We start from the raw sequence: 80,893 nt of genomic DNA on the forward strand, positions 1-80,893 counted from the left end.
GCCGTGCTCGCCGCACGGCCCGTCGGGGTGCCCGCGCTGGTCGTCGAGGACGTCCAGCTCGCGCTCGGCAGGCTGGCCGGGCACGTGCTCCGGCGGCTCCGCCCGGCGGTGATCGGCCTGACCGGGTCCGTCGGCAAGACCACGACCAAGGATCTGCTGGCCCAGGTGCTCGAACGGCACGGGCCGACCGTGGCCACCGACCGGTCGTTCAACAACGAGCTGGGGCTGCCGCTCACCGTGCTGCGCGCCGACGCCGGAACCCGCTACCTGGTGCTGGAGATGGGGGCGAGCAGGAAGGGCGATCTGACCTATCTGACCGGCATCGCGCCGCCCGGGCTCGGGCTGGTGCTGAACGTCGGGGCCGCGCACGTGGAGCGCATGGGCGGCGGGCTGGCCGACGTGGCCGAGGCCAAGGGCGAGCTGGTCGAGGCGCTGCCCGCCGACGGGTGCGCGCTGCTCAACGCCGACGACCCGTACGTGCTGGGCATGGCAGGCCGTACCCGGGCGCCGATCCTGCTGTACGGGCGCGCGCCGCAGGCCCAGGTACGGGCCGAGCACGTGCGGCTGGACGGGCGGGCACGTGCCGCGTTCGACCTGATCACCCCGACCGGCCGGGCCCCGGTCCAGTTGGACCTCATCGGCGCGCACCAGGTCGCCAACGCCCTGGCCGCCGCCGCCGTCGCCACCGCGCTCGGCCTGGACGCCGCCGAGATCGCCGCGGGCCTGACCGCCGCCCGGCGCCGCTCGGCCGGCCGCCTGGAGATCGTCGAACGGCCCGACGGCGTCACCGTCGTGGACGACGCCTACAACGCCAACCCCGAGTCCATGCGGGCCGGGCTGCGGGCGGTCCGGGCCCTGGCCGGCGACCGCCGTACCGTCGCCGTGCTCGGCGCGATGGGACAGCAGGCGGACGCCTCCCGCGCCCGGCACGCCGACGTGGGCGCGCTCGTCGCGCTGCTCGGCTTCGACGTGCTGATCGCGGTCGGCGCGGGCGACCCGCACGCCATGGCGGAGGCCGCTGCGGCCCGCGGCGTGCACGTCCACACCGTCGCCGACCCCGCAGAGGCCGCCGCCCTGGCCACCGCGCTGCTGCGGCCGGGGGACGTGGTGTTCGTCAAGGCGTCCAGCGAGATCGGGCTCGGCGCCTGCGCCCGCGCCCTCACCCACTGAACGGAGAACGCACATGCGCGCGATCGGCCTCATCGGCGGGCTGAGCTGGGAATCGACCGTCATCTACTACCAGATCATCAACCAGCGGGTACGCGAACGGCTCGGCGGCAGCCACTCGGCCGACAGCCTCATCTGGTCCGTCGACTACACCACCGTCGAGAACCTCATCTTCGCCGGCCGCTGGGACGAGGTGAGCGCCCTGCTGGCCGACGCCGGCCGCAGGCTGGAGGACCTCGGCGCCGGCGTGCTGCTCGTCTGCAGCAACACCTTCAGCAAGGTCAGCGACGACGTGGCGCGGGCCACCAGCGTGCCCGTGCTGCACATCGCCGACGCCGTGGGCGCCGAGGTCCGCTCCCGGGGCATGCGCAAGGTGGGCCTGCTCGGCACCCGCTTCACCATGGAGCAGCGCTTCTACCGCGACCGGCTGGCCTCCCACGGCTTCGAGGTGATCGTCCCGCCGCGCGAGCAGCGGGACCTGGTGCATGACGTGATCTTCGGCGAGCTGGTGCGCGGCGTGATCCGCGAGGCGTCCAGGGACGCCTACGCCGGGATCATCGACGGGCTCGCCGCCGCCGGGGCCGAGGGCGTCATTCTCGGCTGCACGGAGATCGAGCTGCTGATCACCGAGAAGGACACCACCGTCCCGCTGCTCCCCACCGCCCGCCTCCACGCCGAAGCCGCTGCCGCCTTCGCCCTGACCGGCTGAGGCCAGGGGGCGCCTTGACCTTGGCGGGCCGGCCCCGCCTTCGCCGCCGGCGGGCTGACCTCAGGGCGCCACGCGTGAGTGCGGGCGCCCTGGGCGGTCATGGGGCGGTGAGCAACGCGTGCAGGTTGCGGCATTCGTGGGCGAAGCGCGACTTTCTGCGGGCGCCGGCATGGCCGGCGATCACCGGGATCTCGCCGCGGGCGTCCGCCCATCCGGCCACCTCGGCGGCGAAGGCGACCCAGGTGGTGTGGGTGACGGTGATGCGCCGATGCGTCCCCGTAGCGGGAACCAGCTCGGGGAGCAGGCCCCGCAGGATGCGCCACACCTCGTGGTGGCCGCCCGCCTCGGCCAGCCCGGTCAGCGCCGCGATGGCCGCCCTGGTCTCCCGCCAGGTGCGGCGCAGCACCAGTGCGAGCTGCCGGCCGACCGCCTCGCACGGCAGCGTGCCCCGCGCGGCCAGAGCGAGGAGCAGCGGAAGAGTCCCGTGCAGCTGACCGGCCAGCATGAAGGCGAGCATCACCCCCGCGGCCTCGCCCAGCGGACCCTCCGCGAGCTCCAGGCCCGCGACCTCCAAGGGAACCAGCCCCGACCCCCAATAGTCGCCGTGCAGCAGGAAGGGCAGCGCGTTGACGACCATGATCTCGGGATGCGAGGGCACCATCGCCGCCCAGCCGGGGATCTGGTTGCGGGACTCGTCCTGACGCCAGTCGTACGGCTCCCGCAGCAGCACCTCGTCGATCAGCCGGTGCCCGGTCGGCTCCGTCACCCGCACCACGGGCCGCAGCCTGACCTCGGTGAAGTCGTCGGGCTCATCGTCACCGAAGTCCACCATGGACGCGCTGACCATGTGCTGCCACCGGTGGCCGCACACGAGGCCGGTCATGCCGCCCCCGGCGAGCCACCGGGCGGCCGAGCGCGCCGCCTCCGAGCCGATCCCGGCCGCCCGCTCGGCCGCCGCAGGATGGCGGCCCCGGGGCAGCCGCATCAGCGCCTGAGCCAGGTCGGCGGGCAGCGGCTCCACCCCGGCGGCGGCACAGGTCGCCAGCCGGTCCACCAGCACGCCGGGGTCGAGGAGGCCGCTCGTCGAGGTCGGGGTGGCCAGCAGCACCGGCGGCAGCGCGTCGTCGAGCAGAGCGCGCGCCAGCTCGGCGTAACGGTGCAGCAGGAAGTCGTGCAGCGGGGAGACCGCGCCGGAACGCGGGAGGCGGCTGCGCCGCCGCCACTCCTCGGGCTCGGGCAGCTCAGGCGGCAGGAACGAGCGCAGCCGGGGCGGCATGAACGAGACGGTCACCTCCACGAGCGGCTCGTCCGGACCCGGCGGGGGCACCGGCTGCCCGGCCTCCATCGCCGCGATCCGCTCCCGGGCGACGCCCAGCTCGGCCATGCGCTCATAGACGTCGTCGAGGACGTGGGACGGCATGGCCTCCTCGGAGTCGTCGTACCGGATGCCGGACCGCGACCGCAGGCGAGCGCGGGGATGAGACGGCCCGTAACCGGCGAACCCGTAGTCCTCCTCCTCGGCGTCCTCCCAAGAGGCCGCCTCGATGAGGACGCTCAACGGGGACCGCCCAACGCCGCCGCCCTCCGGCCGAGCCCGCTCGTCGCCGGCGTCCTCGTGAGAGGCCGGCTCGGTGAGGACGTCCCACCGAGCCGGCTCGTCGCCGGCGCCGTCGGCGTCCCCTCGTGACCGGTCGGCACCGGCGTCTTCCCGCGGCGGGTGCTCGGCGCCGGCGGGGGAGCGGTTGAGGTGGACGCGGCCGCCGACGAAGGGGACCTCCTCGCCGTTCTCGCGGGCGACCGCGGCGGCGGGGCCCTCGTCGCTGGTCCAGGTGATGTCAATGACCCGCAGCGGGCTGTCATCCTCCAGGTAGCGGTCCGCGTGGTAGCCGCTCATCATCATGAAGCCCCTGCGGCGGCGCGGCTCCGGCGGAGGTTCATCGCCGCGGGTGATCGCGCGTACCCCTACGGAGTAGCTCGCGCCGTCCCATGCCTTCTGCGGCTGGACCGGCGGCACCTCCGGCAGGCTGCCGGGGCTGACGAGCTCGGCGGCCAGCGCGGACTGCCAGGCGTCGGGGTCCAGTAACACCGTCTTGGCCCGCCACTCACCCCTCTCGACCCGCGGCTTCAGCTCGGCGCTGAGGCGCGCCCGGTCATCGGCGATCCCGGCGACGAAGGCCGCGAGCCAGCGCTCCCCGCGCACCCACCACTCGCCGGCGTCCGGATGGAGCGACGGCTCGGGGAACGGCCCCGCCTGCCGCGGCTCGGGCAGCGGCGGGAACTCCTTGCGTTCCCGCTCCTCGACCGGCACCTCCCCGCCGAACCGCGCGACCAGCCGCGCCCGCTGGTCGGCGGGCAGGTGCTCGAAGCCGTCGCGGACGGCCTCGGCGTGATCGGCGAACAGCCCGGCGTGCTTGAGCGTCAGGCCCACCGCGCGGTCGCGCACCTCGAAGGAGGTGTGCGCGTACGCGGTCGTCAGCGCCGGCACGAAGTCGCCGGCCGCGTCGGGCGTGGCCCGCAGCCCCTCGTCGAGCCAGCGCAGGCCCATCACCGCGAGCTTGGCCTCGGCCCTGAACGTGAGCGCCTCCACCGCCTCGACCAGGTCGGCGTGGCCGAGCGGCGGCGCCGCGCGCACCTGCCCGGCCGCCAGCTCCGCGACCGTGCCGGGCGCCGACGGCAGCAGTCGCAGGTAGTCGCGCAGGCGGGCGGCGGACTCGGCGGGCGTGGGCTCCAGCAGCGTGTGCAGCCGGACGAAGAAGCGCAGGTCCTGGACGTCGCCGCCGCGCAGGAAGCGGCTCACGCACCCGTCGAGCGCCTCCTGCCGGGGCAGCCCGCGCGCGGCGGCGGCCAGCCAGTGGGTCGGGCGGGGATCGAGGCGTTCCTCACGCAGGACGCGGCCCGCGCCGCCGGCGGTGAAGATGCGGGGCAGCAGCACCGGCAGCAGGGGATCGTCGGGCACGTTCGGCGCGGCCAGCCAGGCGGCCACCAGCGGGTCGTGGTCGGGCGGCGTGACACCGGACGCGCGCAGCAGCGCCACGGCCAGCGGCGCGATGCGATCGGCCGGACGGCGCACCCGCAGGGCCAGCCGGGCCGCGACGTCGCGACGCCACTCCGGCGAGCGCGCGGCGGCCACCCGGCACACCTGGGCGACGTCGATGTCGCGGGCCCAGCGGCGGTTGACGTCGCGGCTGGTCATCCACGACACCGCCGCAGCGGGCCCGCCGATGACCCCCACCCCCGCCAGCAGCAGCCCACCGGCCACCATCCTGATCCCGTCGGTGACCTGCCAGGAGATCACATCCTCGTGGCTCTCGTGGTATTCGGCGCGCAGCTTCTCCGTCAACGCCTCGCGCAGCTCCTTGACCAGGCCGGGCAACCGGCCCGCCAGCTCCGCGCGCTCCTCGTCGGTGAGCGCGACCAGGCGGTCCGCCAGCCGGGCCGTCTTGTTCTCGCTGACGAGCGTACGGATCTCCGTCCAGAGGCTCATCGGGAGACCTCAACGGCGGCGCGGGCGACGATCCTGGCCGCGAGCACGTGCTTGCACGGCCCACGGGAGCCGCGATGGTCCCACCACCACTCACACGTACAGGACCCGTCGGTCAGCGACACCCGCCGCTCGCCGCCGGAGGTGCGCACGGTCGCCAGCTCGCCTTCGAGCCGCACCGCGCCCGCCTCGACCAGCTTGCGCGCCTTGGCCAGGCGCGGGTTGAGCAGCAGCACGTTGTCCTTGTCGTACGGCAGCTCGCGGTGGAAGTGCGCGGCCTCCGCCAGGTCGTAGCCGACCCGGCCGGCGACGCCGAGCTGCGTCAGCGCGGCGCGTACGCGGTCGGCCGGGATGCCCGCCCGGTCGGCCAGCAGGCCGATCTCGACCTCGGGCTCGAAGTTGAGCAGCATGCCCACCACGTCGGCGTCGTTCTCGGCCTCGTCGGTGGCGAGGTCGTGGAGCACCGCGCCCTCGCCGGAGAAGCCGCGCCAGCCCTCGGGGGAGAGGGTCAGCGTGTAGCGCATGCCGGGCAGCTCCAGCTCCCAGGCGCTGGAGGCGGCGTCGGCCGCGCCGTAGACGCGCAGGGTCTTGGCGAAGCGCAGCAGCGGCAGCAGGGTGGCGAGCCGGTTGGGGCCGGCCAGGCGTACGGACCCCGGCGTGTGCCGCTCCGACGTCTTCAGCTCGCGCCCCGCCTGCGTCACCCACCGCGTGCCGCGCTTGGGCAGCCCGCGCAGGAACCGCACCGCCGCCATGCCCGCCAGCTCGCCCCGCTGGTCCATGCCCGAGGCGATCACCTGCACCTCGGCGAACCCGCGCAGCCAGCGCTCGGGCAGCGGCACCTTCTTCTCCACCACCGCGCCGTCGCCCGTGGTCACCACCAGCTCGTCGAGGCCCACCCCGAGGTGCAGCGGGTCGCGCGCGCCGATGCGGGCCAGCGCCTCGCGCAGGGGCGCGTTCACGTCGACGTTGGTGGTGCCCCGGTCGAACACCTCGCCGTCGAGCGCTCCGCCCAGCAGGTCGAGCCGGGCGTAGACGCCGCCGCAGGCGGAGAACGACTCGAAGCGCAGCCGGTCGCCGTTGCACGTGACGACCGGGTCGCGTACCCAGCCGGGCCGCGACTGCGGCTGGTGGTAGCGGGCGAGCGCCACATCGGCGACGCCGAGCAGCGCCGCCGCGGCCGGAGCAGCCTGAGTGACCACGCCGCTGAAGAAGCGCGGAGCGAGGGCCGGCCCGGACAGGGCCCTGCCACCGGAGGTCGCCAATCCGAGGCGACCGTCGACAAGGGAGGAAGGCGCGGCGTACGTGTACGCCTGCGTCGCTGCAGTCATGGCGGGGACGATAGATCGCCCCACCGACAATCTTGGACCCGGAATGATCGGGGCCCGCCTTGAATAACCCTGGACCGTGCCATGGCGGTCGCTCATCATGGCTTCATGACAGCCCCAGAAGACCAGGCACCGCCGCCGGACGACCCCCCAGAACCGGTGGCGTCGAAGAAGCCGCTGGACGATCCTCCACAACCGGTGGTGGCCCGGAAGAAGCGGCCACCGGACGGAAGCACGAGCTGGGCGCCTCCAACGGCGAGCCCTCCTTCTTACCGCAAAGCTCCACCTGCGACCCGACCCGTTCAGCCGCCCGGCCAGGAGATTCCCGGCGAAGATCGATCCCAGCGCAGGATCGCCATACTCACCGGCGTCACCGTGCCGATCGTGCTGGCCGTCATGGTTTTCGTGGCCACGGTGGTAGTCGGACCTTTCCAGGAGGACGTCAAAGAAGGGGTGTCCGCGGCGGAGCCACCGGTCCGAGTCGGCATCGAGGAGTCGTGGAACGAGGATGTCGACATGGGGTGGGTGTTCGATGAGCCGTTGTCGGAGCAAGCGCTGAACGGACTGAGGAATCTGCCGTCCACGCCAAGGTCGGTGATCGACTTCGCCGCCGACAATGGCGGCATCCGATACTCAAGCTACTGCCTGACCTCGGCCTGCGACGCGGCCAGGACTCGCTTCAAGTTGTCGCTGACCGGCCGCAAAAGGGGTGAAGTCAGAATCACTGATGTCGTCGGCAGGGTTCTGGAACGTCGAAAGCCGCCGACGGGATTCAAGCTGAGGGGCCCTACCGGCGGTGCCGAAGAAATCGAACCCGGCATCCTCATCTTTGACGAGAGCTCGACAATGGAGCGTCTCCGGAGCCTCGACGAGAGCGAACGACCCGGGCGCGCGTACTTCGATGAGAAGTTCGTCTATCTCACCCTCAACGAACCGATAGTCTTCGAGATTCTCGCCGTCAGCTCCACCTGGGATATTGACTGGGAGCTCGTCGTCAAGCTGACCGTCGACGGAAAAGCCGAAGAGATGACCGTGAGGTCCGACGGCACGCCCAACGGCGAACCGTTCCGAAACCCGGGGAAGCTCTACGACCACGCGGCTTATCAGGGAAGTTACGAGTGTGAGGTAGGCGCTCTGACCTGCGAGCCCATGGGGGGATTGTGACGTCGATGCCGGCCCTCATGCTTCGAGGACGGTCTTCAAGCTCGCCCGCACTTTCTGCCCACTCGCCGCCGAAGGCGAGTCCGGCTCGAACGTCTCCACCCGGGAGGCTCTCATGGGTCGTCCCGGGTGTCAGGCGGGTGGGGCGGTGCTGGCGCGGATGATGAGTTCGGTGGCCAGCTCGACGCGGTTTTGCGTCAGTTGTTCGCCTTGGGCCAAAGTCAGGAGCATCGACGTCGCGGCGGCGGCCATATCGGCCAAGGGCTGGCGGATCGTGGTCAAGGGTGGGATGGCCCAGCGGACGGAGGGCAGGTCGTCGAAGCCGATGACACTGAGGTCGTCGGGGATGCGCAGGCCGAGCTGGTGGGCGGCGTGGTAGACGCCGATCGCCTGGCCGTCGTTGGTGGCGAAGAAGGCCGTGGGGCGGTCGGGCAGGCGCAGCATGCGGAGGGCCTCGGTCAGGCCGCCCTGGATGAGGAAGTCGCCGCGGCCGATCAGCTCGGGGTCGACGGGCAGGCCGGCCATGTCGAGGGCGGTGCGGTAGCCGTCGAGGCGGGCGCGGCTGGACAGGGCGGAGTCGGGCCCGGTGATGATGGCGATGCGGCGGTGGCCGAGGTCGAGGAGATGGCGGGTGGCGGTCAGGCCGCCGTGCCAGTTGCCCGCGCCGACGGACGGGACGTCGCCGCCGGGGGTGTCGGCGGGGTCGAGCAGGACGAGCGGGATCTCGCGGCGGGCGAGCAGGTCGTGCTGGGCCAAGGTGAGGCCGGAGAACACCGCGATCACGCCGCTCGGCCGCCGCCGCAGCACGCCCTCCAGCCAGGCGTCGCCCTCGGCGCTGTCACGGTGGACGTCGGAGACCGCCACCGTCAGCTCGTGCTTGCGGGCGACCTGTGCCACGCCCTTGGTGATCTCGACGGGGTAGTCGCCTTCGAGGGCGTGGAAGACCAGCTCGACCAGGGCCGTGGGGGTGGAGCGGCGGCGCTGGCGGCGGTAGCCGTGGCGGCGGATGAGCTCTTCGACGGCGGCGCGGGTCTCGGAGGACACCTCTGAACGGCCGTTCACGACCTTGGAGACCGTCGCGGTGGAGACGCCGGCCAGCTCGGCGAGCTGAGCGATGGTGAGTGGAGACGACTCCGTGGTCATGGCCGCAGTCTAGCCAGGCGAAGCCCGAACCAGGGCGGCCCCGGCCCGCCAAGATCAGGTTTTCAGCGTCCGTCTCGCGCCCTGGCGGTGCTGTCGCGGGCTATGAGCTGGGGCGGAACGACCAGCACCTCGTGAGCGACAGGTCCCGCCGCGTCCATCCGCCCGAGCAGCAGCTCGATGCTCAGCCTGCCGACCTGACCGAAGTCCTGCCGGACGGTGGTGAGGGCGGGGGTGAAGTACGCGGACTCGGGGACGTCGTCGAACCCCACCACGGACACCTGCTCGGGCACCCTGATCCCCGCCTCGCTGAACGCTCGCAGCAGGCCGAGCGCCATCTGGTCGTTCGCCACGAACACCGCGCTCAGGCCGGAGATCCGGGCCAGCTCTCCGCCGGCCACGTATCCGGATCTCGGCGTCCAGTCGCCCGTCAGCGGCTCGGGGATCCTGCGTCCCGCCGCCGACAGGGCGGCTCGCCATCCCTCGCGTCGTCCCTCGGACTCCAGCCAGCCGTCCGGGCCGCTGACGTGCCAGACGGTCTCGTGGCCCAGCGCGAGGAGGAGAGCGGTCGCCTGCCGCGCGCCTTCGGCCTGATCCACGCGGACCACGGGCACGTGGCCGTGGTGCGGATACTCGATCGCCACGGCGGGCAGGCCGGGAGGCAGACCGGCCAAGGCTCGCGCGGCGGCGTGCTGCGGCGCGACCACGACGACACCGTCCACGCCCTGCTCGACCAGATGCCCGATGGCCTCGTCCACGCCCTGCTCGACCGGGCTGCTGACGGCCGCGGTCGCGGTGGGGGCGTTGATGGTGCGCAGGCTCAGGACGCTGACGAAGTAGCCCGCCTCTCTGGCCGCTTGTTCGATGCCGTGGACGGTTCTGGCGGGGCCGTACAGGGTGGTGTTGAAGCCGATGACGCCGAGCCGGTGGGAGCGTCTGGTGACCAGCGCTCGCGCGGCCAGGTTGCGGCGGTAGCCGAGGATGCCGATGGCGTGCAGGACGCGCACCCGGGTCGCCTCGCGCACTCTCGGGTGCTTGTTCAGCACGCGGGAGACGGTCTGCTGGGAGACGCCGGCCAGCCTGGCCACGTCGGCCATGATCGGGAGGTGGCGCTCGGCGGGTGGCCGCAATCTGTCCCTCTTCCGGCGTACGGCAGCATGGGGCGTCAGGCTAAGCCGCTCCGGCGACGACCGTCAAGATTGTTTTCGGTGATTTGACAGTAACGTTCGGCAGTCCGCAGGAGGTGCGGTGCTGCCTCGGCGAATGAGGTCGGTGCCCAGTTCGACGCGATGCCGGGCGGGGCGCTCGCCTCGGGCCAGGGCGAGGACCAGGTCGGCGGCGGTCGCGGCCATCTCGGGGAGCGGGCGGCGGACCGTGGTGAGGGGCGGGTCCATCCACCGGCCCGCCAGCGGGGCGTCGAAGCCGATCACGCTGACGTCATCCGGGATGCGCAGGCCGAGCCGGTGCACGGCACGGTAGAGCCCGGTGGCCTGGCCGTCGTCGCAGGTGAGGATGGCCGTCGGAGGGGACGGCAGCCGCAGGAGGCGCTCAGGGGCGTCTCCTGGGCCGGCGATCAGCCCGGGGTCGACGGGCAGGCCGGCCATGTCGAGTGCGGTGCGGTAGCCGTCGAGGCGGGCACGGGCGGCCAGGGCGTCCGCGGGACCCGCGACGGCGGCGATGCGGCCGTGGCCGAGTGAGAGCAGGTGGCGGGTGGCCATGAGGCCTCCGCTCCAGTCGCTCGCGCCCACCGAGGCGACCTCGGCCGGCTGCTCGTCTCGTGGATCGAGCAGGACGAGCGGGATGCCGCGGGTGGCGAGCTGCTCGCGTTCGGTGCCGGTGAGGCTGGAGAACACCGAGATCACGCCCGTGGGACGGCGGCTGAGCACCCCCTCGATCCAGTCCCTGCCCTGGTCGTCGCCGTGCCGCAGCCGCGACAGCGTCACGGCCATGCCGTGCTCGCGCGTCACCCGTTCGACGCCTGCCGCGACCTCGGCGGGCGCCTCGCCGTCGAGTGTGTCGAAGGCCAGCTCCACCAGGGGCGCGAAGGGGGCGCGGCGCCGTTGCGGCCGGTAGCCGTGCTCGTGGATGAGCCGCTCGATGAGCGCGCGGGTCTCCGGCCTGACCTCCGTACGGCCGTTGACGACCTTCGAGACGGTGGCCGTGGAGACTTGGGCCAGCTCGGCGAGCTGCGCGATGGTCAGCGGCCGTGACTGCGTGGCGCCGTCGTCGGGCGGCCCTGCGACCATGCTCATGCCGAAAGTCTAGCCAGCTGTTTTCGGGACTTCGGAGCTTAGTTTTCGGCGGCATCGACGACAGCGGGAGGCCGGGGCCGCTGTGCGGCCCCGGCCTGGATTCACGACCTCAGCGCTGCAGGGTGAGCAGGCCGGGCCGGTAGGGGAGGAGGCCGTAGTCGCCGCCGCTGTTCGGGCTGCGGCCCTGGTAGAGGAGCTGCAGGTTGCAGGGGTCCACGGTGAAGGTCTGGTCCGCGCTGGCCCTGACCAGCTCGCCGTGGCTGATGTCGTTGGTCCACGTGGCGCCGCTGTTGGCCTTGCCGGCGAACGGGTTGCCCTCGCTCGCCGCCTGCGGCGTCCACGTGCCGTTCAGGCTGGTCGCCGTGAACGAACGGAAGTAGCGTCCCTGCGAGCCGATCGCCTCGACCAGCATCAGGTACTTGTTCTGGCCCTGCAGCTTGTAGACCTGCACGCCCTCGAACAGGTTGTTCGTCGAGTCGCTCATGATGATCGTCGAGGACGAGCCGAAGTTGCCGGGGAAATTACCGATGGGCATGCTCGCCCGGTAGATCCGGCCGTTGTCCCCGGCGAAGAACAGGTACATGTTCGAGCCGTCACCGATGAGCGTCTGGTCGATGGGGCCGGTGCCGGAGCCGGAGATGCTGCCGGTGAACAGCGGCTGCTCGCCCGACCAGCCGTTCGGGTTGGTGGGGTCGCTGGAGGTCCGGTACGAGAAGGCCGAGCTGCCCCACTGGTAGGCCAGCACCCAGATGTTCCGCGGCGCGAAGTAGAACAGGGTGGGCGCGACGGTGCTGGAGTTCATGGCGTTCTGGCTGGCCGAGCCCATCTCCGACCAGTTGCTGAACGGGCTGAAGTTCATCGACCCCCAGCGCGTGCCGGTGTCGTGCGTGGTCGCGTAGACCAGGTGCCGGCCGTTGTAGGGGGCGACGGTGAAGTCCTTGAGCGACACCCAGCCCGACCGCGGCTGCGCCAGCGGCCCCGTCGAGGTCCAGCGGTAGCTCGACGGCAGGTCGCACTGTCCGGGGTTGCCGGGGTCGGTGCCGCCGTCCACCTTGACGAGCTGCCACTGCTGGTTGGCGCCGCCCCAGTCGTCGTACTGCACGATGTTCGCGCCGTCCGCCGTGGACGCGCCCTGCACCTCCAGCGCCTTGTTGCTGTTGCGGCTGATGAACCGCACGTGGCCGTCGGAGCTGTCGGCCAGCCGCCATTGCTGGTTGGTGCCGTTGTGGTCGCTCCACTGGACGATGGAGCCGCCGTTGGCGGTGGAGAAGTTGTGGACGTCGAGGACCTTGCCGGAGTGGCGGGACTTGATGCGGTAGTAGCCGCCGCCGGAGTCGACGAACTGCCATTGCTGCTGGTTCTGGTTGTTACGGCTCCACTGGGTGATGCGGGCGCCGTCGCTGGTGGCCAGGTTGTAGACGTCCAGCGCCTTGCCGCTGTTGCGGTTGACCAGGACGTACCAGGCGTTGGTGTCCACGGTGGCCGCGCGGGCCGGTACGGCGACGAGCAGGCCCGCCAATAACGAGCCCAGCGCCGCGAGGACGGCCAGGAGTCTGCGATTCACGAAGCATGCCTTTCTCGAGAGGGGGTTCGATCAGGGTGCGGTGAGGTCGAAGCGGCGCACGGTCACCGCGCCGCCGAGCGACCGGGTGGCGTAGTTGAAGATTCCGAAGCGGTAACCCATGAAGAACTGCCAGGCGTTGTTGAGCGTGAACGCCCGGCCGAGGCTCACGTACGTGCTGCCGTCCGTGCTGTACGAGAAGCGCGCCTGCCGGCCCGACCCCGGCCGGACGTCGGCGCTGACCCGCAACCAGATCCGGCCGCCCGAGACGGCAGCGCTGGCCGCCTCCGTGCCGGTGCCGGTGGTCTGCCACGAACCGTTCATGGTCAGCCCGTCGGTCATGGCGACCCGGGTGACGCCGTTGTCGCGCCGGACGCCGATCCACGCCGACTGGTCGCGCAGCATCGCCAGGCCGGCGCGGTCTCCGTCGGCCATCTGCGCGTAGTCGAGCTCGATCGTCGCCGTGGACTGCGGCCCCTGGATGCGGTGGGTCAGCGTGTTGCGGGCGTTGTAGAGGTCGTTCGTGACGGTCGCGGTCTGCAGGCGCAGGCCGTTGCCGGTGGAGTAGCGGCTGGTGTCGGGGTTGTGGTTCCACTCCCAGCGATGGCCGAGGCTGCCCGACGAGAACGTGTCGGGGCCGATCATGGACGCCACGGTCCTGGACGTCTGGATGTTCGGCTTCGGGTACGTCACGCCCCAGCGTCCGTTGACGGTCTGCAGCACCGGCCAGTCGCCGCTCCACGTGATCGGCGCGAGCGCCGGGACCCGGCCGCCGGGGTAGGCGTCGACGAAGGACATGTAGTACCAGTCGCCGTTCTGCGTCTGGACGAGCCCGCCCTGGTGCGGCACGCCGCCGCCGGAGATGGGACCGGGCAGGTCGAGCAGGACCTGGCGCATCTCGTACGGGCCCCATGGGGAGGTGGAGCGGAGCACGTACTGGCCGTTGGCGGGCCTGGTCAGCCAGATGTAGTAGTAGCCGTTGCGCTTGTAGAAGCGGGCGCCCTCGAGGGTGCCGACGCTGCTCGGTGTCTGGAACACCTGTTGCGCCCGCACCTGGCTCAGCCCGTCGGCGGAGAGCTGGGCGACGCTGATGGTGCCGTTGCCGTAGGCGACGTACATGGTGTCGTCGGTGTCGATCAGCAGGCCCGCGTCGTAATAGCAGTTGTTGATCTGCGAGCGCTTGGTCCACGCGCCGTCCACGGCGGAGGCGGTGTAGACGTACGTGCGGTTGAACTCGATGCAGCCGATCCAGTAGTAGGTGGAGTTGCTCGGCCGGTAGTTGAGCGTCGAGGCCCAGATGCCCTTCACGTACGCCCGTCCGCCGCTCAGGTCGTACGCGCCCGAGCCGAAGTCGAGCCGCGGCACCGAGTGCCCGGCGTACTCCCAGTCGACCAGGTTGTACGAGCGCAGGATCGGCGCGCCGGGGGAGTAGTGCATGGTCGAGGCCGAGTAGTAGTAGGCGTCGCCGACCCGGATGATGTCGCCGTCGGCGAAGTCCTGCCAGACGACGGGGTTGCCGTAGGTGTCACCGGGGTTGCCGGGGTCGCTGCCGTCGACCTTGACGAGCTGCCATTGCTGGTTGGCGCCGCCCCAGTCGTCGTACTGCACGATGTTGCCGCCGTCGGCGGTGGAGGCGTTCTGCACTTCGAGGGCCTTGTTGCTGTTGCGGTTGATGAGGCGGACGTGGCCGTCGGAGCTGTCGGCCAGCCGCCATTGCTGGTTGGTGCCGTTGTGGTCGCTCCACTGGACGACGGCCGCGCCGTTGGCGGTGGAGAAGCCGGACACGTCGAGGACCTTGCCGGAGTGGCGGGACTTGATGCGGTAGTAGCCGCCGCCGGAGTCGACGAACTGCCATTGCTGCTGGTTCTGGTTGTTACGGCTCCACTGGGTGATGCGGGCGCCGTCGCTGGTGGCCAGGTTGTAGAGGTCCAGCGCCTTGCCGCTGTTGCGGTTGACCAGGACGTACCAGGCGTTGGTGTCCACGGTGGCCGCCTGGGCCGCCTGGGTCGTCGGCGTCAGCAGCACGCCGATGAGCGCCAGGGCCGAGAGGATCGCGAGCGCACGCCTCATGGGGACCTCCAGCACGTACGTAACCGAGTTGTTAGCGCTAACATTTCGCTTCGCATGACGACATGTCCCTCCTTCTCAGGGTGCGTTGTCGGGGAGTACATCCGACGGTCCGGCCCGCCGTCAACGAACCGTCAACGAAGGACGCCCCGCCGCCGGGCGGGGTGCGGCGCTCCTGCCTGGCATTTCACGTCGTCAGGAGGAGCGCGGTGCGCGGAGCGAGGTCATGAAAATTTCATGCGCATCGAGTTACGTTACGAGCGAGGCTGTCTCGTCCCGGTACCGCCCGTCCGGGACCGGGACGAGAGCTCAAGCCGCGGTCAGGACCCGGAGTTGTAGGTCCACCGCTGGTTCGCGCCACCGTGGCAGGTGTAGAGCTGCAGCCCCGTGCCGTTCGCGGTGCCCTGCCCCACGGCGTCGAGGCAGAGGTTCGACTGGACGCCGGTGATGCTGCCGTCGGAGTTCACGCGCCACTTCTGGTTGTCGCCGCCCCAGCACGAGTAGATCTGGATGCGGGCGCCGTTGCCGCTGCCTCCGGCGTCGAGACACTTGTTGCCGTAGACGCGCAGCTCGCCGGATGAGGTCTGGCTCCACTGCTGGTTGGTGCCGGTGTTGCAGTCCCAGAGCTGGACGGCGGTGCCGTCGCTGGTCGCGTTGTTCGGCACGTCCACGCAGCGGCCCGAGCCGGTGCCCCTGATCTGCCCCTCACCCTCCGGGTCGGGGCCGGGCGTCCCGGTGTTGCCGCCGTTCAGCGCATTGAGCACCGCGGTGTAGGCGGCCTTCTTGTTGCCGTTGCCGTCGAAGAGCAGTGCCTGGGCGCCGCTGCCCAGCCAGGAGTCGGTGTCGCGCACGCCCCAGACCGTGACGCCGGTGCAGCGCGGCACGGCCAGGCAGTCGTTGACGACGTTGGCGTACGTGGTGGCCGAGCCGCCCTGGATGTCCAGCTCGGTGATCTGCACGTCGACGCCCAGCGCCGCGAAGCTCGAGATGGTCGTGCGGTAGTTGCTGTTGTACGGGCTGTTGCTGTTGAAGTGGGACTGCAGGCCGACGCAGTCGATCGGCACGCCGCGCGCCTTGAAGTCCCTGACCATGTTGTAGACGCCCTGCGTCTTGGCCCAGTTCCAGTTGTCGATGTTGTAGTCGTTGTAGCAGAGCTTGGCGTTCGGGTCGGCGGCGCGGGCGGTGCGGAAGGCCACCTCGATCCAGTCGTTGCCGGTGCGCTGCAGGTTGGAGTCGCGCCGGCCGCCGGAGTTGCCGTCGGCGTAGGCCTCGTTGACCACGTCCCAGGCGTAGATCTTGCCCTTGTAGTGGTTCATGACGCCGTTGATGTGGTTGATCATGGCCTGGCGCAGCGAGCCGCCCTCCATTGACCGCATCCAGTTCGGCTGCTGGTTGTGCCAGGCCAGGGTGTGCCCGCGGACCCGCTTGCCGTTCTGCACGGCCCAGTTGTAGATCCGGTCGCCGGCGCTGAAGTTGAACTGCCCCTGGTTGGGCTCGGTGGCGTCGATCTTCATCTCGTTCTCGGCGGTGATCATGTTGAACTCGCGCGAGGCGATCGAGGTGTACTGGCCGTCGCCGAGCTTGCCCTGAGCGATGGCGGTGCCGAAGTAGCGGCCGGTCTGCGCGGCCGCCGCGCCGAGCGTGCTCTCGGCGGCCTGCGCGGGTAAGGGCGCCGTCATCGCCGCGATCACGCCGATCCCGGCGATGGCGCTCACCACGCCGGCGATCAGCGCCCGCTTGCGCCTGCCGGGCGCTGGCGGGAAGGTGGGTGGGGACATGGCGTTCTCGCCCATGCCTGAGCCTCCATGTACGTGTCGGGGGGAAGGAAGCCGGCGGGGACACCCGCGGCGGCGACGCCGCGGTGCGCACCACGGCGGTCGTGACGGCGCCCCCTGCCGCACACCACCGTTTCTGACAGGGGAGATCGTCGTGCGGTCTCAGTCTGGGAATCGCTCCGAAAGTTGTCAAGGATTCAGTGAAACTTTCGGGATCATGCCTCTGGGGCGCATCCGCGCCGGCGTGCCGGAACACCTGATCAGCCGGAAAGAAAGTTTCGGAAGGCAGTCCAGAGCGCTCAGCCGTCGATGAAACTTTCACGCCGTCCCCTTCCGATGTCGCAGGTGGGCCGCCTGCGCGCGGTGCTGGGCCGCCCACAGGCCCTTGACAGAACGTTGCGGCTCGGATTTGCTCCGTTTCGCCACCACCAACACCACCTTGTTAGCGCTAACAGCAAGCGTCCGGCCCCCAGAAAGGACGTGCAGCATGAGAACGCGAAGGTACGCCGGCATCGGTGCCGGCCTGGTGGCGCTCATCGCGGCGATCGCGACCGGCTTGTCCTTGTCCCTGACCGCCCCGCGAGCGTCGGCGGCGGCGCTGACCGAGGTGACGAACTTCGGCAACAACCCGGGCGGCCTGCGTATGTACCTCTATGTCCCCGACCGTCCCGCGGCCCGGCCGGGCGTGCTGGTGGCGATGCACGGGTGCAACGGCTGGGCCCAGGGTTTCCACCAGGGCACGGAGTTCGCCTCGCTGGCCGACCGCCACGGCTTCATCGTCGTCTACCCGCAGGCCAACAAGAGCGCCAACGGCATGTCGAACTGCTTCGACGTGTGGTCGAACGAGGCCCTGCGGCACGGCGGCGGCAGCGACCCCGTCTCGATCGTCTCCATGGTGAACTACGTGCTCCAGCGCCACTCGGGAGACCCGGAGCGGGTGTTCGCCACCGGCTTCTCCTCCGGTGCGATGGAGACGCTCAACCTGCTCGCCACGTACCCCGACGTGTTCAAGGCCGGCGCCCCGTTCGCGGGCGTGCCGTACGCGTGCCTCGGCCCGGCCGGCTGCGGGGACAAGTCGCCGCAGCAGTGGGGCGACCTGGTCAGGAACGCCTACCCCGGCTACACCGGAGCCCGGCCGCGCGTGACGGCCTGGCACGGCACCAACGACTCCGTCCTGCCGTACTCGATGCTGCAGGAGGAGGTCGACCAGTGGACCAACGTGCACGGGCTGAGCCAGACCCCGACCTCCACCGACAGCCCGCAGTCCGGCTGGACCCGGCGCGTCTACGGCTCCGGGCAGGTCGAGGCGTACACGATCAACGGCGCCGGCCACGACCTGCCGCACAACGGGATGGCCGCGCACGCCATCCGCTTCTTCGGCCTCGACGGCGGCGGCACGACCCCGCCCCCGGACCCGGAGGGTGAGGGGCAGATCAGGGGCACCGGCTCGGGCCGCTGCGTGGACGTGCCGAACAACGCGACCAGCGACGGCACCGCCGTCCAGCTCTGGGACTGCAACACCGGCACCAACCAGCAGTGGAGCCAGACCTCATCCGGCGAGCTGCGCGTCTACGGCAACAAGTGTCTCGACGCCGGAGGCAGCGGCAACGGCGCCCGCATCCAGATCTACTCGTGCTGGGGCGGCGACAACCAGAAGTGGCGCCTCAACTCCGACGGCAGCATCACCGGCGTCCAGTCGAACCTCTGCCTCGACGCCGTGGGCCAGGGCACCGCGAACGGCACCCGCCTGCAGCTCTACACCTGCCACGGGGGCGCCAACCAGCGCTGGACCCACACCTGACCGCCACCGTCCGGCCCCGCGCCTGGGGGCCCCGCGCCTGGGGGCCGTAGCCGCAGACCCGCCCGCGCCGGATGGGCCGCAGACCCGCCCGCGCCGGAAGCAGAGGACGACTTCCGGCGCGGGCGCTCCGGCCTCACGTCCGGCGGGCGCTGATCGGCCCGCCCCGCCGCCTCGGCCGCCCGGCCCGCCTCGGCGCTGCCGGATCGGTGCCGGTCCTTCGTCGTCCACCGGGGTGGCCGGCCCCGCTTCGCAGTGAGGCCGGCCGGGTGGTCAGCGGGTCTTGCCGTGCGGGCCCGCCTGGTCGACGACCTTCTTGGCCTCCGCCGGGAGGTCGTCGGCCGTGACGGTGGCGTTGTCGCGGACGGTGTTGCCGCGTTCGCCGTCCACCAGCCCCGTGATGGCGGGGTTCGTGGTGTAGTTGCCGGTCAGCGTGATGTCGCCGGTGTGGTTGCCGTTCTGGTTGTTGGCGTGCGCCCACTGGGCGGCAGTGCCGACGAACACGTTCTTCCTGGCGGACACGTACCGGGAGCCCTCGTCGAAGTACACGCCGAGCTGCCCGCTCTTCTCGCAGTAGTTCTGGTCGATGTGGCTGCGCGGCATCGCCGACAGCGTGTAGATGCAGCCGGCGTCGAACATCGTGTGCACGACGTCGCGCACGTGGTTCCCCACGACGCGGACCTCGGTGGACGTGGTCGGCGTGTCGTAGATCGGCTGGAAGTCGTACAGGCCCCGGTTGATGTACTCGGGGCTGCCGCCCGGGTCGTTGGCGCCCCAGCCGAAGCCGATCCCGATCCCGGTGTACGGCAGGTCGGCGACCTCGTTGTGCTCGATGGTCAGCCGCGTGACGTAGCTGGCGAAGATGCCGTCCTGGTCGAGGTACTCGCGGGCGGTGGAGTAGACGCGGTTGCCGCTGATCCTGATGTCCTTGTTGACCATGCGCGGGTCGGACGGGTGGTGCGCGTCGGGCCGTACGCCGCCGACGACGATGCCGCCACCGGCGCTCGCGGTGAATGTGCTGTCCTTGACGGTCACGCCGTGCGCGCCCAGCCCGACCCCGGTGGCGTGGGCGTTGGCGTCGTTGCCGATGCCGAGCCCGACGGAGCCGAGGTTGACGAACGTGTCGCCGGTGAAGGCGATGTTCTCCGCGGCCGACACCTGCACCGCCGCGGGCGTCTGCGACCAGTTGTTGCGCGAGCCCTCGAAGCCCTTGCAGCCGAAGTCGCACGAGGTGAACGCGTCGTCCGGCCGGTGCTCCTGGACCCCGGCGATGAACACGCCGGTCTGCTGGTTGGCGTACCCCTCCGAGGTGCCGGGCTGCAGCCAGGTCGTGCCGGTGAAGGTCAGCCCCTCGAAGCGCAGGTTGCGGGCCGGCTCGTCGTACGTGCCGCCGATCTCCAGCAGCCGCTCCAGCCGGGGCAGCTCGACCCGCGCCCGGGACAGGTCCTGCCCGGCGAGCGGCTTGTAGTAGAGCGTCCCGGCGCTCCGGTCCAGGTACCACTCGCCCGGCTCGTCGAGGAACGCCCGGGAGTTCAGCAGGGAGAAGGTGGGCGTGCGCAGCGGGGACTGGATGGTGTCGTAGCCGTAGGTGTTGTTGTCCCAGGCCGGCTGCTGCATGGTGACCGTGGTGCCGGAGATGCTCTGTACCGGCGCGAACCGGTTGGTGAACGACAGCTTGGCCTGCAGCTCGATGCGCTGCTGGTCGGGCAGGTCGGCGAGGTGGGCCAGGCCGGGGTCGTCGAGGGTGAAGCCGGTCGCGGTGAGCGTGATGGCGTCGCGCGGCACGTCGACGCGGGCCCGCTGGGCCAGGGCGCCGTCCACGTAGAGCTGCCGGCTGTCGGCGCCGGCGCCGACCTGCGCCTTGTGGACGCCGTCCTCGTCGGGCGTCCAGCCGGTGACGGGGCGGGCTCCGCTCAGCACGGGCTTCGCTCCGCGCCTGGCCTTCCACGTCACCACGTGCCCGTTCCTGCCGGAGTCCGCGGCGCCGAACCGCAGCGGCTCGCTCAGCCGATAGGTGCCGCCGAGCAGCTCGACGGTGACGTCGCGCCGGCCCTCGGCCGCCGCCGCGCGGGCCCTGCGCTGCGCCTCCTCAAGGGTGGCCAGCGGCCGGCCGGCGCTGCCCGGACCCTGGTCGTCGGCGTTCTTCGCACCGGTGGGGGCGACCACGATGGTACGCGCCGGTGCGGCCTCGGCCGGGCTTGCGAGGAGCCCGCTGACGGTCATCAAGGCAGCGGCCGCCACCACAGATGTCCTGAACGATGGGCGCACGAAATTTCCCTTTCTTTCGTTATTTCTGACCATCAGGGGTGGGTCAGCGCAGCCGCAGCCCGGCACGCTCCGGCCGTACGTCGGGGGTGCCGTCCGAGCGCGGCGCGGGCGTGGCGATCGTGCCCTCGTCGACGGTGATGCCGAGGCCGGGGGCGTCGCCGAGCACGAAGGCGCTGTCCTCGACGGTCAGATCGACGGAGACGCCCAGCGGCGGCTGCAGGTCCTGCAGCTCGCTGACCAGGTGATTCGGTACGGAGGCCGCCGCGTGCAGCAGCCCGACGGGCGTGGTGCCGATCGGGCTGACCGGCAGGTCGTGGGCGTGTGCCAGCGCGGAGACCCGCAGGAAGTGCGTGACCCCCCAGACGGCGGCCGCCTGCACGACGTCCACCGCACCGGCGGCCAGCAGCGGACGGTACTGTTCGAGACCGGTGAGGTTCTCGCCCGTGGCGACCGAGGCGCGGATCCCGCGTCCGACGGCGGCCAGCCCCTCGGCGTCCCACCGCCGCACCGGCTCCTCGATCCACACCAGGTCGAGCGCGCGTTCCAGCTCGCCGACGTGCCTGACCGCCTGCTTGCGGGTCCACGACTCGTTGACGTCGAGCATCAGGGCCGGCCGCGCTCCTCGCCCCGCCTCGGTCAGCACCTCGCGGACGAGCTCCAGGCGCCGCCGGTCGCGGTCGATGTCGAGCCCGCCCTTGAGCTTGGCCGCCCGCAGCCCGCGCGCGGCGTACTCCTGGTGCACGGCGATCAGCTCCGCGTCGGTCAGCGCGATGTCCAGGCCCGACGCGTACGCGGGAATCCGCCGGTCGCGCCCGCCCAGCAGCCGCCACAGCGGTTCGCCGGCCGCCTGCGCCTTGATGTCCCACAACGCGGTGTCGAGTGCGCCGATCGCCCCGAACACCGCCCCCGCGTGCCCGGCCTTGAACGTCCGCCGCACCATGCGGTCGTAGAGCGCGGTGACGGCGCGCGGGTCCTCGCCCTCGATCGCCGGGAAGACGGCGTCGAGGTGGGCGTGCGCCCCGAGGCCCACGCCGGTGATCCCTTCATCGGTGTCCACCAGGACGATCGGCACGGGAACGTTCCCGTCGGCGTGCACGCCGTTGGCGTCGCCGACGGGACGGCCCCATGCCTGCACCGTCGTCAGCGTCCGATACCCCGAGATTCGCAATGTCAGCCCTTCGTGGAGCCGGCGGTGACCCCGTCGGCGATCTGGCGCTGGAGGAAGAGATAGATGAGCAGGACGGGGATCGCGGCGATGAGCACGCCGGAGGCGAACTGCGGGATGTTGTCGGAGTACTGCCCGCGCAGCGAGGTGACGCCGACCATGAGCGTGCGGTGTTCGGGCGACGGCATCATCAGCAGCGCGATGAGCACGTCGTTCCAGCAGAACAGCGCGTCCAGGATGCCGACGGACAGCAGCGCTGGAGCGCCGAGCGGGATCATGATCCGCCGGTAGACGCCGTAGGTGGAGTTGCCGTCGATGCGGGCCGCGTGCACGATGTCCGCCGGGATCGTCCGGTAGTGGCTGGTCATCAGAAAGATCGTGAAGGGCAGGAACTGCGCGACGTACGCGAGGATCAGCCCCGGATAGGTGTCGATGAGCCCGGTGTCGGCCATCACCCGCGCCAGCGGCACCATGATCACCTGGAACGGGATGAACAGCGCCGCCAGGCAGCCGAGGAACAACGCCGTCGAGCCGCGGAAGCGCAGCTGGCTGAGCGCGAACCCGGCCATCGACCCGATGAGCAGCAGCAGGACCACCGAGACGGTCACCACCAGCAACGAGTTGGCGAAGTAGCGTGCCATGCCGACGCTGCTCCACGCCGCGGTGAGGTTCTCCAGGTGCAGGCCGCTCGCGGGGGAGAAGCGGTCGAGGATGTACTCCCGCCGGGTCTTCATGGCGACGTTCGCGGTGAACACCAGGGGATAGACGGTCGCGAGGGCGAGCAGCGCCATGGGGACGGCGGCCACCCACCGGCCGAGACGCCGGCCGCGCATCAGTCCTCACTCCCCGCGCGGCGCAGCAGCGCCACCTGCGCGACGCCGACCACGAGCATGATGAGGAACAGCACCGTGGACGCCGCCGAGGCGAGCGCCGGGCGGTTCATCTGCCCCTGCTGCATCCACACGTAGAACTCCGGCAGGTACGTCGAGCCCTCCGGGCCGCCGCTGGTCATGATGTACAGCAGGCCGAACATGGACGTCAGCATTCCGATCATGGTGGTGACGACGACGAACTGGATGGTGCGCGACAGGCCCGGGATGATGACGTGCCAGATGATCCGGGGCAGCGACGCGCCGTCGATCTTCGCGGCGTCCAGGAGCGCGGCGTCCAGCGTGGAGAACCCGGCGAGGAAGACCACCAGCGCCATCCCGAACGTCGCCCAGACGTGCACCCCGATGACCGTGAACTTCGCCAGGTCAGGGTCGCCGAGCCAGTCGATCGGGCCGAGCCCGATCAGCGCCAGCGCGGTGTTCAGCGGGCCGTCGTAGCCGAGCATCAGGTTGAAGATCGCGCCGACGATCACCGGGGAGAGCACGGCGGGGAAGAAGTAGACGCTGCGGAAGAACCGGTGTCCCGGCACCCGCAGGTAGATGAAGGTGGCCAGCAGCCCGGGGATCGCCACCGCGACGGGCAGCAGCAGCACGAGCAGCCCGACGTTGCCCAGCGCGGTGCGGAACAGCGGGTCGGCCAGCAGTTCGGCGTAGTTGTCGAGGCCGACGGGGGTGCCGTTGCGCTCGCCGTCGCCGGTGAAGGAGAAGTTGACGCCCAGCACCAGCGGCCACAGCCGCAGCGCCACGATGATGAGCACGGCCGGCGCCACCAGGACGAAGGGCGCGAGCCGCTCGGCCCGCGCCCCCCGGGGCAGGCCGAGCGCGTTTCCGATCGGCACGATCAGCTCGCCTCGTCCGCGGCGGCGAGCTGCCGTACGACGTCGTCCACCTCGGCCGATCCGCTCAGCAGCTGCTGCGACAGCCGGCCCATCAGGTCGAGGACCTTGCTCGACAGCGCGACGTGCAGCGCGGGCTTGCCGCTCTTGATCTGCGGCACGATCGCGGCCACGGCGGGCGCGCCCCCGGAGGCGTCGATGGTGGTGTCGGAGGTGATCGCACCGGCGCCGGTGGAGAAGGCGGTCAGCGCGGCGGTCGAGGTCAGCGACCGTACGAGGTCGGCGGCGAGCGCCGGGTCCTTGGCCGTCCTGGCGACCCCGTAGCCGATGCCGCCGTCGTACGGCAGGACGGGCTCGGCCCCCTCGGTGACCACGGGAGCGGCCATGACGCCGACGTTGTCCGGGCCGAGGAACTCGCCGAAGTCCTTCCAGTGGCCGACGTCCGACATCAGCCCGATGACGTGAGCGGCCTTGCCGGTGTCGAAGAGCGCGAAGGCGTCGTTGAACAGGGCGGTGGAGTTGGCGCCGTCATTGTTCAGGCCGTCGTCGCCGGCCTTCTTCCAGAGCCGGAAGATCTCCTTGACGTGCGGGGACGTCCAGTCGCGCTTTCCTGCGATCCAGTCGTCGTACTCCTTCGGCGTCAGGATGCCAGGCCCGAGCCCTGACATGAAGAACTGGATGCCGAAGCCCTCCTTGTTGCCGAGCGCCAGACAGTCGGCGCCGGCGGCCTTCTTGATCGCGGCGCAGCCGGTGACGAAGTCGTCCCAGGTCTTCGCCGGTTCCACCCCGGCCTTCTGGTAGATCGTCTTGTTGTAGTAGATGGGGTGGCCCTGCAAGGTCACCGGCGCGGCGTAGACCTTGCCGTCCTTGCTGAAGGCGTCCCAGCCGGCCAGGCGCTGCCGGTCGGCGGCCACGTACTCGTCCAGGGGGACCAGCAGGTTCACCCGGTCGCGCAGCTGGCCGCCGCCGTTGAACAGCATGACGTCGGGGCCCTTGCCCGACTGCGCCGCCGCGCCCAGCAGCGTGTAGTACTGGTCGAACGGCTGGGCCACGAACTCGACGGTGACGTCGGGATGTCGTGCGGCGAAGTCGGCCTTCGCCTTCTCGAGGTAGGACGCCACGCCCGGTTCGCCGGACTTCCAGTCCCAGACCACGATCTTGCTCAGTGCGCCCTTCGACGAGGGCTGGGTCGGTGCGGCGCTGCCACAGCCTGACAAGGCCAGCCCGATGACGAGAACGGCAGCCCAAAGGCTTCGCTGCTTCATGGCTTCACTCCCAGAGCGCGGCCGACGTCCCCGGCCGCAGTGCCCGAAAACGTAACTCGTATGACGTATTACGTCAATGGGGGTGCCCTATACTGGCGGAGCGCCGCCCCGGCGGCAGCGCAGCGTGGAGGGGGACATGACGGCATCGCAGGAATCGCCCGGCAGCGTCTCGGTGCCGCCTACTGGGCCGCCTACTGGGCCGCCCAATTGGGTCCGCCGCCCGGCCAGCCTGGCCAAGGCGGTGACCGCGGAGCTGGTGGAGCGCATCGTGCACGGCGTCCACCCGCCCGGCTCCCCGCTGCCCCCCGAGCCCGTGCTGTGCGAGACGTTCTCGGTGAGCCGCACGGTCGTCCGCGAGGCCGTGAAGATCCTCCAGGAGAAGGGCCTCGTCCAGGTCAGGCAGGGCGCGGGCACCACCGTCACCCCGCCCACGATGTGGGACATGCTCGACGAGCTGGTGCTCGCGGCCACCATCGACATGGACGAGAGCCTGGCCATCCTCGACGACCTCGTCGTCACGCGCCGCCTGCTCGAATCCGACATGGCCTACCTCGCCGCCCGGCTGGCCGACGACGAGACCATCGGGCGCCTGCTCGCCCTGGTCGATCGCATGGACGAGCTGGTGGGCGACCACGTCACCTACGCCGACCACGACCGCGCCTTCCACGACGTGATCATGCAGGCCTCCGGCAACCGCATCGCCCGGGGCGTCGTGCGCTCGCTGGAGAGCCAGGTCGTCAACACCGCCCGCTACCTCGGCGAGCCCCAGCGCGCGCTGTGCGTGGCGTCCAACCAGGGCCACCGCCGCATCTACGAGCGCATCGCCGCGCACGACCCCGAGGGCGCCAGCGCGGCGATGTTCACCCACATCACCGAGGCGTGGCTGGTCAGGCGCAAGGCCCCCACCGCCCCGGTGCGCCTGCAACGCTAGGCCGCCTGCCGCAGCGACAGCACCGCCCAGGGCGCCAGCTCGACGTCGAGCTCCAGCACGCCGTCGTCGGTCACCGTCAGCGTGGACGCGTGCAGCGTGTCGGCCACCCTGCGCAGGTGGTCGCGCTGCGCCGGCGACAGGTTGAGCGGCCCGCCGAGGGCGTGCCACGCCTCGGCGACGTTGCCGTGCTCCCAGTCCAGGACCTCGACGAGGAACGTGGTGCCCGGCTCCAGCCCTTCGATCGTGTGGCGGATCCTGCGGCCCGGCCCGACGTCAGCCAGCTCGCGGGTCGCGGCGTACGTGCCGCGCGCGCTCAGCCCCTTCAGCCCCATGCCGTCCGGATAGTTGAAGAACAGCGCCGACACGGCCGACGTGCGGCTGTCGCGGGTCACCACCCCGTCGGGCGTGGCGAGCAGCAGCCGGTCGCCCAGCCGTTCCAGCATGGTGAACGCGTGGAACGTCGGCTTGTGGATGCCGTCCTCGTTGACCAGCCCGAACCCGCCGTGGAACGGTCCGATGCCGGCTCCGCCCTCCTCGAACACGTCGGTGAACGTCCAGTAGGAGATGGAGTCGGCCAGGGACGCGCACTGCAGGTAGGAGCGGGTGATGGAGGTGGCCGCGAACACCGTGTCGTGGATGAAGTCGCGCGACGACGGCGACGTGGACCACTCGGTGATGTGGATCTCCGCCTCCGGGTAGGCGCTCTCGCGCAGCAGCGCCCGCAGCAGGGTCAGGTCGTCGTACGTGGCGTCGGCGTACCGGGTGATCTGCACCGCCTGGCCGTCGGCGCCGTAGGCGTAGTCGGTGGGGTAGAGGTGGGTCGAGACGAAGTCCACCGGCAGGTTCCGCTCCGCGCACCAGGACAGGAAGTCCTCGATCCACACCGGCCGCCAGTCGAGCGCGTCCACGTCGGTCGCGGCGGCCGTCCGCAGCATCGCCGAGCGGTCCTCGACCTCGCCCTTGTAGCGGTCGTCGGGCACGAAGACGCTGGTGGACGGGCCGCCCACCTTCAGCTCGGCGTCGATGGCCTTGATGGCCCGCACGCTCGCCTCGTACAGCTCGAAGTACTCGGTCTTGGTGCCGGTCCAGAAGTGGGGGACGAGGTTCGGCTCGTTCCACACCTCGAAGCGCCACCGCCGCACCTCGTCCAGGCCGTACCGGCCGATCCAGTGCTCGACGGTCGCGGTGACGAGGTCGCTCCAGCGCCGCATGTCCTTGGGCGGGCTGCAGTGCGCGCCCCACCAGAACAGCGTCTCGGTCTGGGTGGCCAGCTCGCGCGGCATGAACCCCAGTTCGACGAACGGGCGTACGCCCTGCTCCAGCAGGAAGTCGAAGACCTTGTCCACGTAGGAGAAGGTGTGCACCGGGGAGGGGAGCGGGCTGTCCGGGCCGAAGCCGCCGCCGTAGCTCTCGCGGTAGACGAACATGTCGTCGTGGAAGAGGCCGTGGAAGCGGACGTACTTCACCTTGAGGGTGTCCGCCACCTCGGCGAACTGCCGCTGCCAGTCCGCGCGCAGGGCCTCGTTGGCCCGCCCGGCCCCGATGCAGGCGCTCCAGACGTGCGGGAAGGCGCTCTCCTCGCGCGGCTCCCCGTCGATGCGCAGCAGGGATCTCGTCATGGTCTCTCTTTCTTGAGGGGGCGTCAGCCCTTGACGGCGCCCATGGTCAGGCCCGACTGCCAGTACCGCTGCAGGCAGAGGAACGCGATGATCAGCGGGATGATGGTGAGCAGCGAGGACGTGATCACCAGGTTCTGCACCAGGGCGCCGTTGCCGGCCGACGAGCCGAGCTTGTTCCACTGGTTGATGCCGACGGTCAGCGGATACCAGTCGGGGTTCTTCAGCATGATCAGCGGCAGGAAGTAGTTGTTCCAGATCGACACGAACGAGAACAGCAGGACGGTCACGCCCGCCGGCGCCAGCAGCGGCAGCGCGATCTGCAGGAACGTCCTGAACTCGCCGGCGCCGTCGATCTTCGCCGCCTCCAGCAGCCCGGTCGGCACGGCCTCGGCCGTGAACACCCACATCAGATACAGCCCGAACGGGTTGATGAAGGACGGGATGAGGATCGCCCACGGGGTGTCGGTCAGGCCCAGCTCGGCGAAGAGCAGGAACTGCGGGATCGCCAGCGCGATGCCGGGCACCGAGATCGACCCCAGGATGACGAGGAGGAACACCCGCTTGCCGGTGAAGTGCAGCTTGGCCAGCGCGTACCCGCCGAGCGCGGCGAGGAACGTCGAGACCGTCGCGCCGACGACCACGTACAGGACAGTGTTGAGCAGCCACCGGGAGAAGATGCCGTCCTGGTAGGTGAAGACCTGCACGACGTTGTCCCACAGCGCGAACTCGCGGCCCGGCGCCAGCCCGAACGTCGAGACGAAGTCCTCCTGCGACTTGGTCGCGTTGATGACCAGCCACACCAGCGGCAGCAGGCAGTACAGCGTGAACAGCCCGGTCATCAAGGTGAGGGTCTTGCTCTTACGCGGGTTGTCCACGGTGTGGAGACGCGGGTGGAGACGCGGGTGGAGACGCGGATGGAGCCGGAGGCTACTGGTCGGTCGCATTCCTCAGCCCTCTGATCTGGACGGCGTAGGCGACGGCGATCGTGATCGCCGCCATGACGAGCGCGAGCGCTGCCGCGTACCCCTGCTGGGAGCCGGTGAAGGCGAGGTTGTACGCGTACAGGTTCGGCGTGTAGAAGCTCGTGACGCCGCTGTTGGCGACCATCGTCGGCAGGATCTGCGGCTCGTTGAACATCTGGAACGTGCCGATGATCGAGAAGATGACGGTGACCACCAGCGAGCCGCGCAGCGCCGGCAGCTTGACGGCCCGCACGATCTGCCACTCGTTCGCCCCGTCGATCGCCGCCGCCTCGTACAGCTCGCGCGGGATCGCCTTGAGCGCGGCGTAGAAGATGAGCATGTTGAAGCCGGTGAACGCCCACGTCACCATCACGCCGATGGAGATGAGCGTGGTGCCGGGGGAGAAGGGGTCGAAGTCGGTGCCGAGGGCGTCGTTGAGGCTGCCGAACAGGCCGTACTTGACGCCGAGCAGGAAGCCCCACATGAGGGTCGCCACGATCGCCGGCACCGCGTACGGCAGGAAGATCGTCACCCGCAGGAACCGGGCGCCGTGCAGGCGCAGGCTGTCGAGGGCGAGCGCCAGCGCCGTCGAGAGGAGCAGCATGATCGGCACCTGCACGAGCGTGAACCGCACGACGCGCCCCACGCCGTCCCAGAACTGCGGGTCGGCGACGAGCTTGGTGTAGTTGTCCAGGCCGACGAAGACGTTGCCGCCGACCAGCTTGTCCTGGAAAAGGCTGAGGTAGGCGGCGTACGCGATGGGCACGATGAACACCAGGGCGAACAGCGCCGCGAAGGGCGCGATGAACGCCAGCCCGGTCTGCGGCCTGCCCCGCCTGCGCACCGGCGCGGGTGCGTGGGTCATGTCGGAGTTCCTTCCTGAAGCAGGCCCGCTAGTCCACCTGGAAGCCCTGCTCGTTGCCGTACTGGATGCAGCGCTGCCGCCACTGCTCCAGCACCTCGGCGAGCGAGCCCTTGCCGGTGGTGTAGAACGGTGAGGCGAGGTCGCCGTAGATCGAGCGCGCCCATTCGAAGAACGGCGGATACTGCCAGTCGTCGGCGACGATCTCCGTGGCCTCGGCCAGCACGCCGCCGACCTTCTGGCCGCCGAAATACTCGTTGGCCTTGCCGGTGAAGGTCTCGTTCTCCAGCACCGACAGGTTCGGCACGAACGCGCCCGCGTCGACGCGGGTCTGCAGGCCGCCGCCGTGCGCGAAGTACTCGAGGAAGGTGAAGGCCGCCTCCTTGTGCTCGGCCGCCTCGGGGATGCCGAAGGAGCTGCCGCCGTTCGCCGCGCCGGCCTTCTCGCCCTCCTGCCACTGCGGCATCAGGGCCACCTTGAAGTCGCCGGCTGCCTTCGGCGCGCGTTCTGGCAGCGTGGAGGTGAGCCAGCCGCCCATGGTCTGGGTGGCGAGGGTGCCGTCGTTGAGCGTCCTGTTCCAGTCGTCCGACCAGCCGGTGACCTTGGTGTTGATCAGGCCCTCGTCCAGCATCTTCTGCCAGAAGGCCACGGCCTTGGTGGTGCCGGGGTCGGTGAAGTCGATGTGCACCTTGGTGCCGTCCACCTTGAACGGGCGGCCGCCGGCCTGCCAGATGAGCGAGAGCAGGAAGAAGATGTCGCCGGTGTCCTGGGCGATGTAGTAGTCGTCGCCCAGCTTTCGGATCTTCTTGGCCGCCTCGTAGTACGCGTCCCACGTGGCCGGGGGCTCGTCGATGCCGGCCTTCTTCAGCGTGGCCTCGTTGTAGAACATCGCCGATGGCCCGTAGTCGGACGGCAGCGCGTACACCTTGCCGTTGACCGTCACGTCGTTCCACGCCGCCGGGACGTAGTCGGCCTTCAGCTTGTCCGCGCCGAGTTCGCCGAGGTCGGCCAGCTTGCCGGGGACCGCGAAGTACGGCACCGCGAAATACTCGAACATCACCAGGTCCGGCACGCCGGAGCCGGCCTGGATGGCGTTGTCGAGCGCCTGGTACTCGTCCTGCGACGAGCCCGCGTTGACGACCTCGACCTTGATGTCCGGATGCGCGGCCTGGAAACCGGGCACGGCCTTCTCGACGGTGCCGTCCCAGCTCCAGACGGTGATCTTCACCTGTTCGCCGCCGTCCGCGCCTGCCTGTCCGCCGCCGCCCGAGCACGCGGTCAGCGCGAGCATCGGTACGAGTGCCGCGCAGAGGAGTGTGAGCTTCCGGGAGAGCCGCATGGGGTCTCGCCTCTCGTCCTGAGCCGGTTACGAAATTATTTCGCAACATGTTCGGTGTTGCGGAGGACCATAGGTGTCGTTTCTGTCCGATGTCAACGGGGGGTCCTGCGTGATCGGGGCCGTGGTAGGTTTACGAAACAATTTCGGTGGAAGCCCGGAAGGAGCCTTGATGGGACGACGGGGTCGTTCTGAGCGCGTCACCTTGGCCGACGTCGCGCGGCGGGCCGGCGTCTCGCCGACGACGGCCTCGAAGGTGCTCAACGGGCGCAGCGACGTGGGCGCCAAGACCCGCGAGCTGGTGCTGGGCGTCATGGCCGAGATCGGCTACAGGCCGACGGCGGTCCGGCACGAGCAGCCCCGCGACAACACGCTGGTCACCGTGCTCGACATCGTCGAGTCCCGCTACGCCGGGACGGTGCTGCAGGGCATCCTGCTGGCCGCGACCACCGCGCGGGCCGAGTTGCTGCTGCGCCTGCCGCCCGACGAGCCGGTCAGCACCAGCCGGACGGCGGCCCGCACGTGGGTGGAGGAGCAGCAGGCGTCGGGCGTCGTCGGCGTGATCGCGCTGGCCGTCGCCGTGCCCGACCCGGTGCTGCACGCCGCCGACGATCTCGGGCTGCCCATCGTCACGATCGACCCCATCGACACCACCGAGTCGCGCCTGGTCAGCATCGGCTCCACGAACTGGGCGGGCGGCCGTTCCGCGACCGAACACGTCATCAAGCTCGGCCACCGCAGGATCGGCTGGATCGGCGGCCCGCTGGGTTCGGCACCTTCGCTCGAACGTTTCCACGGCTACCAGGCCGCGCTCGACTCAGCCGGCATCACCCCTGACCGCGCGCTGGTCCGCCACGAGGCGTTCTCCGTCGAGGCGGGGCGGCGCCACGGCCGCGACCTGCTCGCGCTCGCCGACCGGCCCACCGCGATCGTCGCGGGCAACGACGAGATAGCGGTCGGGGTGCTCGCCGCAGCGGGTGACCTGGGCATCTCCGTGCCGGGTCAGCTGTCGGTGACCGGCTTCGACGACACGCCGCAGACGCAGTGGACGACGCCGCGCCTCACCTCCGTCCGCCAGCCCCTGGAGGGCATGGGCCGGATGGCGGTGGAGACCGTGCTCGGCATGGCCGAGGGCGTCCAGCCCGCCTCCCGGCACTTGCAGCTCGCGACCAGCCTCAGCGTCCGCGACTCGACGGGCCCGGCCCCCGCCTGATCAAGTAGCCGAAAGTTACTCTTGTTTTCTGTGAACGTTATCGCTTACGTTGCTGCTGCAAACGTAACCGATAACGATTCCCCCTAGTGAGGCGGTATGGCCCTGGGCGGCTCGCCCGTGACCATGAGCGACGTCGCCCGGCTCGCGGGCGTCTCGACCACGACGGTCTCCCGGGTGGTCAACGGGCGGTACGGCGTCAGCGCGCGCACCATCGCCCAGGTCCGCTCGGCGATCGAGCGGCTCGGCTACGAGTCGAGCCTGGTGGCGACCAGCCTGCGGCGCAGCAGGACCGACGTGCTCGGCCTGGTGACGCACAGCTTCCAGTCCTACACCGCCGAGGTGCTCAAGGGCGTGATGGACGCCCTGAGCCGATCGGGCCTCGACCTGATCATCTACGCCGACAGCGACCTGTACGGAACCTACGCCGAGGGGTGGGAGCAGCGGCACCTGGCCCGCCTCGCGGGCACGCTGACCGACGGCTGCATCGTGGTCACGCCCTCGGGCGAGATCCGCAGCGGCATCCCGGTCGTCGCCATCGACCCGGCGAAGGACTCGCAGGTGCCGTCGGTCACGGCCGCCAACTTCGAGGGCGCCACCGCGGTGGTCGAGCACCTGCTCGGCCTCGGGCACCGGCGCATCGCGTTCATCGCGGGCCGCGCCGAGCTGGCCGCCTCGTGGTCACGCGAGGAGGGCTACCGCAAGGCGCTGGCCCGCGCGGGCGTCCCGGCCGACCCTTCGCTGGTCGCGCAGGGCGACTTCAACCCCGACTCCGCGGCGCCGCTCGCGCGGGCGCTGCTGGAGCGGCCCGACCGGCCGACGGCGATCTTCGCGGCGAACGACGGGATGGCGCTGAAGGCTCTGGAGGTCGCCAAGGAGCTGGGGCTCAGCGTCCCCGGCGACCTGTCGATCGCCGGCTTCGACGACATCCCCGAGTCGGCGCTGGCCCAGCCGGGGCTCACCACGGTGGACCAGTCGGTGTACCGGCTCGGCCTCGAGGCCGCGCGCATGCTCAAGGCGCTGGTGCGCGGCGGCTGGGACGGCCCCGCCCAGATCGTGCTCCCGACCCGGCTGATCGTGCGCGGCTCGACCGCGCCGCCGAGGAGCGCCATGTGATCGTGAAGCCACGCGATGTAGTGGCGTCACGCCGCACCTGACACCCGCGGCAACGGGCGTCAGGCGGGCAAGCGGATCCCACGACGGAATGGAGGTGCGAAACACCCACAACACAGAGTCCATCGCATGAATCAGGCCGACCATCCGGGCTGCAACCGTGGCCGGCCATCAAGGGAGTTTTTGCATGCCTTCTTTAGAATATCACGGCAGGTCACGCGTGCTCCGGCTCACCGCCGCGATCACCGCGGCCCTCGTCGCGCTCGCGGTCGCGGTGCTCGCTCCGCGACCGGCGATCGCCGACACTCCGTGGCTGGCCGTCTCGGAGGACGGCTACGCCTCGTTCACCGTTCCCGTCTCCGCCGTCGAGGCCGCCGTCGGCGGCTCGGTGTCGTCGGTCCTCATCGAGGGGAACTTCGGGCCCTCCGCCGCGTGGGCGGAGTTCGGGCTGACCCGGCGCGGTGCCGCCTTCTCCGGCGTGCTCGGCCCGCTCAAGCCCGGCCTGTACACCTACCAGGTCACGGCCGACGAGACCAAGGGCGTCAAGGACCCGACCAACGCCACCACCGTGGCCTCCAAGCCGCTGTGGAGCACGTTCTTCGTGGCCGGCGAGCAGGCCGCCCCGCTGGCGGACGTGCCTGAGGGGCAGGGCGGCACGGTCGAGACCCTCACCTACGCCAAGGGCTCGGCCCTGGTCTGGACGCCGCGCGGCTACACCGGCAAGGGCGCCAAGAAGTACCCGGTGCTCTACCTCGACACCGCGGGCGTCGCCGCCGGCGACTGGCTGGACCTCGGCCGCGCCAAGCAGATCCTCGACAACCTGTCGGCCCGTAAGGCCATCGAGCCGATGGTGGTCGTGATCGGCGAGACCGGCGAGGAGCTGCGGAAGGCGGTCGCCGGCCGCTACCGCGTCCACCGCGGCCCCGCCCACCAGGCGATCGCCGGCGCCGGCGAGGGCGGGACGAACGCGCTGCGCGCCGCCCTCGGCCACCCCGCCGAGTACGCCTACGCCGGCTCGTTCTCGGGCCTGCTGACCGAGGTCGCCGGCAAGGCCAAGCCGCACCTCAAGCTGCTGCGCCTCTACACCGGCAACGTGACGGACCCGGCGTACAACGCGACCGTCAAGCTCGGCAAGGCGCTCGACCGCGCCCGCGTCTCCTACGAGTTCGACGGGGTCAACCCCGACGCGGGGGCGAACTGGAACGCCTGGCAGGAGAACCTCATCGACTTCCTGCCGCGCCTGTTCCGCAACGTCCGCGACCACGGCCCGAGCGACGGGCACGGAAGGCTGAAGGGCGAGTTCGCCCCGCCGCCTCCTGGCACGACGCCGACGCCGTTCGTGACCGACGACGGCTTCGTCACGTTCGAGACCACCACCGAGTTCGCCGCCGCCAAGCAGGTCAAGGTGTGGGCGAACTGGGCGCCGGGCGGCAGCTGGCTGCGCATCCACCTGACCAAGGCGGGGGACCGGTGGCGGGGGACCGTCGGCCCGCTCGACCCGTGGTTCTACTACTACAAGTTGATGGTGGACGGCGTCTCGCTCAAGGACGCGTCGAACCCGACCAAGGTCACCACCGAGCAGACCTGGAGCACCTTCCTCGTCAACGGTGAGCAGGCCCGCCTGCTCACCGACGTTCCCGAGGGCCAGAGCGGCAAGGTGGAGCGCCTGACGTACCAGAGCACGGTCGCGAACCAGGAGCGGACCGCGCTGGTGTGGACCCCGCCGGGCTACGACCCCGACCGCGCGGAGCCGTACCCTGTCTTCTTCCTCCAGCACGGCGGTGGCCAGAACTACACCGACTGGACCGAGATGGGGCGGGCCAAGCAGATCCTCGACCATCACTTCCTCGACGGGAAGATCGTGCCGATGGTCGTGGTGATGGGCAACGGCAACGTCTCCGACTTCAACCGCGAGCTGCTGGAGAACATCGCCCCGGCGGCCAAGGCCCGCTACAACATCTCTGACGACCCGTCGCAGCAGGCCCTGGCCGGGCTGTCGATGGGCGGCGGCCAGACGTTCGGCATGCTCAAGGCGCATCCTGGACGGTTCGCGTACATCGCGGCGTTCTCGGCCGGCTTCGGCAGCGGCGCGGGCGTCGACGCCGAGGCGATCAACAGCGGCACCAAGCTGCTGCGCCTCTACATCGGCGACCAGACGGACTTCGTCTACCCGGGGTTCGCCTCCACCCTGGCCACCCTGGACGACCTCGGGATCCGCTACGAGTTCGACGGCGTCACCCCGGGACCGCACGGCTGGGACGTCTGGCAGAAGAACCTCATCGACCTGGCACCCCGCCTGTTCAAGCGCTGAGCCCGGCGGCTCTGCCCCGGCAGAGCCGTGTTAGCGCTCACATGAGGATCGGCGGCGGGGCACGGAAGCCATCCGTGCCCCGCCCGCCGATCACTCGGCCCCACCGGTGGCGCACGAATCCCCGCGTGCGCCGCGATCGCAAGGAAAACACCACATGAAGAAGACACGGCTCTCCACCGCGGCGCTCCTGCTCGCCGCCGCGACCGCGCTCGCGGGCTGCGCTCCCGACCCGGGCGGCGGCGGTGGCACGGACGCGAACGCCACCAAGGCCGCCACGAACGGCGCCAACGACAGCGGCAACAGTGCGAGCAACTGCACGAACACCATCCCCAAGAAGGACCTGCCGGTCGTCACGATGTGGGGCTGGTATCCGAACACGCAGCTCGTCGTCGACAACTTCAACAAGCAGAGCAGCGACGTCCAGGTCTGCTGGACCAACGTCGGCCAGGGCAGCGACGAGTACGAGAAGTTCCAGACGGCGATCGCGGCGGGCACCGGCGCACCCGACGTCATCATGATCGAGATGGACCGCATCCCGACCTTCCAGATCCAGAACGCGCTGGTCGACATCAAGCAGTACGGTTACGACGCCGTCAAGGCCGACTACGGCGAGGGCGCGTGGAAGGACGTCTCGGTCGGCGACGCGATCTACGGCGTGCCGGTCGACGGCGGCCCGTTGGCGATGATCTACCGCAAGGACATCTTCGACAAGTACAAGATCAAGCCGCCGAAGACGTGGGCCGAGTACGAGGAGGCGGCCCAGAAGGTGAAGGACGCGGGCGGCCCCGCGTTCGGCGACTTCGCCGCCAACGTCTCGGCGCTCACCATGGCGCTGCAGATCCAGAAGGGCGCCAAGCCCTTCACCTACGACCCGGCGCAGAAGGACACGATCGGCATCAAGCTGAACGACCAGGCGTCCAAGGACGTGCTGGAGTACTGGGGCAGGCTGGCCGGCAAGGGCCTGGTCGGGACGCAGGACCAGTTCACGCCCGAGTACATCTCCGGCGTCATCAACGGCAAGTACGCGACGTACATCTCGGCCGCATGGGCGCCCGGCTACCTCACCGGCGCCGGCGTCGGCAAGGGCGAGGACACCGGCAAGTTCGCGGTGGCGCCGCTGCCGCAGTGGGATCCCGCCAACCCGGTGCAGGTCAACTGGGGCGGGTCGGCGTTCTCGGTGACGACCCAGGCCAAGAACCCGGAGCTGGCGGCGAAGGTGGCCTACGGGCTCTACGCCGACAAGGAGTCGCTCACCGACGGCTGGACCAACCAGATCATCTTCCCGCTCAACCTCAAGGCGCTCAAAGACCCGGCGTTCGAGGAGCTGAAGGTCGAGTTCTTCGACGGCCAGCAGGCGAACAAGGAGGTGTACGTCCCGGCGGCGAACGCCTACCAGGGCGTCACCTACAGCCCGTTCGGCCAGTACTACTTCGACGCCATGACGAAGCAGGTCAGCGCGCTCATCGACGGCTCCGTCAACGCCGCGCAGGCCGCCGACCGGCTGCAGGAGGACGTGGCCGGCTACGCCAAGGAACAAGGCTTCACCGTCCAGTGACGTGACGCGTCCGGCCGCCGCTCAAGAGCGGCGGCCGGCCCGTATCCGACCCTCAGTCTTCCCGGAGCCAGAAATGACCCTCATGATGGAGAAGAGTGCGCCAAGCGCCAAGGACAGGAAATCGAGCAGTCGCGGCAAGGTGCGCCTTCGCGAGCATCTGATGGGGTGGCTCTTCGTCGGGCCGTTCGGGCTCGTCTTCCTGGCGCTGCTCATCGCGCCGCTGTGCTACGCCTTCTATCTCAGCCTGTGGCAGAAGCGGCTGATCGGCGGCACCAGCTTCGTCTTCCTCGACAATTACGTTAAGGCGTTCACCGACCCCAGCTTTCTGTCCGGCACCTGGTTCGTCATCCGCTTCTCGCTGGTCTCCATCCCGCTGCAGATCATCGTCGCGCTCGTGATGGCCCTGATCCTGGACTCGGTCACCTCGCGGTTCGCCCGCTTCTCGCGCCTGATGATCTTCCTGCCGTACGCGATCCCGACGGTCATCGGCGCGGTCATGTGGGGCTTCCTCTACAGCAAGAGCTTCGGCCCGCTGACCGACATCTTCAGCCTGTTCGGCACCACCGCGCCGGACTTCCTCAGCAGCAACCTCATCTTCTACGGCCTGGTCAACATCGTCACCTGGCAGTGGGCCGGCTACTACATGATCATCCTGTACGCCGCCCTCCAGGGCATCGACCCGGCCCTCTACGAGGCCGCCCGCATGGACGGCGCCGGCGGCCGGCAGATCGCGCTGCGCATCAAGATCCCGCTGATCGCCCCCGCGCTGCTGCTCATCCTGGTCTTCTCGCTCATCGGCACCCTGCAGTTCTTCAACGAGCCGCAGATCCTGCGCTCGCTCGCGGCCGGCACCATCGGCCCCGACTTCACCCCCAACATGTACGCCTACCAGCAGGCCTTCGGCCTGGCGAACTTCACCTACGGATCGGCGATCTCCTTCGCCCTCGGCGGGGTCATCTTCGCCGGCGTCTACGCCTTCCTGTTCTTCACCCGCAAGCGGAGGACCTTCCTGTGATGAGTGACCGCTCGCCCGCCGGCACCCGTCGCCGGCCGAACCGCAACCTGCCCCTGCACCTCCTGCTCGCCTTCCTGGTCGTGTACTTCCTGGTGCCGTTCTGGTGGGTCGTCGTCAACAGCTCCAAGGACGCGGCCGGCCTGTTCTCCGGGGGCAACACCCTCTGGTTCTCGGGCAACGTCGACTACCTGGGCAACCTGCAGCAGCTGTTCACCTACGACAACGGCATCTACGCCAGGTGGATACTCAACTCCACCCTGTACGCCCTGGCCGGCGGCATCGGCGCGACCGTCCTGGCCGTCATGGCCGGCTACGGGTTCGCCAAATACCGCTTCGCCGGCCGGCGTTTCAGCTTCTCGCTCGTCCTCGGCGCGCTGATGGTGCCCGCGACGGCGCTGGTGATCCCGACGTTCATGATGTTCTCCGAGTTCGGGCTGACCAACACGATCTGGGCGGTCATCCTGCCCTCGCTGCTCAATCCGTTCGGCGTCTACCTCATGCACGTCTACGCGCGCGACGCGGTGCCGAACGAAATCCTGGACGCCGCCCGCGCCGACGGCGCCGGCGAGATCCGCACGTTCCTCCGGGTCGCGTTCCCGCTGATGCGGCCCGCCGTGGTCACCGTGCTGCTGCTGTCGGCCGTCGCCTCGTGGAACAACTACTTCCTGCCGCTCGCCATGCTGTCGGACAACCGGCTCTTCCCCGTCACCGTCGGGCTCGGGCTCTGGCAGGGCATCGCCTCGGCCAACAACGCGGGCACCACCTCGCTGTGGAGCCTCATCATCCTCGGCGCGCTCGTGTCGATCATCCCGCTCGTCATCTCGTTCTTCGTCCTGCAACGCCACTGGCGCGGCGGCCTGTCCGTCGGCGGCCTGCGCTAGGAGTTCTCAGGACGCGGGGTGCGGGTCGCCGAGGTAGGGGAACCGGTCGAGCGTGTCGGTGTGCGGGCTCAGGCCGGTGGGCGGCGCCTCGTTCTTCGTGAGGAACGCGACGCGGACGTCGATGACGTCCTCGGTGAACGTCCGGCCGTTCGGATGGGCGGCCGGCTTCGCCGGGTCGAAGTGCAGCACGTCCGGCAGCAGGCCGTGCTCGTCGATCGCGGCGATCGCCTCCTCGCGCGAGTAGCCGCCGGTGTGGCCGAGCAGGTGGACGAACGGGTCGGTCCACCGCTCCCGGTCGCCGGCCGGCTCGCTCGCGTTGTACTCCTCCTTGATGCCGTCGAAGTCGAAGAAGATGGCGTCGCTGCGGCTGCCGGCCGCGATCGTGTGATGCCCGGCCGTCACCACGTTCGCCTCGGGGCCGAACGAGACGCGGGCGTCCTTCACGATCTCGGTGCCGCCCGGCTCAGGATCGCGGGCCTGCTCGCCGGTCGCCAGGTACACGCTGTAGGTCTGGGAGCCGTCCGGTCCCGGCTCGCCGAACACCCAGCTGAACGCGATGTCGGCCAGGTAGTCGCCGTCGTCGTCGATGTTCAGGCGGTAGACGGCGTCCGGGTGCAGGGCGTCGGCGTTGGGGGTGGCGTTGAGGATGAGCACCGTCCTGCCCGGGTCGCCCGGCGCCTGGAAGGCGTACAGGTCGCACAGGTCGAGGCGCTGGTCGCCGAGTGGCGGCCCGAGGCTGAGGCCGGTGAAGTGGTTGGACATGGCTGACCCTCCCAGCGGCTGCCGGTTCGTTGCGAGACCTTCCCTGTCACGCTAGGTGGGAGGTGGCAAACGGCGGCGAAAGCAGCGGTCGGCCGCTTGCCGGGTCTTGAGGAGTGATGTTGCCGCGTGGCAAAGTGGCTTTGCCACGCGGCAAAGAGCGTCTTGGGGAGGAGGTGGGCGATCGTGGTCACCCAGCGGGACGTGGCGCGGCTGGCGGGGGTCTCCGTGCGTACCGTCTCCAACGTGGTCAACGACTTCCCGCACGTCTCGCCGCAGACCCGCGCCCAGGTGCAGCGCGTGCTGGACGAGCTCGACTACCGGCCCAACGTCGCCGCCCGCAGCCTCAACCTGGGCAGGTCCCGGCTGCTCGCCCTCGTGCTGCCGCTGGACGTGCCGTACTTCACGGAGCTGGCCGGCCACGTGGCCGGCCAGGCGGAGGAGCGCGGCTACACGGTGCTCATCGACGGCACCGAGGGCATGGCCGAGCGCGAACGGCGCATCCTCATGCGGCGCGACCGGTCGGCGCTGTTCGACGGGTTCATCTTCAGCCCCATCGGCCTGACCGGGAACGAGCTGCGCCGCTGGGCCGGCGACTGCCCCGCGGTGCTGCTGGGAGAGCTGCGGGTGCCGGGCGTCGACCACGTCGGCATCGACGACACCGCGGCGGCCCGCGCGGTCACCGCCCACCTCGCCTCCCTGGGCCGCACCCGGGTCGCCGTCATCGGCGTGCCGCACCCGCCGCCGGCCGACGCCCTCGACGCGCCGGCCGGGCGGGAGACCTCGGTGCATCGCGCGGCCGGGTACGAGCAGGGGCTCGCCGACGCGGGGCTGCCCTACCGGCCCGAGCTGGCCGTACGGGTGCGGCACTACCAGCGCGAGGACGGCAGGCGGGCGATGGAAGACCTGCTCGCCCTGCCGGAGCCGCCGGACGCCGTCTTCTGCGCCAACGACCTGCTCGCCATCGGCGCCGTGCACGCCGTCCTCGCCGCCGGGCTGCGCGTCCCCGAGGACGTCGCCGTCGCCGGCTTCGACGGCATCGAGGAGGGCCGGTACGCCAACCCCGCCCTGACCACCGTCGAGCCCGACAAGCGGCGCATCGCCGAGCTGGCCGTGACCCGGCTGTTGGAACGGGTCGAGGGCGGCGCGAGCGAGCCCGTGCACCTGGAGGCGCCCTGGCGGCTGGTGGTCAACGCCAGCACCGCAGGCCGCCGGACCGCATGACGTCGATCATCCTCCACGAGAAAGTGAGCATCGTGCCCGACACCCCCGAAGTGCCCCGCCCCGAGTACCCGCGCCCGCAGTTCGTCCGTACCGAGTGGCAGTGCCTGAACGGAACCTGGCAGTTCGAGCGGGACGCGGGCGACTCAGGGCTGGAGCGCGGGCTGCTGGAACGGGACCTGTCCGGCGAGATCGTCGTGCCGTTCTGCCCCGAGGCGCCGCTGTCCGGCATCGGCGACCCCGACTTCCACCCGGCCGTGTGGTACCGCCGCACCGTCACGGTGCCGGGAGAGTGGGCGGGCCGGCGGGTGCTGCTGCACTTCCAGGCCGTGGACCACGACGCCACCGTGTGGGTGGACGGCGTCGAGGCGGGCCGGCACCGGGGCGGGTTCACGCCGTTCAGCTGCGACCTGGCCGCCGCGGCCGATCCCGAGCACACGTACACGGTGGTCGTCAGGGCCAGGGACCCGCGCACCGGGCCGCAGGCGCGCGGCAAGCAGGTCCGCACGTACGAGGGGCACGGCCCGTGGTACGGCCGCACCACCGGCATCTGGCAGACGGTGTGGTGCGAGCCGGTGCCCGACGCCCACCTCGGCCGGCCGCGCATCACCCCGAACGTCGCCGCGTCCGCGTTCCGCGTCACCGTCCCCGTCTCGGCGAACCGGCCGGGACACCAGGTGCGGGTCACGGTCTCCGACGCGGCGGGCGAGGTCGTCCAGGCGCAGGTCCGCGCCGACCTCGACCTCGCCGCCGAGCTGTGGCTGCCGCTGCCTTCCGACCGGGCACGCCTGTGGTCCCCCGAGGACCCCCACCTGTACGACCTGCGCGTCGACCTGCTCGACGCCTCAGGCGCGGTCGCCGACACCGCCGCCAGCTATGCCGGGCTCCGCTCGGTCTCCATCGACGGGCACGCCATCCTCCTCAACGGCGTCTCCGTGTTCCAGCGGCTCGTGCTCGACCAGGGCTACTACCCCGACGGCCTGATGACCGCGCCCTCCGACGAGGCCCTGCGCCGCGACATCGAGCTGGGCATGGCCGCCGGCTTCAACGGCGCCCGGCTGCACCAGAAGGTGTTCGAGGAGCGCTACCTCTACCACGCCGACCGGATGGGCTACCTGGTGTGGGGCGAGTTCGGCGACTGGGGCGCCGACGTCGGCGGGCCGCCCGGGGACAACCAGCAGCCGACCGCGTCGTTCGTCACCCAGTGGCTGGAGGCCGTCGAGCGCGACTACTCCCACCCGTCCATCGTCGGCTGGTGCCCGCTCAACGAGACCGCACAGCGGTGGCACGACCGCATCACCGTGCTGGACGACGTCACCCAGGCCATGTACCTCGCCACCAAGGCGGCCGACGCCACCCGTCCCGTCCTCGACGCCTCCGGCTACTCCCACCGCGTGCCCGGCGCCGACGTCTACGACTCGCACTGCTACGAGCAGGATCCCGAGCTGTTCGGCAAGATGATGGACGGGCTCGCCGAGGGCCGCCCCTATGTCAACGCCGACGCCGACGGGACGCCGTGGTCGGTGCCGTACCAGGGGCAGCCGTACTTCTGCAGCGAGTTCGGCGGCATCTGGTGGAACCCCGACGTACGGCAGGGCGAGTCGTCCTGGGGTTACGGCGAGCGTCCCGCCACCGAGGAGGAGCTGCAGCGGCGCTTCGCCGGGCTGGTCGGGGTGCTGCTGGACGACCCCCGCATGTTCGGCTACTGCTACACGCAGCTCACCGACGTCTTCCAGGAGCAGAACGGCATCTACCGCTTCGACCGCACCTCGAAGCTCGACGTGGCCCGCATCCGCGCCGCCCAGCAGCGCCCGGCCGCGATCGAACAAGCGGAACGCCCGGCGGCGGGCTGACCTGCGAGCCGGGAGGATCCATCCGCCCGGCGAGCCCGCTGCGGCGATCGCGACCCCTGCCCGCACACCGATCCCCGATGCGAACCCCCGGCGGTGATCGTGCATGGGAGCTTGGTTCTGGGAAGAGACTGGTGGTGGAACCAAGGTCCGGTCAGGAGAACGCCATGACCAAGCCCGCCGAGCCGCGCGGCCGCCGCGCCGAGGACCCTCGTCCCGGCGCGGGGAAACTCCGCCCAGAAGAGCGCTCTGGGGAGCCGCGGCGTGTCCAGGTGCTGCTCTCGCCCGCCAACGTGTGGCGGGTCGGGTTCGCCGTCGTCGCGGTCGTCGTCGTGGTGTACCTGATCCGCTTCATCCTCACCGACGCCGGTTCGCTGGTCGTCGTGGTGGTCATGGCCTGGTTCCTGTCGCTGGCGATGGAGCCCGCCGTCGGCCGCCTGTCGCGGCACATGCGGCGCGGCATCGCGGCCGTCCTGGTGATGATCGGCATCGCGCTGCTCGCCGGGCTGTTCCTCTACCTGTTCGGGAACCTGTTCGTCGAGCAGGCCGCGCTGCTCGTGCGCGCGCTGCCGGAGGTGGTCACCGGCGCGATCGACTGGGTCAACGGCAGATTCGGTACGCGCTACGACATCTCCACCATCCTCAGCTCCATCAACCTCACCCCCCAGCAGGCCGCCACGTACGCCCAGGACCTGGTCGGCGGCGTGCTGGGCCTGCTGGGCACGATCACCGCCGCGGTGTTCAACACCTTCGCCCTGCTGCTGCTCACCTTCTACTTCTCCGCCGACGGCCCCCGCCTGCGGCGCTGGCTCGCCCAGCTCCTGCCGGGCCGCATCCAGCAGGTCTTCCTGACCGTGTGGGACGTGTCGCTGGTCAAGACCGGCGGCTACGTCTCCGCCCGGCTCATCCTCGCCACCATCAACGCCAGCACCTCGACGCTGGTGTTCTCGCTGATCGGCATGCCGTCCTGGCTGGCGCTCGGCGTGTGGACGGGCGTGGTGGCCCAGTTCGTCCCGACGATCGGCACGTACATCGCGATCGCTCTGCCCACGGTGGTGGGCCTGGTCTCGCCGAGCCCCTGGATCGGGGTGGCGGCACTGGCCTGGGGGATCCTGTACCAGCAGGTGGAGAACCTGACGCTGGAGCCGCGCATCAGCGGCCGGTCGGTGAACATGCATCCCGGTGTCGCCTTCGCGGGCGTGCTGCTGGGGGCGCAGCTGTTCGGGGCGGTGGGCGCGCTGCTGGCGGTGCCAGTGCTGGCCATGCTGCTGTCGCTGGTCGACACGTTCGTCTCGCGCAAGGAGATGATGCCGGTCATGCCCGAGGTGCCGGAGGCGTACCTGGACGAGGACGAGGGCCCCGCCGACCCCCCGCCGCCCGGCTCGGAGCCGGGTACGGCGGAGGCGAAGGACGACCGGCCCGCCGCCGGCTCCGCGCCACCCCGCCCGCCGGGCGGCGCCAGGTGAGCTTCGCGCCGCGTGGCGCTAGGTGAGGTTCGCCTCCCCGGCCACCGGGGAGCGGGCCTCCAGCTCGGCGGCCTCCCCTGCGGCTTGGGAACGCTGCTTGAGCTCGGCCTCGTACACGTGCCGCCGCCCGCCCGTCAGCCGGTCCCGCACCTGCTTCTCGACCGCGCGGAACGTCGCGTAGTAGTCGTCGTCGTACGCCTCCACGATCTGAAACGTCCAGTGCCCGGGCAGCACGTCGCGGCCGACCAGCTCGGCCGCGAGCAGCCTGGCCAGCTCGTCCTGCCCGGCCTCGCGCAGCAGCCCCACGGCCTCGTGCAGGGTCGCGTGGGCGGAGCCGGTGAGCTGGTGGAAGGAGTAGAGGTGCCCCCGTGCGCGCTCGACCGTCTCCAGCGCCTCCGACACCAGACCGGCGGCGCGTACCGCCTGGTCGTCCGCGTCGTCCGGCCGGCGGTGGTTCTGATCGGGTGTGTATGCCATGCACTCAGCGTTACCCGCTGCCGCGCGGAGGATGCGCGGGCCGCTGCCGCGTGCCGGCCGGGACCGGCTCCCGAGGGAGACGGCAGGCCGTGCAGCGGGACGCCGATCGCCGCCCCGAGCGCCGCGAGCCCCCGCTCGTAGTCGGTCAGGTCGATCTGCTGGAAGACCGACAGCAGCGGCGGCACCGCCACCGGGCTCAGCACGACGGGCAGCACCCTGATCTTGCCCTGCGCGGCCCTGTCCACGGCCGCGGCGACCTCCAGCTTCACCCACTCCTTCGTCAGCGACGCCGGCGAGAGCAGCGCCAGGAAGCAGTCGCTGCCCTCCAGCCCGGCATCGATGGCGGCGGCGAAGGGTGTACCGGGGGCGATGCTGTCCGGCGCCATCCACACGGTGACGCCGGCCGCGCGCAGGTCGGCGGCGAGTCTGCGGCGCGTTCGAGGTCGGGGCCGGCCGCGTATCTGACGAAGACGCGTGTCACCTCCTCATTGGAGCGTCCCGGGCAGGGAGCGGCAAGCGGTTCACGAGGGGAGGTCGTAGGTGACGCCGGTGAGGCGTTCCGACAGGTCCCAGAGGCGGGCGGCCGTGACGGTGTCGTACAGGGCGCGCTCGCGGGTGCGGCGGGTGGGTTCGCCGCGGATCTGCAGGGGGCCGTCGGGCACGATGTACGAGCCGCCGGGCAGGTCGGGGACGGTGGCCGCGTACAGGGAGGTCTTGGCCCCGTCGGGCGCGGGGCGGAAGGCGGCGCGCTCGGCCAGGCGGATGGCGGCCAGGTAGAGCCGGTTGCGTGTGCTGTTGGCGCCGCCGGTCAGCACGTTCGTCCTGGTGAAGCCGGGCTCGACGGCCATGCTGCGCAGCTTCAGCCCGGCTGCTTCCGCCCGGCGCTGGAGCTCCATGGCGAAGTAGAGGACCGCTCGCTTGGTGCGCCCGTAGTGGAAGGCCGAGCGGTAGGAGCGTTCCGCGTTGAGGTTGCCCAGGTCGAAGCGGGCGAACCGGTGCGCCATGCTGCCGGCGGAGACCACCCGCGCGGCGGGCGCGGCGAGCAGGTGCGGCAGGAGCAGCCCGGTCAGCGCGAACGGCCCCAGATGGTTGACGCCGAACTGCGACTCGAACCCGTCGGCGGTCCGCGCGTACGGCACCATCGCGATCCCCGCGTTGTTGACCAGCAGGTCGAGCCGCTCGTGATCCCACGAGGCGGCGAAGGCACGTACGGACTCCAGGCTCGCCAGGTCGAGCGAGCGCAGCTCAAGCCGCGCCTCAGGAACCTCGTCCCGCATCCGCCCGAGCGCGGCCTTTCCGCGCTCGGAATCGCGGCAGGCCAGCACGACGTGCGCGCCACGGCGGCTCAGCTCGCGCGCGGTGACGTACCCGATGCCGCTGTTGGCACCGGTCACGACCACGATGCGATCAGACTGGTCGGAAATATCGGTCAAGCTCCAAGGGTGGGGGATGCCCATGCTCGTCACCTCGCGGGGGATGCCGGTAAGTACGAGAGAGCATGCCCAACTTCCGATCTTGTAGTGACCCGCGAACGTCCAGCGACCACGCGATCTCGTGCCGCCGTACCGGCCGATCAGCGATCTCCCGCCGCGGGCCCGGATGCAGGGCTCACGCCTGCACCCGGGCTGCGATCGTTGCGGCCGGGGAGCGTCAGTACTTCTTGATCTGGTAGGAGTGGCCGGTCGCGTTGCGGTTGCCGGAGCAGGTGGCGACGGACTGTCCCGCAACACCCGAGGAGACGACGACCCAAGGGCCGTACGTGGTGCCGGTGGGACACTTGGCCACCGCCCGCACGTACCCGGAGCCACTGTTGCAGCTGGCCCAGGTCTTGTACTTCTGGTAGTAGATGCCGCTGTGGCAGTCGCTCGGCACAGGGTCGGCGTGAGCGGTGCCCTGGGCCAACGGGAAGACTGCGGTGATGGCCGCGGCCGTCACCACCGCCATGATCATTTTGCGCATGACGGAATGGTACTGGAAGCGCGTGTTTTGTCCGCGCCATTTGACCAGTCTCGCCCTTCGTTGCGAAGGTCCGCGTGTCAGGGCCGGGCGCCCGGCCCTGACACGACGTCCGCCGCCCGTCACGGGAGGATCGGGGTCCACTCCTTCAGGAGCGCGATGTCGTACGCGTCCACCGCCGTGTACGGGTCATCGTCCAAGATCTCCCGGAGTTCCGCCTCGTCCGCGACCTCATAGACGTGCATCGCGCCCTTGTCGTCGGCCCACGGCCCCGCGGTGATCAACCGGCCCTGGTCGAACAGCGCCTGCAGATGCTCACGATGCGCCGGGCGCGCTCTCAAGCGGTCATCCTCGTTCTTGAACTCCATGTACAGCACAAATCTCGCCATGGCCGTCAGATTAGTACTGCACGATCTTTCGGGGCGGAGGCGGCGGATCACGGTTCGTACCGCTGCCTCCGCGCCGTTCACCAGGTTTTGCCCGCCTGCTCCCTAATCGTGTGGTTGATCCGGTTGAAGAAGTTGGTCAGCGCGTTGTGCAAGATGATCGACGACAGCTGGTCCTCGTCGAAGTGCGCGGCGGCGGCGTCCCAGATCTCGTCCGTCACGCCCGGCCCGCCGTCCTGAATGCGCGTGGCCGCCTCCGCGAGGGCGAGCGCCGCCCGCTCGGCGCCGGTGAAGAACGGAGTCTCGCGCCAGGCCACCACGCTGTGCAGGCGCTCGTCGCTTTCCCCGCTCTTCCTCGCCGACGCGACCCCGGCGTACACGCAGGGGCTGCAGCCGTTGATCTGGCTGGCCCGCAGGTGCACCAGCTCCAGCACCCGCGCATCGGCGCCGCCCGCGTGGACGGCCTTGTAGAGGTGCTGGACGGCGGTGGTCACGTCCTGGTTCGGCGTCCGGTTCATGCGTGCTTGCATGGCGACCTTCCTCGACGGCCCGCCTCCCCTGGCCGCAGGCGTCGGCCCGAGCCAGGCGGTGCTCGTCAACGGCCTGCCCGGGGTGGTGGCCTGGCACGAGGACGGCACCCCGCTGTCCCTGCTGGCCTTCACTGTCACCGACGGCCGCATCACCGCCATCTCCGTCGAAACCGACCCGGATAAACTCGCCCGCATCGACCTGCCCTCATCGGTCTGACGAGCCACAGACCGGGGGCCGCATGACCGGGGGCCGCAATACCGGGGGCCGGAGAGCCGGCCCCCGGTCATGCGTCATGGGGTGGTGAAGAGCGACATCCCCACGGGCGCGCTTCTGGACCCCATGTACACCTGAGGGTTGCCGGATCTGTCGGTGGTGACCTGGAACTGGACCGAGAAGCTGTAGGACCGGGAGCACGGCCAGCCGACTCTCGGCGTACAGGTGCTGGCGTAGATGTGCCCCGTGTAATAGCGGTAATAGCTGCCGGTGGAGTCGGTGGTGATGCTCGTGCTGTCGAGGAAGAAGCCGAGGTTCTTCCCCGTGCTGTTCACCGTGGCCTTGCTGACCGTGGCCGACCAGGAAGAGGGTGACTGGTCGCTGCAGGCGTAGAAGTGGAAGTCCACCTGTCCGTAGCGGAGCTTGCTGCTTCCGGAGCCGGGATAAACGGAGAAGGTCGGCGACGTGCACGCCATGGCGCCGGCACCCGAGGCGGCGGAGGCGGTCGCGGGGGCGAGGGCACTGGCGAGAAGCGAGAACGCCGCCACCGCGGTCGAGAATCGCGCGACACGTCGGGCCGGCCGCGCGTGGGCGATCCGGAGAGCGGAGAGGGGGAAACGCATGGAGCTCCTCAGGGGAAACCGAAGTGGCGCGGCATTCCGGCCCGCAGGCCATTTCGCTGCTGTTCCGGCCGGTGCCGCTGGACGAGGACACCGTAGATTTCCGTTTTCGCGGCTCACAAGAAAAGGCGTGGCCGTGGGACGATGAGACGAGGAAGAGGCTGCTGACCTGCTGGGACGCAAGACTCGTGGGATGCGCCTGGGACGGCGCGGGCATTGCGCCGGCGGATTCACCGAGTCGCGGCAGGGCTCATCGGCAGGTCGGCAGATTCGGATGATCCTGGGTGCGCACCGCCGGCAACCACGCGTGCCCGCCGGGCACGTCGTCCAGCAGCACGCGGAACCAGCGGGTCGTGCCCACGCCCATCTCGTCCTCGACACGGTCACCGTCGTAGAGGATGCAGTCGCTGCGCAGGACGTCGCCGTGCCACACGCGGTGATCGACGACGTTGCCGGCGGCGTACTTGCGTCGTGGATCGCGGGCCAGGCCCATGCTGCAGGCGGGCACCCGCTCGGCCTTGCTCTTGCAGTCGCCCTCCACATTGTGGACCCGTACGACCGCGGTGGGCACGGTGCCGGGCCGGCTCTCCACGATCGAGGGCGGCTCCTGGCCTTCGCCCGTCCTCATCAGGGCGACGGCCGACACCCCGGCGACGGCGGCGACGACCGTGGCGGCGACGGCCACCTTGACGCGGCGACGTGGCCGGGGCGCCTCGCCTGTCTCTTCCGCGTCCTCATGGACCTCGGGGGTGGGCCTGCCGGCGTCGGCCAGTGCCCACAGGCGGTGCAGTTCGCGCAGTTCCTCGCCCGTGGCTCCGCACGCCTTGGCGAAGGCGTGCACCGGCCCGTACGACGCCGGCACCTTGGTGCCGGAACAGTAGCGGTGCAGGCTGGAGCGGCTGACCCCGCTCTGCCTGGACAACTGCTCGAAACTCGCGCCGGAGCGCTCCTTGAGCATCCGTAACCGGGCAGCCAGCACCTGTCCGTCGTCCGTTCCCGTCATGTCGCCGATTCGCCCTCCAGCCATGAGCCGCCCGGTTTGCCCGATCACGATGGGCAGAGCGGTCATAGCATGCCATCCGCCGGACGAGATGGTCCTGGAATTCGGGGTGTCGCTCTCGTCCGAGGCGGAGCTCGGCGGCTGCTCGCCGAGCCGGTGCGGCTGCTCTCGGACGGCGGCATGCTGCTGCGCCGCAGCCTCACTCACGACGAGGCGGACGAGCGGCGCGGCCTGCCTGGCACCGTCTGCCCGGACGCCTGATCAGCGGGAGCTCAATGCGGATCGCAACGCCTCCTCGACGGACGTCGCCGGATGGCCGATCGCGGTCTCCAGCGCCGGGCTGGTCACGTCGAACTCGCCCTTCCTGGACGCCGTGAACAGGGTCAGCATGAATTCCGCCACCGGCCGGGGCAGCCCGCTGGCCGCCATCCACTCCTCGTCGTCCACGACGACACGCTCGATGCGACGGCCGGTGATGCGGGTGACGATGGCGGCGACGTCGGCGAAGTCCAGTGTGCGCGGGGCGGTCAGCGGCGGGGTGACGCCGTCGAACGCGCCGTCCTCGGTCAGGGCGAGGACGGCGGCCTCGGCCAGGTCGTCATGGGCGGTCCACGACACCGGGCCGTCCTGCGGCACGGCGAGCGTGCCGGTCTCGAGGGCCGTTGCGATGTAGGGGTCGAGGGTGGAGGCGTAGAAGCCGTTGCGCAGGGCGGTGAAGGGGACGTCCTGCCGCTTCAGGTGCTCCTCGGTGGCCGCGTGGACCCGCTGCGGCGGGAAGAGCGAGCCGGGGGAGGCGGCCTGGTGGCTGGTGTAGAGGATGCGCCGCGCGCCCGCGGCGCGGGCGGCGTCGACGGCGGCGAGGTTGGCGGCCGTGGCGGCGTCGCCGCGGATGGCGGCGGAGATCACCAGGACGCGCTCGGCGCCCTCGAACGCGTGCTCCAGGGTGGCGGGGTCGGTGAAGTCGCCCGCCCGGACGCGTACGCCCCGCGCGGCCAGGGCGGCGGCCTTGCGCACGTCCCGCACGCTCACCCCGACCCTTTCCGCGGGTATGCGCTCCAGCAGGCGGTTGACGATCTTCGACCCGAGGCGGCCGGTGGCTCCCGTGACGATCAGCATGGAGGAACTCCCGTTCTGGCTGTTTCCAGTGGAACGAGAACAACGTTAACACTGATATTTCCATTGGCAACAACACTGGTACGGATATCATCGCTCGCATGGCGCAGACCCAGCAGCGGCGAGACCTCACCCGCGACCGCATCGTGACGACGGCGGCCGGCCTGCTGCGCGACCACGGGCCGGGAGCGGTGACCACCCGCCGCGTCGCGCAGGAGGCCGGGCTGCAACCGCCCGCCCTCTACCGCTTCTTCCCCGACAAGGAAGCCCTGCTGGACGCCGCCGCCGAGCACGTCTTCGCCGAGCACGTGGCGGGCAAGCAGGCCGCCGCGCCCACCGGTGACCCGGTGGCCGACCTGCGCGCCGGATGGGACACCCAGATCGGCTTCGGCCTGGCCAACCCCCACGTCTTCAAGCTGCTGCTCAGCCGCCCGCGCGACACCCCGGCCCAGGCGGAGGGTCTGCGGGTGCTGGCCGAGCGGGTGCACGCGATCGCCGTGGCCGGCCGGCTCAAGGTGAGCGAGGAACGCGCCCTCAACCTCATCCACGCGGCCGGCGTCGGCACCGTGCACACGTTGCTGAGCCTGCCGCCTGAGCAGAGCGACCCCCGGCTGTCCGAGGCCGCCTTCGACGCCGTCGCCGCCGCCATCCTCACCGACGAACCCGCCCCCGCCGACGACCCGGCCGGCGTGGTGGCCACCTTCCGCACCCTGCTCCCGACCCTGTCCACACTCACCCAGGCCGAGGCCGCCCTGCTGGAGGAGTGGCTACGCCGCTGATGTGGACAGTCCGGCCGCACCTCGGAAGAGAATGGAGTTTTCGCATCCGGCGTCTATCGTCACTAGGGACACCGGCTGTAGGCCCATGCCGCGTTGACATGCCAACGGGAATGCCCATGGGGAAGGATCGTGGGAGTTGCAGAATTTCGTGGACCAGCTACCCGCCCTCATCGGTGTTCTGCTCGGCGCGCTCGGAACGTACGGCGTCACCGCCCTGACCGAACGCAAAAGATGGAGACGGCAGCTCGCTACCCGGTGGGATGAACGGCGTGTCCTCGCCTACATGGAATACGCGCATGCCATCAAGAAGACCATCTCGATCTGCATCAAGCTGGCCGCGCAGCGGGGAGTGGGCGCCGACCTCAAATATCTCGCCCCAGAATATTCTGACGCGGACCTGGCGGCCGCCGAGGAGATGCGGACCGTGAGCTGGGAGGCCGTCCTGCTCTTCGGCGGCGACGAAGCCATCGTGGCCGGAAGGAAGTGGCATGAGGCCGTCTTCCGCTTGGAACTGATCGCCGCCGGGCAGGAGGCCGACCTGGCCTGGGACGAAGCCATCGAGGCGACGAGTCGTGCACGGGGAGAGTTCTACCGAGTGGTCAAGGCAGAAATCGGCATGACGGTGACGGGGGCGGCCGGAACTTACGACTGGCAGCTCGGCACTTTTCTCGGCAAGTTGTCCAGCCCTGATCTTCCGCGAAGTCTCCCGGTCTCTGAAACGCGGCCCAAGCTGAACAACTCGCTTGATGAGTAGCCGTCGTCCCGTCAATCGCCGGGATGGCGGGAGCGACGGTCAGCAAAAGGTGTTCGCGGCCGGTTCGAGGACCCAGCGGGCGAAGTCCGTGGGGGAGGTGTTGCTGCCGCAGATGACGGTGGTGACGCGGCGGCCGGTGAAGCGGGCCGGGTGGTCAAGGAGGGCGGCGATCCCGAGAGCGGCCGAGGGTTCGGCGACGAGGCCGGCGTGCTCGTACAGGGCTCGCATGCCTGCCTTGATCGCGTCCTCGCTCACGAGCAGCACGTCGTCCATGACCACGAGCAGGTCGTCCAGCACCTCGGGGATCGGGCAGCGGCCGGCGACGCCGTCGGCGATCGTGTCGATGCGGTCGGTCTCGACCACCGTCCCCCGCCGCCACGACAGGGACATCGCGGGCGCGCCGGACGGCTGGACGCCGATCACCTCGGCGCCGGAGGCGAGGGCGTGCACGGTGTAGCCCACACCGCTGGCCAGCGCGCCGCCGCCGAGCGCCACGAGGACGACGTCGAGGTCCGGGTCGTCGCGGACGAGTTCGAGGCCGATCGTGGCGGCGCCCTCGCAGGTGGCGAGGTCGAGGCTGTCCTCGACCCAGTACGCGCCCTCCGTCTCGGCGAGTTCGCGGGCGAGCAGTCTGGCGTCCTCGATGTCCTGGCCGGTGAGCCGCAGATCGGCGCCCAACGCCGTGATCTGGGCGAGTTTGAGCGGGTTGGCGGTGGTGGCGGCGACGACGGTGACGTCCAGGCCGCGACGGGCGGCGCTGTAGGCGAGGGCCTGGCCGAGGTTGCCGGCGCTCGCGCACACCATCCGGGACGCCCCCGCCCTCGCCGCCGCCGCGGCGACCGTCTCGGTGCCGCGGCCCTTGAAGCTGCGTACGGGGTTGAGCGTCTCCACCTTCAGCGTCATCGAGCAGCCGAGCGCCCGGCCGAGCGGCGGGCAGGGCATGGCCGGCGTGTCCAGGAACACCGGGTCGATCTCGCCCACCGCCGCACGGACGCGGTCGAGCCGGAGCCGGACGCGCTCGAAACCGCTCATGGTGCCGGAGTCTGTCATAAGTGACGGCGGATCACGCGTTATGTGATGGAACGATGACAACGCGGCCCGGCCGGTGATCCGTCTGTTTGCCTGAGGGCCATGGATCTCACTTCTCACCTCTTCGCACGTCTGGCCCTCGCCGTGGTCGCCGGCGCCGCACTCGGGGGCTGCGGCGCCTCCTCCTCAGCCGCCGACCGGGCCGCCGACCGGGCCGAGAGCGCCGCCACCTCCCAGACCGGCGTACGGGTGCTCTGGATGGGCGACTCCATCGCGGGCGCGCAGGCTCCCGCCGTGCAGGCGGCGCTGGAGGCCGCCGGTGTGACGGTCGAGAACGCCACGTCCGACGGCGGCGGCAACCTCGTCGCCGGTGACCACCCCGTGACCACCAAGGCGGCCCGCGACACCTGGAAGGCGCTCAAGGAACACCTCTCCTCGTTCCGGCCGACCGTGATCGCGTACCAGATCACCACGTACGACTGGGGCACCGCCCGCGAGCAGCTGACCGCCTACCGGAAGCTCGCCAAGACGGCCGGGGACGCGGGGGCCCGGCTGGTGCTGGTGTCGGCGCCGCCGTTCAAGATCGACGAGTTCTTCCAGCCGCACGCCGCGTCCATCAAGAGCGCCCCCAAGATGGCCGCCAAGGCCGCCGACGGCACCAACGCCCGCTTCCTGGACGCGTCCGAGCTGTGGGGCACCGACCACGCCGCCGCCAAGGCCCAGCGCTCCAAGGACGGCATCCACTCCTGCCAGCAGGGTTCGGCCGCGTTCGCCACCTGGTTCGCCGAGCACCTCGGCGAGCTGACCGGCTTCACCCCGGCCGCACCCGCCGCGTGGGCCACCGGGACGTGGACCGGCGACGACCGCTTCACCAAGCTCGGCTGCAGCTGATGCCCTACACGACACGTGACGGCGCGCCCGCCGTTGAAGACGCGCCCGCCCCCGGCCGCCGGCACACCACCGCAGACGCCTCCCATCCCGCACACATCGCGCGCCGGGCGCACATCGGCGCGTTGGACGGGCTGCGGGGGTGCGCGGTGGTGGCCGTGCTGCTGTTTCATGCCGGGCGGCTCAGCGGCGGGTTTCTCGGTGTGGACCTGTTCTTCGTGCTGTCCGGGTTCCTCATCACCGGGCTACTGCTGCAGGAGGGCGGGCGGCCCCGGCTGGGGGCGTTCTGGGAGCGGCGGGCTCGCCGGTTGCTGCCTGCGCTGGGCGTTCTGGTGGTGGTCCTTCCGCTGCTGACCTGGGCGGTGGGACGCCTCGACCTGCTCAGGGCGGTGCGACAGGACACGCCGTGGGTGCTGGCGCAGGTGGTCAACTGGCACTACATCGGCGAGCAGATCGGTTACTGGAACGCCTCGGACACCCGGCCGTTCGCGCACCTGTGGAGCATCGCCGTCGAGTGGCAGTTCTACCTGGTCTGGCCGCTGGTGGTGGTGCTGGTGGGGAAGGGGCGGTGGCGGGTCGCGGTGGTCGCCCTCGCTGGTGCGCTCGGGTCGCTCCTGCTCATGGTGACGTTCGGGGCGGCCGTGGACACCACGCGCGCGTACGAGGGCACCGACACCCGGGCCTTCGCCCTCCTGCTGGGCGCCGCCGCCGCGACGCCGCCCGTCCGCGAGGCCGTCGCCCGCCTGCCGCGCAGGGCGGTGGACGTGGTGTGCGCGCTGCTGCTCGGCGGGCTGGCCGTCGCGTGGGCTGTGACGGCGGGGGAGCAGGCGCCCGGACTGTTCCAGGGCGGCATGTTCGCCCACTCGCTGGCCTGCGCGGTGCTGATCGTGCTGCTGGCCGGAGCGCCGGACGGCCTGGCGGGCCGGGCGGTGGGCAGTGCCGTGCCGCGCCGGCTCGGCGAGCTGTCCTACAGCCTGTACCTGTGGCACTGGCCGATCTACCTGCTGCTGCCCCGCCAGGGCAGGCTGGACGGCTGGGTCTGGACGGCGGTCGCGGCCGGGCTGTCGCTGGCGGCTGCAGTAGTGTCGAAGGCCGCCGTCGAGGATCCGGTACGCCGGCGCGCCCGCTGGACCACCGGCCGCCGCGGCTGGGCGGCACTGGCCGCCGCCGTCACGGCCGGGGCGGCGGTGTGGGCTGCGGTGTGGGCGGCGGTCCCTCAGCCGGAGCCCGGCGCGGGGACCGTCGACGTGAGCAGACTCGAAGGATGAAAGGGGAACACATGCCGCGAACGCCCGCCCGCCTGACGGCCGTCGTCGCGGCGGCGGCGCTGGCGGCAGGCTGCGGGATCACCGGCACCGGCGTGCGCCCCGCGGGCGAGCCGGTCCAGGGCGGGCTGACCGGGAAGAGCGGGCAGCTCCTGCGGGTCTACTTCGTCACCACCGAGGGCACGTGGCCGGTGTCGCGTCCGGCGGCGTCCGGCGATGGGTCCGACAATGGGTCCGGCGATGGGTCCGGCGGTGACGTGCAGGAGGCGATGGACGCGCTGCTCGCCGGCCCCACCGCCGACGAGCGGGCGCGCGGCCTGGCCTCCCAGGTGCCCGCCACGAAGGGGCAGGTCCGCGCCAGGACCTCCGGCGGCCGGGTGGAGCTGCGGCTGCCGTGGCTGGTCCGCGACCTGCCGCACCTGGCGGTGAGCCAGCTCGTCTGCACGGCAGCCGCCGGCGGTGACCCCGTCGTCGAGGTGTACGAGCCCGGCATGGGAGACCGGCCGTGGGAGGTCCGATGCGACGAGAACGGCACGGCCGTCCCGGCCGGCGCGAGGCGGACGTCGTGACACGCGTCCGGGCGATCGGGGACGGCGCGGCGGGGGGAGCGTTGTGACGCGGGTGCCGGTGTTCGGGAGCGGCGCGGCGGGAGGAACGTTGTGACGCGGGTGCTGGTGATCGAGGACGACCCGGCCGTGCGGCGTGGCGTGGGGCTCGGGCTGCGGCACCAGGGGCACGAGACGCTGCTGGTCGGCACCGGTGAGGACGGGCTGGCCGAGCTGGTCGCGAGCGCGCCCGACATCGTGCTGCTCGACCTGATGTTGCCCGGCATGAGCGGGCTGGAGACGTGCCGGCGGATCCGGGCCTTCAGCCAGGTGCCGATCGTGATCCTCTCGGCCCGCGACGACGACGTTGACGTGGTGGTGGGCCTGGAGGCCGGCGCCGACGACTACGTGATCAAGCCGGCCAGCACCGAGGTGATCGAGGCCAGGATGCGGGCGGTGCTGCGGCGTACGACGCAGGCCGCGACCGGCAACGCCCGCTCCGAGCACGGCGACCTGCTCATCGACCGGGTGGCGCTGCGGGTGCTCAAGCACGGCGCCGAGGTGGCGCTGGCGCCGACGGAGCTGAAGCTGCTGCTGTTCCTGTCGGCCGCGCCCGAGCAGACCTTCAGCCGCCAGCAGCTGCTGGAGCAGGTGTGGGAGCACGCCTTCCACGGCGACTACCGGCTGGTGGACGCGTGCGTGATGCGGCTGCGGGCCAAGATCGGGGACGATTCGCGCAGCCCCCGCTACATCCAGACGGTACGCGGGTTCGGCTACCGGTTCGGGCCGCTGTGATCCGCCCGCGTCTCGCCCGTGGCCTGCGCGCGCAGCTCATGCTGGCGTTCCTGCTGGTCTCGGCGCTCAGCGCGGTGACCGCCGCCGCCGTGACCTACCGGCAGGGCCGCGACGCGATCGCCGAGCGCGCCCAGGCCGACCTGGTGCAGGAGCTGCGCGCCCACCTGGCCTCGCGGGTGCCGGACCTGCCGGCCGATCCGAAGGCGGCGGATCTGCGGACGCTGGCGGTGCAGCTCGACCGGGCGGCGGGGGCGCGCGGGTGGCGTACGGCGCTGTCGTACCGGGGCGGGGCGCTCGTCGCCGCAGGACGGGAGGCGCCGCCACTGCCCGCGCCGCTGCGGGCTGAGGCGGCGGCGACGGCGGCGACGGCGGCTACCGTGCTGGCCCAGCGGTTCCACCACGGGGAGACGCCGTGGCTGGCCGTCGCCGTTCCGGTCACCGCGGCGGACCGGCCCCAGGGCCCGCCTCCGCTCACCGTCTACGCCTCCATGTCGCTGGCCTCCCAGCAGCAGGACGTCGAGGGCCTGGCCGCCGCCGCCCGCGCCGCCGCCGTGCCCGTCGCGCTGGCCTCGATCATCCCCGCGCTGCTCGCCGCCCGCCGGTTGCTGCGGCCGGTGCGCCGGCTGCGCACCGCCACGGAACGGATGGCGGCGGGCGGCCTCGACACGCGCGTCACGGTCTCCGGCGACGACGAGCTGGCCGACCTGGGGCGGGCGTTCAACGGCATGGCGGCCACGCTCCAAGCCGACGCCGCCACGCTGCGCGCCATGGAGGAGCGGGCCCGCCGCTTCGCCGCCGACGTCTCGCACGAGCTGCGCACGCCGCTCGCCGCCATGTCGGCGGTGACCGGCGTGCTCGACGCCGACGCCGCCTCGGGACGGCTGCCGCCGGTCACCGCCGAGGCGCTGCACCTGGTCTCCGACGAGACCCGCAAGCTCACCCGCCTCATCGAGGACCTCATCGAGGTCTCCCGCTTCGACGCGGGCGCGGCCGTCCTGCACCTCGACGAGGTGGACCTGGGCGAGCTGATCGGCAAGACGCTGGCGCTGCGGCACTGGGACGGGCGGGTCCGCACCGACCTGCCGGCCGGTCTGCGGGTGCGGCTGGATCCGCGCCGTGTGGACGTCGTCCTCGCCAACCTCGTCGGCAACGCGCTGCGGCACGGCGGGCCCGACGTGTCGGTGACCGTACGGGTCGAGCCGGCTCCCGACCGGGTGGCCGTCATCGTCACCGACGACGGCCCCGGCATCCCGGCCGACCTGCTGCCGCACGTCTTCGACCGCTTCACCAAGGGCGACTCGGCACGCAGCCGCAGCGAGGGCAGCGGTCTCGGTCTGGCCATCGCCGCCGAGAACGCCCGCCTCCACGGCGGCGCCCTCACCGCCACCACCCCACCGGGGGGCGGTACCACCATGACCCTCACCCTGCCGCGGTACTCGCAGGGGCCGGACGGAGGCCACCGGCCAGGGCCAGGGTGACCGCCACCGACACCACCGCCATCGCCGCCATGGCCGTGGCCGCCGAGGTGACCTGGGCGATGGCGCCCGCCAGTGCGGCGCCGACGCCCTGCATGGTGAGGGTGCCGGAGGAGTGCAGGCCGAGGGCGTGGCCGCTCAGCTCCTCCGGGGTCAGGGCCATCAGGCGTTCTTGGAGCAGGAGGCTCGCGGCGTACCCCACCGATGCCACGCCCACCGCGAGCGCCGCGACCGTGAGGCCAGGACGGAACGCGAAGACCAGGTAAGGCGCGGCCAGCAGGAGGCGCATGGGGGCGCCGAGCCGGACACGCCACCGGGCGGGGACGAAACGACCGGCCAGGACGTCGCCCGCCAGCATGCCCGCCGCCGCGACCGCGAACAGCAGCCCGGCGTGCTCGGGCGCGTAAGGGACGAACAGCGACTCGCAGCCGACGATCAGCCCGTTCGGCACCCACAGGGCGAGGAACACGTACCGGCGGGGCACCGACGACCACAGCCGCGCGTTCGCCCGCCAGGTCGCGGTCACCGACGGACGGCCCGTGTCCCGTGGCGGCCGGGCGCTGAGCCCCCATCGGGCGACGGCCGCCTCCGCCAGATACAGCGCGGCTCCGGCCAGCAGCGCGCCGCGCGGCGACAGGGCGGCGACCAGCACGCCGCCGGCCGCGTAGCCGCAGATCTGCAGGAGCCCGGCGGTCATGTTCATCGTCGAGCGGCCCAGCAGGTAGCCCTCGCGCGGCAGGATCTCGTTGAGCAGCCCCCACCGCACGCCGCCGTTCAGCGACGCGACCAGCCCGAGCCCCAGCACGACCGCGAACACCGCCCCCACCGGCAGTCCTGGGACGGCCAGCACCGCCGTGCCCACGCCGAACACCAGGGCGATCCCGCTCAGCGCGGCCCTCGGGGGCAGCCGGTCGGCGGCCGACAGCAGGGCCGCCGCTCCGGCCACCTGCGCCAGCGACGGGCCGAACATGCTCAGCGCGGCCAGCAGCGGTGACCGCGTCGCCCCGTAGACCAGCACGCCCAGGGCCAGCCCGCTCACCGTCGAGGCCGCCACGTGCGCGGACGTCGCCACGAACAGCGGCGCGAACTCGGGCGCGCGCAGCAGTTCTCGATAAGTACGCATGCCGCGCAGCCTGCGGCCCCCGCTCGCGCGAGCGTTACAGTTTCGCGGGGCAGCGAAACGTAGGGCGGCCGCCTTGGGGGGAGGTGGAGTGGTGGGGTGGTGGCAGCTTGACGCTGACACGTTGGCCGGGGGCAGGTTCGTGGTGTCGCCGTTGGCCGAGACCGTGGCGAGCCTGTGTCTTCTCGCCTCGGGGCGGGCCATCCATCCGGCGGCGCGGCGGTGGCTGGCCGAGCACCTGCCCGCCTATCGCGAGCGGCTCGATCCCGTCACGGCACTGCTCGTACGGTGTGCGCTGGAGCAGCCGTGGATGGCGGACTTCTGTGCCCCGCCCCCGAGCACCGAGGCGCGGACGTTCGCCGAGGAACTGGCGGTCGTGCGTGGGACCCCGCCCGATGTCGCCAGGGCGGACGTGGCCGTGGCGGTGAACGGCATGCTGCCGGCCGCGCTGGACCGGACCGATCTGGCCGAGCGCATGGCCGGCCTGCTGCAGTGGGTGTGGGCGCGGGCCGTCGAGCCTGAGTGGGTGCGGCGGCGCCGGGTCATGGAGGCGGACATCGTGGCCCGTACCGCCCAGCTCGGGCAGGGTGGCTGGGCCGCCGCACTGGCCGACCTGCGGCCCGGGATGCGGTGGCTGGGCGACGGACGGTTGCGGATCAACGCTCACGATCGGCCGCCCAGGACGATCCGGTCGGGGGCGCGGCTGCTGTTCGTCCCCGTCACCCCGGGTGGCGCCTGGGTGACGTGGGACGAGCCGCACACGTACGCCGTGATCTACCCGTGCTCGGGTGTCCTCGCCGAACCGGACGGCGAGCCGGTGCCCGAGGCGCTCGGGCGGCTGCTCGGGCCCGCCCGCGCCGCCGTCCTCGTGCTGCTCGCCACCCCGAAGAGCACCACCCAGCTCGTCGCGCTGACCGGGCAGGGCCTGGGTTCGGTGGGCCGCCACCTCAAGGTGCTCCTCGACGCCCGCCTGGTCCGGCGCCGCCGCGCCGGGCGGTCGGTGCTGTACTACCGCTCCGACGCCGGCGACGTCCTCGTCCGTGCTCAAGGCCACTGACCAGCCGAGAAAGGCGTGTGGCGCCGATCACACACGCTGTGTGGATTCCTCCACAGTTGATCCGCGCAGGTCTCCGTAATGTCCCTGTCAACGGATCACACCGACGACGGGGAGGAACCCGAAATGCGTAAGACCCTGGCGATCGCCGCCCTTGCCGGTTCGATGGCCGTCACCGGCCTCGCGATGAGCACCCCCGCCCAGGCCTCGACCGGGACCAGCTGGGGCAAGGTCTTCTCCAGCGACCACAAGGCGTACACGTTCGGCAAGACCTGGAAGTCCGGCGGCAAGGTGTTCACGAAGTGGTACGGCGTGGACAAGCGCGGCGGCAAGAAGGGCTGGGTCTGGTTCGAGGTCTACCAGAACGGCCACTGGACCAGGTTCAACAAGGCGTGGGACGGCAAGGCCGTCGGCACCTGGAGCGGCCGGGGCATCAAGAAGGTCTACACCTTCACCTGCTGGGCCGGGAAGTTCGACAACTGCGGCAGGAAGCACCGCATCTCCTAGAGGTTGAAGCCGCCCGACACCTCGAGGACCTGCGCGCTGACCCAGCGCCCCTCCTCGGAGGCCAGGGCGGCGATGGTCCTTTCACCGCTTGCTGGGGATCACTCCATTCAAGCGGCGCGACCGGGGGAAACCCTAGATCGATCCTCGCCGGTTCCTGCCTGATGCTCTCACCAGTCGTGGATCGTGCCGTCCTGGAGCCGGTTGATCGGCAGGTAGGCGGCCTCGTACGGATGCGCCGCCGCCCGCTCCTCGTCCAGGCTCACGCCGAGCCCCGGCTCCTCGCCCGGGTGCAGGTGCCCGTCGGTGAAGGTGTAGGCGTGCGGGAAGACGGCCTCGGTCGCCTCGGTGTAGCCGGCGTACTCCTGGATGCCGAAGTTGTGCACGGCGAGGTCCAGGTGGATCGCGGCGGCCATGCCGACGGGGGAGATGTCCTCGGGTCCGTGGACGGCGGTCTTGATCTGGTACTGGGCGGCGTAGTCGAACAGCTTCCGCAGCGGCGACACGCCGCCGAAGTGGGTGACGGCGGAGCGCACGTAGTCGATGAGCTGCTCGCCGATCAGCGTCTTGTAGTCGTAGACGGTGTTGAAGACCTCGCCGATGGCCAGCGGCGTCGTGGTGTGGGAGCGCACCAGCCGCAGGCCCTCCTGGTTCTCGGCGGGCGTGCAGTCCTCCAGCCAGAACAGGTCGTACGGCTCCAGGTCCTTGCCCAGCCGGGCCGCCTGCATGGGGGTGAGGCGGTGGTGTGCGTCGTGCAGCAGCGGCAGGTCGGGGCCGAACTCCTGGCGCACGGCGTCGAAGACCTTGGGCAGGCTGCGCAGGTAGGCGGGGGTGTCCCAGTCCTCGACCACGGGACGCGGCCCCGCGGCGGTGTCCACGGTGTGCCGGACGCCGTACACCCGCTTGAGCCCCGGCACGCCGGTCTGCACGCGGATCGCCTGGTAGCCCTGCTCAAGGCGGGCCCTGATCGAGTCGAACAGCTCGGGCAGGTCGCGGCCGGAGGCGTGCCCGTACGTGCGGACCCGCTCCCTGCTCGCGCCGCCCAGCAGCTGGTAGAGCGGCAGCCCGGCGACCTTGGCCTTGATGTCCCACAGGGCGACGTCCACGGCGGCGATGGCGGCCATTGTGACCGGACCGCGCCGCCAGTACGCGCCCCGGTAGAGCGACTGCCAGGTGTCCTCGATGCGGTGCGGGTCGGTGCCCAGCAGCAGCGGCACGACGTGGTCGGTCAGATAGCTGACCACGGCGAGCTCGCGCCCGTTGAGCGTGGCGTCGCCGAGGCCGGTGACGCCCTCGTCGGTCTCGATCCTCAGCGTGACGAAGTTGCGGCCCGGGCTGGTCAGGACCACCTTGGCGTCGACGATCTTCAATGCTCTGCCTTTCGTGAAAGAGGGGGCCTCAGCCCTTGGTGGCCCCGGCGGTCAGCCCGGCGACGAGGTACTTCTGCCCGAGCACGGCGACGATGACGACCGGCACGGTCATGAGGGACGCGGCGGCCATCAGGCCGCCCCAGTCGGTGCTGGCGTAGGAGATGAAGTGGAACAGGGTCACCGGCGCGGTCTGGGTGTCCTCGTCGGAGAAGATCAGCGCGAACATGAAGTTGTTCCAGCTGAAGATGAACGCCAGCACCGACGCGGTGGTGGTGCCGGGCGCGGCCAGCGGCAGCGCGATGCGCCAGAACGCGCCGAAGACGCTCAGCCCGTCGGTACGCGCGGCCTCCTCCAGCTCGGTCGGCAGCCCCTCGAAGAACCCGATCATGATCCACAGGATCAGCGGCACGGAGACGAACATGTGGCTGAGCACCAGCACGGTGTAGCTGCCGACCAGCCCGGCCTGCGCGAACAGGTAGTACCAGGGCACCAGCAGCGAGATGGCCGGGACGATCCGCGCGACCAGCACCAGCGAGCCGGTGCGGTGCATCCTGAACCGGCCGACCGCCCACGCGGCGGGCACCGCGATGATGGCCGACAGCACGGTGGAGACCACGCCGACGATCAACGAGTTGCGCAGCGCCGCCACCACCTCGCCGTCGGCCAGGACGTTGCGGAAGTTGTCCAGCGTGGGGGAGAAGATCAGGCCCACCGTAGGGTCGGTGACCTGCACGTTCGTCTTGAAAGCGGCGGCGAACAACCACACGATCGGCAGCACGAAGATCAGGCACACGATCGTGATGAGGGCGCCCCGCAGCCACGGCAGGGCGCGGCGCCCGTAGCCGGCGGCGATCATGCGGACTTCCTTCCCGGACGGCGGCGGAGCAGGACCACCACTCCGACGATGGCGAGGGTGAACAGGACCAGCACGGCCGAGGCCAGGCCGTACTCCTGGTAGTCGAAGGTCAGGCCGTAGGCGTAGACGTTGAGGGTCTCGACCTCGAAGTCGGAGCCGCCGCCGGGGCCCTTGGTGGCGTACAGGATGTCGAAGGTCTTCAGCGCGTCGATGGCGCGCAGGATCAGGGCGGTGGCCAGCGTGGGGAAGAGCATCGGCAGCACCACGAAGCGGAAGCGCTGCCAGCGGCCCGCGCCGTCCACGTGCGCGGCCTCCTCGGGCTCGGCCGGCAGCGTGGCGAGGCCGGCGAGCAGCAGCAGCGTCATCATCGGCGTCCACTGCCAGACGTCGATCAGCATGAGCACCGGCAGCGACTGGCCGACCGAGCCGAGGAACTCCTGCGGCGGCAGTCCGACGGAGGTCAGCAGGTGGTTGGCGATGCCGTTGGTGGGGTCGAGGATGAGCAGCCACAGGATGCCGACCGCGACCGGCGTGGTCAGCAGCGGGATGATGAGGATCGTCCGCACCCACCTGCTGCCCCTGAACGGCCTGCGCATCAGCATGGCCAGGGCCAGCCCGAGCACGGTCTCGATGAGCACCGCGCCGGCCGTGAAGGCGGCGGTGCGCCCGACGGCCGGCCAGAAGCGGCGCACGTCGGTGAGCGCGTCGGTGAAGTTGCGCAGCCCGATGTAGCCCTTGCCGGCGTTCACCGCGCCGAACGCGTCGGTGAAGGCGAGGTTGAGCGTGAAGACCAGCGGAAAGACGATCATCAGGCCGACGAAGGCCAGCGCCGGCGTCAGCATCGCCCACTTCAGGCGCCGGTTGGCCTGCTCGAACGAGCGCTGCGGGCGTGCGCCGCGAGTGCCGCGGGTGCCGCGGGTGCTCGCGGGGCGGCGTGCCGCGGCGGAGGTGACCGACATCAGCCCTCCCTGTGGCGGTTGTCGCGGACGAGGAAGTCGGCGAACTCGGCGTCCGCCTCCCGGGCGACCGGCGCCACCGGCTCGCCGAGGATGCCGGCCACCAGCGGGCGGCCGACGATGTCGCGGGCCCTGCCCACCTGCAGCACGTCGGGCCGGTCGATGCCGAGCCCGATCTCCGCCTGCCGCTGCATGGCCTTGGCCAGGTCGGCGGGGAACGCGGCGAGCGTGGCGGAGTCGGACCAGGCCGACCGGCGGGCGCCGGGGATGCCGTCGGCCTGCATGCGCCTGACCATCTCGGGGCCTGCCGCCCAGCGGATGAACTGCCAGGCCTCGTCGCGCAGCCGGGAGAACCGGCTGACGCCGAGGCTCCACGACGGGATGTTGAACGGCCGCGCCCCGGCGGGCCCGGCGGGGAAGGGGGCGAAGCCGACCCTGTCCTGCACGGTCGAGATCTTGGGGTCGAGGAAGTTGGTGTAGATGGCGTCGGCGTCCACGTAGAAGGCCGCCTTGCCCTGGGCGAAGATCGGCATGGCCTGTTCGAGGCTCATGTTGGTGGCTCCCGGCGGCCCGGCCCGCTCCAGCAGCCGGCCGTAGTACTCGTACGCGGCGATCGCCTCGGGGGTGGCGATGCCGGAGCGGCCGTCGACGGTGAAGTCGCCGCCGAAGGAGTACAGGAAGCTCGACCACATGCTGACCGCGCCGGCGCGCTGGCCGCGGCCGACGAAGCCGAAGAACCCGTCGCCGCGCCCCGCGAAGCGCAGCGCCTGCTCCATGAGCTCGTCCAGCGTCCCGGGCGGTGAGGTGAGGTCCTTGCGGTAGTAGAGGGCGGGCCGCTCGGTCACCACCGGGACGCTCAGCACCTTGCGCGCGCTCACGGAGCGCTCGCGGGTCGCCGGGAGGAAGTCGTTCCAGGCGAAGGCGGCGTCGCCCGTCACCAGGCCGGTGAGATCGGCCAGCCAGTCGTTGTGCGCGAAGAGCAGCTGCTCCTGCAGCGCGCGGACCATCATCACGTCGATGTCGCTCGCCGAGGCGTTGAGCTTGACGTTGTAGCTGTTGGCGAGCTGGTCGGAGGTGAGCAGCGTCATCGACACCCGCCGCCCGATCCGCTCCTCGAACTCGGGCAGCAGCTTCGCCACGGCCTGCGACCACACGTGGTTGATCGCCATGATGCGCAGCGGCGTGTTCGCCGAGGGCTTGCCGCCGCCGGACGAGCAGCCCGCGAGCGCCGTGCCGCCCAGGGAGACGGCGGCCGCCGCGGCGAGCCTGCCGAACGCCCGGCGACTCAGCGGGCGGCTGAGGGGGTGGTCGTTCATGGATCGGCTTTCTGCATCGGTACGTCCTATGCGTGGTCCAACTGGTAGGACCAGTCGGACCATAGCAGTCCCTCGTCACCGATCGCCACCCCCGGTGACGGGGGGACAGGGGAGGTCAGCGGCGGTGGGCGGCCTGGTTCAGCAGCGCCTCGATGTGCTGCCTGGCCATCACGTCGACGCTCACGTCGAGGTCGGCGCCGTAGGTGCGCAGCCCCAGCGTGAGGTGCTCGCGCATGTGGTCGCGGGCCCGCTCGACGTCGCGGGCGGCGATCGCGGCGTAGATCTCGGGGTGGTGCGGCACGCCCGGCTCGCCGATGCTGGGGTCGGAGTGGGAGCGCAGCATCATCTCGAACATCATGCCGCTGATCGACGACAGCATGATGCGCAGCACCGGATTGCCGCTGGCCTGCGCGATCGCGTCGTGGAAGTCGAGGTCGGCATGGGCCTTGTCGACGACATCGGTGGCCTTGAGCAGCGCGTCGTTGGCTTGCTCGATGACCGCGAGCTGCGCCGCGTCGGCCCGCTCGGCCGCCAGCCCGACGATCTCGACCTCCAGCGGGATGCGCGCCTCGATGAGCTGGCGGACCGTCGGCCGGCCCGCGCGGTAGAGGGCGTCGTAGTGGCGGGCGTGCTGGGAGGTCTGCTCCCTGACGAACGAGCCACGGCCCGGCGCCACCTCGATCAGGTGCTGGGCCTCCAGCCGGCGCAGCACCTCGCGTACGACGTTGCGGCTGGCCCCGAACTGGGCGGCCAGCTCACGCTCGGAGGGAAGCTTGGACCCCACCTGGATCTCGCCGGAGCGGATGCCGTGCTCCAGCTGGCGTGCGATGCGCTCGGTGAGCAGCCCCCGGTAGGACTGTGCGATGTCCTGGCCCATCGCTGCTGGCGGGTCGGCGGGCATGCACCCGAGGATACAGGAGGCCGTCCTGACCCCGTACGGAACCGGAACGGCCGGCCCTGATGGCGACATATGATCGCTACGTTTGAAAGCTGTCCGGAAAGGCCCTTATGACCCACCCGCTCAGCCGCCGCTCCGCTCTGTTCGGCGCCGCGGCCGTGGCCGGCCTGGCTTTCGGGGGCAGAGCCGGGGCGGGGGTGGTGGACGCGGCGGCTTTCGACACCGCCCGCCGCCGATGGGTGAGCCTGCTGGCCGGCACGTCGTACGACCCCGCCTACGCCGACAAGACCAGGGCCGTCGAGGGCTCGGCCAGGGCCGTGCTGCGCAAGCTCAAGCCCGACGCGCGCCGCCCCAGCCTCTGGCCCGACCTGCCGCTCGGCGACCCGAACAGCGGCGACTTCAACCGCTCCTACAACCGCATGCGCACGCTGGCGATCGGCTGGGCCACCCCCGGCACCGCCCTGCACCACGACGCCCAGGTCGCCGAGACCGCCGTCAAAGCACTCGACTTCCTGTACGAGCACGCCTACAACGAGCACATCGGCCGGCGCGGCAGCAACTGGTACTGGTGGGAGATCGGCGTCCCCCGCGCCCTGACCGACACCTGTGCCCTGCTCTACGAGGGCCTGCCCAAGGACCGGCTCGACCGGTGGCTGCGCCCGCTGCGCCGCTGGTGCCCCGACCCCGAGCGGCGCATCAGCCACCCCGGCGTCGTCGAGACCGGCGCCAACCGGGCCGGCAAGGCCATGGCCGTCGCGATGCGCGGCCTGCTCACCCACGACGCCCGGCTCGTCAGGAAGGCTCAGGACGCCGTCTCCGACCTGCTGCGCCTCACCCGGGGGCCGGGCGACGGGTTCTACCGCGACGGGTCGTTCATCCAGCACGACATCTACCCCTACACCGGCAGCTACGGCGTCGACTATCTGGAGAGCGTGGCCAGGCTGATCGCCATGCTCGCCCGCTCGCCCTGGCAGATCGGCCGCATCGACGCCGTGTACGACCTCGTGGACCGCTCCTTCGTGCCGTTCGTCTTCGACGGGCTGATGATGGACTGCGTACGCGGGCGGCAGATCTCCGTGCAGGGCCACCGCGACCACCACTCGGGCCAGAAGACGATCGAGGCCATCCTGACCCTGCTGGACACGGCGCCCGAGAAGCACGCAGAACGCTGGCGTCCCCTGGTGAAGGGCTGGCTGACCCGTAACCAGGCCGTGCCGTACCAGGCGGTCGCGCCGCTGGCCGGCATCGCGCGGGCGGACGCCCTGCTGCGCGATCCGTCGGTGCCGGTCGGGCCGCGCACCACCGGCACGTACGTCTTCGCCGACATGGATCGGGTCGTGCACCGCCGGCCCACGTGGGCGTACGCGATCGCCATGAGCTCGGAGCGGATCGGCGCCGTCGAGGCCATGAACAGGGAGAACCTGCACGGCTGGTACACCGGCGACGGCATGACCTACCTCTACACCGCCGACCTCACCCACTGGAACGACGAGCTGTGGCCGACGATCGACCCGTACCGGCTGCCCGGCACGACCGTCGACCGCCGCAAGCGCGGCGACCTGCGCCACGGCACCCGGCGCCGCCCGGCGACCCCGTGGGCGGGCGGGGTGGCGCTGGACGGCGAGTACGGCCTGGCCGTCATGAAGCTGATCGGCGACGGATCCTCGCTGCGGGCCAAGAAGGCGTGGTTCCTGCTCGACGACGCCGTGATCGCGCTCGGCACCGGCATCACCGCCTCCGACGGCCGCCGTGTCGAGACCGTCGTCGAGAACCGCAACACCCACGACGCCCATCCGCCGCTGTCCAAGGGCGACGGCTGGGTGCACCTGGCCGGCGTCGGCGGGTACGCGCTGCTCGACGGCGCCAAGCCGAAGGTGCTGCGCGAGAAGCGCACGGGGCGCTGGAGCGACATCGACAAGGGCGCCACCACCGGCGGCGACTCGACGCCCGTCACCCGGCACTACACGACGATCCTGCTCGACCACGGCGTGGACCCGCGCAAGGCCCGTTACGCCTACGCCGTGCTGCCCGACGCCTCGGCCCACCAGACCGCCGCCTACCAGGGCCGCGTCAAGATCCTCGCCAACTCCGGCACCGTCCAGGCCATCTACCGCGACAACCTGGTGGCCGCCGTCTTCTGGCGGGCCGGGACGGTCGAGACCGACGAGGGCCCGCTGAGCGCCGACGGGCCGTGCGCGGTGGTGCTCCGCCGCGACCAGTTCCAGGTGCGCCTCGCCGTCGCCGACCCCTCCAGGACCGCCGACGACCTCAAGCTCACGCTGCCCTGGCGGATCAAGTCGATCAGGAAGGCCGACCGGGGCGTGCGCCGGTCGAAGGGCGCGCTCAAGGTCGAGGTCGCCGGCACCCGCGGCCACGCGCGCACGGCGGTGGTGAACGTCTGAGCGGCCGGCTTCAGCAGCGTCGGCTGGACCTCTGAGCGCGGGAACGTCCGCGGAGACTCAGCAAGGCCGGTCAGAGTCTGAGAGGAAGGCCGGGCGCAGCATCCTGAAGACGCGGTCCGTCAGCGCGGTGCGGTCGGCGGTGCCGCCGGTGCGCAGCCACTCGCGCGCCACCGTGTCGAGCGCGGCCCCGGCAGCCGCCGCCGCGAGGTCGGCCTCCAGAGCGGGCACCCCGCGCCCGGCCAGCGCCTCGATGATGCGGCCGCGCGCCTCGTCGCGTTTCTGCAGCAGCCTGGTACGCAGCGCGGGCGTGTCCTCGATCAGCCGCATCACCTCGACCTGGGTGTTGATCCGCGCCTCCCGGTCGCGCAGCACCGCGTGCAGGCACTCCCACGGCCCCTCGCCGGCGGGCCGCGCGGCGACCTCGGCGGCTACCTGCTCGGCCAGCGTCTCGACACCGCCGAACAGCACGTCCTCCTTGGCCGGGAAGTAGCGGAAGAAGCTGCGCTTCGACATGCCGGCCGCCCTGGCGATGTCGTCGACGGTCGTCTCCTCGAACCCGCGCTCGGTGAACAGTTCCAGTGCTCGCTCCGCCAACTCGGCGCGTACGGCACGCCTGGCGCGATCCCGCAGACCTTCCATGACCGAACATCTTACACCGGTTGCCATCTGTGGCACTCGGTGTCATATTTGGGCCCATGCTCTCATATTCGTTGCGAGGAAAGACGGCTCTGGTGACGGGCAGCACCGGCGGGATCGGCAAGGAGACCGCACGCGGCCTGGCCGCGCTCGGCGCCCGGGTGATCCTGGTCGGCCGCGATCCGGGACGCGCCAGGCAGGCCGCCGCGGAAACCGGCGGCGAGGCCATCGCCGCCGACGTCACCCGCCTGAGCGAGCTGACCCGGCTCGCCGCCGACGTGGCCGCCCGCTGCGACCGCCTGGACGTCCTGGTCAACAACGTCGGCGCCCACCCGCCGCGCCGCACCCTCACCGAGGACGGCGTGGAACTCACCTTCGCCGCCCACGTGCTGGCGCCGTACACGCTCACCCGCCTGCTGCTGCCCCTGCTCGCCGGCCGGGTCGTCAACCTCACCGGCGGCATCCCCGGCACCCCGATCGACCCGGGCAACCTGCAAGCCGAGCGCCGCTATCTGGGCTGGACGTTCAGCCAGTACAACCACACCAAGACCATGCTGATGGCGATGAGCCTGCGCTTCGCCGAGCAGGTGGCCGGCACCGGCGTCACGGTCAACGTCGCCTACCCCGGCCACGCCCACACCCCGATGAACCAGACGATGACCATGGCCGGCTTCCCGTACGCCTACCGCCCGCTCGTCCCGCTCCTGCGCCTGGCCGCGCCCCGGCTCCTCGCCGACCTGGCGAGACCGGCCCGCTCCAGCATCCACCTCGCGTCGAGCCCCGAGGTGGAGGGCGTCAACGGGGCGTACTTCGACGCGAAGTGCCGGCGTAAGGACTGGCCCGATGCCGCCCTCGACCGCCGAGCCCAGGACGCCGTCTGGGCGCTGTGCGAGGAATTCACCGAAAACCGCGCGCCGGCGTGTCGAGACGGCCGGGACGGCTCCGACTGACGGGTGACGGGCGACGGCGGCGAGCGGCTGCACGCGTGGATGGCGGGCGAGGGCCCCGGCGGCGCGGCCCGGCTTCGTGGTCACCCACCGCACGAGGGAGGACCTCATCGGCGACAACGGCGGCCGGTTCGCCTTCGACGGGCTGGAGGCGGCGGCGCGGCGCGCCAAGGAGGCCGCCGGCGGCAAGGACGTCCTGGTGCTGGGCGCGGAGGTGGCGCGGAGCCTGCTCAGAGCGGGTCTGCTGGACGAGGTGCACCTGCACGTGATGCCGTTCCTGCTGGGGGAGGGGACGCCGCTGTTCGCCGGCGAGCGGGCCGAGCTGATCCCCGTGGGCGAGCCGGTCGGGGGAGCCGCGACCCACCTGCGCTACCGGGTGAAGAGGGCTTGAGGGCAGGCCCTGCGTGGGGTTCACTGGAGGCACCGGCGCGTACGGAGGAGCCGCCCATGGCCAGGCACGGTGAGCACGCTCTGGTCGCTCGCATGATCGTGGCGGCGCTGCTGCTCGCGCTCGTCTACGCCGTTCCCGTCGCGTGGCTGGTGCTCGCCGGCGGCTGGGCCGTCGCGGCGGCCGGGCTCGTGGCGGCGGTCGCGGCGCAGTGGTGGTCGGCCGAGTGGCTGGCCCGCAGGATGGCGGGCGCCCGGCTGGTGGACGCCGAGCAGGAGCCCGTCCCGCACGCCGTGCTCGACCGGCTCTGCGCGCTCAGCGACGTGCCGAAGCCGCGCGTCGCCGTGACCGAGGACGCCTTCCCCAACGCCTGCACGGTCGGCCGCTCGCGGCGGCACACCACCGTCGTGGTCACGCGTGGGCTGCTCGACCTGCTGGAGCCGGACGAGCTCACCGCCGCCCTCGCGCACGAGGTCGCGCACGTCAGGCATCGGGACGTCGCGTTCATGACGGTGGCAGGCTCACCCGCGGCCGCGATGACGTGGGGAGCGCGGGTCGCGGGCGGCTTCGTGCGCCGGAACCGTGGGCCCCGGTCGTTCGTCCGCCAGTTGTGTGACCTGCCGCTCGCGGTCCTGCTGTACTGGCTCTATCCGCTGATCCTGCTGTTCGGCCTGGTCGGGCTGGTGGCGCAGCTGCCGCTGCGGGCGCTGTCGCGCTACCGCGAGCTCGCCGCCGACCGTGACGCCGCCGTGCAGACCGGGCGGCCCGCCCTGCTCGCCGCGACCCTGCTCAAAGTGAGTCAGAACGCCATCATCCCGCGTACGGACCTGCGCGCGGTCCTGTCCATGGCGAGTCTGGTGCCCGCCAAGCGGGCCCGGTTCTCCTGGTGGTCCACGCACCCGGGCATCGCCGAGCGCGTGGACCACCTGACCTGACGATCAGGGCCAGGTGCACGAAGTCCACGGTGTCATCCAAGGTGTCGCTGTCCTGTTGAAGCGCAGGTGGCAGCGGTACGCCGACCTGCCCCAGCGGCCACGACCCGCCCCGCCCGTGATCGAAGCGTTATGGGTTGCGCGGCCTTCCACCGTTTCCCGGCCCGGCCTCAGGGCAGTCGCGGTCCCATGGCTACTCTTCTTTGGATTCTCGCCGTCATCCTCGTCGTCGCCGGTGTCTACGTGCTGCTGGCCCGCCGCGACATCCTCTGGGGCATCGTCCTCATCGTCGTCGGACTGCTGGTCGGCCCCGGCGGGGTGAGCATCTTCAACGTCTGACGCCCGGCACGACCGGGCCCCCACGCGGGCCACGTCCGGCCGCGACCGCGCGGCCGGCCTGCCCGTACGAAACGTCCCCCGCACACCCACTGAGGAGAAAGCGCTCCATGGACGCCATCGTGCTGCTCAAAGACGACCACAAAACCGTGGAGAAGCTGTTCAAGCAGTTCGAGAAGGCCGGGCCGAAGGCCCACAAGGAAAAAGAGAAGATCGTCGCCCAGGTCATCGAAGAGCTGACCGCGCACACGTACATCGAAGAGACGATCTTCTACCCGGCCGTCCGCGCCGACGTGCCCGAGACCGACGACCACGTCCTGGAGAGCGTCGAGGAACACCACGTCGTCGTCTGGATGCTGTCGGAGCTCAAGAAGCTCGACCCCGCCGACGAGCACTACGACGCGAAGATGACCGTTCTCATGGAGAACGTCCGTCACCACGTCGAGGAGGAGGAACAGGAGTGGTTCCCCCAGGTCCGCGAGGCCCTGGGCCGCAAGCGGCTGCAGGAGCTGGGCGAGCAGATGGCCCAGGCCAAGAGCGAGGCGCCCCGGGACCCCCTGAAGATCCCCAGCGCCACCCAATGACCACCTGAACAGGACCGCTCACAACGGGACCGCGCCGCATCCGGCGCGGTCCCGTTCTGATCACCGCATGCCCTGCCGCTCGCGCAGGACCTCCACGCCGTCGCCGGTCAGCTCGTCGCAGTACGCCGCCCGCCCGGTCATCGCCATCACCAGCGCCAGCGTGGACCCCGACACCAGCGGCCCCGACCCCGTCGCGAACGGGCCGTCCTCGGCCGCGAGCCGCAGCCCGGCGATCCGCTTCTTGCCGGGCAGCACCATGTCGGTGCCCTGGTAGTACTCGGCAACGCGGGTGAGGGTGCCGATCGGGTAGGAGCGCCGGATGCCCAGAGGCCGGCGGATGTCCTCACCGTGCACGATCGTCTCGCCGAGCATCGCGATCACCGGCAGCGGCGGCTTCGTGGTGCTGGTGACGACCCGGCGGAACCGGCCGAGCGTCTCGCCCGCGTCCGCGCCCAGCTGCTCGGCCAGCCGCATCGCGACCTGCCGGTCGAAGTCGAACCGGCACCGGATCACGCCCGCCAGCCACCGCACGCCGTTCAGGCTCGCGCCGGAGGTGAGGTGGGCGAGCACCTCGCGCACGCTCAGCCCCTCGCACAGGGACGGCGTCGCCCACCGCTCCTCGGTCAGCCCCGCCAGGTCGTCGGCCAGCGCCGCCCGCTCGGCGTGCACCAGCGCCCAGCCGCCGTCCGGGGGAGCGGCCTGCCGTCGTGCGTTCGTCATATCGTCCCTCTTCATAACTTTTGTAACGGTCAGCAGGTACGGACTCGCGCGGCGCCCCGAAATCATCGCTCGCCGGGTCAGGTGCGTGGGGCGTACATGATGACGAGGACGCCGGCCAGGCAGACCAGGGCGCCGATGACGTCCCAGCGGTCGGGGCGGAAGCCGTCCACCACCATGCCCCAGGCCAGCGAGCCCGCCACGAACACCCCGCCGTAGGCGGCCAGGATGCGGCCGAAGTTCGCGTCGGGCTGCAACGTGGCGACGAAGCCGTACAGGCCGAGGGCGATGACGCCGGCGCCGATCCACAGCAGCCCTCGCTGCTCCCGGACGCCCTGCCAGACCAGCCAGGCGCCGCCGATCTCGGCGAGGGCGGCCAGGGCGAACAGCAGCAGCGAGCGCAGGATGGTCATGGGAGGTAGTACATCGCACCTCAGGGGGTGCTCGTCCGCGGAGTGATCCGCAGGCCCTTCGCGGTGAGACGTTCCGTCACTCCCTTGAGGTCGTCGGTGAGGTGATGGAGCGCGTCCAGATCCCGCACCCACGCGGCCACTTCCGGCTCGGCGGGCAGCCGGAACCGGATGCCCTGGGCGGTGAACCGGGGGCGCCGCTCGTGCGTACCCGTGTGTACGCGGCTGGGAGTGGTGCCTGATGACGGTTCATGCGCGGTTCGATGCTCGGGCGGGGGCGCGCCTGAGCACCCAGTGGTACTCGATGGTTTACGTCGTTGCCTTGGCCGGTGTGGGGGCGCTGGTCCTGGTAGGGGCGTTGCGGTTCGGGGGCGGGGCCGGGGTGCCGCAGGTCGCGGGGTTGCCCACTGCCGGGCCGGTCACCGAGTGGGGATTGCCGCTGGTCCGGCTGGTGTACGAGGTGTGTGCGGCGGCTTGTGTGGGGACGTTGCTGGCGGCGTCCGTGCTGGCGCCGGCCGCAGCGCCCGAGCGGGAGCCGTGTCTGCGGGCGGCCGGGTGGTGGGCGCTCGCGTGGGCGTTCTCCTCTCTGGTGACCTATCTGCTCACCTTGTCTAGCTTCATTCCGATGCCGGTCGGCGAGCTGCTGGCCCGGCCGGACATGCTCGGGTTCGGCGCGGGGCTGTCGCAGACGCGGGCGCTGCTGCTGGTCGTGGCCGTCACGTTCGTGGTGGCGACCGCGACGATGGCGCCGCGCCTGCCGCGCTGGGTGCCGCTGGTGATCGCGACGGCGGGGCTGCTGCCTCCCGCGTACGTCGGCCACGCCGCCTCCGCCGGCGACCACGACCTCGCGGTGTCCGGGCTGATGGTTCACCTGGCGGCGATGGCGGTGTGGGCCGGCGGGCTGGGCGCGGTGCTGGTGCACTTCCGCCGCTCCGGCGACCTGCCGGTGGTGCTGCGGCGCTTCAGCGCGATCGCGCTGTGCTGCTTCGCCGCCGTCGCCTTCTCCGGGGCGGTCAGCGGCTGGGTGCGGCTGGGCACGCCGTCCGACCTGTGGCAGAGCCCGTACGGGATGCTGCTTCTCGCCAAGGTCGCCACGCTGGCGGTGCTGGGGTGGTTCGGGTGGACGCATCGGCGGCGCACGGTCGCGGGCGTCGCCGACCGCAGCGTGCGCAGGACGTTCGTCCGGCTGGCGGCGGGCGAGCTGGTCGTGATGGCGGTGGCGATGGGGCTGGCGGTCGGCCTGGCCCGCACCCCGCCTCCGGCGGACGGCGAGGCCGGCGCGCACGCCCATCCGGCGCTGGAGTACGCACTCGCGCCCTTCTCCCCGGCCGCCCTGATCACCGAGGTACGGCTGGACCCGTTGGCCGTGCTGCTGCTCGCGGTGCCCGCCGTCGCGTACCTGGCCGGCCTGCGCCGGGTCCGGGACTGGCCGCGGGCCCGCACGATCGCCTGGTACGCCGGGCTCGCCCTGGCCGCGCTGGTGCTGCTCGGCGGGGTGAGCGGGTACGCGCGGGCGATGCTGTCGGCGCAGGTGCTGCAGCACGTGGTGCTGGCGCTGGTCGTGCCGCTGCTGCTGGCCGCCGGGGCGCCGGTCACGCTGGCGGCGCGCTCCGCCACCCTCAGGAGGCGGCTCGGCCCGCTCGCCGCCGTGGGCTTGGCCGTCGCCTGGCCCGCGCTGGCGCTGCTCCTGTACGGAACGGGCTGGCTGGCCTGGTCGATGACCGGTTACGCCGAGCACCTGGGCACCGAGCTGCTGTTCCTCGCCGTGGGCCTGGTGACGGCGTGGGCGCTGGTGGGCGCGGACCGGCCGGCCCTCCCACCCGGGTGGCGGGGCCGGCTGGCGGCAGTGGCGGGCCTGACGTACGTGGGGGTGGGGGCGTACCTGCTGCTGGCGTCCCCCGTCGCGGCCCGCTGGTTCGCCCTGGCCAGACCCCACGACGCCCCCGACCTCATCACCGACCAGTACCTGGCGGGAGCGCTGCTCCTGGTCATTTCCTTGCTCACGCTGACCGCGTTGCGTAAGGCTCAGTCCGTCCAGTGAAACCAGGCGTCGAACACCGTGTACGGCGGATTGCCCAGGAACGTCTCCACCTGGAGCCCCGCCGGCAGCGGCCGGCCCAGCGTCGCGGGATCGAGGAGCGTGATGTCGTGACGTTCCAGCACGGCGGCGACCTGCCGGAACTCCTGCCCCCACCCCTCCGGCGCGGCAGCCGCGACTCGGTCCAGGACGGGAAAGTCCCGGCTGCCCGCGCCTGAAGGGCCCGAGCTGTGGACGGCGGGGTGGAAGATCGCCGCCAGCGGCGCGAGCCGGCACAGAGCGAGGGGGAGCCCTTCGACGTGCGTCCAGCCGTCCTGCGAGCGGCGGGCCGACCCGTCGCGCCTGGTGACGAGGACCGCGACGAAGGAGGCGTAGCCCGACCCGTAGTGGCCGAAGCCGGCCTCGTGCACGGTCAGCGCCGGCATGCGGCCGAGGTCCGCGACGATCCACCGGTAGAAGCCCTCGACCGCAACTGGTCCACCCGCCCAGGAGCCGTCGCCGATGGCCGGCTGGTCGGCGGCGGCGTACCGGAGCGCGGCCGGATCGGTGGGGTCGCTCACGCACGCCCTCCTTCGCGACGGTTCCAGCAGATCTACAATGTAAGGCGGCGCGCTCTGAGGACACGTCGAGCAGCTGCCTCAGCCGCGTGCCGCGGCCTTGATCGCCCGCGCCCCGGCCGCCGCCCAGGACGACTGGTCACGCGCACTCGCCGAAGTTTCCGTCGCCGATCTGGCTGCCGACAGCGACGTCACCGCCATGTCCGGCGTACACCGCCCGCTGACCACCACTAGAAGCTGACGCAGGGGTCTCACGCGGGTTCATCCACCAGCGGCACCGGTAGCCGGCGGAGTGTCGGCGCGATCAGGCCGAGCTGGACGCCCAGCGCGTGCGGGTCCACGGTGTCGAGCGGCTTGAGGGCGGTCGCACCCAGCCGTGCCCAGGCCGCGCCGCCCGGTGACCCCGGCTGGTCGCGGACGGCGGCGAGGGTGACGTGCGGGCGTCGCTCGAGGTCGCTGAGCAGCCGCTGCCAGTCGTGCCCACGCGGGCATGGAGCGACCTCCCTGTTCAGAGCCGGCGGGTGCGGCGGTCGGTCGCCGATGACCAGCAGCGTCGTCCGCTGGGGGCGGCGGGCGGCGTCGAGCCGGTGGACGACCGTGGCCAGCATGTCCTCGATCTGGGCGGCACGCGGGTAGCCGAGGTCGGCGGCGCCCAGCCAGCCCAGCGATGCCAGGGCCTCCTGCGGTGAGGCCAGCCAGTCGGTGACGATCACGTCTTCGCGGCGGCCCTGCCGGTCGGTGACGATCACGCCGTGCCGGTCGAACCGATGCCCTCCGTAGGCCAGCAGGCCGACGCGGAGCGTCCCGGGCAGGGGGAGGCGTCGCTGCGCGGTCCTGATGACCTTCTCGGCGCAGTCGAGCCGGGTGGCGACGCGTGCGGCGGGGCCGGAGACCTCGATCGCGCAGATGAGGTGCACCGGCTCGACGGGACCGAGCGCGGCCGGGATCGCGTCCATCAGTTCGGCCACGCTGCGCTGGTCGGGGACGAGACCGGTGGGCGACAGGAACTCGACGTCGCCAGGGCCGCGGAGCCTGGCCGTGACCCGGTGCGGGCCGGGCCGCATCGGGGCCGACCAGGCCGAAAGCAGGACAGGTGTGGCGCCGTCCGAGGTGATCACGGCGAACACCAGGTCGTGTTCTGCCTCGCTGTGCACGGTCAGCGTCGCGACGTCGCCCTGCCGGGAGCATGCCTCGAACAGCACCCTCGAGGTGAGCCTGATCTGCCCGGTGGCCGGGTCCACGCGGGCGGCGAGCAGGCCATGGGCGTGCCTGATCGGGACGGCGGCGACCGCCTGGGCGAGGAGTTCGTCCAGGTCGGCGCCGTTCGCGATCAGGACGGGGGCGTCCGGGTGAGCGGCGCGTAGCCGGCGCAAGGCGTCCGCCTCCTCAGGGGTGGTGTCGATGAGGAGGACGTCGTCGTCCGGCCCGGGGGCTGCGGTGGCCGGCGACAGCCGCGGTACGCCGATGTCGTCGATTGCGATCCGGAAGGCGGCGGCCGGTGCGAGGACCTTGAGCGACCGGCCCGGCGAAAGTCCCGCGACAGCGGTGGAAAGTGCCTCGCACATTGCCGCATGCTCTCATACGAGACCGGCGTGCTGGCCTAGGATGCTGGCGGCGGAGAGGGCGGTGATGCGAGGCTTTCTGATCTACCTGAGCGGTGCCCGGCCTGACATCCTCGCCCGGTGCCCGACGGAGACGCCCAAATTTTTGGGAATCGGCGGCGCGGTGCTCATCACGAGCCTGCTGGCGTTCATCTCCATGATGTTCGCGCTGGTCTCGGTGATGGGCGCCAACGTGATGACCACGTCGGTCTTCAGCCTGATGTGGGCCCTGTGCGTTCTGCACCTCGACCGGTGGATGGTCACGTCCCTGTCCCCACGCGGCCCGGGGCGGTTCATGGTCGTCCTGCCCAGGGTCCTGATGTCCCTGCTGATGAGCATTCTCATCAGCACTCCGCTGGTCCTGCAGATCTTCAAGCCGGAGATCGACGCACAGATCGTCGCCATTCAGAAGCAACGTACGGAAGAGTTCCAGCGCAACCTCACAGAGGGGAGGCTGGGCTCGGAGATCGCCCGCTTGGCCGAAGTGGTGCGCGTGCTGCGCAACGTGATCAACTCAGGCGGTGAGAAGGGGATCGATCCGGACGTCGACCCGAGGATGAAGACGTTGCAGGCCGCGCGGATCAAGGCGCAGCAAGACGCGGACAAATTCTACGACGAGTGGCAGTGCCAGCTCTATGGCGGTGAGCAGTGCGAGGTGCGGGGGGATGGGGCGCTGGCGCGCAAGGCGCAGGAGAGCTATGACTCCGCCCGGCGCAGGCTCGACGCGCTGACCCGGCAGATCGACGATCGGAAGAAGTTCCTCACGGCGAGTGGTGAGCAGGCGAACCAGGCCAGGCTCAAGGAGGCCACCGACGATCTGCGCGGCTACCAGGACCAGCTCGACCGGCGTCTTGAGCAGCGGGAAGCGCTGCGCGAGAACTTCAACGCGGAGAACCACAACTCAGGGGGCCTGCTCCTGCGCCTTCAGGCGCTCAACGAGGTTTCGGCCCGCGATAGCACCGTCTACGCCGCCATGGTGCTGCTCTTTCTGTTCCTGACGCTGATCGAGTGCCTGCCGGTGGCCGTCAAGCTCATGCAACGACCGGGACTGTACGAACGGCTCCTCGCCGAGCACGAGTACGCGGTGCTGCTGGAGCTTGAGGCGAGGATCGCGGCCCTGGACCACGACGGCGCCAGGGTCACGCTTGAAGAGGTCTGGGAACGCGAGGAACACGAGCCGGACCAAGCGGTCGTCACTCGTCCCCCGACCGACGAGGACCGGCAGGCCCAGCAGGATCGGGAGCTGCGCACGATGAGGGACGCCCGCCCTCCCACCGGCCCGCGGCCCGCAGAGGGCGGCGATGGCTGACGCCGGGACCGCTCCCCAGGGGCTGTTTCCTTGGGACGAGCTCGCCGGCGCCTGCCGCGAGGATCCCCGCATCCGGTTCTACGTCGATCGCGAATCGCCTCGCGCCACGGCCGTGCGCCAGCTCGTGAGCTGGGAGCACGTTCTGGCGGAGAGCAGCAGGGACCGCGCCTTCCGCGACGCGATCGCGCTCGACAGCTACGCCGAGTTCGCCCGGCTCGCCCATGCCGGCACCCGGGTGAGGACGGACTTCGAGCGGCTCGCCGCCGGATTCAGCCCGGCCGCCCTGCGACACTTCCTGGCCACCAGGACGGTACTCCTGCTGCTCGCCGCACTGTCGCTGCTGGTCTCCTCATGGGCCGGGCTTCTGCTGTTGTCGTGCCAGATCGTGGCGGTGGCGTTGATCCCGGTGGCCGGTCTGACCTGGCGCGCCGGGCGGGCCGCGCGCAGCCTGCCGAGACTCCTGCTCGCCGCCCTCGCCGCCGTGACCGCCCTGACCGTGCCGGCAGCGGCAACGGTGGCCGGGCTGCCGTTCTCGTACGGTTCGCTCCTGCTCATGGGCGTCTCCGCCTGCCTGTTCTGGATTCTGGCGGTGAGTCACGAGGGGCGGCCGCTGAGCCGGCGGGCGAAGATGTTCCTGCTCCTGCCCAGCCTGGCGGGCCTCGAGAGCCAGGCGGCGCGGGCCAGGCGACGCTGGCTGGAGGACGCCAGCGAGAACGCGGTCATGCCGGAGCTGATCCAGACGATCAACCGGCTGCTGCAGCCTTCGCTGGGTACGCGGCTGCTGGTCCAGGACACCGCGCGGCTGCGGGCGATCTACCACCCGGGGCTGCTGGTGCCCACGAGGGCCACCCGGCGGGCCCAGGAGGCGCTGCGGCGCTCGGACGGAGCCAGCATCGCCGTGGCCGGGCCGCGCGGCTCGGGAAAGACCACGTTGCTGCACGGGCTGTGCGGGGGAGACGCCACGTTCTCGGTCGTGGTGCCATCACCCGTGCACTATGTGCCCAAGGAGTTCCTCACCGAGCTCTTCCAGCGCGTGTGCACCGCGTACATCACCGACCAGGGGTTCAGCGCCGAACGCGTGAGCGTCCTGAAGAGGCGCGGGAGCCTTGCCCGCTACCTGCGCGTGGCCGGCCCGCCGATGCTCCGGGTGATGCTGGCCTGCGCGCTGGCCGCGCTGCTGTTCTGGACGCTCACCGACGAGCTGGCCTGGCTGCGCGACGCGGTGGCCACGTTCACCGGCGGCAACATGGACGCCATCCGGGAGGCGTTCGCGTCCTGGTGGGCCGGTGACCACCAGGCCGTCCAGATCGCGCTGCTGCTGCTGATCATCCTCGTCGTGCCGAAGCGGGACTGGCGGCGGTTGTCGTGGCAGTCGGAACCGCCGCTCGTCAGGGAGGCCAGGAGGCACTGCCAGCGCCTGCAGGCCGAGCAGACCGCGACCACCCAGGCCAGTGGCGCGCTCCCGCTGCTGCAGGCCGCGTTCAACCGGAGTGTCGCGGTGAAGGTTTTGCCTTGGACGATGCCGGAGCTGGTCGGTCACCTGTGCAGGTTCCTGGGGGAGGTCACCAGGACCGAGCATGCCCGGGGCCGCCGGGTGCTGATCTGCATCGACGAGGTCGACAGGATCGGCTCGGCAGAGGCGGCCACGCGCTTCCTCAGCGAGATCAAGGCGATCTTCGGTTCGGTGAATTGCTACTTCCTCGTCGCCGTCGCCGACGAGCTGGGCGCCGCCTTCTCTCGCCGCGCCATCACCGGGCGCTCCCACGTCGACAACGCCTTCGACGAGGTCATCTCGTTGGAGCCGCTGTCGTTCGAGTCGTCCAAACAGCTTCTGCAGCGCCGTGTGCCCGGATTCACCGACGCGTTCGTGCGGCTCGTGCTGGCGCTGTCCGGCGGGCTGCCGCGCGAGCTCATCCGGGTGGCGCGCCGGCTCGTCGAGATCAACATCGAGTTCGAGTACGAGCTGCGTCTGCCGCAACTGGCCGACCGGCTCGTACGGGAAGAGATCCACGAGGCGGTCACCGGCACCAGGAGCCAGCTCGCCGGCACGCTGATCAGCCCGGAGTGGGGCGCGGTGCTCGACCGGCTCCGCCTGCTCGACGGCAACGGGGAGCAGGAGGGGGGGGGGGGGGGCCGCGGGCAACGCGGGGGGGGGGGTTGTGGGGGGGGGGGGGGAGAGGGCCCG

General features: G+C 71.2%; 71 protein-coding genes and 1 pseudogene. 33 read left to right on the plus strand and 39 right to left on the minus strand.

Annotation, left to right across the window (positions count from 1 at the left end):
* Both murF and ABZW11_RS30575 read left to right on the plus strand, forming a co-directional pair.
* Positions 1-1,170 (plus strand): UDP-N-acetylmuramoyl-tripeptide--D-alanyl-D-alanine ligase (gene murF, locus ABZW11_RS30570; protein ID WP_355424434.1); only part of this gene is annotated, 1,170 nt, incomplete at its 5' end.
* A 13-nt stretch (positions 1,171-1,183) separates the two neighbouring features.
* A complete protein-coding gene (locus ABZW11_RS30575; RefSeq protein ID WP_355424437.1) occupies positions 1,184-1,876 on the plus strand; it encodes an aspartate/glutamate racemase family protein in 693 nt (230 codons plus the stop codon).
* A gap of 97 nt (positions 1,877-1,973) precedes the next feature.
* Here ABZW11_RS30575 and ABZW11_RS30580 read toward each other — a convergent pair whose 3' ends face one another.
* A complete protein-coding gene (locus ABZW11_RS30580; RefSeq protein WP_355424440.1) occupies positions 1,974-5,360 on the minus strand; it encodes a hypothetical protein in 3,387 nt (1,128 codons plus the stop codon).
* Positions 5,357-6,685 carry an SWIM zinc finger family protein gene (locus ABZW11_RS30585; protein ID WP_355424443.1) on the minus strand — a complete coding sequence of 443 codons (1,329 nt, stop codon included), beginning with the start codon at positions 6,683-6,685 and terminating at the stop codon, positions 5,357-5,359. The genes ABZW11_RS30580 and ABZW11_RS30585 overlap by 4 nt, the downstream gene beginning before the upstream one ends.
* A 105-nt stretch (positions 6,686-6,790) precedes the next feature.
* On the opposite strand from ABZW11_RS30585, the gene ABZW11_RS30590 reads away from it, so the two are divergent.
* Positions 6,791-7,846 carry a hypothetical protein gene (locus ABZW11_RS30590; RefSeq protein ID WP_355424446.1) on the plus strand — a complete coding sequence of 352 codons (1,056 nt, stop codon included), beginning with the start codon at positions 6,791-6,793 and terminating at the stop codon, positions 7,844-7,846.
* 129 nt (positions 7,847-7,975) lie between these two features.
* On the opposite strand, the gene ABZW11_RS30595 is transcribed toward ABZW11_RS30590, so the two are convergent.
* From ABZW11_RS30595 to ABZW11_RS30620, 6 genes are all read right to left on the minus strand, one after another.
* Positions 7,976-8,986, minus strand: a complete 1,011-nt coding sequence (locus ABZW11_RS30595) for a LacI family DNA-binding transcriptional regulator (RefSeq protein ID WP_355424449.1) — start codon at positions 8,984-8,986, stop codon at positions 7,976-7,978.
* A 62-nt stretch (positions 8,987-9,048) separates the two neighbouring features.
* Positions 9,049-10,113 (minus strand): LacI family DNA-binding transcriptional regulator, encoded by a 1,065-nt coding sequence (locus ABZW11_RS30600; protein ID WP_355424451.1) that lies wholly within the window; start codon positions 10,111-10,113, stop codon positions 9,049-9,051.
* Between the two features lie 63 nt (positions 10,114-10,176).
* A complete protein-coding gene (locus tag ABZW11_RS30605) occupies positions 10,177-11,235 on the minus strand; it encodes a LacI family DNA-binding transcriptional regulator (protein WP_355424454.1) in 1,059 nt (352 codons plus the stop codon).
* 109 nt (positions 11,236-11,344) lie between these two features.
* A complete protein-coding gene (locus ABZW11_RS30610) occupies positions 11,345-12,766 on the minus strand; it encodes a non-reducing end alpha-L-arabinofuranosidase family hydrolase (protein ID WP_355424625.1) in 1,422 nt (473 codons plus the stop codon).
* A gap of 63 nt (positions 12,767-12,829) precedes the next feature.
* A complete protein-coding gene (locus ABZW11_RS30615) occupies positions 12,830-14,866 on the minus strand; it encodes an RICIN domain-containing protein (RefSeq protein WP_355424457.1) in 2,037 nt (678 codons plus the stop codon).
* A 317-nt stretch (positions 14,867-15,183) separates the two neighbouring features.
* Complete coding sequence (locus ABZW11_RS30620; protein ID WP_355424460.1) at positions 15,184-16,656, minus strand: endo-1,4-beta-xylanase; 1,473 nt, start codon at positions 16,654-16,656, stop codon at positions 15,184-15,186.
* 469 nt (positions 16,657-17,125) lie between these two features.
* Between ABZW11_RS30620 and ABZW11_RS30625 the strand changes: the two genes are divergently transcribed.
* Complete coding sequence (locus ABZW11_RS30625) at positions 17,126-18,439, plus strand: PHB depolymerase family esterase (protein WP_355424463.1); 1,314 nt, start codon at positions 17,126-17,128, stop codon at positions 18,437-18,439.
* Positions 18,440-18,709: 270 nt separating this feature from the next.
* Here the strand turns inward: ABZW11_RS30625 and ABZW11_RS30630 are convergent, their stop codons facing one another.
* From ABZW11_RS30630 to ABZW11_RS30650, 5 genes are all read right to left on the minus strand, one after another.
* A complete protein-coding gene (locus ABZW11_RS30630) occupies positions 18,710-20,659 on the minus strand; it encodes a right-handed parallel beta-helix repeat-containing protein (protein WP_355424466.1) in 1,950 nt (649 codons plus the stop codon).
* A gap of 88 nt (positions 20,660-20,747) precedes the next feature.
* A complete protein-coding gene (locus tag ABZW11_RS30635; RefSeq protein WP_355424468.1) occupies positions 20,748-21,839 on the minus strand; it encodes a mandelate racemase/muconate lactonizing enzyme family protein in 1,092 nt (363 codons plus the stop codon).
* Between the two features lie 35 nt (positions 21,840-21,874).
* Positions 21,875-22,702 (minus strand): carbohydrate ABC transporter permease, encoded by an 828-nt coding sequence (locus tag ABZW11_RS30640; protein ID WP_355424471.1) that lies wholly within the window; start codon positions 22,700-22,702, stop codon positions 21,875-21,877.
* Positions 22,702-23,598 carry a sugar ABC transporter permease gene (locus ABZW11_RS30645; protein ID WP_355424473.1) on the minus strand — a complete coding sequence of 299 codons (897 nt, stop codon included), beginning with the start codon at positions 23,596-23,598 and terminating at the stop codon, positions 22,702-22,704. The genes ABZW11_RS30640 and ABZW11_RS30645 overlap by 1 nt, the downstream gene beginning before the upstream one ends.
* Before the next feature lie 2 nt (positions 23,599-23,600).
* On the minus strand, positions 23,601-24,860 hold the full coding sequence (locus ABZW11_RS30650; protein ID WP_355424476.1) for an extracellular solute-binding protein: 1,260 nt from the start codon (positions 24,858-24,860) through the stop codon (positions 23,601-23,603).
* A gap of 136 nt (positions 24,861-24,996) precedes the next feature.
* Here ABZW11_RS30650 and ABZW11_RS30655 point away from each other — a divergent pair, with 136 nt between their 5' ends.
* Positions 24,997-25,791, plus strand: a complete 795-nt coding sequence (locus ABZW11_RS30655) for a FadR/GntR family transcriptional regulator (RefSeq protein WP_355424479.1) — start codon at positions 24,997-24,999, stop codon at positions 25,789-25,791.
* Here ABZW11_RS30655 and ABZW11_RS30660 read toward each other — a convergent pair.
* The 4 genes from ABZW11_RS30660 to ABZW11_RS30675 all read right to left on the minus strand — a co-directional run bounded on the left by ABZW11_RS30660 (position 25,788) and on the right by ABZW11_RS30675 (position 30,573).
* Positions 25,788-27,410: a beta-xylosidase gene (locus ABZW11_RS30660; RefSeq protein WP_355424482.1), complete on the minus strand. Its 1,623-nt coding sequence runs from the start codon at positions 27,408-27,410 to the stop codon at positions 25,788-25,790. The two genes, ABZW11_RS30655 and ABZW11_RS30660, sit on opposite strands and share 4 nt — an antisense overlap.
* 23 nt (positions 27,411-27,433) lie before the next feature.
* Positions 27,434-28,249: a carbohydrate ABC transporter permease gene (locus ABZW11_RS30665; RefSeq protein ID WP_355424485.1), complete on the minus strand. Its 816-nt coding sequence runs from the start codon at positions 28,247-28,249 to the stop codon at positions 27,434-27,436.
* 88 nt (positions 28,250-28,337) lie between these two features.
* Positions 28,338-29,237 (minus strand): sugar ABC transporter permease, encoded by a 900-nt coding sequence (locus ABZW11_RS30670; protein WP_355424487.1) that lies wholly within the window; start codon positions 29,235-29,237, stop codon positions 28,338-28,340.
* A gap of 28 nt (positions 29,238-29,265) precedes the next feature.
* Positions 29,266-30,573: a sugar ABC transporter substrate-binding protein gene (locus tag ABZW11_RS30675; protein WP_355424489.1), complete on the minus strand. Its 1,308-nt coding sequence runs from the start codon at positions 30,571-30,573 to the stop codon at positions 29,266-29,268.
* Positions 30,574-30,742: 169 nt separating this feature from the next.
* Here ABZW11_RS30675 and ABZW11_RS30680 point away from each other — a divergent pair, with 169 nt between their 5' ends.
* From ABZW11_RS30680 to ABZW11_RS30705, 6 genes are all read left to right on the plus strand, one after another.
* Complete coding sequence (locus ABZW11_RS30680; protein ID WP_355424491.1) at positions 30,743-31,783, plus strand: substrate-binding domain-containing protein; 1,041 nt, start codon at positions 30,743-30,745, stop codon at positions 31,781-31,783.
* Positions 31,784-31,879: 96 nt separating this feature from the next.
* On the plus strand, positions 31,880-32,896 hold the full coding sequence (locus tag ABZW11_RS30685) for a LacI family DNA-binding transcriptional regulator (RefSeq protein WP_355424494.1): 1,017 nt from the start codon (positions 31,880-31,882) through the stop codon (positions 32,894-32,896).
* A gap of 184 nt (positions 32,897-33,080) precedes the next feature.
* A complete protein-coding gene (locus ABZW11_RS30690) occupies positions 33,081-35,204 on the plus strand; it encodes an alpha/beta hydrolase-fold protein (RefSeq protein ID WP_355424497.1) in 2,124 nt (707 codons plus the stop codon).
* A 154-nt stretch (positions 35,205-35,358) separates the two neighbouring features.
* Positions 35,359-36,759, plus strand: coding sequence for an extracellular solute-binding protein (locus tag ABZW11_RS30695; protein ID WP_355424500.1), 1,401 nt, complete (start codon positions 35,359-35,361; stop codon positions 36,757-36,759).
* A 160-nt stretch (positions 36,760-36,919) separates the two neighbouring features.
* On the plus strand, positions 36,920-37,774 hold the full coding sequence (locus ABZW11_RS30700; RefSeq protein ID WP_355424502.1) for a sugar ABC transporter permease: 855 nt from the start codon (positions 36,920-36,922) through the stop codon (positions 37,772-37,774).
* Positions 37,774-38,655 (plus strand): carbohydrate ABC transporter permease, encoded by an 882-nt coding sequence (locus ABZW11_RS30705; protein ID WP_355424505.1) that lies wholly within the window; start codon positions 37,774-37,776, stop codon positions 38,653-38,655. Before ABZW11_RS30700 ends, ABZW11_RS30705 begins: the two co-directional genes overlap by 1 nt.
* A 6-nt stretch (positions 38,656-38,661) precedes the next feature.
* On the opposite strand, the gene ABZW11_RS30710 is transcribed toward ABZW11_RS30705, so the two are convergent.
* The gene (locus ABZW11_RS30710; protein WP_355424508.1) at positions 38,662-39,417 is read right to left on the minus strand and encodes a DUF4331 family protein; all 756 of its coding nucleotides are present in this window, start codon (positions 39,415-39,417) and stop codon (positions 38,662-38,664) included.
* 183 nt (positions 39,418-39,600) lie between these two features.
* Here ABZW11_RS30710 and ABZW11_RS30715 point away from each other — a divergent pair, with 183 nt between their 5' ends.
* The 3 genes from ABZW11_RS30715 (at position 39,601) to ABZW11_RS30725 (ending at position 43,951) form a co-directional block, all read left to right on the plus strand.
* A complete protein-coding gene (locus tag ABZW11_RS30715) occupies positions 39,601-40,638 on the plus strand; it encodes a LacI family DNA-binding transcriptional regulator (RefSeq protein ID WP_355424511.1) in 1,038 nt (345 codons plus the stop codon).
* Entirely contained in the window at positions 40,635-42,488 is a 1,854-nt protein-coding gene (locus ABZW11_RS30720; RefSeq protein ID WP_355424514.1) for a sugar-binding domain-containing protein, read from the plus strand. Before ABZW11_RS30715 ends, ABZW11_RS30720 begins: the two co-directional genes overlap by 4 nt.
* A gap of 164 nt (positions 42,489-42,652) precedes the next feature.
* Positions 42,653-43,951 (plus strand): AI-2E family transporter, encoded by a 1,299-nt coding sequence (locus ABZW11_RS30725; protein ID WP_355424518.1) that lies wholly within the window; start codon positions 42,653-42,655, stop codon positions 43,949-43,951.
* Positions 43,952-43,969: 18 nt separating this feature from the next.
* Here the strand turns inward: ABZW11_RS30725 and ABZW11_RS30730 are convergent, their stop codons facing one another.
* The 6 genes and pseudogenes from ABZW11_RS30730 to ABZW11_RS30755 all read right to left on the minus strand — a co-directional run bounded on the left by ABZW11_RS30730 (position 43,970) and on the right by ABZW11_RS30755 (position 47,300).
* A complete protein-coding gene (locus tag ABZW11_RS30730; protein WP_355424521.1) occupies positions 43,970-44,428 on the minus strand; it encodes a hypothetical protein in 459 nt (152 codons plus the stop codon).
* A gap of 179 nt (positions 44,429-44,607) precedes the next feature.
* A pseudogene (locus tag ABZW11_RS30735) lies at positions 44,608-44,814 on the minus strand (toll/interleukin-1 receptor domain-containing protein); the annotation flags it as partial.
* 135 nt (positions 44,815-44,949) lie between these two features.
* Positions 44,950-45,885 carry an oxidoreductase gene (locus tag ABZW11_RS30740; protein WP_355424524.1) on the minus strand — a complete coding sequence of 312 codons (936 nt, stop codon included), beginning with the start codon at positions 45,883-45,885 and terminating at the stop codon, positions 44,950-44,952.
* 193 nt (positions 45,886-46,078) lie between these two features.
* A complete protein-coding gene (locus ABZW11_RS30745) occupies positions 46,079-46,387 on the minus strand; it encodes a hypothetical protein (protein ID WP_355424527.1) in 309 nt (102 codons plus the stop codon).
* A gap of 119 nt (positions 46,388-46,506) precedes the next feature.
* Positions 46,507-46,773 carry a YciI family protein gene (locus ABZW11_RS30750; protein ID WP_345405514.1) on the minus strand — a complete coding sequence of 89 codons (267 nt, stop codon included), beginning with the start codon at positions 46,771-46,773 and terminating at the stop codon, positions 46,507-46,509.
* A gap of 77 nt (positions 46,774-46,850) precedes the next feature.
* On the minus strand, positions 46,851-47,300 hold the full coding sequence (locus ABZW11_RS30755; RefSeq protein WP_355424530.1) for a carboxymuconolactone decarboxylase family protein: 450 nt from the start codon (positions 47,298-47,300) through the stop codon (positions 46,851-46,853).
* On the opposite strand from ABZW11_RS30755, the gene ABZW11_RS30760 reads away from it, so the two are divergent.
* A complete protein-coding gene (locus ABZW11_RS30760) occupies positions 47,299-47,517 on the plus strand; it encodes a hypothetical protein (RefSeq protein WP_355424533.1) in 219 nt (72 codons plus the stop codon). The two genes, ABZW11_RS30755 and ABZW11_RS30760, sit on opposite strands and share 2 nt — an antisense overlap.
* Positions 47,518-47,591: 74 nt before the next feature.
* On the opposite strand, the gene ABZW11_RS30765 is transcribed toward ABZW11_RS30760, so the two are convergent.
* The 3 genes from ABZW11_RS30765 to ABZW11_RS30775 all read right to left on the minus strand — a co-directional run bounded on the left by ABZW11_RS30765 (position 47,592) and on the right by ABZW11_RS30775 (position 50,250).
* A complete protein-coding gene (locus ABZW11_RS30765; RefSeq protein ID WP_355424536.1) occupies positions 47,592-48,137 on the minus strand; it encodes a hypothetical protein in 546 nt (181 codons plus the stop codon).
* 247 nt (positions 48,138-48,384) lie between these two features.
* Positions 48,385-49,137 carry a helix-turn-helix transcriptional regulator gene (locus ABZW11_RS30770; RefSeq protein ID WP_355424539.1) on the minus strand — a complete coding sequence of 251 codons (753 nt, stop codon included), beginning with the start codon at positions 49,135-49,137 and terminating at the stop codon, positions 48,385-48,387.
* A gap of 258 nt (positions 49,138-49,395) precedes the next feature.
* The gene (locus ABZW11_RS30775; protein WP_355424542.1) at positions 49,396-50,250 is read right to left on the minus strand and encodes an NAD(P)H-binding protein; all 855 of its coding nucleotides are present in this window, start codon (positions 50,248-50,250) and stop codon (positions 49,396-49,398) included.
* A 98-nt stretch (positions 50,251-50,348) separates the two neighbouring features.
* On the opposite strand from ABZW11_RS30775, the gene ABZW11_RS30780 reads away from it, so the two are divergent.
* On the plus strand, positions 50,349-51,026 hold the full coding sequence (locus tag ABZW11_RS30780; RefSeq protein WP_355424544.1) for a TetR/AcrR family transcriptional regulator: 678 nt from the start codon (positions 50,349-50,351) through the stop codon (positions 51,024-51,026).
* Positions 51,027-51,162: 136 nt separating this feature from the next.
* Positions 51,163-51,780 carry a hypothetical protein gene (locus ABZW11_RS30785; protein WP_355424547.1) on the plus strand — a complete coding sequence of 206 codons (618 nt, stop codon included), beginning with the start codon at positions 51,163-51,165 and terminating at the stop codon, positions 51,778-51,780.
* A 39-nt stretch (positions 51,781-51,819) separates the two neighbouring features.
* Here the strand turns inward: ABZW11_RS30785 and ABZW11_RS30790 are convergent, their stop codons facing one another.
* Complete coding sequence (locus ABZW11_RS30790; RefSeq protein WP_355424550.1) at positions 51,820-52,812, minus strand: pyridoxal-phosphate dependent enzyme; 993 nt, start codon at positions 52,810-52,812, stop codon at positions 51,820-51,822.
* Between the two features lie 99 nt (positions 52,813-52,911).
* Here ABZW11_RS30790 and ABZW11_RS30795 point away from each other — a divergent pair, with 99 nt between their 5' ends.
* From ABZW11_RS30795 to ABZW11_RS30815, 5 genes are all read left to right on the plus strand, one after another.
* Positions 52,912-53,700, plus strand: coding sequence for an SGNH/GDSL hydrolase family protein (locus tag ABZW11_RS30795; RefSeq protein WP_355424553.1), 789 nt, complete (start codon positions 52,912-52,914; stop codon positions 53,698-53,700).
* Complete coding sequence (locus ABZW11_RS30800; RefSeq protein WP_355424556.1) at positions 53,700-54,965, plus strand: acyltransferase; 1,266 nt, start codon at positions 53,700-53,702, stop codon at positions 54,963-54,965. The genes ABZW11_RS30795 and ABZW11_RS30800 overlap by 1 nt, the downstream gene beginning before the upstream one ends.
* Before the next feature lie 11 nt (positions 54,966-54,976).
* Positions 54,977-55,531, plus strand: a complete 555-nt coding sequence (locus ABZW11_RS30805; RefSeq protein WP_355424559.1) for a hypothetical protein — start codon at positions 54,977-54,979, stop codon at positions 55,529-55,531.
* Between the two features lie 90 nt (positions 55,532-55,621).
* On the plus strand, positions 55,622-56,302 hold the full coding sequence (locus ABZW11_RS30810) for a response regulator transcription factor (RefSeq protein ID WP_355424562.1): 681 nt from the start codon (positions 55,622-55,624) through the stop codon (positions 56,300-56,302).
* The gene (locus tag ABZW11_RS30815) at positions 56,299-57,780 is read left to right on the plus strand and encodes a HAMP domain-containing sensor histidine kinase (RefSeq protein WP_355424565.1); all 1,482 of its coding nucleotides are present in this window, start codon (positions 56,299-56,301) and stop codon (positions 57,778-57,780) included. The genes ABZW11_RS30810 and ABZW11_RS30815 overlap by 4 nt, the downstream gene beginning before the upstream one ends.
* Here ABZW11_RS30815 and ABZW11_RS30820 read toward each other — a convergent pair.
* Entirely contained in the window at positions 57,722-58,900 is a 1,179-nt protein-coding gene (locus ABZW11_RS30820; RefSeq protein WP_355424568.1) for an MFS transporter, read from the minus strand. The two genes, ABZW11_RS30815 and ABZW11_RS30820, sit on opposite strands and share 59 nt — an antisense overlap.
* 121 nt (positions 58,901-59,021) lie before the next feature.
* Between ABZW11_RS30820 and ABZW11_RS30825 the strand changes: the two genes are divergently transcribed.
* The gene (locus ABZW11_RS30825; protein WP_355424571.1) at positions 59,022-59,954 is read left to right on the plus strand and encodes a transcriptional regulator; all 933 of its coding nucleotides are present in this window, start codon (positions 59,022-59,024) and stop codon (positions 59,952-59,954) included.
* Between the two features lie 123 nt (positions 59,955-60,077).
* Complete coding sequence (locus tag ABZW11_RS30830) at positions 60,078-60,458, plus strand: hypothetical protein (RefSeq protein WP_355424574.1); 381 nt, start codon at positions 60,078-60,080, stop codon at positions 60,456-60,458.
* A 167-nt stretch (positions 60,459-60,625) separates the two neighbouring features.
* On the opposite strand, the gene manD is transcribed toward ABZW11_RS30830, so the two are convergent.
* The 5 genes from manD to ABZW11_RS30855 form a co-directional block, all read right to left on the minus strand.
* The gene (gene manD / locus ABZW11_RS30835; RefSeq protein WP_355424575.1) at positions 60,626-61,825 is read right to left on the minus strand and encodes a D-mannonate dehydratase ManD; all 1,200 of its coding nucleotides are present in this window, start codon (positions 61,823-61,825) and stop codon (positions 60,626-60,628) included.
* 28 nt (positions 61,826-61,853) lie between these two features.
* On the minus strand, positions 61,854-62,681 hold the full coding sequence (locus ABZW11_RS30840; protein ID WP_355424578.1) for a carbohydrate ABC transporter permease: 828 nt from the start codon (positions 62,679-62,681) through the stop codon (positions 61,854-61,856).
* Entirely contained in the window at positions 62,678-63,640 is a 963-nt protein-coding gene (locus ABZW11_RS30845) for a sugar ABC transporter permease (RefSeq protein ID WP_355424581.1), read from the minus strand. The genes ABZW11_RS30840 and ABZW11_RS30845 overlap by 4 nt, the downstream gene beginning before the upstream one ends.
* A complete protein-coding gene (locus ABZW11_RS30850; protein WP_355424583.1) occupies positions 63,640-64,953 on the minus strand; it encodes a sugar ABC transporter substrate-binding protein in 1,314 nt (437 codons plus the stop codon). The genes ABZW11_RS30845 and ABZW11_RS30850 overlap by 1 nt, the downstream gene beginning before the upstream one ends.
* A 115-nt stretch (positions 64,954-65,068) precedes the next feature.
* A complete protein-coding gene (locus ABZW11_RS30855; protein WP_355424585.1) occupies positions 65,069-65,854 on the minus strand; it encodes a FadR/GntR family transcriptional regulator in 786 nt (261 codons plus the stop codon).
* Positions 65,855-65,961: 107 nt separating this feature from the next.
* On the opposite strand from ABZW11_RS30855, the gene ABZW11_RS30860 reads away from it, so the two are divergent.
* Positions 65,962-68,253, plus strand: a complete 2,292-nt coding sequence (locus ABZW11_RS30860) for a polysaccharide lyase 8 family protein (RefSeq protein ID WP_355424588.1) — start codon at positions 65,962-65,964, stop codon at positions 68,251-68,253.
* Between the two features lie 57 nt (positions 68,254-68,310).
* Here the strand turns inward: ABZW11_RS30860 and ABZW11_RS30865 are convergent, their stop codons facing one another.
* The gene (locus ABZW11_RS30865) at positions 68,311-68,892 is read right to left on the minus strand and encodes a TetR family transcriptional regulator (protein ID WP_355424591.1); all 582 of its coding nucleotides are present in this window, start codon (positions 68,890-68,892) and stop codon (positions 68,311-68,313) included.
* A gap of 56 nt (positions 68,893-68,948) precedes the next feature.
* Here ABZW11_RS30865 and ABZW11_RS30870 point away from each other — a divergent pair, with 56 nt between their 5' ends.
* The 5 genes from ABZW11_RS30870 to ABZW11_RS30890 all read left to right on the plus strand — a co-directional run bounded on the left by ABZW11_RS30870 (position 68,949) and on the right by ABZW11_RS30890 (position 72,076).
* Positions 68,949-69,839, plus strand: coding sequence for an SDR family NAD(P)-dependent oxidoreductase (locus ABZW11_RS30870; RefSeq protein ID WP_355424594.1), 891 nt, complete (start codon positions 68,949-68,951; stop codon positions 69,837-69,839).
* 76 nt (positions 69,840-69,915) lie between these two features.
* Positions 69,916-70,227: a dihydrofolate reductase family protein gene (locus ABZW11_RS30875; RefSeq protein WP_355424597.1), complete on the plus strand. Its 312-nt coding sequence runs from the start codon at positions 69,916-69,918 to the stop codon at positions 70,225-70,227.
* 56 nt (positions 70,228-70,283) lie between these two features.
* Positions 70,284-71,159: a M48 family metalloprotease gene (locus tag ABZW11_RS30880; RefSeq protein WP_355424600.1), complete on the plus strand. Its 876-nt coding sequence runs from the start codon at positions 70,284-70,286 to the stop codon at positions 71,157-71,159.
* A gap of 186 nt (positions 71,160-71,345) precedes the next feature.
* Entirely contained in the window at positions 71,346-71,495 is a 150-nt protein-coding gene (locus ABZW11_RS30885; protein ID WP_345405630.1) for a GPGG-motif small membrane protein, read from the plus strand.
* Between the two features lie 107 nt (positions 71,496-71,602).
* Positions 71,603-72,076 carry a hemerythrin domain-containing protein gene (locus tag ABZW11_RS30890; RefSeq protein ID WP_355424604.1) on the plus strand — a complete coding sequence of 158 codons (474 nt, stop codon included), beginning with the start codon at positions 71,603-71,605 and terminating at the stop codon, positions 72,074-72,076.
* A 60-nt stretch (positions 72,077-72,136) separates the two neighbouring features.
* Here ABZW11_RS30890 and ABZW11_RS30895 read toward each other — a convergent pair whose 3' ends face one another.
* Together ABZW11_RS30895 and ABZW11_RS30900 are read right to left on the minus strand one after the other, a co-directional pair.
* Positions 72,137-72,796, minus strand: a complete 660-nt coding sequence (locus tag ABZW11_RS30895; protein WP_355424607.1) for a maleylpyruvate isomerase family mycothiol-dependent enzyme — start codon at positions 72,794-72,796, stop codon at positions 72,137-72,139.
* A gap of 77 nt (positions 72,797-72,873) precedes the next feature.
* A complete protein-coding gene (locus ABZW11_RS30900; protein ID WP_345405636.1) occupies positions 72,874-73,206 on the minus strand; it encodes a YnfA family protein in 333 nt (110 codons plus the stop codon).
* A gap of 301 nt (positions 73,207-73,507) precedes the next feature.
* Here ABZW11_RS30900 and ABZW11_RS30905 point away from each other — a divergent pair, with 301 nt between their 5' ends.
* Positions 73,508-75,244 (plus strand): cytochrome c oxidase assembly protein, encoded by a 1,737-nt coding sequence (locus ABZW11_RS30905; RefSeq protein ID WP_355424610.1) that lies wholly within the window; start codon positions 73,508-73,510, stop codon positions 75,242-75,244.
* On the opposite strand, the gene ABZW11_RS30910 is transcribed toward ABZW11_RS30905, so the two are convergent.
* The gene (locus ABZW11_RS30910; protein ID WP_355424613.1) at positions 75,229-75,801 is read right to left on the minus strand and encodes a hypothetical protein; all 573 of its coding nucleotides are present in this window, start codon (positions 75,799-75,801) and stop codon (positions 75,229-75,231) included. The genes ABZW11_RS30905 and ABZW11_RS30910 overlap by 16 nt on opposite strands.
* Before the next feature lie 248 nt (positions 75,802-76,049).
* Positions 76,050-77,363: a hypothetical protein gene (locus ABZW11_RS30915; RefSeq protein WP_355424616.1), complete on the minus strand. Its 1,314-nt coding sequence runs from the start codon at positions 77,361-77,363 to the stop codon at positions 76,050-76,052.
* Here ABZW11_RS30915 and ABZW11_RS30920 point away from each other — a divergent pair.
* Both ABZW11_RS30920 and ABZW11_RS30925 read left to right on the plus strand, forming a co-directional pair.
* Complete coding sequence (locus tag ABZW11_RS30920; RefSeq protein WP_355424619.1) at positions 77,344-78,708, plus strand: DUF4407 domain-containing protein; 1,365 nt, start codon at positions 77,344-77,346, stop codon at positions 78,706-78,708. The two genes, ABZW11_RS30915 and ABZW11_RS30920, sit on opposite strands and share 20 nt — an antisense overlap.
* Positions 78,701-80,893: hypothetical protein (locus ABZW11_RS30925; protein WP_355424622.1), on the plus strand; the 2,193-nt coding region annotated here is incomplete at its 3' end. The genes ABZW11_RS30920 and ABZW11_RS30925, both read left to right, overlap by 8 nt.

The organism is Nonomuraea sp. NPDC004580 (assembly GCF_040609855.1).
GTDB lineage: Bacteria > Actinomycetota > Actinomycetes > Streptosporangiales > Streptosporangiaceae > Nonomuraea > Nonomuraea salmonea.

What these genes read in the sequence shown, in the direction of transcription:
- ABZW11_RS30575 (WP_355424437.1), top strand. Translation starts at nt 1,184, where the DNA reads ATGCGCGCGATCGGCCTCATCGGCGGGCTGAGCTGGGAATCGACCGTC.
- ABZW11_RS30580 (WP_355424440.1), bottom strand. Translation starts at nt 5,360, where the DNA reads ATGAGCCTCTGGACGGAGATCCGTACGCTCGTCAGCGAGAACAAGACG.
- ABZW11_RS30585 (WP_355424443.1), bottom strand. Translation starts at nt 6,685, where the DNA reads ATGACTGCAGCGACGCAGGCGTACACGTACGCCGCGCCTTCCTCCCTT.
- ABZW11_RS30590 (WP_355424446.1), top strand. Translation starts at nt 6,791, where the DNA reads ATGACAGCCCCAGAAGACCAGGCACCGCCGCCGGACGACCCCCCAGAA.
- ABZW11_RS30595 (WP_355424449.1), bottom strand. Translation starts at nt 8,986, where the DNA reads ATGACCACGGAGTCGTCTCCACTCACCATCGCTCAGCTCGCCGAGCTG.
- ABZW11_RS30605 (WP_355424454.1), bottom strand. Translation starts at nt 11,235, where the DNA reads ATGAGCATGGTCGCAGGGCCGCCCGACGACGGCGCCACGCAGTCACGG.
- ABZW11_RS30615 (WP_355424457.1), bottom strand. Translation starts at nt 14,866, where the DNA reads ATGAGGCGTGCGCTCGCGATCCTCTCGGCCCTGGCGCTCATCGGCGTG.
- ABZW11_RS30620 (WP_355424460.1), bottom strand. Translation starts at nt 16,656, where the DNA reads ATGGGCGAGAACGCCATGTCCCCACCCACCTTCCCGCCAGCGCCCGGC.
- ABZW11_RS30625 (WP_355424463.1), top strand. Translation starts at nt 17,126, where the DNA reads ATGAGAACGCGAAGGTACGCCGGCATCGGTGCCGGCCTGGTGGCGCTC.
- ABZW11_RS30630 (WP_355424466.1), bottom strand. Translation starts at nt 20,659, where the DNA reads ATGACCGTCAGCGGGCTCCTCGCAAGCCCGGCCGAGGCCGCACCGGCG.
- ABZW11_RS30640 (WP_355424471.1), bottom strand. Translation starts at nt 22,702, where the DNA reads ATGCGCGGCCGGCGTCTCGGCCGGTGGGTGGCCGCCGTCCCCATGGCG.
- ABZW11_RS30650 (WP_355424476.1), bottom strand. Translation starts at nt 24,860, where the DNA reads ATGAAGCAGCGAAGCCTTTGGGCTGCCGTTCTCGTCATCGGGCTGGCC.
- ABZW11_RS30655 (WP_355424479.1), top strand. Translation starts at nt 24,997, where the DNA reads ATGACGGCATCGCAGGAATCGCCCGGCAGCGTCTCGGTGCCGCCTACT.
- ABZW11_RS30660 (WP_355424482.1), bottom strand. Translation starts at nt 27,410, where the DNA reads ATGACGAGATCCCTGCTGCGCATCGACGGGGAGCCGCGCGAGGAGAGC.
- ABZW11_RS30665 (WP_355424485.1), bottom strand. Translation starts at nt 28,249, where the DNA reads ATGACCGGGCTGTTCACGCTGTACTGCCTGCTGCCGCTGGTGTGGCTG.
- ABZW11_RS30670 (WP_355424487.1), bottom strand. Translation starts at nt 29,237, where the DNA reads ATGACCCACGCACCCGCGCCGGTGCGCAGGCGGGGCAGGCCGCAGACC.
- ABZW11_RS30675 (WP_355424489.1), bottom strand. Translation starts at nt 30,573, where the DNA reads ATGCGGCTCTCCCGGAAGCTCACACTCCTCTGCGCGGCACTCGTACCG.
- ABZW11_RS30680 (WP_355424491.1), top strand. Translation starts at nt 30,743, where the DNA reads ATGGGACGACGGGGTCGTTCTGAGCGCGTCACCTTGGCCGACGTCGCG.
- ABZW11_RS30685 (WP_355424494.1), top strand. Translation starts at nt 31,880, where the DNA reads ATGGCCCTGGGCGGCTCGCCCGTGACCATGAGCGACGTCGCCCGGCTC.
- ABZW11_RS30690 (WP_355424497.1), top strand. Translation starts at nt 33,081, where the DNA reads ATGCCTTCTTTAGAATATCACGGCAGGTCACGCGTGCTCCGGCTCACC.
- ABZW11_RS30695 (WP_355424500.1), top strand. Translation starts at nt 35,359, where the DNA reads ATGAAGAAGACACGGCTCTCCACCGCGGCGCTCCTGCTCGCCGCCGCG.
- ABZW11_RS30700 (WP_355424502.1), top strand. Translation starts at nt 36,920, where the DNA reads ATGGGGTGGCTCTTCGTCGGGCCGTTCGGGCTCGTCTTCCTGGCGCTG.
- ABZW11_RS30705 (WP_355424505.1), top strand. Translation starts at nt 37,774, where the DNA reads ATGAGTGACCGCTCGCCCGCCGGCACCCGTCGCCGGCCGAACCGCAAC.
- ABZW11_RS30710 (WP_355424508.1), bottom strand. Translation starts at nt 39,417, where the DNA reads ATGTCCAACCACTTCACCGGCCTCAGCCTCGGGCCGCCACTCGGCGAC.
- ABZW11_RS30720 (WP_355424514.1), top strand. Translation starts at nt 40,635, where the DNA reads ATGACGTCGATCATCCTCCACGAGAAAGTGAGCATCGTGCCCGACACC.
- ABZW11_RS30725 (WP_355424518.1), top strand. Translation starts at nt 42,653, where the DNA reads ATGACCAAGCCCGCCGAGCCGCGCGGCCGCCGCGCCGAGGACCCTCGT.
- ABZW11_RS30730 (WP_355424521.1), bottom strand. Translation starts at nt 44,428, where the DNA reads ATGGCATACACACCCGATCAGAACCACCGCCGGCCGGACGACGCGGAC.
- ABZW11_RS30740 (WP_355424524.1), bottom strand. Translation starts at nt 45,885, where the DNA reads ATGGGCATCCCCCACCCTTGGAGCTTGACCGATATTTCCGACCAGTCT.
- ABZW11_RS30745 (WP_355424527.1), bottom strand. Translation starts at nt 46,387, where the DNA reads ATGCGCAAAATGATCATGGCGGTGGTGACGGCCGCGGCCATCACCGCA.
- ABZW11_RS30750 (WP_345405514.1), bottom strand. Translation starts at nt 46,773, where the DNA reads ATGGCGAGATTTGTGCTGTACATGGAGTTCAAGAACGAGGATGACCGC.
- ABZW11_RS30760 (WP_355424533.1), top strand. Translation starts at nt 47,299, where the DNA reads ATGGCGACCTTCCTCGACGGCCCGCCTCCCCTGGCCGCAGGCGTCGGC.
- ABZW11_RS30755 (WP_355424530.1), bottom strand. Translation starts at nt 47,300, where the DNA reads ATGCAAGCACGCATGAACCGGACGCCGAACCAGGACGTGACCACCGCC.
- ABZW11_RS30765 (WP_355424536.1), bottom strand. Translation starts at nt 48,137, where the DNA reads ATGCGTTTCCCCCTCTCCGCTCTCCGGATCGCCCACGCGCGGCCGGCC.
- ABZW11_RS30770 (WP_355424539.1), bottom strand. Translation starts at nt 49,137, where the DNA reads ATGACGGGAACGGACGACGGACAGGTGCTGGCTGCCCGGTTACGGATG.
- ABZW11_RS30775 (WP_355424542.1), bottom strand. Translation starts at nt 50,250, where the DNA reads ATGCTGATCGTCACGGGAGCCACCGGCCGCCTCGGGTCGAAGATCGTC.
- ABZW11_RS30780 (WP_355424544.1), top strand. Translation starts at nt 50,349, where the DNA reads ATGGCGCAGACCCAGCAGCGGCGAGACCTCACCCGCGACCGCATCGTG.
- ABZW11_RS30790 (WP_355424550.1), bottom strand. Translation starts at nt 52,812, where the DNA reads ATGAGCGGTTTCGAGCGCGTCCGGCTCCGGCTCGACCGCGTCCGTGCG.
- ABZW11_RS30795 (WP_355424553.1), top strand. Translation starts at nt 52,912, where the DNA reads ATGGATCTCACTTCTCACCTCTTCGCACGTCTGGCCCTCGCCGTGGTC.
- ABZW11_RS30800 (WP_355424556.1), top strand. Translation starts at nt 53,700, where the DNA reads ATGCCCTACACGACACGTGACGGCGCGCCCGCCGTTGAAGACGCGCCC.
- ABZW11_RS30805 (WP_355424559.1), top strand. Translation starts at nt 54,977, where the DNA reads ATGCCGCGAACGCCCGCCCGCCTGACGGCCGTCGTCGCGGCGGCGGCG.
- ABZW11_RS30820 (WP_355424568.1), bottom strand. Translation starts at nt 58,900, where the DNA reads ATGCGTACTTATCGAGAACTGCTGCGCGCGCCCGAGTTCGCGCCGCTG.
- ABZW11_RS30830 (WP_355424574.1), top strand. Translation starts at nt 60,078, where the DNA reads ATGCGTAAGACCCTGGCGATCGCCGCCCTTGCCGGTTCGATGGCCGTC.
- ABZW11_RS30840 (WP_355424578.1), bottom strand. Translation starts at nt 62,681, where the DNA reads ATGATCGCCGCCGGCTACGGGCGCCGCGCCCTGCCGTGGCTGCGGGGC.
- ABZW11_RS30845 (WP_355424581.1), bottom strand. Translation starts at nt 63,640, where the DNA reads ATGTCGGTCACCTCCGCCGCGGCACGCCGCCCCGCGAGCACCCGCGGC.
- ABZW11_RS30850 (WP_355424583.1), bottom strand. Translation starts at nt 64,953, where the DNA reads ATGAACGACCACCCCCTCAGCCGCCCGCTGAGTCGCCGGGCGTTCGGC.
- ABZW11_RS30855 (WP_355424585.1), bottom strand. Translation starts at nt 65,854, where the DNA reads ATGCCCGCCGACCCGCCAGCAGCGATGGGCCAGGACATCGCACAGTCC.
- ABZW11_RS30860 (WP_355424588.1), top strand. Translation starts at nt 65,962, where the DNA reads ATGACCCACCCGCTCAGCCGCCGCTCCGCTCTGTTCGGCGCCGCGGCC.
- ABZW11_RS30865 (WP_355424591.1), bottom strand. Translation starts at nt 68,892, where the DNA reads ATGGAAGGTCTGCGGGATCGCGCCAGGCGTGCCGTACGCGCCGAGTTG.
- ABZW11_RS30870 (WP_355424594.1), top strand. Translation starts at nt 68,949, where the DNA reads ATGCTCTCATATTCGTTGCGAGGAAAGACGGCTCTGGTGACGGGCAGC.
- ABZW11_RS30880 (WP_355424600.1), top strand. Translation starts at nt 70,284, where the DNA reads ATGGCCAGGCACGGTGAGCACGCTCTGGTCGCTCGCATGATCGTGGCG.
- ABZW11_RS30885 (WP_345405630.1), top strand. Translation starts at nt 71,346, where the DNA reads ATGGCTACTCTTCTTTGGATTCTCGCCGTCATCCTCGTCGTCGCCGGT.
- ABZW11_RS30890 (WP_355424604.1), top strand. Translation starts at nt 71,603, where the DNA reads ATGGACGCCATCGTGCTGCTCAAAGACGACCACAAAACCGTGGAGAAG.
- ABZW11_RS30895 (WP_355424607.1), bottom strand. Translation starts at nt 72,796, where the DNA reads ATGACGAACGCACGACGGCAGGCCGCTCCCCCGGACGGCGGCTGGGCG.
- ABZW11_RS30900 (WP_345405636.1), bottom strand. Translation starts at nt 73,206, where the DNA reads ATGACCATCCTGCGCTCGCTGCTGCTGTTCGCCCTGGCCGCCCTCGCC.
- ABZW11_RS30905 (WP_355424610.1), top strand. Translation starts at nt 73,508, where the DNA reads ATGGTTTACGTCGTTGCCTTGGCCGGTGTGGGGGCGCTGGTCCTGGTA.
- ABZW11_RS30915 (WP_355424616.1), bottom strand. Translation starts at nt 77,363, where the DNA reads ATGTGCGAGGCACTTTCCACCGCTGTCGCGGGACTTTCGCCGGGCCGG.